Annotated in this window: 77 protein-coding genes and 1 pseudogene (1 of these 78 cut by a window edge); 38 read left to right on the top strand and 40 right to left on the bottom strand. The window is 65.9% G+C overall.

Annotated elements, in window-relative coordinates; all coding sequences use genetic code 11:
- The 3 genes from EA798_RS19865 to EA798_RS19855 form a co-directional block, all read left to right on the top strand.
- A partial coding sequence (locus tag EA798_RS19865; protein WP_147456791.1) for an NCS2 family permease occupies positions 1-1056 on the top strand: 1056 nt, incomplete at its 5' end.
- Between the two features lie 122 nt (positions 1057-1178).
- On the top strand, positions 1179-2267 hold the full coding sequence (trmA, locus tag EA798_RS19860) for a tRNA (uridine(54)-C5)-methyltransferase TrmA (protein WP_122100055.1): 1089 nt from the start codon (positions 1179-1181) through the stop codon (positions 2265-2267).
- A 72-nt stretch (positions 2268-2339) separates the two neighbouring features.
- The gene (locus EA798_RS19855) at positions 2340-3734 is read left to right on the top strand and encodes an MBL fold metallo-hydrolase (protein WP_122100054.1); all 1395 of its coding nucleotides are present in this window, start codon (positions 2340-2342) and stop codon (positions 3732-3734) included.
- Between the two features lie 11 nt (positions 3735-3745).
- On the opposite strand, the gene EA798_RS19850 is transcribed toward EA798_RS19855, so the two are convergent.
- A complete protein-coding gene (locus EA798_RS19850; RefSeq protein WP_122100053.1) occupies positions 3746-5311 on the bottom strand; it encodes a 2Fe-2S iron-sulfur cluster-binding protein in 1566 nt (521 codons plus the stop codon).
- A 141-nt stretch (positions 5312-5452) separates the two neighbouring features.
- Between EA798_RS19850 and EA798_RS19845 the strand changes: the two genes are divergently transcribed.
- Entirely contained in the window at positions 5453-5857 is a 405-nt protein-coding gene (locus tag EA798_RS19845; protein WP_122100052.1) for a DUF1924 domain-containing protein, read from the top strand.
- A gap of 36 nt (positions 5858-5893) precedes the next feature.
- Positions 5894-6385: a diheme cytochrome c gene (locus EA798_RS19840; RefSeq protein WP_122100051.1), complete on the top strand. Its 492-nt coding sequence runs from the start codon at positions 5894-5896 to the stop codon at positions 6383-6385.
- A gap of 51 nt (positions 6386-6436) precedes the next feature.
- Here EA798_RS19840 and EA798_RS19835 read toward each other — a convergent pair whose 3' ends face one another.
- The 6 genes from EA798_RS19835 to EA798_RS19810 all read right to left on the bottom strand — a co-directional run bounded on the left by EA798_RS19835 (position 6437) and on the right by EA798_RS19810 (position 12432).
- A complete protein-coding gene (locus tag EA798_RS19835; RefSeq protein ID WP_122100050.1) occupies positions 6437-8587 on the bottom strand; it encodes an LTA synthase family protein in 2151 nt (716 codons plus the stop codon).
- Between the two features lie 31 nt (positions 8588-8618).
- Positions 8619-9014: a diacylglycerol kinase gene (locus EA798_RS19830; protein WP_122100049.1), complete on the bottom strand. Its 396-nt coding sequence runs from the start codon at positions 9012-9014 to the stop codon at positions 8619-8621.
- On the bottom strand, positions 9004-9723 hold the full coding sequence (locus EA798_RS19825; protein ID WP_122100048.1) for a lipopolysaccharide kinase InaA family protein: 720 nt from the start codon (positions 9721-9723) through the stop codon (positions 9004-9006). Before EA798_RS19825 ends, EA798_RS19830 begins: the two co-directional genes overlap by 11 nt.
- 2 nt (positions 9724-9725) lie before the next feature.
- On the bottom strand, positions 9726-10403 hold the full coding sequence (locus tag EA798_RS19820) for a class I SAM-dependent methyltransferase (protein ID WP_106155833.1): 678 nt from the start codon (positions 10401-10403) through the stop codon (positions 9726-9728).
- Positions 10404-10484: 81 nt separating this feature from the next.
- Positions 10485-11759 (bottom strand): sensor histidine kinase, encoded by a 1275-nt coding sequence (locus EA798_RS19815; protein ID WP_106155834.1) that lies wholly within the window; start codon positions 11757-11759, stop codon positions 10485-10487.
- Positions 11749-12432, bottom strand: coding sequence for a response regulator transcription factor (locus tag EA798_RS19810; RefSeq protein WP_106155835.1), 684 nt, complete (start codon positions 12430-12432; stop codon positions 11749-11751). The genes EA798_RS19815 and EA798_RS19810 overlap by 11 nt, the downstream gene beginning before the upstream one ends.
- A gap of 192 nt (positions 12433-12624) precedes the next feature.
- On the opposite strand from EA798_RS19810, the gene EA798_RS19805 reads away from it, so the two are divergent.
- From EA798_RS19805 to EA798_RS19770, 8 genes are all read left to right on the top strand, one after another.
- On the top strand, positions 12625-13314 hold the full coding sequence (locus EA798_RS19805) for a thermostable hemolysin (protein ID WP_106155836.1): 690 nt from the start codon (positions 12625-12627) through the stop codon (positions 13312-13314).
- A complete protein-coding gene (locus tag EA798_RS19800) occupies positions 13298-14743 on the top strand; it encodes an AMP-binding protein (RefSeq protein ID WP_122100047.1) in 1446 nt (481 codons plus the stop codon). Before EA798_RS19805 ends, EA798_RS19800 begins: the two co-directional genes overlap by 17 nt.
- Before the next feature lie 15 nt (positions 14744-14758).
- Positions 14759-15430 carry an iron-containing redox enzyme family protein gene (locus tag EA798_RS19795; protein WP_122100046.1) on the top strand — a complete coding sequence of 224 codons (672 nt, stop codon included), beginning with the start codon at positions 14759-14761 and terminating at the stop codon, positions 15428-15430.
- A complete protein-coding gene (locus EA798_RS19790) occupies positions 15417-16247 on the top strand; it encodes an SDR family oxidoreductase (protein WP_122100045.1) in 831 nt (276 codons plus the stop codon). Before EA798_RS19795 ends, EA798_RS19790 begins: the two co-directional genes overlap by 14 nt.
- A complete protein-coding gene (locus EA798_RS19785; RefSeq protein ID WP_122100044.1) occupies positions 16244-16894 on the top strand; it encodes a tetratricopeptide repeat protein in 651 nt (216 codons plus the stop codon). The genes EA798_RS19790 and EA798_RS19785 overlap by 4 nt, the downstream gene beginning before the upstream one ends.
- A 62-nt stretch (positions 16895-16956) precedes the next feature.
- On the top strand, positions 16957-17616 hold the full coding sequence (locus EA798_RS19780) for a response regulator (protein WP_106155841.1): 660 nt from the start codon (positions 16957-16959) through the stop codon (positions 17614-17616).
- Complete coding sequence (locus EA798_RS19775; RefSeq protein WP_122100043.1) at positions 17610-19046, top strand: ATP-binding protein; 1437 nt, start codon at positions 17610-17612, stop codon at positions 19044-19046. The genes EA798_RS19780 and EA798_RS19775 overlap by 7 nt, the downstream gene beginning before the upstream one ends.
- Before the next feature lie 87 nt (positions 19047-19133).
- Entirely contained in the window at positions 19134-19685 is a 552-nt protein-coding gene (locus EA798_RS19770; RefSeq protein WP_122100042.1) for a cytochrome b, read from the top strand.
- 55 nt (positions 19686-19740) lie between these two features.
- Here EA798_RS19770 and EA798_RS19765 read toward each other — a convergent pair whose 3' ends face one another.
- From EA798_RS19765 to EA798_RS19715, 11 genes are all read right to left on the bottom strand, one after another.
- Positions 19741-20973, bottom strand: a complete 1233-nt coding sequence (locus EA798_RS19765; RefSeq protein WP_122100041.1) for a molybdopterin molybdotransferase MoeA — start codon at positions 20971-20973, stop codon at positions 19741-19743.
- A complete protein-coding gene (gene moaB / locus EA798_RS19760; RefSeq protein ID WP_122100040.1) occupies positions 20970-21515 on the bottom strand; it encodes a molybdenum cofactor biosynthesis protein B in 546 nt (181 codons plus the stop codon). The genes EA798_RS19765 and moaB overlap by 4 nt, the downstream gene beginning before the upstream one ends.
- Positions 21516-21758: 243 nt before the next feature.
- Entirely contained in the window at positions 21759-22748 is a 990-nt protein-coding gene (gene moaA, locus EA798_RS19755; protein ID WP_122100039.1) for a GTP 3',8-cyclase MoaA, read from the bottom strand.
- A gap of 167 nt (positions 22749-22915) precedes the next feature.
- Entirely contained in the window at positions 22916-23875 is a 960-nt protein-coding gene (locus EA798_RS19750; RefSeq protein WP_122100038.1) for a peptidylprolyl isomerase, read from the bottom strand.
- Positions 23876-23956: 81 nt separating this feature from the next.
- A complete protein-coding gene (gene narI / locus EA798_RS19745) occupies positions 23957-24748 on the bottom strand; it encodes a respiratory nitrate reductase subunit gamma (protein ID WP_101274498.1) in 792 nt (263 codons plus the stop codon).
- Entirely contained in the window at positions 24741-25496 is a 756-nt protein-coding gene (gene narJ, locus EA798_RS19740) for a nitrate reductase molybdenum cofactor assembly chaperone (protein ID WP_015278194.1), read from the bottom strand. The genes narI and narJ overlap by 8 nt, the downstream gene beginning before the upstream one ends.
- Positions 25497-25499: 3 nt before the next feature.
- Positions 25500-27038, bottom strand: a complete 1539-nt coding sequence (gene narH / locus EA798_RS19735) for a nitrate reductase subunit beta (protein WP_015278195.1) — start codon at positions 27036-27038, stop codon at positions 25500-25502.
- A 10-nt stretch (positions 27039-27048) separates the two neighbouring features.
- Positions 27049-30804, bottom strand: coding sequence for a nitrate reductase subunit alpha (locus tag EA798_RS19730; protein ID WP_122100037.1), 3756 nt, complete (start codon positions 30802-30804; stop codon positions 27049-27051).
- A gap of 103 nt (positions 30805-30907) precedes the next feature.
- A complete protein-coding gene (locus EA798_RS19725) occupies positions 30908-32395 on the bottom strand; it encodes an MFS transporter (protein ID WP_106155849.1) in 1488 nt (495 codons plus the stop codon).
- A gap of 14 nt (positions 32396-32409) precedes the next feature.
- The gene (locus EA798_RS19720; RefSeq protein ID WP_015278198.1) at positions 32410-32868 is read right to left on the bottom strand and encodes a universal stress protein; all 459 of its coding nucleotides are present in this window, start codon (positions 32866-32868) and stop codon (positions 32410-32412) included.
- A 15-nt stretch (positions 32869-32883) separates the two neighbouring features.
- Positions 32884-34485, bottom strand: coding sequence for an MFS transporter (locus EA798_RS19715; RefSeq protein WP_122100036.1), 1602 nt, complete (start codon positions 34483-34485; stop codon positions 32884-32886).
- A 265-nt stretch (positions 34486-34750) separates the two neighbouring features.
- Between EA798_RS19715 and EA798_RS19710 the strand changes: the two genes are divergently transcribed.
- The 4 genes from EA798_RS19710 (at position 34751) to EA798_RS19695 (ending at position 39063) form a co-directional block, all read left to right on the top strand.
- Positions 34751-36730 (top strand): ATP-binding protein, encoded by a 1980-nt coding sequence (locus tag EA798_RS19710; RefSeq protein WP_122100056.1) that lies wholly within the window; start codon positions 34751-34753, stop codon positions 36728-36730.
- On the top strand, positions 36708-37316 hold the full coding sequence (narL, locus tag EA798_RS19705; protein WP_244221299.1) for a two-component system response regulator NarL: 609 nt from the start codon (positions 36708-36710) through the stop codon (positions 37314-37316). Before EA798_RS19710 ends, narL begins: the two co-directional genes overlap by 23 nt.
- 169 nt (positions 37317-37485) lie before the next feature.
- Entirely contained in the window at positions 37486-38271 is a 786-nt protein-coding gene (locus tag EA798_RS19700) for a type IV pili methyl-accepting chemotaxis transducer N-terminal domain-containing protein (protein WP_122100034.1), read from the top strand.
- Positions 38272-38373: 102 nt separating this feature from the next.
- Positions 38374-39063, top strand: a complete 690-nt coding sequence (locus EA798_RS19695; RefSeq protein ID WP_015278203.1) for a Crp/Fnr family transcriptional regulator — start codon at positions 38374-38376, stop codon at positions 39061-39063.
- Positions 39064-39067: 4 nt separating this feature from the next.
- On the opposite strand, the gene EA798_RS19690 is transcribed toward EA798_RS19695, so the two are convergent.
- On the bottom strand, positions 39068-39607 hold the full coding sequence (locus tag EA798_RS19690; protein WP_015278204.1) for a DUF4345 domain-containing protein: 540 nt from the start codon (positions 39605-39607) through the stop codon (positions 39068-39070).
- Positions 39608-39819: 212 nt separating this feature from the next.
- Between EA798_RS19690 and EA798_RS19685 the strand changes: the two genes are divergently transcribed.
- The 3 genes from EA798_RS19685 to ypfJ all read left to right on the top strand — a co-directional run bounded on the left by EA798_RS19685 (position 39820) and on the right by ypfJ (position 42089).
- The gene (locus tag EA798_RS19685) at positions 39820-40563 is read left to right on the top strand and encodes a Crp/Fnr family transcriptional regulator (RefSeq protein ID WP_122100033.1); all 744 of its coding nucleotides are present in this window, start codon (positions 39820-39822) and stop codon (positions 40561-40563) included.
- Positions 40564-40680: 117 nt separating this feature from the next.
- A complete protein-coding gene (locus EA798_RS19680; protein ID WP_122100032.1) occupies positions 40681-41115 on the top strand; it encodes a DUF411 domain-containing protein in 435 nt (144 codons plus the stop codon).
- 116 nt (positions 41116-41231) lie between these two features.
- Positions 41232-42089 (top strand): KPN_02809 family neutral zinc metallopeptidase, encoded by an 858-nt coding sequence (gene ypfJ, locus EA798_RS19675; protein ID WP_106155853.1) that lies wholly within the window; start codon positions 41232-41234, stop codon positions 42087-42089.
- A gap of 105 nt (positions 42090-42194) precedes the next feature.
- Here ypfJ and EA798_RS19670 read toward each other — a convergent pair whose 3' ends face one another.
- From EA798_RS19670 to EA798_RS19660, 3 genes are all read right to left on the bottom strand, one after another.
- A complete protein-coding gene (locus EA798_RS19670) occupies positions 42195-42797 on the bottom strand; it encodes an HAD family hydrolase (protein ID WP_015278208.1) in 603 nt (200 codons plus the stop codon).
- The gene (gene tesB / locus EA798_RS19665; RefSeq protein ID WP_015278209.1) at positions 42794-43663 is read right to left on the bottom strand and encodes an acyl-CoA thioesterase II; all 870 of its coding nucleotides are present in this window, start codon (positions 43661-43663) and stop codon (positions 42794-42796) included. The genes EA798_RS19670 and tesB overlap by 4 nt, the downstream gene beginning before the upstream one ends.
- 74 nt (positions 43664-43737) lie before the next feature.
- A complete protein-coding gene (locus EA798_RS19660; RefSeq protein WP_122100031.1) occupies positions 43738-44292 on the bottom strand; it encodes a GNAT family N-acetyltransferase in 555 nt (184 codons plus the stop codon).
- A 72-nt stretch (positions 44293-44364) separates the two neighbouring features.
- On the opposite strand from EA798_RS19660, the gene EA798_RS19655 reads away from it, so the two are divergent.
- From EA798_RS19655 to EA798_RS19645, 3 genes are all read left to right on the top strand, one after another.
- The gene (locus tag EA798_RS19655) at positions 44365-45285 is read left to right on the top strand and encodes a histone deacetylase family protein (protein ID WP_122100030.1); all 921 of its coding nucleotides are present in this window, start codon (positions 44365-44367) and stop codon (positions 45283-45285) included.
- 19 nt (positions 45286-45304) lie between these two features.
- Entirely contained in the window at positions 45305-46600 is a 1296-nt protein-coding gene (locus EA798_RS19650; protein WP_122100029.1) for a BaiN/RdsA family NAD(P)/FAD-dependent oxidoreductase, read from the top strand.
- A gap of 73 nt (positions 46601-46673) precedes the next feature.
- Complete coding sequence (locus EA798_RS19645) at positions 46674-48572, top strand: ATP-binding protein (RefSeq protein WP_122100028.1); 1899 nt, start codon at positions 46674-46676, stop codon at positions 48570-48572.
- A gap of 23 nt (positions 48573-48595) precedes the next feature.
- On the opposite strand, the gene adhP is transcribed toward EA798_RS19645, so the two are convergent.
- Together adhP and EA798_RS19635 are read right to left on the bottom strand one after the other, a co-directional pair.
- Positions 48596-49618, bottom strand: coding sequence for an alcohol dehydrogenase AdhP (gene adhP, locus EA798_RS19640; RefSeq protein ID WP_122100027.1), 1023 nt, complete (start codon positions 49616-49618; stop codon positions 48596-48598).
- Positions 49619-49835: 217 nt separating this feature from the next.
- Complete coding sequence (locus tag EA798_RS19635; protein ID WP_122100026.1) at positions 49836-51161, bottom strand: RNA helicase RhlE1; 1326 nt, start codon at positions 51159-51161, stop codon at positions 49836-49838.
- 206 nt (positions 51162-51367) lie between these two features.
- Between EA798_RS19635 and EA798_RS19630 the strand changes: the two genes are divergently transcribed.
- On the top strand, positions 51368-53056 hold the full coding sequence (locus EA798_RS19630; protein ID WP_106155861.1) for a cation:proton antiporter: 1689 nt from the start codon (positions 51368-51370) through the stop codon (positions 53054-53056).
- A 98-nt stretch (positions 53057-53154) separates the two neighbouring features.
- Positions 53155-53967, top strand: coding sequence for a S6 modification regulatory phosphodiesterase RimA (rimA, locus tag EA798_RS19625; RefSeq protein ID WP_122100025.1), 813 nt, complete (start codon positions 53155-53157; stop codon positions 53965-53967).
- Here rimA and EA798_RS19620 read toward each other — a convergent pair whose 3' ends face one another.
- From EA798_RS19620 to EA798_RS19575, 10 genes and pseudogenes are all read right to left on the bottom strand, one after another.
- A complete protein-coding gene (locus EA798_RS19620) occupies positions 53968-54648 on the bottom strand; it encodes a type 1 glutamine amidotransferase domain-containing protein (protein ID WP_106155863.1) in 681 nt (226 codons plus the stop codon). It lies immediately after the preceding gene.
- Between the two features lie 122 nt (positions 54649-54770).
- Positions 54771-56704: pseudogene (locus EA798_RS19615) on the bottom strand (methyl-accepting chemotaxis protein).
- A 230-nt stretch (positions 56705-56934) separates the two neighbouring features.
- Positions 56935-58395, bottom strand: coding sequence for a sodium-dependent transporter (locus tag EA798_RS19610; RefSeq protein WP_122100024.1), 1461 nt, complete (start codon positions 58393-58395; stop codon positions 56935-56937).
- 81 nt (positions 58396-58476) lie between these two features.
- A complete protein-coding gene (gene maiA, locus EA798_RS19605) occupies positions 58477-59136 on the bottom strand; it encodes a maleylacetoacetate isomerase (protein WP_122100023.1) in 660 nt (219 codons plus the stop codon).
- On the bottom strand, positions 59126-60109 hold the full coding sequence (locus EA798_RS19600; protein ID WP_106155866.1) for a fumarylacetoacetate hydrolase family protein: 984 nt from the start codon (positions 60107-60109) through the stop codon (positions 59126-59128). The genes maiA and EA798_RS19600 overlap by 11 nt, the downstream gene beginning before the upstream one ends.
- Positions 60109-61248: a homogentisate 1,2-dioxygenase gene (locus EA798_RS19595; RefSeq protein WP_122100022.1), complete on the bottom strand. Its 1140-nt coding sequence runs from the start codon at positions 61246-61248 to the stop codon at positions 60109-60111. The genes EA798_RS19600 and EA798_RS19595 overlap by 1 nt, the downstream gene beginning before the upstream one ends.
- A 157-nt stretch (positions 61249-61405) precedes the next feature.
- Positions 61406-62491: a 4-hydroxyphenylpyruvate dioxygenase gene (gene hppD, locus EA798_RS19590; protein ID WP_044314912.1), complete on the bottom strand. Its 1086-nt coding sequence runs from the start codon at positions 62489-62491 to the stop codon at positions 61406-61408.
- A 412-nt stretch (positions 62492-62903) separates the two neighbouring features.
- Positions 62904-64313, bottom strand: a complete 1410-nt coding sequence (locus tag EA798_RS19585; protein WP_122100021.1) for a sodium-dependent transporter — start codon at positions 64311-64313, stop codon at positions 62904-62906.
- A 128-nt stretch (positions 64314-64441) separates the two neighbouring features.
- Positions 64442-65536, bottom strand: coding sequence for a Glu/Leu/Phe/Val dehydrogenase dimerization domain-containing protein (locus EA798_RS19580; RefSeq protein ID WP_084898911.1), 1095 nt, complete (start codon positions 65534-65536; stop codon positions 64442-64444).
- A gap of 121 nt (positions 65537-65657) precedes the next feature.
- Positions 65658-69128, bottom strand: coding sequence for an indolepyruvate ferredoxin oxidoreductase family protein (locus EA798_RS19575; protein ID WP_122100020.1), 3471 nt, complete (start codon positions 69126-69128; stop codon positions 65658-65660).
- Positions 69129-69369: 241 nt separating this feature from the next.
- Between EA798_RS19575 and EA798_RS19570 the strand changes: the two genes are divergently transcribed.
- Positions 69370-69840 (top strand): Lrp/AsnC family transcriptional regulator, encoded by a 471-nt coding sequence (locus EA798_RS19570; protein ID WP_003281718.1) that lies wholly within the window; start codon positions 69370-69372, stop codon positions 69838-69840.
- A gap of 31 nt (positions 69841-69871) precedes the next feature.
- On the opposite strand, the gene EA798_RS19565 is transcribed toward EA798_RS19570, so the two are convergent.
- Positions 69872-70288, bottom strand: a complete 417-nt coding sequence (locus EA798_RS19565; RefSeq protein WP_061373999.1) for a DUF192 domain-containing protein — start codon at positions 70286-70288, stop codon at positions 69872-69874.
- Between the two features lie 111 nt (positions 70289-70399).
- On the opposite strand from EA798_RS19565, the gene EA798_RS19560 reads away from it, so the two are divergent.
- From EA798_RS19560 to EA798_RS19540, 5 genes are all read left to right on the top strand, one after another.
- Positions 70400-71740, top strand: a complete 1341-nt coding sequence (locus tag EA798_RS19560; RefSeq protein WP_045159158.1) for a short-chain fatty acid transporter — start codon at positions 70400-70402, stop codon at positions 71738-71740.
- Between the two features lie 270 nt (positions 71741-72010).
- Positions 72011-73402, top strand: coding sequence for a GntP family permease (locus EA798_RS19555; RefSeq protein ID WP_122100019.1), 1392 nt, complete (start codon positions 72011-72013; stop codon positions 73400-73402).
- 114 nt (positions 73403-73516) lie between these two features.
- A complete protein-coding gene (locus EA798_RS19550; RefSeq protein WP_122100018.1) occupies positions 73517-74287 on the top strand; it encodes a 3-hydroxybutyrate dehydrogenase in 771 nt (256 codons plus the stop codon).
- A gap of 115 nt (positions 74288-74402) precedes the next feature.
- Positions 74403-75983: a thymidine phosphorylase family protein gene (locus tag EA798_RS19545; protein WP_122100017.1), complete on the top strand. Its 1581-nt coding sequence runs from the start codon at positions 74403-74405 to the stop codon at positions 75981-75983.
- Positions 75983-76879 (top strand): ribose-phosphate pyrophosphokinase, encoded by an 897-nt coding sequence (locus tag EA798_RS19540; RefSeq protein ID WP_122100016.1) that lies wholly within the window; start codon positions 75983-75985, stop codon positions 76877-76879. Before EA798_RS19545 ends, EA798_RS19540 begins: the two co-directional genes overlap by 1 nt.
- A gap of 243 nt (positions 76880-77122) precedes the next feature.
- Here the strand turns inward: EA798_RS19540 and EA798_RS19535 are convergent, their stop codons facing one another.
- From EA798_RS19535 to EA798_RS19525, 3 genes are all read right to left on the bottom strand, one after another.
- On the bottom strand, positions 77123-77905 hold the full coding sequence (locus tag EA798_RS19535) for a DNA-formamidopyrimidine glycosylase family protein (RefSeq protein ID WP_122100015.1): 783 nt from the start codon (positions 77903-77905) through the stop codon (positions 77123-77125).
- A gap of 66 nt (positions 77906-77971) precedes the next feature.
- Positions 77972-78856 (bottom strand): RluA family pseudouridine synthase, encoded by an 885-nt coding sequence (locus EA798_RS19530; RefSeq protein WP_106155876.1) that lies wholly within the window; start codon positions 78854-78856, stop codon positions 77972-77974.
- Between the two features lie 164 nt (positions 78857-79020).
- Positions 79021-79284 (bottom strand): PepSY domain-containing protein, encoded by a 264-nt coding sequence (locus EA798_RS19525; RefSeq protein ID WP_038663258.1) that lies wholly within the window; start codon positions 79282-79284, stop codon positions 79021-79023.
- Positions 79285-79509: 225 nt separating this feature from the next.
- On the opposite strand from EA798_RS19525, the gene EA798_RS19520 reads away from it, so the two are divergent.
- On the top strand, positions 79510-80286 hold the full coding sequence (locus EA798_RS19520; protein WP_122100014.1) for a DUF899 domain-containing protein: 777 nt from the start codon (positions 79510-79512) through the stop codon (positions 80284-80286).
- A 3-nt stretch (positions 80287-80289) separates the two neighbouring features.
- Here EA798_RS19520 and EA798_RS19515 read toward each other — a convergent pair whose 3' ends face one another.
- Positions 80290-80646 (bottom strand): copper-binding protein, encoded by a 357-nt coding sequence (locus tag EA798_RS19515; RefSeq protein ID WP_122100013.1) that lies wholly within the window; start codon positions 80644-80646, stop codon positions 80290-80292.
- A 170-nt stretch (positions 80647-80816) separates the two neighbouring features.
- Here EA798_RS19515 and EA798_RS19510 point away from each other — a divergent pair, with 170 nt between their 5' ends.
- Genes EA798_RS19510 through EA798_RS19495 form a run of 4 tightly spaced genes read left to right on the top strand, consistent with a single transcriptional unit; the run spans position 80817 to position 83417 of the window.
- Positions 80817-81125, top strand: a complete 309-nt coding sequence (locus EA798_RS19510) for a PepSY domain-containing protein (protein WP_106155880.1) — start codon at positions 80817-80819, stop codon at positions 81123-81125.
- Between the two features lie 8 nt (positions 81126-81133).
- Entirely contained in the window at positions 81134-81439 is a 306-nt protein-coding gene (locus EA798_RS19505; protein WP_122100012.1) for a PepSY domain-containing protein, read from the top strand.
- Complete coding sequence (locus EA798_RS19500) at positions 81439-82104, top strand: response regulator transcription factor (protein ID WP_122100011.1); 666 nt, start codon at positions 81439-81441, stop codon at positions 82102-82104. The genes EA798_RS19505 and EA798_RS19500 overlap by 1 nt, the downstream gene beginning before the upstream one ends.
- On the top strand, positions 82101-83417 hold the full coding sequence (locus EA798_RS19495; RefSeq protein WP_122100010.1) for a sensor histidine kinase: 1317 nt from the start codon (positions 82101-82103) through the stop codon (positions 83415-83417). Before EA798_RS19500 ends, EA798_RS19495 begins: the two co-directional genes overlap by 4 nt.
- 5 nt (positions 83418-83422) lie before the next feature.
- Here the strand turns inward: EA798_RS19495 and EA798_RS19490 are convergent, their stop codons facing one another.
- Positions 83423-83638, bottom strand: a complete 216-nt coding sequence (locus EA798_RS19490; RefSeq protein WP_106155884.1) for a hypothetical protein — start codon at positions 83636-83638, stop codon at positions 83423-83425.
- 325 nt (positions 83639-83963) lie between these two features.
- Here EA798_RS19490 and EA798_RS19485 point away from each other — a divergent pair, with 325 nt between their 5' ends.
- Positions 83964-84836 carry a helix-turn-helix transcriptional regulator gene (locus EA798_RS19485; RefSeq protein ID WP_122100009.1) on the top strand — a complete coding sequence of 291 codons (873 nt, stop codon included), beginning with the start codon at positions 83964-83966 and terminating at the stop codon, positions 84834-84836.
- 865 nt (positions 84837-85701) lie between these two features.
- Positions 85702-85838, top strand: partial view of an exonuclease SbcCD subunit D C-terminal domain-containing protein gene (locus EA798_RS19475; RefSeq protein WP_122100008.1) — the 5' portion only. It continues 1099 nt past the right edge of the window; the window shows 137 of its 1236 coding nt (coding positions 1-137); the start codon lies at positions 85702-85704; its stop codon lies off the right edge, out of view.

The raw sequence follows: 85838 nt of genomic DNA, 5'->3' as shown, positions 1-85838 counted from the left end.
CTGAACGCCTTCTTCACCTACACCGTCGTGCTGACCATGGGTTACACCTGGCAGACCGCACTGGGTGCGGTGTTCCTCTCGGGCGTGATCTTCTTCGGCCTGTCGATCTTCAAGATCCGCGAGTGGATCATCCACAGCATTCCGCTGGCCCTGCGCGCCGGCATTGCCGCGGGTATCGGCCTGTTCCTGGCGATCATCGCGCTGAAGAACGCCGGCATCGTCGTCGATAACCCGGCCACCCTGGTCGGCCTCGGCGACCTCAGCGCCGGCGGCCCGCTACTGGCCTGCCTGGGCTTCTTCCTGATCGCTGCGCTGGCCTACCGCCAGGTCACCGGCGCGGTGATGATCGGCATTCTGGTGGTCACCGGCCTGTCGATCCTGCTCGGTCTGTCGCAGCTCAACGGTGTGGTATCGATGCCGCCGTCGCTGGCGCCGACCTTCATGCAGCTGGACATCATGGGCGCGCTGGATATCGGCCTGATCAGCGTGATCTTCGCCTTCCTCTTCGTCGACCTGTTCGACACGTCCGGCACCCTGATCGGCGTCGCGCAGAAAGCCGATCTGCTGGACAAGGACGGCAAGATGCCGCGCCTGGGCCGCGCCCTGCTGGCCGACAGCACCGCGACCATGGCCGGCGCCGCGCTGGGCACCTCGACCACCACCAGCTACATCGAATCGGCCGCCGGTACCGCTGCCGGTGGCCGCACCGGCCTGACCGCCTGCGTGGTCGCCCTGCTGTTCCTGCTCAGCCTGTTCTTCGCCCCGCTGGCCGGTGCCGTGCCGGCCTATGCCACCGCACCGGCACTGCTGTTCGTCGCCGTGCTGATGATGAGCAGCCTGGCCGGCATCGACTGGGACGACCTCACCGTCGCCGCGCCGGTCGTGGTTGCCGCGCTGGCCATGCCGCTGACCTTCTCCATCGCCAACGGCATCGCCTTCGGCTTCATCGCCTGGACCGCGATCAAGCTGCTGGCCGGCCGCTGGCGCGAGCTGAGCCCGGCGATGTGGATTCTCTCGGCGCTGTTCGTGGTCAAGCTGGGCTGGTTCGCCGGCTGACGCTCCGTTAAAGGTGGATGGCGCTTTTTCATCCACCTTTCATCCGGCGACGGTGGATGGATGAAGCGTCAGCTGCGCGCCGCGATCCACCCTACGATTTACCTACCTTTCCAAGAGTCTTCATGAGCGCTCCGCAATTCGATCCCGCCACCTACGCCGCCCAACTCGCCGAGAAAGCCGCCCGGCTGGAGGAGCTGCTGGCACCGTTCGATGCACCGGCAGCGGAGGTCTTCGACTCGCCCCGCGAGCATTACCGCCTGCGCACCGAGTTTCGCCTGTGGCGCGAGGATGGCCAGCGCCATTACGCGATGTTCGAGCAGGGCGACAAGCACAAGGCGATCCTGATCGACGACTTCCCTATCGCCAGCCGGCGCATCAACGAGCTGATGCCGCAACTGAAGGCCGCCTGGCAGGCGTCGGAAGTGCTCAGCTTCAAGCTGTTCCAGGTCGAATTTCTCACCACCCTGGCCGGCGATGCGCTGATCACCCTCGCCTACCACCGCCCGCTGGACGAGGCCTGGCAGGCCGAAGCCGGGCAGCTTGCCGCCGACCTCGGCGTGAGCCTGGTCGGCCGCTCCAAGGGCAAGCGCATCGTCATCGGTCGCGATTACGTTGAAGAACAGCTGGTGGTCGCCGGCCGCAGCTTCCGCTACCGCCAGCCGGAGGGCGCCTTCACCCAGCCCAACGGCGAGGTCTGCCAGAAGATGCTGAACTGGGCCTTCGAGGTGCTCGGCGAGCGCGATGACGACCTGCTAGAGCTGTACTGCGGAAACGGCAACTTCACCCTGCCGCTGGCCACCCGCGTGCGCCGCGTGCTGGCCACCGAGATCAGCAAGACCTCGGTCAACGCCGCGCTGGCCAATATCGCCGACAACGGCATCGACAACATCGAGCTGGTGCGTCTCTCAGCCGAGGAGCTGACCCAGGCGCTGAACGAGGTGCGCCCGTTCCGCCGCCTGGCCCATATCGACCTGAAGCGCTACGACTTCGGCAGCATCTTCGTCGACCCGCCGCGCGCCGGCATGGACCCGGACACCTGCGAGCTGACCCGCCGCTTCGAGCGCATCCTCTACATCTCCTGCAACCCGGAGACCCTGGCGCAGAACATCGCCCAGCTGGCCGACACCCATCGCATCGAGCGCTGTGCGCTGTTCGACCAGTTCCCCTACACCCACCACATGGAGTCCGGGGTGCTGCTGGTTCGCAAATGATCGCCGAGTGAACGTCGGCCACCCGTCGACGTTCCACATCCGTAACCATTCAGCCGTTACGGAGGTGCAACCATGCTGGTCTTCGAGCCGATCTATACCGACGGCCTGGCGCAGATTTCCTACCTGATAGGCGACAGCAAGGCCGCGGTCGCCGCGGTGATCGACCCACGCCGCGACGTCGATGTCTATCTCGCCCTGGCCCGAGAGAAGGGCCTGCGCATCGCCTACGCCATCGAAACCCACATCCATGCCGACTTCGTCTCCGGCGCCCAGGCGCTGGCCGAACGCAGTGGTGCCGAGATCATCGGTGGCTGCTCGCCGGACTATGCCTTCGAGCTGCGCCAGGCGGCCGATGGCGAAGTGCTGGAGCTCGGCCAGGTCAGCCTGGAAATCATCTACTCGCCCGGCCACACGCCAGAACACATCTCGCTGCTGCTGCGCGACGGCCAGCAGGGCGATGAGCCGTTCGCGCTGTTCACCGGCGACACCCTGTTCAACCTCGACGTCGGCCGCCCCGACCTGCTCGGCGAAGACAGCACCAAACAGCTGGCCGCACAGCTCTATGCCACCCTCTTCACCCGCTACCTGCCATTGGGTGAACGCGTCGAGATCTACCCCTGTCACGGTGCGGGCTCGGCGTGCGGCAAGTCCATTGGCGACCGCCGGCGCTCCACACTGGGCAACGAGCTATTGTTCAATCCGGCACTCAACCAGCGGCGCAACGAAGCCGAATTCATCGACTGGCTGCTCAGCGGCATGCCCGAGCCGCCGCGTCACTACGCGCGCCTGAAGAAACTCAATGTGCGTTCGGCCACGCGCATGCACGGGCCGAACCTGCCGGCGCCGCTGTCGCCGCAAGAGTTCGCCGAACGAAGCGCCGACCACAGCGCCGTACAGCTGGTGGACCTGCGCTCGATCCTCGCCTTCGGCGGCGGCCATGTACCCGGCGCGCTGAACATCGCCCTGCAGAACGAATTCGTCAGCTGGGCCGGCTGGATGCTCGACGACCAGCGGCCGATCTATCTGATCGGCGAAAACAGCCAGCAGATCCACCAGGCCACGCTGCAGCTGTATCGGATCGGTCTCGATCGCGTGGCAGGCTATCTGCGCAACGGCATGACCGACTGGCAGAACGCCGGCCTGCCGCTGGCCAGCGTCGGCCAATGGACGGTGCACGAGCTGAACCGTCGTCGCGAGGATCCGCAGGTCCAGGTGCTCGACGTGCGCGCACCCGAGGAGGTCGAGCAAGGCCGCGTACCCGACGCCCACCACGCCTTCGTCGCCCATCTGCCCGAGGGGCTGGGGCGCCTGGACAAGGGCAGGACGGTGGCGACGTACTGCGGCAGCGGCTACCGCGCCTCGATCGCCGCCAGCATCCTCAAGCGCGAGGGCTTCCGTGATGTGGTGAACGTGCCAGGCTCATGGATCGCCTGGCAGCAGCATGATCTGCCGGTGGAAAAGCACTGAAGCGCATCCTCTCAGTACTCCACCTCCAGTCGCGCACTGGTCGGTACTGCCTGGCAGGCGAGCGTCCAGCCCTGGCGCACCTGCTGGTCGCTGAGCACCTGGTTGCTGCGCATGCGCACGCTGCCGTCCACCACCCGGCAGCGACAGGCTGCGCAGATGCCGGCGCGACAGGCGCTGGGCGGCTGCAGCCCGGCCTGCTCCATGGCATCCAGCAACACCTCGCCATGCGCCACATCCAGTGCATGCCGGTGACCGTCGAGCGCGACGTGCAGGCGGCTGCGCGCCGGCTGTAGCGGCTCGCTGAGCAGGACCGCCGGTTCCGGGGCGTCGAAGCGCTCGACATGGATGGACTCGCTCGCCACACCAGGCCCGGCGAGTGCCGCCGAGGCGCCCGCCATGAATGCCGGCGGCCCGCAGACGAACGCCTCGCCCAGCGGCCAGTCGGCGATCTTCGCAGCGATGGCCGGCCCGCTGGGCACCCCCTGCTCGGCATCCAGCCAGATGCGCAGCTGCAGACGTTCGGGGTAACGCTCGGCAAAGTCCGCCAGCTCCTCGGCGAAGATCAGTGATGCGGCGTCACGGCTGGCCTGGAACAGGAAGACCCGTCCACGCCCCTGCTCGAGCACCGCCTGGGCAATCGCTCGCAGCGGCGTGATGCCGCTGCCGGCGGCCAGCAAGAGCAGATCGCCGTCCAGATCATCCGGCACCAGGCGGCCCGCCGGTGGCAGCACGTCGATACGCTGGCCGATCTGCAGGTTGTCCGCCAGCCAGTTCGAGGCCCGCCCGCCGGCGACGCGCCGGACGCTGATACGCAGCACGCCATCGCTGCCGAGCGGCTTCGATAGCGAATAGCAGCGCAGCAGCGGCGGCTCCGCGCAGGGCACACGCAGGGTGACGAACTGCCCCGGTTGCGCGGCGAAGCGCTCACGCAGCTCCGGCGGCACCTGCAGGCTGAACGACAGCGTATCGCTCGCCTCGACCTGGCGCGCAGTCACCGCCAGCGCGGCAAATGCCGGCACGACGGACGCCGCAGCAGGCACCGGCTTAGCCGGCTGCGCCTCGGGTGCGGGCTGGCGTGGGCCACGCAGCATCGCCCAGGCGGTGGTACGGCGAAACAGCAGCACATAGCCGATATGCAGAGCGACCAGGGTCAGCGCCAGATTGGCGAAGAACTCGTGCACCTCCTCGGCATCACCCAGCCAGCCGACGAAATCGATGTCGCTGGCCGCCCCGAACAGATCCGGGCCGACACCCGGCAACGCCGCCAGCACATCGCCGTTATCCACCATGCCCAGGCCGAGCAGGCTGGCCAGCGCCAGACTGACCAACATGCCAAAGGTCAGCCAGCTGCCCAACGAAGTCAGACTCAGGTTGCGCCGCAGCATCGTTGCCGGCAGCAGATCGGGAAAACCGCGCAGACGCAGCGGTGCGATCAGCACGCGCAGCACCAGCAGGGCGACCAGGCCGTAGCCCAGCCAGACGTGCAGCAGCTCGGCGTCGTCGCCGCTCAGGTAGGCAGCGACAAAGAAACCGGCGAGCAGCCAGTGAAACAGGCGGAAGCGCTTGAAGGCAGCCACGATGGCATCCTCTGGATGGGAAGTGCTGTCTTTTTAAGCCTTCCAGCTGAAGCGAAACTGAATGCCATCAAGCTGCCATATTCAGCTTCGCGTAAGGCGCCCGGCCTAGGCTGCGCTCATTCCACACTGGAGCGTGCCCCCATGAAAAACCACTGGATCGTCCTGGCCTGCTGCCTGAGCCTGCCCGCACTGGCCGAAACCGAACACCCGCTGCTGCCCGGCTACGCCGCCCAGGCCCGCCTGGAAAATCCGGCCTTCGCCGGCTTTTCTGCCGAGCGCGGTCAGGCGCTGTACGTCGCCGAGGAGCAGCGCGCCGACAAGACCATGAGCTGCACCACCTGCCACACCGCCGACCCGCGCAAGGCCGGCAAGACGCCCGCGCACCGCAAGGTCGAGCCGTTGGCACCGGTGGCCAACCCCGAGCGCTTCAGCGATGCGCAGAAGGTGGAGAAATGGTTTCGTCGCAACTGTGACGACGTGTTTGCCCGCGAGTGCACGGCGCAGGAAAAGGGTGACTTCATCACCTGGATCAGCGGACTGCAGTAGGAGCACACCCCATGAAACGCATCCACTGTCACCGGGTTGGCCCTGGCGCTGAGCCTTGCCGGCTTCAGCCTGGCCGATGACGACGAGCATCACGAGCGCCAGGGCTACAAGCGGCCCAAGCGCCTGGCGGTGCCCAGCGATGCGCCGCTGGTGTGGCGGGAGGAATGCGCCGCCTGCCACATGCTCTACGCCCCGGGCCTGCTGCCCGCCGATGCCTGGCGCGAGCAGATGCGCACGCTGGCCGATCACTACGGCAGCAACGCCTCGCTGGACCCGCTGCAGGAACAGGAGATCCTCGACTTCCTGGTCCGCGCGCCAGCCGCCAACCGACTGCCGACAGAGCCCTCGCCGACCGCCGGCGAGCCACCGCGCATCAGCCAGACCCGCTGGTTCGAGCGCAAGCACGACGAAGTCAGCGCGGCCAAGTTCGCCCGCGAATCGGTCGGCGGGCGCTTCAACTGCGTGGCCTGCCACCGCGACGCAGAACGCGGCGACTTCGATGACGACCGCGTGAAGATCCCGCGCTGAGCGATGACCTGCGCGGCCAGGACTCGGCATTCCTGAGCCACGCTGGCGCGCTCAACCCTCCCGGGGTCCGGGCGTGCCCTGCGCAGGAACGGCCGGTTTGCTGTCTCCCTCGGCGCGCGCCAGGGTCCCGCGGCTTGACTCCTCCCGCTCGCGATCACCGGCGGTATTGGCCAGCAGGCTTGCGGTAGCGATCTGCAGGTAGGCCTGCAGCTGGCGTAGCAACGGCGCTGTGCTGTGGGCATCCTCGATGCGCTCGGCCGCGGTATTGGCACCCAGGCTATAGCGGTACAGTCGCGGTTCGAGATCCCTGGGCTGCACCAGAATCCGATCGCCGCGGATCATCGCCACGGTCTGGTCGCTGCCCGAGGGCTTGATGATGCCGAAACCCGGGTCACGCTCGTCCAGTGCCAGCAGGTCGCGACCCCAGCACTGATGGCGCACCTCGCCACCGAGGCGGCCCATGATGGTCGGCACCACGTCGACCTGGGTACCCACCACTTCGCGCCGGCTGCCGAACTCTTCGGTGAGGCCCGGCGCGATCAGCAGCAGCGGCACGTGGAAGCGGAAAAGGTCCATCTCGGTGAGCTGCTCCGGCGCACCGAAACCATGGTCGCCGACCACCACGAACAGGGTGTCCTTGTACCAGGGCTGGCGCTTGGCTTGCTCGAAGAAGCGACCCAGCGCCCAGTCGGAATAGCGCATGGCGGTCAGGTGCGCATCCTGCGAGCCATGCCCGCTGACCGCCGGCACCGGCAGCGGCTCCGGCAGCGCATAGGGCGTGTGGTTGGACAGCGTCTGCAGCAGCGCATAGAAGGGTTCGTCCGCTGGCAGGGAGCCGAGCTCCTGCACCGCGCGGTCGAACATGTCCTGGTCGGATACGCCCCAGGTCGGGTCCGCCACCACGGGGTCGACATAGTCGCTACGCCCGACGAAGCGGGTCATGCCCTGGTTGCCGAAGAACCCGGCCTGGTTGTCCCAGGCGAAATCGCCGTTGTAGACGTAGACGTCGTTGAACGCCCGGGCGCTGAGCAGCTGCGGCAGCCCGGAGAAGCGGTTGCCGCCTTCCGGTGACTGCATCAGGTACTCGAAGCCCGGCAGATTGGGAAAGCACGCCATGCTGGCGAACATGCCCTGGTGGGTGTGGGTGCCGTTGGCGAAGAAGCGCTCGAATAGCAGGCCCTCGCCAGCCAGGCGGTCGAAGTTGGGCGTGATGCCGTCGCGGCTGCCCAGCGCACCGACATAGCGCCCGGCAAAGCTCTCCATCAGGATCACCACCACGTTGCGCACCGGCAGGCGACCGGCCTCCGGCGCCCAATAGTCGCGGCGCACGGCGGCCAGCTCCGGGTCGGCCAGCCGGTCATTGCCGGTCAGCAACAGCTCGCGGGTCACCGCCAGTGCGTCGTCCTCGGGCAGCACCGCCTTCCAGGCGTTGTCGCGATGATCGGAATAGCGGTTCTTCGCCGCCTCATAGAGCGTCAGCGCCGGATTAAGGCCGAGCTGGTTGATGAACACCGAATCGGTGGTGAAGGCATCGCCCCAGCGCAGCGGCGGCCCCTGGCGCAGGGTGCCGCGGGCGGCGACCACGCTGATCAGTACCAGCACCAGCAGCGTGGCGCCACGCCAGTGCCAGGCCAGCGGCGGACGAGTTGGCGAGCGGCGCATCTGGCTGACGCCGCACGGCCGGCAGCGACCGTCGAGCCAGCCAAACAGCAGCGACCAGAGCAACGTCAGCCCTGCCCAGACACTCAGCAGCTTCACCACCGCAAAGCCGTGCCAGAGCATGCTGAGCACCGTCGCCGGGTCTTCGGCGAGATACTGGAAGACCAGCGCGTTCAGCCGCTGATGAAATTCCTGATAGAAGTTCAGCTCGATCATGCCGAGCAGGATCGCCAGGCTGGCGCAGGCGCCGAGCCAGATCCGCTGCAACCTGCGCGCCGCCATCGCGCGCGGGCTCAGCACCGCCAGTGACAGCGGCACAAGCATGTAGACCAGCACGCGCAGGTCGAAGCGCAGACCGTTGCCGAAGCCTTCGAGCACCGTAGCGGACGAGGCGTCGCCGAGCAGCTCACGGTTGTACAGCAACAGCGCCAGGCGCAGCAGGGCAAACAGCGCCAGCAGCGCGAGGGCACTGCCGGTGGTGAACAGCAGGTGCTGGCGCAGACCGGGCTGGCCAGCCTGCGCGCGAGCGGTTCCATCGATCATCGGGACATTCCTTGGTGAAACGGAAGGGAGCTCACAGCAGGATCACCGCCCAGACCAGGGCAAGCAGACACAGCGCCAGCAGTTGCGCGGCGCTGCCCATGTCCTTTGCCTGTTTGGAAAGTGGATGCAGCTCGTAGGAGATACGGTCGATAGCGGCCTCGATCGCCGAATTGAGCAGCTCGACGATCAACGCCAGCAGCACCCCGGCGATCAGCACGGCACGCTCGATGCGGCTGACGTCGAGCAGCAACGCCAGCGGCAGCAGCAAAAAGCTCAGCCACACCAGCTGGCGGAACGCTGCCTCGCCCGCGTAGGCGGCGCGCAAACCCGCCAGCGAGTAACCGCAGGCGTGCCAGATACGCGCCACACCGCTGCGACCCTTGAGGGTCGTGCCATCGATCACCGCACTGGTCGGTTCAGATGACATCGCAGCGCACCCGGCTGAACGCCGCATGGGCGGCCAGCAGTCGCTGCCAGTCCTGCTCCGGCATCGTCTGCCGATGGCGCTTGAGCTGGCGCAGGTCATGCCGTGCCGCCGCGCTGCGGCGCAGACGACGGCGACTCTTTTCCAGGTCGAGCAGCGCCACCTCCACCCAGGCCGCCGAGCCCTCACCATGAACCTTCAGAAAGATGTGCTTGGGGTAGCAGCAGCCATGCTGCCAGCGCGCCTGATGGATACGCCCGAGGGTGCTGCCGACCGCCTCGAGCATGCGCCCCTGCAGGGTGTCGCCGTAGTAGGCGGGCATCTCCTCGCCGTACCAGTCCTCCAGGCTGACAAAGCCGTCCAGCGCCTTCGTCACCAGCAGAGCCTGCCACCGCCCGGCCTGCTGCCGGGTACCGCAATAGATCAGCTCCGGTACCCCTACGCCGAGATCGCGCATGGCCTGCAGCGCGTGCCGCTCACGCAACGCCGTCGGCCGGCCGAACGGATGGAGCAGCGAGCGGTACAGGTGGCCGATCTGGCGTTTGCAGTACAACGGCGGCTGTTGTGCGTCGCGCAGCCGGATGCGCTGCACCCCGCTTTCACCGTCACGCCGGCGATTGGGCTCCTCGACCCATTCGCCTTGAGTATCCCACCAGCGCTGAAAGGTGCTGGTGCGCGGCTCACGGGCGGGCAGTACGAGAGGACGATTCATGCTCACCCCCGCTTGCGCAGCACGTAGACCCGCCACATGGCGTAGCCCGGGAGGAAATCGCTGCGGTCGAGGATGTCGAAGCCGGCCTCGGCGAATTCCGCCTCGATCACCGAGCGGGCGACGACGAAGCGGTTCTGGTTGTCCTTGGCCGGCCGCCGACGCTCCAGGCGCTTGCGCTTCCACGCCTTGTAGTTGCCATCGACCCACAGCGAGACGATCAGCGTGTCGCGCGTGACGCGATGGAATTCGCGCAGCATCGCCAGGCGATGCGCCGGGTCGGCGATGTGGTGCAGCAGGCGCATGCAGAAGATGTTGTCGACCGCGTTGTCGCCCATGTCGATGGCAAACGCCGACGTCTGGAAGCTCTCCACGCGCTTGAGCACGTCCAGCGGCTGCGCCGACTCGGCGATCGCCAGCATGTCGGCGGAGTTGTCCGCGGCGAAGATCATCCGGCTCGGGTGTTCGGCCAGCAGCGGCCAGAAGCGCCCGGCGCCACAGGGCAGGTCGAGCACCAGATCGGGGTCGCCGGCAATCTTCAGTGCGCGGCGCGCCATCTGCTCGTCACGCCAGTGCGACAGCCGGCGGGCCAGCCCGTCCTGGTGCTTGTGCAGGTATTCGTAGGCGTGCTGGCGGTCGTACTTGCGCGAGAACTCCAGTTCGATAGGGCTCGATGTCGTCATGGCGGGCACTCCTGTAGGAAACGGAACGCCAAACTAGCGAGACGGACATCAAGGCTCTGTCAAATGGATGTGAAAAAAACGTCAAGCGGCGCCGGGCTGAAGTCGCACCTCAAAGCAGCTGCCCTGCGGTTGCCGTGGTGTAACCCCAACGTCCCAGCCCTGGTGCGCACAGATCCGCTTGACCAGCGACAGCCCCAGCCCCAGCCCCTCACCGCGTTCCTCGGCACCGCGCACGAACGGCTGGAACATGCGTTCCTGTTCCGCCAGCGGGATGCCCACGCCGCTGTCCTCGACGCGAAAGCCACCACTACCCAGGATCAAGCGAACCGTGCCGCGGTCGGTGTAATGCAGCGCGTTGCGCAACAGATTGGACATCACCGCGCCAAGCAGCGTGTGGTTGTAGACGGCTGAATCCTCTTCCTCGACCTGCAGCTCGAAGGCCAGGCCCTTTTCCGCCAGCAGCGGTGCCCAACGCTCGCTCTGCTCGGCTGCGACGCTCTTCAGGCTGGTATTTCCGGCGAAGGAGGCCTGCTGTGGGCGTGCCCGCGCCAGCATCAGGAAGGTTTCCACCAGATCCTGCATCTCCTCCGCAGCGCGATGGATGCGCGCCGCCTGACGCTGTGCCCGCGGCGGCAGCTCGGCCTGCTCGAGCAGCTCGCAGGCGCCGAGCACCACCATCAGTGGCGTGCGCAGCTCATGGCTGACATCGGCGGTGAACAGCCGCTCGCGCTCCAGGGTCTGGCGCAGCTGGCCGAGGGTGCTGTCGAACGCCGCCGCCAGGTGACCCACTTCATCGTCCGGATACTGCAGGGCCAGTGGCGGCGCCAGCGGGTGCAGCTGGTCGCGATGACGTACCTGATTGGCCAGGCGGCTGACCGGCGCCATCACCCGATTGGCCATCAACCGCCCAAGCAGCCAGGCACCCACCACGCTGAGCAGGAAGCCCGCCAGCACTACATTGAACAGCGCATTCTCACGCGCCTCGAACTCGTGCTGCTCCTGCACCAGTACGTAGCGGTTGTCACCGATGTCGCGCACATAGACGTAATAGGCCTCGTCGTCGCGCACCAGCTCGGTGAAGCCTTCGGCGAGCGCAGCAAACACCTCGGGCATCGGATGTTCGGGCAGGTGCGAGGCAAAGAAATGCGTACTCGCGTCCAGCTGCGGCGACCGTCCAGCCGGCAGGTCTTCGTTGAGCACGATGTCCAGGTCACGGCTCAGCTCCTCGGTGACCAGCTGCTCCTCGATGAAGTGCACGACACCGACGATGCCGAGCGCAAAGGCACCGCTGACCACCAGCGTGGTCAGGGTGAAGGCGATGACGATCCGCCGCGCCAGCGGTTGCTTAGCGAGCATCGCTGTCCTCCGCCAGGCGGAAGCCGACACCATGCACCGTGTGCAACAACGGCCGGTCGAATGGCTTGTCGAGCACCTGGCGCAGCTGGTGGATGTGACTGCGCAGAGCATCGCTGTCCGGCGCGTGATCACCCCAAAGGGCCTCTTCCAGCGCTTCGCGGCGCACCACCGCCGGGCTGCGCTGCATGAGGATGGCCAGCAGCTTGTGGCCGATCGGATTGAGGCGAATGGGCTGGCCGGCGCGGCTGGCTTCCAGCGTATCCAGGTCGTAGCAGAGATCCGCGACCTGTAGCTGGCGTTTGCGCGAACCCTGACAGCGCCGCAGGATGGCCTCGATTCGCGCCACCAGCTCGGACAACGCGAACGGCTTGATCAGATAGTCGTCGGCACCGGCGCTCAACCCCTGCAGCCGGTCGGCCAGGGCATCGCGGGCGGTGAGCATGATGATCGGCGTATCGCGTCGGGCATCCTCGCGCAGGCGCTTGCACACCTGATAGCCATCGATACCCGGCAGCATGATATCCAGCACGATCAGGTCGTACTCCTGGGTCGCGGCCAGGTGCAGGCCGCTCAGCCCGTCCTGTGCACAGTCGACCACATAGCCCTTGAGTTCGAGGTAATCCAGCACGTTGGCCAGGATGTCGCGGTTGTCTTCGATGACCAGAATGCGCATCGCTCGGGTACTCGCAGAATGATTCGAAACGCTGTGGCGGACAGTATTGCGCCTGCGCGCGGGGCGGAACATAGCCGAAACGATGTGAAAAAAACGTCGCCTCGCGGGTTAGCCATTGCAGCGCCTCGGACTTAAGACTGCCTTAAGCATGTCGTCCAACAATCACCCCAGGCTTCTAACCGAGGTTCCCCGATGGAACTGCCCTGGGTTGATCAAACTGACGTACTGGCACGTATCGGCCGTGAGCCGGCGCTGACCCTGCAACTGGCGCAGGCCGATGCCGGTGAGCGGCGCGCGGCGCTGGAAGGCTTCATCCGTCAACGCTTCGCCGAACACTATCAGGCACGGGTGCGGCACTTCATGCCCTGCCTGCTGGGCCTGCATGACCAGAACGGCGAGGTGCAGGGCGCGGTCGGGCTGCGCAGTGCCCAGCGCCGGCCGCTGTTTCTCGAGCGTTATCTGGATGAGCCGATCGAGCGGGCTGTCAGCCAGCGCTGCGGCCTGGAAGTGACCCGCACGGAGATTGTCGAAGTCGGCAATCTGGCCGCTTTCGGCAATGCCTCGGCGCGGCTGCTGATCGTTGCCCTGACCGATCTGCTGGTTGCTCAGGGCTTTCGCTGGGTGGTGTTCACCGGCACGTCGGCCCTGCTCAACAGCTTCCAGCGACTGGCCCTGGAGCCGTTGCCGCTCGGCCTGGCAGACCCGACACGGATGGGCGATGAGCTGGCCGACTGGGGCAGCTACTACGCCAGTCGGCCGCAGCTGATGGCCGGCGAGATCCTGCCCGGCCACCAGCGCCTGCTGCAACTTGGCATCTACGCCCGACTCGGCTACCAGCCGTTGTTCGATGCCTCGCAGGTGCCCCATGCAGCCTGCAGCTGAACGCTTCTGGGCAACCCTGGAACAGCACAGTGGCATCGCCCTGAGCGAGGGGCCGCGCCAGCTGAGCTATGCCGAGCTGCACCACGAGGTCGCGACCCGTGCCAGTCAGCTGCAACAGCTCGGCGTGCAGCGCGTCGCCCTGGCGCTGGACAACGGCCTGGACTGGGCGCTTTGGGATCTGGCCCTGCTGCGCACCGGGCTGGTCTGCGTGCCGCTGCCGGGTTTCTTTTCTCCGGCGCAGCAGGAGCATGTACTGAAACACGCCGGCATCGACTGCCTGATCGGCACGCCAGGCGCGCTTGCCGAGCGTTGCGGCTTCCGACCGGCTGAAGCCGGCCTGCTGCTGCGCCAGCCGCAGACAGTCATGCCGGTGCCGGCCGGCACCTGCAAGATCACCTACACCTCCGGCACCACCGGCCAGCCCAAGGGCGTCTGCCTGGATGCCGAGGCGCAGCTGGCGGTGGCCGAGAGCCTGTGGCAGGCCAGCCTGCCCTGTGATGTCCGGCAACACCTGTGCGTGCTGCCGCTGGCCACCCTGCTGGAGAACATCGCCGGGCTCTATGCGCCGTTGCTGGCGGGGGCACGGATCGACTTGCGCCCGCTGGCCGAGATCGGCTTCAGCGGCGCCGCAGGTTTCGAGCTGCCGCGCTTTCTCGCGACGCTGAACGAGAACCGGCCGCACAGCCTGATTCTGCTGCCGCAGCTGCTGCTGGCGCTGGTCAGCGCCGCCGAACAGGGCGTAGCGCTGCCGACTTCGCTGCGCTTCATCGCCGTGGGTGGCGGCCGGGTAGCGCCGCAGCTGCTGGAACGCGCCGAGCGGCTCGGGCTGCCGGTGTTCGAGGGCTACGGCTTGTCCGAATGCGCCTCGGTGGTCTGCCTGAACACGCCCGAAGCACGGCGCATCGGCACGGTCGGCCGGCCGCTGGCGCACGTCGAGTTGCGCCTGGCCGATGACGGCGAGGTGCTGGTCAGGGGCTCGCGCATGCTGGGCTACCTCGGCGAACCGCCGCTTACCGAAGAGTGGCTGCCAACCGGTGACCTCGGCCATTTCGAGGGCGGCTTCCTGGTCCTGCACGGGCGCAAGAAGCACCAGTTCGTCACCGCCTACGGGCGCAACGTCAACCCCGAGTGGGTGGAGGCCGAGCTGGTCCAGCAGGCGCCGATCGCCCAGGCCTGGCTGCATGGCGAGGCCCTGGCGCAGAACGTCGCGGTGCTGGTGCCGCGGTATCCCGAACTCAGCGATGCCCGGCTGCAGGCGGCAATCGACCGGGTCAACGCCGGCCTGCCGGACTACGCCCGCGTGCACCGCTGGCTGCGTGCCGACGCTCCTTTCGCTGCCGGCAACGGCCTGGCCACCGCCAACGGCCGGCTGCGCCGCAACGCCCTCTTCAAGCATTACCAATCGGCGATCAACGCCCTTCAGCCCTGACTTTCGAGGTTCACCATGGAATTCTTCGACCAGCTGCAACATCAGACCAACACCGAACGCGAATACCTGCTGGCCGCGCCGATCATTCATTGCGCGCTCGCCGGCACCGCCAGCCGCGCGCAGTACATCGCCTTCCTCACCCAGGCCTATCACCACGTCAAGCACACCGTGCCGCTGCTGATGGCCTGCGGCGCGCGCCTGCCGGAACGGCTGGAATGGCTGCGCGAGGCGATCGCCGAATACATCGAGGAAGAGATCGGCCACCAGGAATGGATCCTCAACGACATCCGCGCCTGTGGCGGTGACGCCGAGGCGGTGCGCCATGGCCAGCCTGCCCTGCCCACCGAGCTGATGGTCGCCTACGTCTACGACCGCATCGCGCGGCACAATCCGGCGAGCTTCTTCGGCATGGTCAACGTGCTGGAGGGCACCAGCATCAGCCTGGCCACCCAGGCCGCCGGCGTGCTGCAGGACAAGCTGGACCTGCCGGCCAAGGCGTTCAGCTACCTGAGTTCCCACGGCAGCCTGGATCTGGAACACATCGAGTTCTTCAAGCGCCTGATGAACCGCCTCGATAACGAGGACGACAAGGCCGCCGTGGTGCACACCGCACGGGTGGTCTACCGCCTCTACGGCGACATCTTCCGCAGCCTGACCGCGGCGGAGCACGACCATGCAGCTGCGTGACGCGCGCATCCTGCTCACCGGCGCCAGCGGTGGCATCGGTCAGGTGCTGGTCGAGCAGCTCTGCGCCGGCGAAGCCCGGCTGCTGCTGGTCGGCCGCGACAGCCTCGCCCTAGAAGCGCTTGCACGCCGCTATCCGGGCCAGATCAGTCTGGTCTGCGCCGACCTCTCCCAGCGCAGCGGGCGGCAAACGGTGCTCGCCGCCGCACGCCGCTTCGGCGCGCTCAACTGCGTGATCAACGCCGCCGGGGTCAATCAGTTCAGCCTGCTCGAACAGCAGGACGAGGACGCCATCGCCCGGCTGATCGGCGTCAACGTCACCGCCACCCTGCAGTTGACCCACCTGCTGCTGCCCTTGCTGCGCCAGCAGCCGCGAGCGCTGCTGGTCAATCTCGGTTCGACCTTCGGCTCCATCGGCTACCCGGGCTTCACCGCCTACTGCGCCAGCAAGTTCGCCTTGCGCGGCTTCTCCGAGGCGCTGCGCCGCGAGCTGGCCGACAGCCAGATCAAGGTGCTCTATATCGCGCCGCGCGCCACCCGTACGGCGATGAACAGCGCCGACGTGGTAGCGATGAACGACGAGCTGAAGGTGGAGATGGATGATCCGCAAGAGGTCGCCCGGCAGATCGTCCATGCCATCACCGCCGAGCGAGAGGAGTTCTATCTCGGCTGGCCGGAAAAACTCTTCGTGCGCCTCAACGGCGTGCTGCCGCGGCTGGTCGACCAGGCGCTGCGCAAGCAATTGCCGGTGATCAAGCGCTTTGCCCGTGCCGAACAGCCACCCGCACCGCAACCCACCGCTCCCGGAGAACGCCCATGAAGCCTCTGTTAGGCCTTTGCGCCCTGATGCTGGCCCTGGCCAGCCAGCCCTCCTTCGCTCTCAGCCCGGCCGGCGAGTCGTCGCTGCGTCAGATCCAGACGCGCTGGGCCGAGATCAACTACCAGACGCCCGAGGCCCAGCGCGAAACCGCCTTCGCCAGGCTCGCCTCGGAGGCCGAAAGCGCGGTGATCGGCGAACCGCAGGCCGCCGAACTGCATATCTGGCACGGCATCGTGCTCAGCACCTGGGCTGGCGCCAAAGGCGGACTCGGCGCGCTGGGGCTGGTCAAGCAGGCCAAGGCCGAACTGGAAAAGGCCATCGAGCTCGACCCGGCGGCACTCGACGGTTCGGCCTACACCAGCCTCGCCAGTCTCTACTACCAGGTGCCCGGCTGGCCGATCGGCTTCGGCGACGAAGACAAGGCCGAGGCGCTGTTCAAACAGGCGCTGGCGCTGAACCCGGACGGCATCGACCCCAACTATTTCCACGGTGACTTTCTGCTGCGCCAGAAGCGCTATGGCGAGGCGCAGGCCGCGCTGCAGAAGGCCCTCGCCGCACCCAATCGCCCCGGCTGTGAAGTGGCCGATGCCGGCCGCCGCGACGAAGCCCGCGCGCTGCTCGCCAAGGTCAAGGAAAAGCTGGAATAACCCTGAGCGGCGGCGTTGAATGCACAGCAATGCCGCGCCCCCTTGAAAACGACAGGAACGACATGCGCATTCTGCTGGTGGAAGACGATCGCGCCCTCGGCGAGGGCATCCGCACCGCACTCAGGCCCGAGGGCTACACGGTCGACTGGCTGCAGGACGGCGCCAGCGCGCTGCACGCGCTGAACCACGAGAGCTTCGAGCTGGCGATCCTCGATCTCGGTCTGCCGCGACTCGATGGACTGGAAGTGCTCAAGCGCCTGCGCGCTGCAGCCAACCCGGTGCCGGTGCTGGTGCTCACCGCGCGCGATGCCACCGGCGACCGCATTGCCGGCCTGGATGCCGGTGCCGACGACTATCTGGTCAAGCCGTTCGACGTGGCCGAACTCAAGGCACGTCTGCGCGCCCTGCTCCGGCGCAGCTTCAACCGCCCGGAGCCGGTGCTTGAATACCGCGGCATTCTGCTCGATCCGGTCAACCAGCAGGTCAGCTACCAGGGCACGCCGATCAACCTGCCGCGCAAGGAGTTCGTCCTGCTCCACGAACTGCTCGCCCAGCCCGGCCGCGTACTGACCCGCGACCGCCTGCAGCAGGTGCTCTACGGCTGGGACGAGGACGTCGAGAGCAATGCGCTGGAGGTGCACATCCACCACTTGCGCAAGAAGTTCTTTCCCGAGCTGATTCGCACCGTGCGTGGTGTCGGCTATCTGGTGGACAAATGCTGAAGCGTTCGATTCGCCAGCGCACCCTGGCGCTGCTGCTCGGCACCCTGCTGGTCTCGCTGAGCCTGATCTCCTGGCGCAGCTATCGCGACGCCAGTCATGAGATCGAGGAACTGTTCGACGCCCAGCTGGCGCAGAGTGCGCGACTGGTGCAAGGGCTGGTCGGCCACGAGATGGACCCGCAGGCACGCCGCGCATTGCAGGAGGCGCTGGACGCGGCGGTGAACGCCCGCCGCGATCAGGGCGTGCCGGGCCATGACTACGAGACCAAGCTGGGGTTTCAGGTGTATGCCGCCGATGGCAGTACCCTGCTGCAATCGGCCGGCGCCCCCAACGGTGCGCTACAGCAACTGCAGGCCGGTCTCGGCGCGACGGCGGCGCCTCTTGCGCGCCTGTCCGCCGGCTACCACGACGTGATGCTCGACGGCCATGCCTGGCGCCTGTTCCTGTTGCACGACCGCGAAGACGACCTGTGGATTCTGCTCAGCGAGCGCGGCGACGTGCGCGGCGAGCTGGTCGGCAAGATCGCCCGCCGCAGCCTGCTGCCGGATCTGATCGGGCTGCCGCTGCTGGCGCTGCTGATCTGGTTCGCGGTCGGCTGGGGCCTGCGGCCACTGGCACGCATGGCGCAGTTGCTCAAGCGCCGCGACCCGGACAACCTCGCGCCACTGTTGCTGGCACCGCTGCCGCAGGAGCTGGAACCGGTGGCGGCCTCGCTCAATCGCCTGCTGCAACAGGTCAATCAGCTGATCGAACGGGAGAAGCGCTTCATCGCCGACGCCGCCCATGAGTTGCGCACGCCGCTGGCGGTGCTGCGCATCCATGCGCAGAACGCGCAGCAGGCACAGGACGAGCAGGAGCGTGCAGAAGCACTCGAGCAGCTGGTGGTCGGCGTGGACCGCACCACCCGCGTGGTCACGCAGCTGCTCACCCTGGCGCGCCTTGAACCCAGTGCCCAGCAATTGCGTCTGGCGCCATTGGATCTGCGCGCCCTGGCGCGCGAGACACTCGCCGAACTCACCCCGCTGGCCATCGCCCAGGACCAGGCGCTGACCCTGGAAGTGGACGAGCAGGCTGATTGCCGCCTCACCGGCGATGCCGCGAGCCTGACCACGATGTTGCAGAACCTGGTGGGCAATGCGCTGGAATACACACCCCATGGTGGGCGGATCGAGGTTCAGCTGCACGGCGATGCCGGACAGCTGATCCTCGCGGTGGATGACAGCGGGCCGGGCATCAGCACTGAACTGCGCCCCCAGCTGTTCGAGCGCTTCTTCCGCCTCGGCGGCGGTCAGGGTGCCGGCCTCGGTTTGTCCATTGTCGCGCGCATCGCCGAGCTGCACGGTGCCAGCGTCGAGCTGCTGGACTCGCCGCTGGGCGGCCTGCGGGTCCTCGTGCGGCTGCCGCGGCGTCTCCCGGTGACGGCGTCCTAGCTGCGGCAAACGGTCCGCCCACCGCTAAGCTTCGCTTAAGTTTCGCCACCTAGAATCGCCACGTTACCCACACGTGGAGTAGGTGAAATGAGCAATAAGGCAGAGGCGGCGAGATACGGGCGGCTTTCCATCGGGCTGCACTGGCTGATGCTGCTGTTGATCGCGGCGGTTTACGCGACCATTGAACTCAAGGGCAATTTCCCCAAGGGCAGCGAGCCGCGAGAGTTGCTCAAGCACTGGCATTTCATGCTCGGCCTGACGGTGTTCGCGCTGGTCTGGCTGCGTCTGATGGCGCGCTGGCTGCATCCGGCGCCGAAGGCGGTGGTCAGTGCCGTCTGGGAACGGGCGCTGGCCAAGCTGATGCACCTGGCGCTGTACGCGCTGATGATCGGCCTGCCTCTGCTCGGCTGGCTGACCCTGAGCGCGGCAGGCAAGCCGATTCCCCTCTTCGGCCTCGAGCTGCCGGCGCTGGTCGGTGCCAACCAGGAGCTGGCCGGCCGGTTCAAGGAGCTGCATGAAACGCTGGCAGTAGCCGGCTACTGGCTGATCGGCCTGCATGCGGCTGCGGCGCTGTTCCACCAGTACGTGCGCCGCGACGGCACCCTGCAACGCATGCTGCCGCGCCACCGCCAGGCCTGACGCGCAGACGCAGAAACGCCCGGTCGACTGATCATCGACCGGGCGTTTTCATGTGTCAGCCGAGCAGTTCGCTGAACGGCAGATATTCAACCGTTTCACCCTCTTCCAGCGTACGGTTGCGCTCGACGATGGCCAGGCCTTCGGCCCAGCTGGCCGAGGTCAGCATCGCCGAACCCTGGCGCGGGTGCAGGCACACGCGCATCTCGCCATCGACCTGCTCCAGCCGCGCGCGCAGGTACTGGCGGCGGTTGTTCGGTTTGCGCCAGGCGAAGCCGGCGGTCAGGCGCAGCGGCTTGGGCAGCACCTCGGTGCAACCCTGGGCACTGAGCAGGAACGGCCGCGCCACCACCAGCGAGGTGATCAGCGCCGCAGCCGGATTGCCCGGCAGGCCGATCCACGGCTTGCCATTGACCTCGCCAAAGGCCAGCGGCTTGCCGGGCTGGATCGCCAGGCGCCACATGTGCAGCTCGCCCAGTTCGCGAATGGCCTGCTTGAGGTGATCCTCCTCGCCGACCGAGACGCCGCCGGAGGTGATCAGCATGTCCCATTCGGACGCGGCCAGCGCCAGGGCATCCCGGCTGGCGGCCAGTTCGTCGACGAGGATTTCGTAGTCGTGAACCTCCATTCCAAGGCTGCGCAGCACCGTGAGCAGGCAGTAGCGGTTGGAGTTGTAGATCTGCCCGGGCGCCAGCGGCTCGCCGGGTTCGCGCAGCTCGTTGCCGCTGGAGAGCAGACCGATACGCAGGCGCCGATAGACCGCCACGCGGGCGACGCCGAAGCTCGCCAGCAGGCCGATCTCCTGCGGCCGCAGGCGCTTGCCGGCCTGCAGCACCGGGGCGCCGGCCTCTAGCTCCTCGCCCTGCCGACGCACATGGGCGCCCTGGATGACGCCGGGGAAATGCACGCGATCAGCCTCGATCTGGCAATCCTCCTGCGCCACCACGGTATCGGCACCCGGCGGCAGCGGCGCGCCGGTGAAGATGCGCACGGCGTGGCCGGCAGGCAGTTGCTGGTCGGCGGCATCACCGGCGGCGATGCGCCCGGCCAGTGGCAGCCAGCCGCCTTCGGCCGGCAGGTCGGCGGCGCGCAGGGCGTAGCCGTCCATTGCGCTGTTGTCCCACGCCGGCACCGGGAAAGGAGCGTCGAGGGATTCGGCCAGCACCCGGCCGAGGGCATCGGACAGCGCGACGTGTTCTACCGGCGGCAGCGCCGGCACCCGTGCCAGCAGTTCGGCGATGGCCTCGTCGACCGGTTTCAGGCCACTGGTGTCGCAGCCACAGGCGCTCATGAGCGCGGCCCGCAGTATTCGACCGCGCTGGCCTTGAGGTGCGGCACGAAGTTGCAAGGCTTGGTGCGGCTGTCCAGCTGCTCGACAAGGATCTTGTTCCAGGCGGTGCGGCAGGCATTGGTCGAGCCCGGCAGGCAGCAGACCAGCGTGCCATTGCTCATGCCGGCCAGGGCGCGGGACTGCACGGTGGAGGTGCCGATCTCGCCCAGCGAAACGTAGCGGAACAGTTCGCCGAAGCCGTCGACGTCCTTGTCCAGCAGCGGCTGCACCGCCTGCGGAGTGTTGTCGCGGGCGGTGAAACCGGTGCCGCCGGTGATCAGCACGACCTGCACGTTTTCGCTGGCAATCCAGCTGCAGACGCGGGCGCGGATCTGCCAGACGTCGTCCTTGACGATGGCCCGTTCGGTCAGCGTGTGGCCTGCGCTCTGCAGGCCGTCGATCAGCGCCTGGCCGGAGGTATCGGAATCGATGTTACGGGTGTCGCTCACCGTGAGCACCGCAATGCTCAGGGGCTGGAATTCGCTGTTGGACAGGTGAGCCATGGCTCGAAACTCCCTTGAAGATGTGTGCGCAGGCTGCACCGGCGCCGTGCGCGAACCCATTCCCCATTGGAGGTATGTCCGCGCGGCACGGGTGCCATGAGGTCTGACAACGCTGCAGGCGATTGTGCGACCTGGCTCTGCGACAAGGCCCGGCTGCGGCAGCCGGGCACGTGGGTCAAACCGGCAATGCCGGTCGATGGTAGCGAATTAGGCGGTCGACTCGTAGCCCGTGGGGCACTGGTCTCAACCGCCGCTGGCATTCATGAAGCGCAACACCTGGACCTCGCCGCTGCTGGAGAATTCATGGCGCAGCGGTTTGCGCTGCAGCGCGGCGTGGATGGCGTCGATCACCGGCTGGTCGTTGGTCGGATGGCGGCGCAGCAGTGCGCGCAGGTCGATGGAATTCTCGTGCCCCAGGCACAGCAGCAGGCGCCCCTCCACCGTCAGCCGTACGCGGTTGCAGGTGGAGCAGAAGTTGTGGGAATGCGGCGAGATGAAGCCGATGCGCGTCTGTGGATGGTCCGCAAGGCGCACGTAGCGCGCCGGGCCGCCGCTCTGCTCGGCCGAATCGATCAACGTGTGGCGCTCGGCGATCAGCGCGCGTACTTCGTCGCTGGAGCAGAAGCTCTCACCCCGCGACCGACCGACGTCGCCCAGCGGCATTTCCTCGATGAAGCTCAGGTCCAGCCCGCCGGCGATGGCGAAGTCCACCAGGTCGGCGACCTCCTCGGCGTTGCGGCCCTTCATCACCACCGCATTGAGCTTGATCCGCTCGAAGCCGGCGTCACGTGCCGCATCGATACCGTCGAGCACCTGTTGCAGCTGGCCGGTGCGGGTAATGGCGTGGAATTTCTCGGCGTCCAGGCTATCCAGGCTGATGTTCAGCCGCTTGACCCCGGCCCGAGCCAGCGGCGCGGCAAGCTTGACCAGCTGCGAGCCGTTGGTGGTCATCACCAGTTCGCGCAGGCCCGGCAATGCCGCGATGCGCTCGCAGAGACCGACGATGCCCTGGCGTACCAGCGGCTCGCCGCCGGTAAGGCGAATCTTCTTCACCCCGAGGCCGACGAAAATGCGCGCGATGCGCTCCAACTCCTCCAGACCGAGCACCTGCTGGCGCGGCAGGAAGGTCATGTCCTCGGCCATGCAGTAGACGCAGCGGAAGTCGCAGCGGTCGGTCACCGACATGCGCAGGTAGTCGATCTGGCGGTTGTGGGCATCGCGTAATTGAGTCATCGCCAAGCTCTCTGTACTTCGTGGGGCGGATGCCGCTCTGCTCATCCGCCGGGGCCCTCACAGGCTCGCTCATTACCGCCTAGGTGGATGGATGCAGCGCCATCCACCATTGGCCCCGCTCGGTGATGGGTAAAACATCGTCCACCCGACGCGGAGCCAAGCCGCCGCTATTGCATCAGTGGCGTTTCCGCACCCTGCATATGGATGCCTTCGATGTTCGCCGCACCCACCAGATTCTGCAGGTACTGGCTGACACCGATCTGCCAGACGCGCTGGTTGAGCTCGGCGCGAATCGAACCGGCGACCACCTCGTAAGGCAGCTGCTCGCCTTCGATGCGCTGATCGACGAACACCAGGTGATAGCCGTAGCGGCTTTCCAGCGGCTGCGTGCACAGACCGACCGGCAAACGGAACAGCTGGCGCTCGAACTCCGGCACCGTCTGGCCCTTGCTGATCTGGCCCAGTGCGCCGCCCTGCGCCTTGGACGGGCAAGCGGAATGCTGCAACGCCAGCTCGGCGAAGCGTTGCGGTGCGGCCTGCAGCTCGGCGATCAGCCTCTGGGCCTGTTCGCGAGCCAGGCTGCGCGCCTCGGCGTCATCCGCCGGACAGGCCAGCAGGATGTGCCGCGCGGCCAGCAACGGCGCGCTGAAGAAGCGCTGCTGGTTGCCACTGTAGTACTGCCGGCAGGCAGCCTCGTCGGCCAGCGGCAGCGGTACTTCCTGCTCGATCAGCGTGCGGGTGGCCGCCTCCTCCTCGCTTTCGCCGGCCTCGGCGCGCACCACCAGGCCCAGCTCGCCGATGCGCTGCTGCAGCAACTCACGCAGCACCAGCGCCTGGGTCGCCAGGTAGACGGCCTCTTCGCGGCTTTCGGCCGGGTGATACTGCAGTTCCTGGGCGATGGCCTGGGAAGCAATCGCCACCCCATTGACCCGCACCCGCGGCCATTCCTGTTCGCTGCTGGCGATCAGCAGCGGTTCAGCGGATGCCTGCTCGGCAGCCGGCTCGCTGTCTTCCTCGTGCGGCAGCTCCTCGAACAGAGGGGCATCCGCCGGCACTTCGATTTCCGGACGCGCGCCGCCACCGCAGCCGCCGCTTCCACCTGTGCTACCACCGCATCCACAACCCATGATGATTACCTCGATAAGACGCTTGAACCTTCGATCCGATCGGCCAGACCGGCTGACGCACCAGGCGTCAGCCGGCAAGGGTCATACCGGGGTCTTGCTCTTTGCCGTGGCAGGCACAGCGGTCGGCACTGCGGTTTCGCGGGCCGGTGCTTCGTAGGTGCGCGGGCGCTGCGGGCGCGGCACGCTCGGCTTGACGCCCTTCTGGCGGACGATCTGGTAGCGCCGGCCCAGGTACCACACCGGCGCACTGACGATGTGCACCAGACGGGTGAAGGGGAACAGCACGAACAGGGTCACGCCGAGGAACACGTGCAGCTTGTAGATCACGCTGACCGACTCGATGGCACCTGCGGCCTTGACCGGCTGCAGGGTGACCAGGCTCTGCGCCCAGGTACCCAGCAGCACCATCACCGAACCGTCCAGATGGCCGGTGGAGGCGACGATGGTCAGCAGACCCAGCACCAGCTGCGCCAGCAGCACGAAGAGGATCATGATGTCGCTGGTGTTGGAGGTGGCCCGCACGCGCGCGTCGGTCAGCCGGCGATGAATCAGCATCACCAGACCGATCAGGCAGAGGATGCCGAAGAAGCCGCCGGACACCATCGCCACGATCTGCTTCTGACCGCTGGTGATGAACGAGTGGTACAGCGCCTCGGGCATCAGCAGGCCGACGAAGTGCCCGGCCAGGATGAAGATGATGCCGACGTGAAACAGGTTGCTCGCCAGGCGCATGCGGTTGTTCGACAGCATCTGGCTCGAGCCGGCCTTCCAGCTGTACTGGGAAAGGTCGAAACGTGCCCAGCTGCCGATCAGGCAGATGGCCAGGGCGATGTAGGGGTAGACCCCGAACAGCAGGAAATTGAAGTTAGACATTGCGCACCTCCTGGGCGAGCGCGGCGGCCTGCCCGTCATGCTTGAAATCGGTCCAGTGCAGCGGCACCGGGCTTTCCTCGCGAGCCTTGCCCGGCCCGCTCGGCATGGATGGGCAGCGATCCTGCTGCTCGGCCTGGAGGAAGTTGACCTGTTCCTCCTCCCAGATCTTGTCCAGCGCTTCCAGCGAGTCGTCGCGTTCCTCGGCGGCGACCTGCTCCTGCAGGCTGGCCAGGGTTTCCTGCACCGGCTCGCCGGCGATCTGCAGCAGTGCGCGGAAGCACGCGGCATGCGGGCTCTCGCGTTCCTGCAGACGCGCTGCCAGCAGAGCCAGCAGGTGCGACACGTCGGCCAGACCCTCGCGGGCCTCGAGGTCATCGCGGGTGGCGAGGTACTCGAGGTACAGCGGGATGTAGTCCGGCAGCTCGCGTACGCCGATGTCGAAACCGGCCTCGGTGTACTGCGCCATCAGGTCGACCATGGCCTGGCCGCGGTCGCGGGACTCGCCATGCACGTGCTCGAACAGCAGCAGCGACAGTGAACGGCCGCGGTCGAACAGGTCGGTGTAGCGCTCCTGCACGTCCATCAGGTCGTCTTCGGTCAGCTCGTCGAGCAGGCGGCGCAGCGCGATGCGCTGCTCCGGGCTGATCTCGCGGGCCGAGCCGATGGCCTGAGCCAGTTCGGCATGGCCGTCGCGCAGGTGCTGGTCGGGATAGTCCAGCAGCAGGGAAATCACTTTAAGGATGCGCATGGCTCAGTCCTCCCACAGCTGGACGGTCTTGATGATGTCGCGGCGGTTGGCCTTCTTGGCACCGAACATGTTGGTGTCCGAGGCGCCCGAGCAGCCGCTGCCGAAGCTGAAACCGCAACCGGAGCGCTCGGCGAAGGCATCGCTCATGGCCTCTTCGCGGTGCGCGGTCGGGATCACGTAGCGGTCCTCGTAGTTGGCGATGGCCAGGTAGCGGTACATGTCTTCCACCTGGGCCACCGACAGACCGACGCTCTCCAGCACCTTGAGGTCCTGCACGCCATCGACCTGCTCGGCGCGCTTGTAGGCACGCATGGCGAGCATGCGCTTGAGCGCCAGCTTGACCGGCTCCTCGTCACCTGCAGTGAGCAGGTTGGCCAGGTAACGCAGCGGGATGCGCAGGCTGTCGACGTCCGGCAGCACGCCGTCCATGCTGACGTGACCGGCGCTGGCAGCGTTCTGGATCGGCGACAGCGGCGGCACGTACCACACCATCGGCAGCGTGCGGTATTCCGGGTGCAGCGGCAGGGCCAGCTTCCAGTCGACCGCCATCTTGTACACCGGCGACTTCTGCGCAGCTTCGATCACCGACATCGGTACGCCGTCGTTGAGCGCCTGCTCGATGACCTTCGGATCGAACGGATCGAGGAAGATCTCCAGTTGCTTGGCGTACAGGTCCTGCTCGTTGACGGTGCTGGCCACTTCATGGATGCGGTCGGCGTCGTAGAGCAGCACGCCGAGGTAGCGGATGCGGCCTACGCAGGTCTCGGCACAGACGGTCGGCATGCCGGCCTCGATGCGCGGGAAGCAGAAGATGCACTTCTCGGATTTGCCGCTCTTCCAGTTGAAGTAGATCTTCTTGTACGGGCAACCGCTGATGCACATGCGCCAGCCGCGGCACTTTTCCTGGTCGATGAGGACGATGCCGTCCTCCTCGCGCTTGTAGATCGCACCGCTCGGGCAGGACGCGGCGCAGGTCGGGTTCAGGCAGTGCTCGCACAGGCGCGGCAGGTACATCATGAAGGTGTTTTCGTACTGCCCGTAGATGTCCGCCTGGATCTTGTCGAAGTTCTTGTCCTTGCGACGCTTGGCGAACTCGGTACCGAGAATTTCTTCCCAGTTCGGGCCCCACTCGATCTTCTCCATGCGCTGACCGGAGATCAGCGAGCGCGGACGTGCAACCGGCTGGTGATCGGAGATCGGCGCGGTGTGCAGGTTCTGGTAATCGAAGTCGAACGGCTCGTAGTAGTCATCGATCGTCGGCAGGTCCGGGTTGGCGAAGATGTTCGCCAGCACGCGGAACTTGCCGCCGATACGCGGATTGATGGTGCCGTCACCATTGCGCACCCAGCCGCCCTTCCACTTGTCCTGGTTCTCCCACTCTTTCGGGTAGCCGATGCCAGGCTTGGTCTCGACGTTGTTGAACCAGGCGTATTCCATGCCTTCGCGGCTGGTCCAGACGTTCTTGCAGGTGATCGAGCAGGTGTGGCAGCCGATGCACTTGTCCAGGTTCAGGACCATGCCAACTTGTGAACGAATCTTCATGGCCTATTCCTCAGATGTCTTGCGGCAGGGGTTGCGGCAGGTCGTTGCCGTTCGGGCCGTCGAGCCAGTCGACCTTGGCCATCTTGCGTACCACGACGAACTCGTCACGGTTGCAACCCACGGTGCCGTAGTAGTTGAAGCCGTACGCCTGCTGGGCGTAACCGCCGATCATGTGGGTGGGCTTGAGCACCACGCGGGTCACCGAGTTGTGGTGGCCGCCGCGGGTCTTGGTGGTCTCGCTGCCGGGCACGTTCACGATGCGTTCCTGGGCGTGGTACATCATCACCATGCCTTCCATCACGCGCTGGCTGACCACCGCACGGGCGGTCAGGGCACCGTTGGCGTTGAAGCACTCGATCCAGTCGTTGTCCTCGATGCCGGCCTTCTTGGCATCGACTTCGGACATCCACACGATCGGACCACCACGGCTGAGGGTGAGCATGATCAGGTTGTCCGAGTAGGTGCTGTGGATGCCCCACTTCTGGTGCGGGGTGATCCAGTTGAGGACGATCTCGGTATTGCCGTTGCTCTTCTTGCCCTTCACGTAATCGATGGTGCGGGTGTTGATCGGCGGCCGGTAGCTCATCAGCTGCTCACCGAAGGCCTGCATCCAGGGGTGATCCTGGAAGAACTGCTGGCGGCCGGTGATGGTGCGCCACGGGATGAACTCGTGGACGTTGGTGTAGCCGGCGTTGTACGACACATGCTCGTCTTCCAGGCCTGACCAGGTCGGGCTGGAGATGATCTTGCGCGGCTGCGCCTGGATGTCACGGAAGCGGATCGCCTCGTGCTCCTTGGGCAGCGCCAGGTGGCTGTGGTCGCGGCCGGTGAATTCCGACAGCGCGGCCCAGGCCTTCACCGCGACGTGGCCGTTGGTTTCCGGCGCCAGGCTGAGGATGACCTCGGCGGCGTCGATGGCCGACTCGATCTGCGGACGCCCTTGGCTGACGCCCTCCTCGCGCACCTTGTAGTTCAGCTCGCCGAGGAAATCGACTTCATCCTGGGTGTTCCAGTTGATGCCCTTGCCGCCGTTGCCGAGCTTGTCGAGCAGCGGGCCGAGGGAGCTGAACTTCTTGTAGGTCGCCGGATAGTCGCGCTCGACCACGGTCATGTTCGGGCAGTTCTTGCCCGGCTGCGGATCTGTGCCTGCGGTTTTCCAGTCGGTGCCGCCGAACGGCTGCGCCAGTTCGCCGGGGCTGTCGTGCAGCAGCGGCACGGTGACCAGATCCTTCTCCACGCCCAGATGACCTTCGGCCATCTTCGAGAACGCCTTGGCGATGCCCTTGTAGATCTCCCAGTCGGAACGCGCTTCCCAGGCCGGATCGATCGCTGCCGACAGCGGGTGGATGAAGGGGTGCATGTCCGAGGTGTTCATGTCGTCCTTCTCGTACCAGGTCGCGGTCGGCAGAACGATGTCGGAGTACACGCAGGTCGAGGACATGCGGAAGTCGAGGGTGGTGACCAGGTCGAGCTTGCCGATGGCGCCGTCGTCCTGCCACTCGGCCTCGAGCGGCTTGAAGCCGTCGCGCTTGCCGAGGTCCTCGTTCATCACGCCGTTCTTGGTGCCCAGCAGGTACTTGAGCATGTACTCGTGGCCCTTGCCCGAGCTGCCCAAGAGGTTGGAACGCCAGATGAACATGTTGCGCGGGAAGTTATCCGGGTTGTCCGGCTGCTCGCAGGCGAACTTCAGCGAGCCGTTCTTGAGCGACTGGGTAACGTAATCGACCGGCGACATACCGGCGGCTTCAGCTTCACGGCAGATCTGCAGCGGATTGCGGTTGAGCTGCGGCGCGCTCGGCAGCCAGCCGGCGCGTTCGGCGCGGATGTTGTAGTCGAGCATGTGCTCGGGGAACTGCGACTTGTCGGCCAGCGGCGAGAGCACTTCGTGAATGCTCATCTTCTCGTGGCGCCACTGCGAGCTGTGGTTGTAGAAGAAGCTGGTGCCGTTCATCTGGCGTGGCGGACGGTGCCAGTCGAGGCCGAAGGCCAGCGGCAGCCAGCCGCACTGCGGACGCAGCTTTTCCTGACCCACGTAGTGCGCCCAGCCACCACCGGTCTGACCCACGCAGCCGCACAACATCAGCATGTTGATCAGGCCGCGGTAGTTCATGTCCATGTGGTACCAGTGGTTCATCGCCGCGCCGACGATGATCATGGAACGGCCATGGGTCTTGTCGGCGTTGTCGGCGAATTCACGGGCAATCTGGATCGCCTTCTCGCGGGACACGCCGGTGATGACTTCCTGCCAGGCCGGGGTGCCGGGCACGCTGGCGTCGTCGTAGCTGGAAGCGACGTTGGCGCCACCCAGGCCACGGTCGATACCGAGGTTGGCGGCCATCAGGTCGAACACGGTGGCGACCTTGGTGGTGCTGCCGTCGGCCAGGGTGATGCTGCGGACCGGCACGCGGCGCAGCTGGATGCTTTCGCCTTCGGCGTGCTGGAAGTGCTCGTGGAGGATGCCGCCGAAGTACGGGAAGGCGACCTCGGCCGTCTCGCCGCCATCGATCTGGGTCAGGGAGAGGTCGACATCACGGCCGTCCTTGCCTTCGCGGGCTTCGATGTTCCACTTGCCCTTCTCGCCCCAGCGGTAGCCGATCGAGCCCAGCGGCGACACCAGCTCGCCGGTGGTGCCGTCGACGGCGATGGTCTTCCACTCGGGGTTGTTTTCCTGGCCGAGGTTGTCGGCCAGGTCGGACGCGCGCAGGAAGCGGTCGGCGATGTAGCTGCCATCCTTCTCGTTCAGGCGCACCAGCACCGGCAGGTCGGTGTAGCGCTTGGCGTAGTCGCGGAAGTACTCGCTCGGTTTCTCGAGGTGGAATTCCTTGAAGATGACGTGGGCGAAGGCCTGGGCCAGCGCGGCGTCGGTGCCCTGCTTCGGGTTGAGCCAGAGGTCGGTGAGTTTGGCGACTTCGGCGTAGTCCGGGGTGATGGCAACGGTCTTGGTGCCCTTGTAGCGGACTTCGGTGAAGAAGTGCGCATCCGGCGTACGAGTCTGCGGGACGTTGGAGCCCCAGGCGATGATGTAGTTGGAGTTGTACCAGTCGGCCGATTCCGGCACGTCGGTCTGCTCGCCCCACACCTGTGGCGAGGCCGGCGGCAGGTCGCAGTACCAGTCGTAGAAGCTCAGGCACACGCCACCGATCAGCGACAGGTAGCGGCTACCTGCCGCGTAGGAAACCATCGACATGGCCGGGATTGGCGAGAAGCCGATGACGCGGTCCGGGCCGTACTGCTTGACGGTGTAAACGTTGGCTGCAGCGATGATTTCGTTGACTTCTTCCCAGCTGGAACGGATGAAGCCACCCATGCCGCGCTTGCTCTTGTAGGACTCGGCCTTGGCCTTGTCCTCGACGATGCTGGCCCAGGCGTCCACCGGGGTCATGTTGCGCCGCGCTTCACGCCACAGTTTCAGCAGCGGCTTGCGCACCTTTGGGTACTTCAGGCGGTTGGCGCTGTAGATGTACCAGCTGTAGCTGGCCCCACGCGGACAGCCGCGCGGCTCGTGGTTGGGCAGGTCGTTGCGGGTACGCGGGTAGTCGGTCTGCTGGGTTTCCCAGGTGATCAGGCCGTTCTTGACGTAGATCTTCCAGGAGCACGAACCGGTGCAGTTCACGCCATGGGTGGAACGGACGATCTTGTCGTACTGCCAGCGCGAGCGGTAGACGTTCTCCCAGTCGCGGGATTCGATGCGGGTTTCGCCATGACCATCGGCGAACTCGCCTTGCTTCCTGTTGAAGAAGCGCAGTTGATCGAGCAAGTGGCTCATTGTTTTCTCTCCTCACTCCGGTTGCGAACCACTGGCCCGACCGGTCGGCTTATCAATCTCGGCTCGCGCCAGCCACACGAACTGGCGCATCTCGGTAGAAATCTCAGGAAGCGATCTTCTGGCGGGCCTCCAACTCGCGGTCCACGCTGGACACGTAGTACTCGTCGGAGAACGCCCCCTCGGGCTCCTTCAGCCAGAGCAGGCAGAGCCCGAAGCTGACGAAGGCACCGGCGGCAATCACCATGAAGAATTGCGATGGGGTCACGAAGGTGAACAGGGTCAGGTAGCAGACCGCGCCAACGTTGCCGTAGGCCCCGGCCATGCCGGAGATCTGCCCGGTCACCCGGCGCTTGATCGAGGGGATGATCCCGAAGGTCGCGCCCTCGGCACCCTGGACGAACACCGAGCAGAGCACGGTGATCGCCACGGCGACGATCAGCGGCCACTTGGAGTTCATCAGGCCCATCAGCAGGAAGCCGACGGCGATCCCCAGCATGTACGCCAGCATCACGAAGCGACGGTTGCCGAAGCGGTCGGAGACCAGGCCGCCCATGGGCCGCGCCACCAGGTTCACGAAGGCGAAGGAGGCCGCGATGATGCCGGCGGTGGTCGGGGTCAGGCCCCAGGTCTGTTCGAAGAACATCGGCAGCATCGACACCACGGCCAGCTCCGCACCGAAGTTGGCGAAGTAGGTGGAGTTGAGCGCAGCCACGGTGTTGAAGGGGTACTTGTCGTCTTCCGGCACGCCCTTCTTCAGGATCGGCACGTTGACCCGCAGGATCTGCACCACCTGGAAGATCACCACCAGGGCGATCACCGCGTAGCAGATCATCGCGCCGGTGGAGCCCAGGTAGCCCAGACCCTCGATGCGCCAGACCAGGATGCCGAGCACGCCGACCATGGGGATGGTCCAGATGATCAGCTTGATCATGTCGGCCCAGGTGCTGACTTCCAGCGCGCTGGCCTTGTGCGGCTTGCGGTGGATGGTGCCAACCGGGCCATCGGTGAGCGCGAACCAGTAGTACACGCCGTACAGCGCCATGATGATCGCCGAGCTGGCAATCGCCCAGCGCCAGCCTTCCGGACCACCGAAGGCATGGATGGCGATGGCTGGCAGGCTCATCGCGGCGGCAGCGGAACCGAAGTTGCCCCAGCCGGCGTAGAAGCCTTCAGCGAAACCGATGTCCTTGGGCTTGAACCACATGGCGGTCATGTGGATACCGACCACGAAGCTGGCACCGATGGAGCTGAGGATCAGGCGCGACACCAGCAGCTGGGTGCGGCTGTCACCGAAGGCGAAGAACAGTGCGGGTGCGGCCATCACCACCAGCAGCACCGAGAACACCCGGCGCGGGCCCCAGTGGTCGAGCGCCATGCCGACCAGGATGCGTGCCGGAATGGTCAGCGCCACGTTGGCGATGGCGAACAGCTTGAGGTCTTCGGGCGTCAGCCAGTTCACGCTTTTCAGCATGCTCGAGGCCAGCGGCGCCATGCCGAACCAGACGAAGAAGCAGATGTAGAACGCGATCCAGGTCAGATGCAGAGCTCTGATTTCGGGGCGCTTCCATTCGAACAGCGTAGAAACTCTCATGTTGAGCTCCTCACTCAGGGGCAGGCTTGAATCAGGACCGGGCAAGGCGCCCGGCGGGCCAGGAATGCGCTGACGCTGCCGAAGGTCATGTAGTCGAGTTCGTCGACCAACAGATTCAGCGAGCGGGAGATGAAGCCGCCGTCCGGTTCGTTGGAATGCCGCGCGATGACCAGCAGGTCGGGCTTCTTGTGCTCGGCTGCCTTGAGAATCATCTTGCGGGCGTCGCCCTCGGCGATGATCACGTCGGCGTCCAGGCCAAAGGCGCTGACCTTGTCAGCGGCCTCCTGCAGAAAGCTCTGGAACTCGCCACGCTCGCGCTCGTAGAGCTCGACGGCCGAATCACTGGTGTCACGGGTTTCTTCCACTACCCCGATGAGCATGATCAGCGGCTTGAGCGGGCCGAACATGTCGAGGGTCGCTTCCAGGGCTTTCCTGGCATTACGCGAGTTGTCGTAGGCAATCATGATTTTCATGGCGGCACTCCAGACTCAGGGATTCTTCACGTAGGCGTTGGGGCGCAGGTAGAACCACCAGTTGAGGATCAGGCACAGCGCGTAGAACACCGCGAAGCCGTACATGGCCACCTCGGGGGTGCCGGCCTTGACCTGCTCGCCGATCACGATCGGGGCGACGAAGGAGCCGTAGGCGGCGACAGCGGAGGTCCAGCCGAGTACCGGGCCAGCCTTCTCGCGGTCGTAGATCACGCCGATGGTGCGGAAGGTGGAACCGTTGCCGATGCCGCTGGCAGCGAACAGCACCAGGAACAGCACCAGGAAGAGGAAGAAGTACTCTTCAGGCTGAGCCGAGCCGTAGGCCTGCTGCATCACATAGCCCGCGGCGACCGAAGCGCCGACCATCACCACCGAGATCACCTGGGTAACGATGGAGCCGCCGACCTTGTCGGAGATCCAGCCGCCCAGCGGACGGATCAGGGCGCCGATGAACGGGCCGATCCAGGCGTAGGTCAGTGCGCTCGGTGCGTTGGGGTTGGCGACGCGGGTGATGGTGCCGTCGGCCGCCACTTCGTTCATGAAGCCGAAGATCACCGTGATCGACAGCGGCAGCGCCATGGAGAAGCCGATGAAGGAACCGAAGGTCAGGATGTAGAGGATGCTCATCGACCAGGTGTGCTTGTCCCGGAAGATGGTGAACTGGCGCTTGATGTTCGGCTTGATGCTGCCTGGCAGCATGCGCAGCATGCCGAGGGTCAGGCCGATGGTGAGCAGCATCACGCCCCACATGTTCAGCACGCCGAGACCGGTCGGCGCTGGCAGGTAGAGGTACAGGCCAAGCGCGGCAGCGACGAAGGCCACGCCGTAGAGGCCGAGAATCTTGCCAAAGGCGTTCAGCGGGTAGCCCGGAGTCGGCGAGATCACCAGCAGGTTGTTCATGCCGAACCAGCCGGCGAAGGCCAGCGGGACGAGAAACAGCAGCCAGACCCAGCCGGCGTTCTGGATCCAGGTTTCGGTACCGGCCGAGATCTTGCCGATCAGCGTACCGCTGTCCTTGATCAGCTCCATCGGCGCGCCAGCTACAGCACCGAACACACCGGCGGTCATCACCAGCGGAATCAGGATCTGCATGGTGGTCACGCCGAAGTTGCCGAGGCCCGCGTTCAGGCCCAGGGCCAGGCCCTGCTGGTTCTTCGGGAAGAAGGTGCTGATGTTGCTCATCGAGCAGGCGAAGTTGCCGCCGCCAATGCCGGAGAGGAAAGCCAGCAGCTGGAATACCCACAGCGGAGTGTCCTGGCTCTGCAAGGCGAGACCGGCGCCGGCCGCCGGGATCATCAGCAGCGCGGTGGTCAGGAAGATGGTGTTGCGTCCGCCGGCGATGCGGATCATGAACGACGCCGGAATGCGCAGCGTGGCGCCAGTGAGGCCGGCGATGGCGGTCAGGGTGAACAGCTCAGCGGGCTGGAACGGAAATCCCAGATTGAGCATCTGCACCGTGACGATGCCCCACATCAGCCAGATGGCAAAGCCCATCAGCAGGCTCGGGATGGAGATCCAGAGATTGCGATTGGCGATCCGCTTGCCGGTGGTGTCCCAGAATTTCTGGTCCTCCACGTCCCACTTTTCGATATTGCTCATGGTCGATCCTCTTGGCGCCAGGACCCTGCTTGCAAACGCAGCGGGATCAGGAATGGCTCGCACGCTAAGCGGAGCGGACCGAGCGAAATTTGACTCAGGTCAATACACGACTGGTGGCAATTTGCTTGGCCGGGTCTTTCTACCTCTTTGGAGATACCCTGAATCCTTCGAAAAAATCGTTTTATTTCAACATGTTAAACGTACTAGACGGAGCGCCTCATGGGCCCCGGATTAACCCTCAATGCATTGGGAGTACACCCCCACCGTGGCAAGCCTTCGAGACAAGGCGCAGAATGCGAACACCGCCACAGCGACGATCAAGAACATGCCCCACTCCGAAAGCGAGCAGCTCGCCACACGCCATTCGATCGTGTTCAACACGCTGGTTGCCTTCGTCGTGATCATCGGGTTTTCGCTGATCAGCATGCTCGCCAGCCTGTACCTGGCCGACGCCCTGGAGGGTGATGCCGAAGCGATCAACCAGGCCGGCAGCCTGCGCATGCAGGCCTATCGCCTGGCCTTCACCGCCGAACATGGCCCGCAGGATCTGCTTGCCGAACGGATCGAGACACTCGAGCGCACACTGCGCTCGGCCTCGCTGCGCTCGGCGCTGCACCGTCATGGCGACACACCGCTGCCGGGGCTGCATGCCGGCGTGATGCAGCATTGGCAGGAGCGGATGCGACCGCTGCTCGATGCGCAACCGGCGCAGCTCGATGACTACCGTCAGGAAGCACCGGAGTTCGTCAGTGAGCTGGACGTCTTCGTACGCACCCTGCAGGAGGCATCCGAAGGCAAGCTCGGCGTCATCCGCGCCCTGCAGGCCGGCACCCTGTTCGTCATCGTGCTGATCGCCTTCGTGCTGATCTACGGCTTGCACAACAACCTGGCCTCCCCGCTGCGCAGCCTGACCAGGATGGCCCGCGACATCGGCAAGGGTGACTTCAGCGGCCAGGTGCAGATTCCCGGTGACACCGAACTGAGTCTGCTGGCGCGCACGCTGAACCAGATGAGCCAGGAGCTGGCCGGCCTCTACGCAGAAATGGAGCAGAAGGTCGACGACAAGACTGCCGCCCTCACCCGCAGCAATGCGACCCTGCAGTTGCTGTTCAACAGCGCGCGAATGCTCTACAGCCAGCCGGATGACCCCTCGCAGATGATGGGCTCGCTGCTGGCCAAGGTGCAGCAGATCCTCGGCACCGGCCCGATCTCGCTGTGCCTGAACCGTACCGCCGAAACCGGCAGCCACACCGCGATGACCTCGAACGACCTGCAGCCGCCGGAGTACTGCAAGCTGCCGCAATGCGATGTCTGCCTGGTCAACCAGACCGGCCGGTTGCCCAGCGGCGAGGAGCTGGTGACATTCGAGCTGCGCTCGGGCCAGGATGATCTCGGCTCGCTGCGCGTCGCTCATCCGGAAGGGCAACCACTGGAATCCTGGCAGACCTTGCTGCTGACGACCCTGGCTGACCTGTTCGCTGCCTCGCTGAGCCTCGCCCAGCTGGGTCAGAAACAGGCGCGCCTGGCGCTGATGGAGGAACGCGCGGTGATCGCCCGCGAACTGCATGACTCCCTGGCGCAGGCGCTGTCGGCGCAGAAGCTGCAACTGGCCCGCCTCAAGCGCCTGATGCAGAAGGAAAGCGGGCAGGCGCAGCTGGACGACAGCGTGCAGCAGATCGACCGCGGCCTGAACTCGGCCTATCGGCAGTTGCGCGAGCTGCTCACCACCTTCCGCATCAAGGTCAACGAACCGGGCCTCAAACCGGCGCTGCAGGCGACCGTCGAGGAGTTCGGCGCCAACTCCGGCCTGCAGATCATCAACGACTACCACCTGGACCACTGCCCGCTCACCCCCAACGAGGAGGTGCACTGCCTGCAGATCATCCGCGAGGCATTGAGCAACGTGGTCAAGCACGCCGAGGCCGACCACTGCTGGCTGAAGCTGACCCAGGACGAGATCGGCACCATCCACGTGAAAATCGAGGACGACGGGATCGGTATCAGCCCGGAAGAACAGCGTGCCGGCCATTACGGCCTGATCATCCTGCGCGAGCGCGCCAACAGCCTGAACGGCAACATCAGCATCGGCCTGCGCCCCGGTGGCGGCACCTCGGTGCATCTCCGCTTCCCGCCAGCCTATCGCCACATTCCCCTGAAACAGGAGCCAGTCACGTATGAACGAAGGGACATCCACACGAATCCTGCTGGTCGACGACCATCCCATGATGCGTCGGGGTCTGCGTGATCTGCTGGATCTGGAAGACGACCTGGAGCTGATTGGCGAGGCAGGCAACGGCGAAGAGGCGATCCGCCTGGCGCTGGAGATCGAACCCGATCTGATCCTGATGGACCTCAACATGCCGGGCATCGACGGCCTGGAAACCACCCGGCGCATGCGCGATGCCGACATCGACGCACGCATCGTCATGTTCACCGTCTCCGACGAGCAGAGCCACGTGCTCGAAGCGCTGCGCAACGGTGCTGACGGCTATCTGCTCAAGGACATGGACGCCGAGCAGCTGATCGAGCAGATCCGCATTGCCGCCACCGGACGCATGGCGCTCAGTCCGGAGCTGACCCAGGTGCTGGCCGAGGCGATCCGGGTCCGCCCGAAGCCTTCGGGCCAGGTGCAGTTCTCCAGCCTGACCAAACGCGAGAAGGAAGTGCTGCGCCTGATCGCCAAGGGCCAGAGCAACAAGATGATCGCGCGCAAGCTCGGCATCACCGAGGGTACGGTCAAGGTCCACGTGAAGAATCTGCTGCACAAGCTCGGTCTGCGCTCGCGGGTCGAGGCCGCGGTCTGGGTGCTGGAGAACGAAGCGAAAGCCTGACCACAGCACCACCGCCGGCGGTTTCTGTGCGCCAACACCCAACCCGCAGCGACGCCGGCACGCCCTTGACGATCATCAATGCCATCGCAGTCAAGCGCTCTATCGTCTCGTCCTCGCCGAGCTGACTACCCAGTCAGCATCGCGCCCCGCCCGGACGTAAGGAGCGCCCATGTTCAGATTCCTGCTACCCACCTCACTGCTGCTGGGCCTGCTGGCCGGCAGCCTGTCCTGCCAGGCCGCCATCAGTGACGCGGAGGCCGTCAACCGCGCCGGCATGCAACGCATGCTCAGCCAGCGCATCGCCAAGAACTACCTGATGATCGGCACCGATACCCGGGTCGATCTTGCCGGGACACAGCTCGACAGCAGCATTGCCAGCATCGAAGAGAATGCGCAGCTGCTCAACGATTACGCCCCCAGCGAAAGCATCCGCAAGGCGCTCAACGAGGCAAACCAGACCTGGGGTCAGTACCGGCAGATCGCGCTGACCCGACCGGATCGCGCACAGTCCGCCGAGCTGCTGCGCCTGGCCGAGCGCTTTCTCGGCCAGAGCGAAGCCCTGGTCCAGGAAATCGAGCGTCATAGCGGCAATCAGGCCGCACGCCTGGTCAATCGCAGCGGCCGCCAGCGCATGCTCAGCCAACGCATTGCCATGCTCTACCTGGCCATGAGCTGGAAGCTGCCGGAGCAACGCCTGCGCGGCGACTTCGACGCTGCGGTGGCCGAGTTCGAACGCGGCCTGGAAGAACTGCAGAAAGCGCCGCAGAACACCGAGCAGATCAGCCGCCAGCTCGAGCAGATCGACACCCAGTGGCGTTTCGCCCGCGCGGGATTCAGCCTGGCGGATGACTCCCGCTTCGTGCCGACCGTGATCGTCACCACCAGTGATTCGCTGCTGCGCAAGATCGAGCAGCTGACCCTGGACTACGAGCGCCTGGCTGGCAGCGCGCGCTGAGGGTCGACTACCTCTCCTGCTCAGAAAGAGGTATGGCTTAGGGGAAATGGGATAGCGGCACTGTGCAACCTAGCATGCCCTCCATCTAAGGGAGGGGTAGCCATGCTGACGGGCTCTGCAGTGCTGAATACCTTGCGTCGTCATCATCTGTTCAGCGGGCTGGCAGAAGCGGCGCTGCAGGATATTGCGGCGCATACCACGGTGAAGCGCCTGCCAGCGGGTTGCACGCTGTTCCATCAGGGCGATGCCGCCGAGCACTTTCACGTGCTGATCAATGGGCAGGTCAAGCTGCACCGGGTCACCTGCGATGGCCAGGAGAAGGTCATCGAGGTGGTCCGTCCCGGCGAGGCCTTCGCCGAGGCGATGCTGTTCAACAAGCTCCCCGAGCATCCGCTGAGCGCCACCACGCTCAAGGAAAGCCTGGTGCTCAACGTGCAGAACAGTCATTACCTGCGCCTGCTGGAGACCCAGCCGCAGCTGTGCATGCAGCTGCTCAGCAGCCTCAGCGCACGCCTCAATCAGCGCCTGCACCAGATCGATAACCTGACTTCATCGAACGTCTGTCAGCGCGTCGTGCGTTATCTGTTCCAGGAACTGCAGGCCGCGCGCAGCGGTGTGATCGACCTGGACCTGCCCAAGCGCCTGATCGCTTCACAACTGGGTATCCAGCCGGAGACGCTGTCACGCATCCTGCATCGCCTGACCGATGCCGGGCTGATCGCGGTGCAGCGCCGGCGCATCGAAATCCTCGATCAGCACAGCCTCTCGGCCTACCTCGAAGCAGCGGCCTGAATGCCTAGGCGGCAGGATCGCCACGCCGGAACGGCTGTGGCGCCGCTTCCGCCGGAGACGGCTCGACTGGCGGCGGGCCATCGCCGAGCTTGAACGGTTGCGGCGGCTCGCTGACCAGCCTGCGGGTGGCGGGCGCCATGCGTTGCGGCTCGGGCTCCGGGCGCTCGCGAATGACGTGCCAGGCAAACCCGGCGAGCAACGCCGCCAGCACACGGTAGATCAGCGAGGCCAGATCGAAGCCGACCAGCGCACCGCCGTCCAGCCAAAGCGACACCAGCCTGCCCAGCACCAGTGCCGCCATGGTGATCATCAACATCATCAACGCCGGTCGCGCGCGCTCCGGTTCACGCGCAGCCCACAGCAGGAACAGCGCCAGGCCCAGCTGCAGCCCGCCGTAGTAGACCCGCATATGACTGACCGAGGCGCTCTCCATCAGCAGCATGCCGTTCAGATTGGCCATCTCGTAGGGCCAAAGCCAGTAGGCGAGGCTCAGGCAGGCCATGACCAGCGCCTGCGCAAGCAGAACGAAACGGGCAAAACGCATCGAAAACTCTCCTGATGTGCGACTCGGTATCCCGGTAGGTCAGAGACTGTTTCAAACGCACTTGGTTCGCCCGGCCAGCCGCCAGCGATGCGCTGTGACGCTCGACCGGCTCACCGGCAATCGCTTCTACCTCCTACGAAGGCGATACCCCATCGGCAGGATCGGCCGGCTACCGGCCACTTACTACCATCCGACCGCGGAGGTAACTGATCATGTCCAAACAGTCCACACACCTGGCCGTGCTTCGCAACCATCCGCTGTTCAACGGGCTGCCCGAATCGGCGCTCGACGAGCTTGAACAGGCAACCTGCAGCAGACGACTGCAAGCCGGCCAGACCCTTTATTACCAGGGCGACAGCGCCCAGAACTTCTTCATCCTTGTCCACGGCCAGCTCAAGCTGCACCGCCATAGCAGCGACGGCAACGAGCATGTCCTCGGCATCGTGCGTCCCGGTGGCGCACTGGGCGAGACGCTGCTGTACGACAGGCGGCCGAGCCATCTGCTCACCGCCACAGCACTGCGCGACTCGCTGGTGATCCAGATACACAACGCCAGCTACCGCAACCTGCTCGAGCGCTACCCACGACTGGCGCCGGCGCTGCTCGCCCGGCTGAGCGAGCGGCTCAACCAGCGCCTGGAAGACATCGACAACCTGGCCACGTCCAGCGCCAACCATCGCGTTGCGCGCTTCCTCATGCTTCGGCAGAAGGGCAACAGCGGCGTGGTCGAGCTGGACATACCCAAGCGGCTGATCGCGTCCAAGCTGGGCATCCAACCGGAGACGCTGTCGCGCATCCTGCATCGCCTGTCCGATGCCGGACTGATCAGCATGCAGAGCCGGCGCATCGACATTCTCGACCAGCGCAAGCTTGCGGCCTTTCTCCACGATTCGGTCGATCAGCGCTGCCATCCAATGGGCACCGGCAGCCTGACCACGCTGCGCAAAGCCGGCTGATGCCGTCCGGCGCCGACCGTCGGAACCTGCAAACGCTGAAACATGTGGCACGCAGGAATTGCGGCCCGGCCGCCGGACGAGCGCTATGCTGCACACCTCGCCTGTCGGAGTAATCCTATGCGCCGCCTTCTGCTGCTGCCCGTCCTGTTCGCCGGCTTTGCCCAGGCGGCCGAGCCCATCGCGATCGACGTCTACCGCGACCCCAACTGCGGCTGCTGCGAAGCCTGGATCGACCACCTGGAAGCCAACGGCTTCACGGTGACCGACCACGTGGTCAACGACATGACCTCGGTAAAGATGGAGCACCGTGTTCCGCATCGCCTCGGCTCCTGTCACACCGGCGTGATCGACGGCAAGTTCGTCGAGGGCCATGTGCCGGCCGCCGACATCCTCAAGCTGCGCGCACAGCCGGACCTGATCGGCGCTGCGGTGCCGGGCATGCCGGTCGGCTCACCCGGCATGGAGATGGGCGAGCGCAAGGATGCCTTCAAGGTCATCGGCGTCAGCAGGCAGGGCAAGGAACGTGTGCTTTCCGAGTACCCCGGCAACTAGCCAGCGATTCAACGTGGCTGCTGTTGCAGCTTTTTCGCGCTGAACGGGTCTTAACGGGAGCAGCGGCCGCTTCGGCGCTGCGTACTCAACCCGTGAACCGTTCAGAGGGGCAACTCATGCGCTGGAATCGCGCCCGACGCAGCGACAACGTAGTGGACGCCCGAGGCCGCAGCGGCATGCGTCTCGGCGGCGGCCTGGGCCTGGGCGGCATTGCCATCGTTGTGATCATCGGCCTGCTCTCCGGCCAGGACCCGCTGCAGATTCTCGGCCAACTGGCCAACCAGGGTGGGCCTGCAGTTACCCAGCAGAGCCAGCGGCCAGCCGGCGATGACCCGCAGACCGAGTTCGTCCGGGCCATTCTCGGCGACACCGAAGACACCTGGCGGGCCCTGTTCCAGCAGCACGGCGCGCAGTACCGCGACCCGACCCTGGTGCTGTTTCGCGGCGGCGTGAATTCAGCCTGCGGCTTCGCCAGTTCGGCGGTGGGCCCGTTCTATTGCCCGGGCGACCAGCAGGTCTACCTCGATCTGCAGTTCTTCGACGAAATGGCCCAGCGCTTCTCAGCCTCCGGTGACTTCGCCCAGGCGTACGTCATCGCCCATGAAGTCGGCCACCACGTGCAGACCCTGCTCGGCGTTTCGCAGCAGATGCAGGCCGCCCGCCAGCGCGGTGCGAAGATGGAAGGCGACAACGGTCTGCTGGTGCGCCAGGAACTGCAGGCCGACTGCTTCGCCGGTGTCTGGGCCTATCACGCGCAGCAGCGTCATGACTGGCTGGAGGAAGGCGACCTGGAAGAGGCACTGAACGCCGCCAACGCCATCGGTGATGACAACCTGCAGAAGCGCAGCCAGGGCCGCGTGGTGCCGGATGCCTTCACCCACGGCACCTCGGCGCAGCGGGTGCGCTGGTTCCGCGATGGCTTCGAGCACGGTGACCCGACACGCTGCGACACCTTCAAGGCCGCGCGGCTGTAGGGACGGCAGGCTCGGGTCAGGTCACTCCTGCGGGCTCGTTATGGTTTACGGCCGGGTGGGTACGAAGGGCGCCGACGCGTGTCGTCATCATCCGCAGTGCCGCGTTCAAGCCTCGCCCGAAGACAGCAGCCCGTGCAGAACCCGGCAATCCCGCGCGTACAGATCGGTCAGCTCCGGCCATTCGTTGTGCGGCACGTTCACCAGCACACCGCGCGCGCCCGCTGCCCTGGCGCATTCCAGATCGAAGCGGTAGTCGCCGACCATCAGCATCGCCGCCGGGGCCACGCCCCAACGCTGCGCCAAATGCAGCAGTCCGCCCGGATGCGGCTTGGGCGGCGCTTCGTCGCGACCGAGAATGTCCTCAGGCAGAAAGCAGTCGCCCATGCCGACCGCATCCAGGGTCACCTTCGCCAGCTCGTGGGCGTTGCGCGTGAGCACGCCAAGCCGGCAGCCACGCTCGCGCAGCGTGTGCAACAGCTCGCGGGCGCCTTCTGCCGGGCGTGCGGCATAGGCCAGTTCACGCTCGTGTTCGAGCAACCAGGCGTGCTTGGCCGCCGCTTCCTCGGCCGGCAGCGCCGCCAGATGATGGAGGATGTCGTCTTCCTCGGGGATCTCCAGCGCACGGCGGATCGCGGCGAAATCGTGCACGGCGATGGTCAGGGTGCCGTCCATGTCGAACACCCAGTGCCGCACCTCGGCGATCCTCACATCCAGTCCTCGCGCACGCGGATCAGGCCTTCCTGCGCCACCGAGGCGACCAGCTGGCCCTGGCGGTTGAAGATGCTGCCACGGGCGAAGCCGCGCGCATTGCCGGCCCAGGGGCTGTCGATGGAGTACAGCAGCCAGTCGTCCATCTTCACCTCGCGGTGGAACCAGATGGCGTGATCGAGGCTGGCCAGCTGAATGAACTTGCTCCACGAACTGACGCCATGGGGCTGCAGCGCGGTGCCGATAAAGCTGAAGTCCGAGGCGTAGGCCAGCAGGTACTTGTGCAGCGCAGGGCTGTCGGGCAGCGAGCCGTCAGCGCGGAACCACAGGTGGCGCACCGGCTCGATCGGCTGCGGATTGGCCGGATCGACCAGGGTCACCGGGCGGATCTCGATGGGCTTGGGCCGACGCAGCTTTTCCATCACCCGCTCGGGCACCATCGGCGACAGCTTGTGCAGCAGCTCCCACTCGTTGGGCAGGTCGTCCGGCCCAACCACGTCCGGCATCGGCAACTGGTGCTCGTAGCCGCTCTCCCCGGCCTGGAACGAGGCGATGCCGGTGAAGATGGTCTGCCCCTTCTGGATCGCGCTGACCCGGCGCGTGGTGAAGCTGCCGCCATCGCGCACCCGATCGACGTCGTACACCACCGGCTGGTGCGAGTCGCCAGGACGCAGGAAATAGCCGTGCAGCGAATGCACATGGCGCTCCGGCGTCACCGTCTGGCTGGCAGCGGAGATCACCTGGCCGAGGACCTGGCCGCCGAACAGCTGGGGAAAGCCGAGATCCTGGCTGGCACCGCGGAAGAGGTTTTCCTCGATGCGTTCCAGGGTCAGCAGGTTGACCAGCCCGTCGAGTATCTGAGTCATGTCGGCTTCCTTGTTAGGGGGCATGCAGGCGCGCCATGTTACGGATTTCGCCGAAATCGCTCCAGCAACAGTGCTTATTGTCGCCAATCGCCCCGCTGCAGGCGGTAGAGCACCTGCAAATGCAGAGGGTGTTCAGGCGCCAGATCGGGATGGCCGAACGAGCTTGCGTGCTCCGCGCGCATGCCGAGCCCTTCCAGCAGCTGCGTGGCCGGCTCGTTGATCTGCGCCGCACAGGCGACCACCTCGGGCAGGCCGAGCTCGCCAAAGGCGCAGTCAAGTACAGCTTGCGCGGCCTCATGGACCAGACCCTGCCCCCACTGATCGCAGGCCACGGCCCAGAGCAGCTCGAGCGCGGGCGTCGGCGAAGGCAAGGAACACGAGGCGAGCCCGCAGTAACCGATGAACGCCTTGCTGTCCTTGCGCTCCAGCGCCCACAGGCCGAAGCGGTGACGCACGAAGTGCAAGCGACTGCGCACCATCAGCGCCGCACAGTCGTCACGCGACATCAGCGCCGAGCAATAGCGCATCACTTCCGGGTCGGCACACATCCGTGCCAGGGGCTCGAGGTCCTCGTCGTGCCAGTTGCGCAAACGTAGCCGCGAGGTTTCCAGTGCGATTCGTTCGACCAATCCCTGCTCCCTTGAGCGCGCCGAGGGCCAGCCTGCATACTGCGGCGCACATCCATCGACCACGCGTGGTTCATGTCGCTTCCCCTGATTTTCCACGATGATTACAGCCCGCCCCTGCCGCCGGGCCATCGCTTCCCCATGGAGAAGTTCCGTCTGCTGCGCGACCATCTGGTCACACTGGGTTTGACCACAGACGCAACGCTATTGCGCCCCGAGCTGTGCAGCCACGACATTCTGGCGCTGGCACACGATCCTGACTACGTCCGGCGCTACTGCAGCGGCGAGATGGGCCGCGACGAGCTGCGCCGCCTCGGCCTGCCCTGGAGCCCGGAGCTGGCGCAGCGCACCGTGCGGGCGGTAGGCGGCTCGCTGCTGGCGGCTGAACAGGCCCTGCAGCACGGCCTGGCCTGCCATCTGGCGGGTGGCACGCACCACGCCCACCGCGACCACGCCTCGGGTTTCTGCATCTTCAACGATCTGGCGGTGATCGCGCTGTATCTGCTGGAAAGCGGGCGTGTCGGCCGCGTGCTGGTCTTCGACTGCGACGTGCATCAGGGCGACGGCACCGCGCGCATCCTGGAGAACGTGCCGGATGCGGTGACCGTCTCGCTGCACTGCGAGAAGAACTTCCCCACCCGCAAGGCCCACAGCGACTGGGACATCCCGCTGCCGCCGGGCATGGGCGACGAGGCCTACCTCAGGGTGGTGCACGACACCCTGAACTACCTGCTGCCGATCTACCAGCCGGACCTGGTGCTCTATGACGCCGGCGTCGACGTCCACCGCGACGACGCCCTGGGCCTGCTCTCGCTGACCGACGCCGGGCTCGCAGCGCGCGACAGCGCGGTGCTCGATCACTGCCTGGGCCGCGACATCCCGGTGGTGGGGCTGATCGGCGGTGGCTACGACAAGGACCGCGCCCTGCTCGCCCGCCGCCACGCGACCTTGCATGTCAGCGCCCACTCGGCCTGGCAGCGCCACGGGCTCGGCTGAGCAACCGTCAGCGGCTACAATGCCCGCCCCGCTCGCCTGCCCGGTTGCCGCCATGCCCCAGCCCGCCTCCTCTTTTCGCGTCGCCGTCATCGGTGGTGGTCCGGCCGGCCTGATGGCCGCCGAGGTGCTCGGCCAGGCAGGCGTGAATGTCGACCTGTATGACGCCATGCCCTCGGTGGGGCGCAAGTTCCTGCTGGCCGGGGTTGGCGGCATGAACATCACCCACGCCGAGGACTACGCTGACTTCGCCAGCCGCTACGGCGAGCGCGCCGGCGACCTGCGTCCGCTGCTCGATGCCTTCTCCCCGGATGCGCTGCGCGAGTGGATTCACGGGCTGGGCATCGACACCTTCGTCGGCAGTTCCGGCCGGGTTTTTCCCACCGACATGAAGGCCGCGCCGTTGCTGCGCGCCTGGCTCAAGCGCCTGCGCGAAAGCGGCGTGCAGCTGCACACCCGCCAGCGCTGGCTGGGCTGGGACGAGCATGGCGCGCTGCGTATCGCCGGACCGCAAGGCGAAATCCGGGTCGCGGCGGACGCCACCCTGCTCGCCCTCGGCGGCGGCAGTTGGGCCAGACTGGGCTCGGATGGCGCCTGGGTGCCCTTGCTGCACGACCGCGGGATCGCCATCGCGCCGCTGCAGCCGGCCAATTGTGGCTTCGAGGTAGCCGGCTGGAGCGAGCACCTGCGGGAGAAGTTCGCCGGCGCGCCGCTGAAGACGGTCAGCCTGGCGTTGCCCGGCGAAGCACCGCGCAAGGGCGAGTTCGTGCTCACCGCCACGGGCATCGAGGGCAGCCTGGTCTATGCACTGTCCGCGCGCATCCGTGAGGCGATCAATCGCGACGGCACCGCCACCGTGCTGCTCGACCTGCTGCCCGATCGCAGCCAGGCGCAGATCGCCGACGCCCTGGCCAGACCGCGCGGTTCGCAGTCGATGGCCAAGCACCTGCATCGCCAGCTGAGGCTCGATGGGGTCAAGGCCGGGCTGTTACGCGAACTGAGCGATGCGGCAACTTTCCAGGATCCGCAGGCGCTGGCCGCGGCCATCAAGGCGCTGCCGATCCGCCTGCTGCGCCCGCGCCCGCTGGACGAAGCCATCAGCAGCGCTGGCGGCGTACCGTTCGAAGCGCTGGACGCCAACCTCATGCTGCGCCAGCTGCCCGGCGTGTTCTGCGCCGGTGAGATGCTCGACTGGGAGGCACCAACCGGCGGCTACCTGCTGACCGCCTGTTTCGCCAGCGGAAGGGCCGCGGCCGAGGGCATGCTGCGCTGGCGGCGCGACCACGAGTCACTCGCCGGTTGGCCCGCGCGCTGCTAGCTTCAGTTGCAGAGCGCGCCGCAAGCAGTACCCCGCTTGGCGTGCGAGGACGAACACGCGCGAGGCAACATCGATGGCGGTCAACGCAATCCCGGTGGATCAACGTGTCATCGACATCGACTCCAGGCGCTTCGCCTCGATCGAAAAGGCGCTGGTCGAACTGATCACCAACAGCGACGACAGCTACGCCCGACTGGAAGCAGCGGGCGTGGCAGTTTCCGGGCAGCTCCTCGTGCAGTACGAGCGCCACAGGCGCGGCGCCCTGCTGGCGGTCACCGATCACGCCCAGGGCATGTCGTTCGCCGCCGCCTGCGCCATTCTCAGCTATGGCGGCGCACACAGCCCGCTGGCGCAGGGTACCGGTGGCGGGCGCGGCTATTTTGGCCGCGGTCTCAAGCAGGCGATCTTCGGCCTTGGCTACGGCTGGCTGGAAACCATCCATGATGGCCGGCTGTCGCGGATCGAGCTGTTCCGCGCCGAGAACGGCGGCTATCTCTACGATGACGGTGGCCAGGATCGCGCGGTGACCGAGCGCGACCGTGAGCGCCTCGGCATTGCCGGCAACGGCACGCGCGTCGCCATCATCATCGAAAGCAGCCAGGTGCGTATTGCCCAATTCAGCGCCCTGACCGAGTCGCTGGCCAACAACATCTATCTGCGCGACGTGCTCGGCCGTCGGCACTTGGAGATGGCGCATCTGCGTGACGGTGTCGAGATCGAGCGCAGCGGGCGTATTCGTTTCGAGGAACCGCCGTCACTGTTGTTGCTTGGCCCGGACCTGCCGGGCGAATTCCACTGCGACGGCCAGACCTTTGCCTTCAGCCTGACGCTCAAGCGTGCACTGGACGCACAACTGGTGCTGCGCGGCGATGAGCGCACCAGCGGCCTGCTGGTGCTTTCCGGCACGGCGGCGCTGGATTGCCAGCTGTTCGATTACGAGAACCAGGTCGGCACCGAATACCTGTTCGGCACCGTTCGCTGCCCGGCGCTCAGCGAGCAGCTCGGCCAGGGCGTCGCGGTGATCAGCGACGAGCGCGCCGGCCTGAACCTGAAGACACCCTTGGTGGCGGCGTTCGCCCGGGCGGTCAGTCAGTTGATCGCCCCGTTCGTGATGGCCGAGCAGGAAAAGCTCAGGCACCTGGAACGCGCCACCACCTCCGGGCGCACCGCGCACATGATCGAGCACCTGTTGCAGCGCATGAGCCAGGCGGCGATTCACGACTTCGGCATCGTGGCGCCGGCCAGCGCGACGACAGGCCCCTCCGGCACCGATGTGCGACCGGCCGCGCTGCGCTTCAGCACGCCGTTCTACTATCGCCAGCCGAATCATTCGTTTCACGTCAGGCTGCTGATCGACCCGCAGCAGCTTGCCGCGGACGCGGTCCTGCAGGTGGACGCCAGCCTCAGCGACGGGCTGAGCATCGATCCGCCGCCCGCGCCTGTTCCGCTACAGGCACTACGCGACAAGCCGTGCGTGGAGTGGACGGTCAGCGGCCAGTCGGCGGCCGGTCATGGCGAGATCGTCGTGCGCGCCGGCAACTACCTGGCCTGGTGCGAGATCGTTATCGCCGAGCACGCGTCGACACATGCTCACCACTACCCGGCGGGGCAATACCATGCTGCCGCGCGCCGCCCTTCGCGCGATCACGGCGAGGCCATGTTCACCGGCTACGAGTTCCGCTATCTCGGCGAAGACCAGGACCGCGCCGTCTACAGCCCGGAAGAACGCAAGATCCTGATCAACACCGCGGCACCCACCGTGCAGCTGTACGTCGACGGCCACGGCAACTTCCGCGACTCGGCACGCCTGCTGCTGGCCGAGCTGTTCATGGACGTGATCGCCGAAGAACTGGCGCGCTGGAAGCTCGGCAGGTCGGGGCTGGCCGAGGACGTCGCCGCGTTCCATGACGCCAAGCGCGAGATCATCCGCCGCTACGGCAGCGACATTCACCTGTCCTTCATGCGCGGCTGAGGCCAGCTACCCGGCGCGCCGCCTTACATCTTCATCACGATCCGGCCTTCGATGCGACCGGCGCGCATGTCATCTAGGATCTGGTTGATGTTGTCGAGGCTGTCGGTGTGGATGGTCGCCTTGACCTGGCCTTCACCGGCGAAGTCCAGCGCCTCCTGCAGATCGGCGCGGGTGCCGACGATGGAGCCGGTGATGCTGATCGCCTTGAGCACCACATCGAAGATCGGCGTCGGGAAGTCTCCCGGCGGCAGACCAACCAGCGCGACAGTGCCACGCCGCCGGGCCATGCCGATGGCCTGACCGAAGGCACTGTTGGATACGGCAGTCACCAGTACGCCGTGAGCCCCGCCGATGTCGCGCTGCACCACTTCCACGGGGTTTTCCGTGCGTGCGTTGATGGTCAGATTGGCCCCCAGACGCTTGGCCAGCTCAAGCTTGGCGTCATCCACATCGACTGCCACCACGTGCAGGCCCATGGCCTTGGCGTATTGCACCGCGACGTGGCCGAGGCCGCCAATACCCGAGATCACCACCCATTGGCCGGGCCGCGCTCCGGTGACTTTCAGCCCTTTGTAGACGGTGACTCCGGCACACAGAATCGGCGCAATCTCGTCGAACTCGACGCTCTTCGGCAGGATGCCGACGTAGTTCGGGTCCGCCAGCACATACTCGGCATAGCCGCCGTTCACCGAGTAACCGGTGTTCTGCTGGCCTTCGCAGAGCGTTTCCCAGCCGGTCAGGCAGTGTTCGCAGCAGCCACAGGCGGTGTACAGCCAGGGTACGCCGACGCGATCACCCTCTTTCACGCGCGTGACGCCGGCGCCGACGGCGGAGACATGGCCCACACCTTCATGGCCGGGGATAAACGGCAGTGCCGGCTTGACCGGCCAATCGCCTTCGGCAGCGTGCAGGTCGGTGTGACACACACCGGAGGCGGCAATCTTCACCAGAATCTGGCCGGGGCCGGGCATCGGCACCTTGACTTCCTCGAGGCGCAGCGGCTCGCCGAAGGCGTGTACCACTGCAGCTTTCATGGTCTGGGTCATGGGCTAGCTCCTTCATGCGGGACGTTCGAGTCTGCATTGGCGCAGACCCGATCAGCCTAGACCCGGATCGATCGTCGCGTGACCCTCTGGACCGCCGGTCGGCGGCGAAGACGCGTGTGTTGCAGTACGCCATGACAGGGTTGTTGCTGTCGGCGCCATTGAGCCTGTGACGGGAGCACTGTGGAAATGGCTTCGCCGATTCCACCCTACGCTGCGATCAGCGCTTCTTCGCCGGCTTGCCGCCACCCAGGCTTGGCACCTTGCGAATCGGCCTGGCATTGGGCTTTTCGCTCTCGTCGAACCAGTTGCCGAGATGGATCTTGCCCTTGCCGCCGGCATCCTTGGCCTTTTTCGGTTTCTTCGGCTTCTTGATGATCTGCCCGCCCAGCGTGGTGGTCGGCACACGATGGTCCGGCACGAAGCCCAGCTCGTCGTGGCGCGGCAGCACCTGATTGATCAGGGTTTCGATGGCGGCGAGCTGATCGACCTCGTCGGCACTGACCAGCGAAACCGCCTCACCCGTGGCGCCGGCGCGGCCGGTACGGCCGATGCGGTGCACGTAGTCTTCGGCGACGATCGGCAGGTCGAAGTTGACCACCTGCGGCAGGTCGTGGATATCCAGCCCGCGCGCGGCGACATCGGTCGCCACCAGCACCTGCACCTCGCCCGCCTTGAAGCGCTCCAGCGCGCGCAGACGCGAGGCCTGCGGCTTGTCGCCGTGGATCGCATCGCTGGAAATGCCCGCGGCCTGCAGCTCGTCCACCAGCTGGTCGACGCCCTTGCGCGTCTTGACGAACACCAGCACCTGCCCCCAGCGCTTGTCCGCCAGCAGATGCAGGAACAGCTCGCTCTTGCGCTTCTTGTCCACCGGCACCAGCCACTGCTTGACCGTCTTCGCCGCGGCGTTGCGTGGGCTGACCTCGACCGACAGCGGATCGCGCAGCAGCTCGCGGGCCATCTGCCGGATCGCCTCGGAGAAGGTCGCGGAGAACAGCAGGGTCTGGCGCTTCTTCGGCAGTGCGGCGAACAGTTGGTCCAGCTCGTCGGCGAAACCGAGGTCGAGCATGCGATCGGCCTCGTCGAGCACCAGCGCCTGCAGCTGATTGAAGCCCACGGCGTTCTGCCGGTAGAGATCGAGCAGGCGCCCGGGCGTCGCCACCAGCACATCGATGCCCTTGCGCAGCGCCATCATCTGCGGGTTGATGCTGACCCCGCCGTACACCGCGTAGGTGCGCAGTGGCAGGTTCTGCCCGTAGACACGAAAGCTCTCGTGGACCTGCTCGGCCAGCTCGCGGGTCGGCACCAGTACCAGCGCGCGCACCGAATTGCTCGCCACCTTGGCGCCTTCCATGGTCAGGCGCTGCAGCAACGGCAGGGCGAAGCCGGCGGTCTTGCCGGTGCCGGTCTGCGCCGCTGCCATCAGGTCGCGGCCCTTGAGCACGGCGGGAATGGCTTGGATCTGCACCGGCGTCGGCTTGCGGTAGTCGAGGGTTTCCAGGGTCCGCAGCAGCGGATCGATCAGGCCCAGGGAGGCGAAGGTCATGGCAGGCTCGCAGCGCCGTTTCGGCGGGATGAAAAAGGGCGGATTCTAGCAGCTGCGCGGCAGGGCTCGCTCGGCCTCACCTGTTGGCGAAACAACCCTCCGAACGGGTTTACGTTTTGCCACAACCGGCGCTGGCGGCGAACAACGCACTGCCGCAGGATAGGCGCGGCGCCGCGGCGTCACCCCCCATCTTCACGGAGACATCGATGGAAGCGCTGCTCGCCCACGGCCCCTTCGCCGAATTCGCCATGCTGCTGATCATCTCGGCGGTGGTCGGCGCGATTGCCGTGAGCCTGCGTCAGCCCTTGCTGATCTCCTACATCGTGGTCGGCATTCTGCTCGGTCCGGCGCTGTTCGGCCCGGTCAATGCGGCCGAGCAGATCCACCTGCTGGCCGAAATCGGCGTCGCCGTGCTGCTGTTCGTGGTGGGGCTCAAGCTCGACCTCGCGCATATCCGCAATATCGGCCCGGTGGCGCTGGCCACGGGGCTCGGGCAACTGACCTTCACCATCATCTTCGGCTTCGCGCTCACCCTGCTGATGGGCAAGAGCGCCATGGAGGCGATCTACATTGCCGTGGCGCTGACCTTCTCCAGCACCATCATCATCGTCAAGCTGCTCTCGGACAAACACGAGCTGGACTCGCTGCACGGGCGCATCGCGGTCGGCTTTCTGATCGTCCAGGACCTTGCCGTGGTGCTGGCGATGATGACCATGAGCGCCCTGCGCGGCGCCGGCGATGCCGGCTGGGCCGAGGTCTCCGGCTCGCTGCTGCTGCGTCTGGCTGGCGCAGCCATCGTGATGTACGTGCTGATGCGCTACATCCTGCCGAAGCTGGTCAGCCGCATGGCGCGCTCGCAGGAGCTGCTGCTGATCTTCGCCATCGCCTGGGGCACCGGGTTGGCTGCGCTGGGCGACTATGTCGGCTTCAGCAAGGAGGCCGGGGCCTTCGTTGCCGGCTTCTCGCTGGCCTCCACGGCGTATCGCGAGGCGATGAATGCGCGACTGACCGGTATCCGCGACTTCATGCTGCTGTTCTTCTTCATCGACCTGGGCGGCAGGCTGGATTTCTCCACACTCGGCAACGAAATCCTGCCGGCTGTCGTGCTGGCGTTGTTCGTGCTGATCGGCAATCCGCTGATCGTCATGGCGATCATGGGCTACATGGGTTATCGCAAGCGCACCGGCTTTCTTGCCGGGCTGACGGTGGCGCAGATCAGCGAGTTCTCCATCGTCTTCGTCGCCATGGGCATCACCCTCGGTCATGTCGGGCCGCAAGCGCTGGGGCTGACGACGCTGGTCGGGCTGGTGACCATCATGCTCTCGACCTACATGATCCTGTTCTCGCAACCGCTCTACGAAAGGCTGGCACCCTGGCTCGGCGTGTTCGAGCGCAAACGCCCCTATCGCGAACTGGAAGTGGAGGCACTGGGGAAGCCGCAGGGCCATCCGCGCATCATCGTCTTCGGCCTGGGCCGCTATGGCTCGCGCCTGTTGCAGCAGTTGGCGGCGGCTCGGATGCCCGTGCTTGGCGTTGATTTCGACCCGGAAGCCGTGCGCACCCTGCGTCGCAGCAAGCTGCCGGTACGTTTCGGCGACGGCGAGGACCCCAGCTTTCTCGAGTCCCTGCCGCTTGAGCATGCCGAATGGGTGGTCACCAGTTTTCCGCAGTGGGAGGCCAATCGCGCCTTTCTGCACGCCCTCAAGCATGCCGGATTCCAGGGCAAGATCGCCGGAGTGGTGCGCGACGACCAGCATGGCAAGGCGCTGGATGCAGCCGGTGTCGCGCGCGTGCTGAACCCTTTTACCGATGCCGCGGATTTCGCCGCAAGCAGCCTCATCGAGGAGCTCGGCACCAAGCCCAGACCCCCCACGCACCCCGTTGCGAAGCACTGAAGGCTGCCGTACGTGCCGCGCTGGCAGACCAGCGGACTACAGCAAAAGGCCGTTCCGCCGCTAACCTGCCATCAGCCCGGCCCCAATCGAGTGAGCCCATGAGTTCAAGCAACACCCGCAACGCCCCAGCTGCCGATGCCCATGCCTGCCATGGCGCCAGCGAACACGGTGCCTGCCCCAGCTGCGCCAGCGGCGAACGCCTGGGGTTCGGCTTCAGCTATGCCTTTCAACCGATCATCGACCTGCGCAGCCGGCAGATCTTCGCCCACGAAGCCCTGGTACGCGGTCCGGGCGGCGAGCCGGCCCCCACCGTGCTGTCGCAGGTCAACGAGGACAATCGGTTTCGCTTCGACCAGGCCGGCCGGGTCAGGGCGATCAAGACCGCCGCCAAGCTGGGCATGCAGAGCAAGCTGTCGATCAACTTCATGCCCAATGCGATCTATCGTCCCGAGCTGTGCATCCGCTCGACGCTGGAGGCCGCCCGCGCCCATGACTTTCCGATCGAGAGAATCATCTTCGAGACCGTCGAAGGCGAGCGCATCAGCGACGGCAAGTGGCTGACCGAGGTGTTCCGCGAGTACCAGCGCATCGGCTTTCTCACCGCCATCGACGACTTCGGTGCGGGCTTCGCCGGGCTCAATCTGCTGGCCGACTTCCAGCCGGACATCATCAAGCTGGACATGGACCTGATCCGCGGCATCGACCAGCGCCGCCCGCGCCAGGCCATCGTCCGGGCAACGGTGGCGATGTGCGAAGAACTGGGTATCCAGGTGATTGGCGAAGGTATCGAGACCGCCGACGAATGCAGCGCCCTGTTCGACCTCGGCATTCACCTGATGCAGGGCTATCTGTTCAGCCGGCCGCTGTTCGAGGCCTGTGGCCAGGCGGAACAGCTGGCCTGGCCGCAGTGATCAGCCGCGCAGCAGCTTGAGCAGTTCCTCTGCCGCCGCTTCCGATGAAGCGGGGTTCTGCCCGGTGACCAGCAAGCCGTCGACCTGCACGTAGGGCTCCCAGTCCGCGCCCTTGCTGTACTGACCACCACGCTCGCGCAGCCGGTCCTCGAGCAGGAACGGCACCACCTCGGTCAGCTCCACACCGGCTTCCTCGCCATTGGTGAAACCGGTGACGCGCTTGCCCTTGACCAGGTATTCGCCATCCTTGCCCCGCACCTCGCTCAACGCCGCCGGTGCATGGCAGACCGCGGCCACCGGCTTGTCGGCCTTGACGAAGGATTCGATCAGCGCAATGGAGGTCGGGTTGTCCACCAGATCCCACAGCGGGCCGTGGCCACCGGGGTAGAACACCGCGTCGAAATCCTCGGCCGAGACCTGATCCAGACGATAGGTGTTGGCCAGCAGCGTCTGCGCCTCGCCATCCCCGTTGAAGCGCTCGGTGGCCTCGGTCTGGGCATCGGGTTCGTCGCTCTTCGGGTCGAGCGGCGGCTCGCCGCCCTCGGGTGACGCGAGCACCACCTGTGCGCCGGCATCCATGAAGACGTAATACGGCGCGGCGAATTCCTCCAGCCAGAAGCCGGTCTTTTTGCCGGTGTCACCCAGCTGGTCGTGGGACGTGAGCACGATGAGAATCTTCATGGAGCCTCCTTGTTGAAGCGCGACGTGAACAGTTGAGACTGTAGTCACGGGCACATTGCTCCGCTGCCGAATCACATCCATGGAAAAGGGCGCCGCAGCGCCCTCAAGAACCACCGTTGCGGTCAGATGCGGAAGCTGTCCACCAGCTGCTTGAGCCGGCGCGCCTGCTGATCCAGGTCACCACAGGCCCGCAGCGTCGACTGCAGGTTCTCCACGCCCTGCTGGTTAAGCGTGTTGATCTCGGTGATGTCCATGTTCAGCGACTCGATCACCGCGGTCTGCTCCTCGGTGGCGGTGGCCACCGACTGGTTCATGCCGTCGATCTCGCCGATGCGCTGGGTCACCTCGCCGAGGCGCTCGCCGGCGCGGTCGGCGATGGAGACGCTCGACTCGCTCTGGCGCTGGCTTTCGGTCATGGTCTGCACCGAGGCGCCGGCGCCGACCTGCAGCTGCTCGATCATCTGCTGGATTTCCTGCGCCGAACTCTGGGTGCGGNCTCGATCATCTGCTGGATTTCCTGCGCCGAACTCTGGGTGCGGTGCGCCAGGTTGCGCACCTCATCGGCGACCACGGCGAAACCGCGGCCCGCCTCGCCGGCCCGTGCCGCTTCGATGGCGGCGTTCAGGGCGAGCAGGTTGGTCTGCTCGGAAATGCCCTTGATCACTTCGAGAATCTGGCCGATGTCCACCGTCTTGGCGTTGAGCGCCTCGATCTGCGCACAGGAGGCGCTGATCTTCGCCGACAGCTCGCGCATCGCGGCAATGTTCTGCTCCACCACCTGGCGACCGTCCTCGGCCTGATGCCGGGCGCCGCTGGCCTGCTGCGAGGCATCGGCCGCGTTGCGCGCAATCTCCTGCGCGGCAGCGCCGAGCTCGTTGATCGCCGCCGCCACGCTGTTGGTGCGGCTGGCCTGCTCATCGGAGTTGGCCATCGAGGAGTTGGACGCGGCCAACACCCGGGCGGCAACCTCATTGACCTGCTGCGTCGCCGAGGACACCTCGCGGATCGAGGTGTGGATTCGCTCGACGAAGCGGTTGAAGGCCGAGGCCAGTTCGCCGAACTCGTCCTTCGATTGCACCGCGAGCCGCCGGGTCAGGTCGCCCTCGCCTTCAGCGATGTTCGCCATGGCACGGCCCATGTCGGTGAGGGGGCGCATCAGCACGCGCATCAGCATGCCGAGCAGCAGCAGGATCACGCCAACGGCGATCAGCGCGGCAACCACCGCGGAGGTGCGGAAACTGTCCAGCGCGGCGTAGGCCTTGGCCTTGTCCAGGGAGATACCGACGTACCAGGTCACCGAAGGCAGGCCCTGCACGCGGCTGAAGCTGAGGATGCGCGTCTGCCCGTCCAGTTCGACCTCGCTGTAGTTGGCGTCCAGCGATGGCGTGTGCCCGGGGAACAGTTCGCCAAGGGATTTCATCACCTTGCTGCCGTCCGGATGCACCAGAATCTTGCCGTCGCCGCTGACCAAAAACGCATGCCCCATGCCGTTGAAGTCCAGCGCGTTGATGATTTCCACCAGCACCTTGAGCCCCAGGTCACCGCCGACGACGCCAATGTTGCGACCGTTCTGCTGCGCCGGAGTGGCGATGGATATGACCAGCTCGCCGCTTGCCGCATCCACATAGGGTTCGGTCAGCGTCGAGCCACCGGCAGCGATCGCGTCCTTGTACCAGGGGCGCGCGCGTGGATCGTAGTCGGCAGGCATCTCTTCGGCAGGCCGCATGAGGAAGCTGCCGTCCTGCCCACCGAGGTAACTGAACATGAAGGTCGAAGCCAGCGCCTTCTGTTCGAGCAGCTCGGCCACGCGCGATTCGGCGTCATCGCTACCGATGCTCTGCGCGGCGCTTTCCACCAGCAGGATACGGCCGGACAACCAGTTCTGGATGTTGTGCGCGGTGACATCACCCATCTCGTCGAGGTAGCTGTTGAGATTGTCGCGAATGGCATTGCGCTGCAGGTAATCGTTGAACAGGGTGAACAACGAGAAGGTCGCGATCACGATCAGGGATGCGGCCAGAAGGATCTTGTGGCTGAACTTCAGGTGCTTGGGCATGGCGTGGTCCGCAACGGTTGGGGCAGATGAACAACCTTGTTCCGTGCGCCAGATCCCTGGCTTTCAATCAAAGTGTCGGCCACGCCCAGCCGAACTTTACGATCAGATGACATCGATCAACTCATACACCAGGCCTGTCGGCACCCGGTACCGCGCCCTGACCGTAGTCGCGGCCTCGGAAACAGAAACGCCAGCCTCGCGGCTGGCGTTTCCTGTTGCCCAGGATGAACTCAGCGCCCGGCCAGCGCCGGCATCACCCGCGGACGTAGCAGCTCGCCAACCAGCGTGAGCGCGCCGATGGCACCGGCGATCCAGTACCAGCGCTGCAGCGGGTCGAAGCCCAGCCAGCCGAGGGCGTGGAGGAAGACCATCAGGATCAGCACCGGGCAGACGTAGCGCACCATGAACAGCCACAGCGCGTAGCCCAGCGGCGGCAGGTTCAGCTCGTCACGCATGATCTCGCTGCGCAATGCGTAACCGGCCAGCAGCACAGTGAAGATCCCGCCGAGCGGCATCATCCAGCGCGAGGTCAGGTAATCCAGCCAGTCGAAGAAGTTCTTGCCCATCGGCGTCCAGCCGGACATGAGGTTGAACGAGAGCATCGCCAGCATGCTGATCACCAGCAGCACCGCTCCCGAGCCCATCGCCGCCTTCAGGCGCGAGATGCCGTGCTTCTCGTTGAGGTAGGCAACGGTCGCTTCGATCATCGAGATTGCCGAAGTCAGCGCGGCGATCGACACCATGGCGAAGAACAGCACGCCGAACGCAGTGCCGAACGGCATCTGCTGGAAGGCCAGCGGCAGGCTCATGAAGATCAGGCCGGGGCCGGCGGTCGGGTCCATGCCATTGGCGAAGATGATCGGGAAGATCGCCAGGCCCGCCAGCAGCGCCACACAGGTGTCGGCAATGGCGACCATGAAGGTGGTGCGGGCGATGGACTGGTCATCGGGAATATACGAGCCGTAGGTGAGGATCGCGCCGGACGCCAGGCTGAGGGTGAAGAAGGCGTGGCCGAGCGCGGCCAGCAGCGCCTCGCCGGTGATCTTCGAGGTATCGAAGCTGAACAGGAAGGCGAAGCCCTGATCAAAGCCGCCGCTGGTTACCGCATAGCCGACGAGGATCAGCAGCAGCACCGCCAGGCCCGGCATCATCCAGCGCACGGCGTTCTCGATGCCCTTCTGCACGCCCTTGGCGACGATCCACAACGTCAGCAGCGCGACCAGCAGGCTCCAGCCACCGAGTTCCCACGGGTTGGCGTTGTGCGCCTCGAATACCCCGCCCAGCGCCTCGACGCTGGTCGCCGCCAGGGAGCCGTCAAGCATCTTCACCGTGTAGGCGAAGGCCCAGCCGGCGACTACCACGTAGAAGCAGAGGATCAGGAAGCCGGCCGTCATGGCCATGCCGCCGACCGCCTTCCACAGCGGGTTGCCGTTGTTCTCGCGGACCACCCGGCCGATGGCGTCGATCGGGCTGCCACGGCCGCGGCGGCCAATGGCGATCTCGCACATCATCACCGGCACGCCGATGGCGAGGATGCACAGCAGGTACATCAGTACGAAGGCACCACCGCCGAATTCGCCGGTGATGTAGGGGAATTTCCAGATGTTGCCCAGGCCCACGGCCGAGCCGGTTGCCGCGAGGATGAAACCCCAGCGCGACAGCCAGAGGTTCTTCGGTTTTTCACGAGTCATACGTCACCTGTTTGTTGTTATCTGTGACGGGATCGGGACCGTCGCGCAGGGCGCGGCGGCGTGCAAGGCGGATTCAGTCGTTCATTGAGCGTCGGGCTGCACCTCCGGCGCGGCCTGCTGGAAGGCCGGAAGCGTCTCGCAGCGTGCAACGATCTCGAGAATGCGTGGATACGCCGCGAGGTCACAGGCAAAACGGCGCGCATTGTATACCTGCGGCACCAGGCATGCCTCCAGATAACCTGGCCGATCGTTCAGGGAAAGCTTGTCACCAAAGGTTTCCAAGCCCTCTTCCACCGCCGCCAGCCCCTGGCTGACCCAGTGCCGATACCAGGCATTCTTCGCCTCGTCGTCGACCCCCAGTTCGGCGCTGAGGTACTGCAGCACGCGCAGGTTGTTCAGCGGATGGATCTCGCAGGCGATGTGCATGGCCAGTGCGCGCACCCGGGCGCGCTCGACCGGATCGGCCGGCAACAGGGCCGGCACCGGGAATACCTCGTCGAGGTATTCCAGGATCGCCAGCGACTGGCTGATGCGCGCGCCGCCGTTGGCTTCATCGACCAGCAACGGCACCAGCTGCTGCGGATTGAGGGCGCGGTAATCGGCCGCACGCTGCTGGCCGCCATCCTTGACCAGATGCACCGGCACCTGCCGGTAGGCCAGGCCCTTCAGATTCAGCGCGATGCGCACCCGGTAGGCGGCACTGGAGCGCCAGTAGCCGTAGAGCGTCAGCTCAGTGCTCATAGCGCTCGACCTGCTGATCGATGGCGCCGAAGATGCTCTGCCCGGCGGCGTCGAACATCTCGATGCGCACCCGGTCGCCGAACTTGAGGAACGGCGTCTTCGCCTCGCCGTGCTCGATGACCTCGAGCATGCGCTTCTCGGCCAGGCAGGACGAGCCGGCACTGCGATCGTAGTTCGACACCGTGCCCGAGCCGATGATGGTGCCGGCGCCCAGTGGGCGGGTGCGCGCGGCATGGGCGACCAGGGTCGGGAAGTTGAAGGTCATGTCGGTGCCGGCATCCGGCTGGCCGAACAGCTCACCGTTGATATGCGAAACCAGAGGCCGGTGCACCTTGCCGTCGCGCCAGGTTTCGCCCAGCTCGTCCGGCGTCACCGCCACCGGCGAAAAGCTCGACGACGGCTTGCTCTGGTAGAAGCCGAAGCCCTTGGCCAGCTCGCCGGGGATCAGATTGCGCAGCGACACGTCGTTGACCAGCATCAGCAGCTGGATGTGCGCGGCCGCCTCGGCCGGCGTCGCACCCATGGGCACGTCGTCGGTGATCACCGCCAGTTCGCCTTCCAGATCGATGCCCCAGGCCTCGTCGGCCAGGCGGATCGGGCTGTGCGGCGGGATAAAGGCATCGGCGCCGCCCTGGTACATCAGCGGATCGTGCCAGAAGGACTCCGGCATCTCGGCGCCACGCGCCTTGCGCACCAGCTCGACGTGATTGACGTAGGCGCTGCCGTCCGCCCAGTGATAGGCGCGCGGCAGCGGGCTGTGGCAGGCGGCCTGGTCGAAGGCGAATGCGCCCTCCTCCAGCCCGTCGTTGAGACGCTGATAGACCGCTTCGAGCTTGGGCTTGCAGTAGTTCCAGTCATCCAGCGCGGCCTGCAGCGTGGCGGCGATCTGCGGCACTTTCACCGCCTGGGCGAGATCACGGGAAACGACGACGAGCACGCCGTCGCGGCCCTGGTTGAGGGTTGCGAGTTTCATCAGGATTCCTTGCCCGGCGCACGCCAGGAGTTGACGTATTCGGGGACATCGACGGCTGCGGCAGCCTCGCCGACTTCCAGCGCGCGGCGGGTGTCGATCATCACCGCCACCTCGTCGGCAAAGGTCGCCGGGTCGGTGCTGGCCTTCTTCAGTGCCTTCGGGTGCGGCCCGTGGGGGAAGCCGCAGGGGTGGAAGGTCACCATGCCCTGCTCGATGTTGTCGCGGCTGAAGAAGTTGCCGCGGTGGTAGAACAGCACTTCGTCGTAGTCGTCGTTGTTGTGGAAGAACGGCACCTTCAGCGCACCCGGATCGGATTCCACCGGCCGCGGCGTGAAGGTGCAGACCACGAAACCGTTGGCGACGAAGGTGGTGTGCGCCGACGGCGGCAGGTGGTAGCGATGGCTCATCAGCGGGCGGATGTCACGCCAGTTGAGCCGTACCACGGTGTTGTCGCCGTGCCAGCCGACCACGTCCAGCGGGTTGTACGGGTAGGTCACGGTGGTGATCTGGTCGCGCCGATTGATGCGGATCTGCCAGGGGTTCTCGTCCTGCTGCGCGCGGAAGGCGTCGTCCAGCCGCGGATGGTCGAGCACTGCGGCGTCGAAGATGGCATGCGGGCCGACCAGGCCTTTTTCCGGCAGCTGGTAGGCGCCGTCGGTGTTCTCGATCAAGAGCATGAACACCGGCTGCGTCGCCTCGATGCGCCAGGCGGTGCCGCGCGGGATCATCAGGTAGTCGCCGTCGCGGAATTCCAGGTGGCCGAAGTCGCAGTAGAAATGCCCGGCGCCCTCGTGGATGAACAGCAGTTCGTCACCATCACCGTTGCGCACCAGGTGGCGCATGGCGCCGTTGGTCTTCCACAGGCGCAACTTGACGTCGGCGTTGTGCAGCGCCAGCGGCGCCTGCAGCGGGCAGTCGCCTTCGCTGGGGATGTGATTGAAGTTGAAGGCGTGCGGGCGCAGCGGGCCTTCCCAGTCGATCCAGCCGGTCGGCGGATGCTTGTGATGCAGGTGCGAAGCCGGGCCGAAGAAGCCTTCGCGGCCCATTTCACGCTCGTAGGTGCCCTGCGGAAAATCGCAGTGCGCCTGACGCGAACTCTCACCCTCGCGGATGGGGAAACTGATCCATTTGCGGCTCATGTGCCTCTCCTTCGTGATACCGCGTGATCTGAATGGCGGCGCAGTGGATGCCGGTGCGTAGGGTGGATGTCGCGAAGCACATCCACGCGTTGGTCGGCCCGACACAGACGCGTGGAAGATGCTTCGCAGTCTTCCACCCTACGTCCTGGCTCTGGACTTACTCGTCCGCCTTGATCACGCCGCGGCGCACCTGGTCTTCCTCGATGGATTCGAACAGCGCCTTGAAGTTGCCTTCGCCGAAGCCCTGGTTGCCCTTGCGCTGGATGATTTCGAAGAAGATCGGGCCGATCACCGTGTTGGTGAAGATTTGCAGCAGGATGCCGTCATCGCCCGGCGCCCCATCGATCAGCAGGTTCAGCTCGCGCAGCTGGTCGAGCGGCTCGCCGTGGCCGGCGACGCGGGTATCGACCTTCTCGTAGTAGGTGTCCGGGGTGGTCATGAAGTCCACGCCGTTGGCGCGCAGGCGGCGCACGGTCTCGTAGATGTCGTCGGTGGACAGCGCGATGTGCTGGATGCCCTCGCCGTGGTACTCGCGGATGAATTCCTCGATCTGCGACTTGTCGTCGGCCGACTCGTTGATCGGGATGCGGATCTTGCCGCAGGGCGCGGTCATGGCACGGGAGAACAGGCCGGTCAGCTTGCCTTCGATGTCGAAGTAGCGAATCTCGCGGAAGTTGGCGATGCGCTCGTAGAAACCGGACCAGACATCCATCTGCCCACGCATGACGTTGTGGGTCAGATGGTCGATGCACATCAGGCCGACGGCGTTGTCATTCGGCGTGCGCCCTTCGATGTACTCGAAGTCGACGTCGTAGATGCTCTTGTCGCCGTAGCGGTCGACGAGATACAGCAGCGAGCCGCCGATGCCTTCGACGCAGGGGATGTTCAGCTCGCCGAAGTTGGCGTGGCTGCCGACCAGCTTGGCGCCCTGGGATTCGACGTAGGCGGCGGCCTGCGCGGCATTCTTCACCCGGAAGGCCATGGCGCAGGCGCTCGGGCCATGCTTCTCGCCGAACTCGCGCACATGCCCGGTGGGGCTGCCGTTGAGCACGATGTTGATGTCGTGCTGCTGGAACAGCCAGACCTCCTTGGAGCGGTGCTTGGCGGTTTCGGTAAAGCCCATCTGGGTGAACAGCGTGCGCAGCTGCTCGATGCCCTCGGCATTCGGCGCGGTGAATTCGACGAACTCGAAGCCGTCGGTGCCGATGGGGTTGTGCTGTTCGATCTTGTTCACGGCGTTCATATCGCCTCCTGATTATTGTTGTGAGGACGGCCGTTGCACGGCTTTGGCTGGCCCCATCACACCCCAGGGCCGAGCGCCGAACAATGCTGTTTACGGGCACGGAAAGCGGCTGGCGCCGTCCCCGCTGTCAGGTTTTCCTTACAGCGCGTTTTTCGCTGAAAAGCCTGGCTCGGCGGCTTGCCAGGCGTAACGAAAAGCTTACAACCCGGTGCGACAAGCTGCCGCACATGTCATCCCGTGCATGGCGTCGCGCATAAAAAAGGTGGGCTGAAGCCCACCCCACCAAAGCCTGTGTCGGCTTCCGATGGGATGGACCTGAGCCCACCAAAAGGACTTCCTGAGAAGCCCGCAGCATGCTTGCGGAGTGGGCTTCAGCCCACCGGCGCGGTCTGCACGGACGACCGTGGTCGCGCTAGATCAGCCCGAGCAGGTTGAGAAATACCAGCACGATGGCCACCGGCGTGCCGTAGCGCAGCAGCTTCCACCAGGCCTGGAACAGCCCGGCGTTGCGAATGCCGATGGCCTCGCTGACCACGTGGCGCTGCAACACCCAGCCGGTGAACAGCACCGTGCCCAGCCCGCCCAGCGGCATCAGCCAATTGGTGGTGAGGTAGTCCAGGGTGTCGAAGAAGGTCTTGCCGAACAGCTGGTAGTCCGCCCAGTGGTTGAACGAGAACACGCTGCCCAGGCTCAGCAGCCAGAGCACCAGGCCGCTGCCCAGCACGGCCTTGGTCCGGCTGATGCAAAAGCGCTCGGTAAGCCAGGCGATGCTCGGCTCGGAGAGCGAGATGGCCGAGGTCAGCGCGGCGATCACCAGCATCACGAAGAACAGCCCGCCCACGACCTGCCCCAGCGGCATCTGGCCGAAAGCGATCGGCAGGGTGACGAAGATCAGCCCCGGCCCGGCCCCCGGCTCCAGCGCGTTGCCGAACACCAGCGGGAAGATCGCCAGGCCGGCCAGCAGCGCCACCGCGGTATCGGCCAGCGCCACCAGAATCGAGGTCTTGGCGATCGAGGTGCCTTCCGGCAGATAGGAGCCGTAGGCCATCATCGCGCCGCAGCCCAGACTCAGGGTGAAGAAGGCATGGCCGAGGGCGACCAGCACGCTCTGCGCGGTCAGCGCCGAAAAGTCCGGCACGAAAAGAAACTGCAGCGCCTGGGCGAACTCGCCTTCGATGGCGGCGTAGACCACCAGCACCAGCATCAGCACGAACAGCCCGGGCATCAGAAAGCGCAGCGATCGCTCCAGCCCGCCACGCACGCCGAAGCCGACGATCAGCATGGTCGCCGCCAGCACCAGCGTGGCACAGACCACCAGGCGCACAGGGTCCGCCAGCAGCGCGCCGAACAGCTCGCCACTGGCCTCCCCGCTGACCCCGGCGAAGCCGCCGCTGAAGGTCGTCGGCACATAGGCCAGTGCCCAGCCGGCCACCACCAGATAAAAGCTCAGAATGAGAAAGCCGGTCAGCCCACCGAGCCAGCCGACCACGCGCCAGCGTGAACTGGCCCCGGCTTCGCGCGCCAGCCGCGCCACGGCGCCATCAGGGTTCGCCCGGCCACGGCGGCCGATCATCACCTCGGCCATCAGCAGCGGAATGCCGATCAATACGATGCAGGCGAGATAGACCAGCACGAAGGCGCCGCCGCCGTTCTGCCCGGTCACGTAGGGGAATTTCCAGATATTGCCCAGGCCCACAGCGGAGCCGGTGGCGGCGAGGAAGAACACCCAGCGGGAGGACCACAGGCCCCGGCTGGCGTTGTCCTGGATGCGTGCGCGCGCGCCGGCGAAGGTGCCGGCCGCGAGGCTGGTTTTATCGGTCATTGCGGATTCCTGCTTGTTGTTTTTGTCAGGGATGGTGCGAACGAACGGAGCGGGCACGGCGCTGGCGATCAGAGCCCGCCGCCCCGCTCAGCGAAGGCCGGCGCGCTGGGGTGACCGGCCATGTGCCATCATGAAGCCTGCCGCTGCAGCGTCGCGACCTGCGGCGCGCCGCCGGCCTGCAAGCGTTCCAGCGCCAGGCGGTCGGCGATCACCGAGGTGCATTCGCCGCTGGCGGCGGCCCGCTCGAAAATCTCGCGCAGCGTGCCGGCGATGGCGTTCACATGGGCATCGATCTGCGCGGCGCTGCCGCCGTTGCGCTGGTAGTAGACGTCGATGATGCCGCCGGCGTTGATTGCGTAGTCCGGCGCGTAGAGCTGGTTGCGCCGCTGCAGTTCGACGCCGATCTCGGCGCTGGCCAGCTGGTTGTTGGCGGCACCGGCGATCACCGGGGCACGCAGCACTTCGAGAGTCTGCTCGTTGAGGATGCCGCCCATGGCGCAGGGCGCGAAAACGTCCACGTCCAGACCGTAGATGTCCTGCGGGCGCACCACGTTGGCTCCCAGCTCGTCCATCGCCTGCTTGACGTTGGCATCGAAGATGTCCGCCACCCACAGTTCGGCGCCGGCCGCCTTCAGGTGCCGCGCCAGCCCCAGCCCGACATGGCCGACGCCCTGGATCGCCACCTTCAGCCCGGTCAGATCGTCACGACCGAGGCGCTGGCGCACCGCTTCCTTGAGGCCGACGAACACGCCGTAGGCGGTGGACGGCGACGGGTCGCCGCTGGCGACGCTGCCGTCGAGCAACGTGCGCGGCGTGGCGCCGACCACATGGCGGGTGCGCTGGGCAAAGGCCTGCATTTCGGCATCGCCGGTGCCGGAGTCGGCGGCAGTGATGTAGCGCCCGCCAAGGCTGTCGACGAAGTCGCCCATGGCGTGCAGCAGCGCCTGGCTCTTGCCGGTATGCGGGTCGCCGATGATCACCGCCTTGCCGCCGCCGAGCTTGAGCCCGGCCAGCGAGGATTTCAGCGTCATCCCGCGCGACAGCCGCAGCACATCGCGCAGGGCCTCGTCGTCACTGGCATAGGGGAACATCCGGCAACCACCCAGCGCCGGACCGAGGCGCGTGTCGTGGATGGCGATGATGGCTTTCAGACCCGACGCCTGGTCATGGCAGAAGACCACCTGTTCGTGGCGGTCGAAGTCAGGATGAGCGAAGACGGACATTTGGTTACCTCGTTCTTGTTGGTCTGGTGGCCTGTCACGGACAGGGCCTCGTTAGCGGGTAGCGCCTGCGGCGGTGTGCTCATGCGGGGTGACCGATTTCACCCCGCTAGCGCACTGCGAACTACGCCGCCGGCTGGAACAGCCGTACGCTCTGTACCTCGTCGCCTTTGGCCAGCTGCTCGCGGAGCAACTTCTCCTGCTGGCGGGCCTTGGCGATGGAACGCTCCTTCACCGGGCCGTAGCCGCGGATCTGTTCCGGCAGCGCGGCGATGGCCACGGCGGTGCGGTAGTTGGTCGGCTTGAGCTGGGCCAGCAGCTCGTCCACGGTCTTCTCGTACTCGCCGATCAGCTGGCGTTCGACGCGGCGGTCGTGGCCATAGCCGAACGGATCGAGCGGTGTGCCACGCAGGAAGCGGAACTTGGCCAGCACGCCGAACACATTGAGCACCCACGGCCCCAGCTCGCGCTTGCGCGGCTCGCCGGTAACCGCATCACGCTTGGCCAGCCAGGCCGGAGCGAGGTGGAACTGCAGCTTGTAGTCGCCCTCGAACTGCGCCTGGAGCTGCTGGCGGAATTCCGGCTCGCTGTAGAGGCGTGCCACCTCGTACTCGTCCTTGTAGGCCAGTAGCTTGAAGTAGTAGCGGGCGACGGCCTTGGACAGCGCCAGATCGTCCGCGCTATCGGCATCGCGCACGCGCTCGACCAGCTGGCGATAGCGGCGCGCCAGCCCGGCGTTCTGGTAGCGGGTAAGGAAATCCACGCGCCACTCGACGATCTCTTCCAGGGTCTTGCAGATCGGCTCCGCTATTTCGGCCGGACGCGCCAGCTGTTCGACTGCTTCACGCTCTAGCACGGCACGGCGGCCCCAGCGGAAGGCCTGCAGATTCAGCTTGGCGGCAACGCCATTGAGCTCGATGGCCTTCTCGATGGCCTCGGCGCTGATCGGCAGCAGCCCCTGCTGATAGGCGAAGCCGAGCAGGAACAGGTTGGTGGCGATGCTGTCGCCCAAGAGCCGCGTGGCCAGGCGGGTGGCATCGACGAAGTGGGTCTTGTCGGCGCCGACCGCGTCGCTGATCGCCTGGCGCATGGCCGCGCCGGGCACCTGGGCGTCCGGGTTGCGAGTGAACTCGGCGGTGGCGGACTCGTGGCTGTTCACCACGGCATTGCTGATCTGCTCGTTGAGGCGGGTCAGCGATTCATCGCCCGCCGCGACGATCAGGTCGCAGCCCAGCAGCAGATCGGCCTCACCGGCGGCGATGCGCACCGCGTAGATATCGCTCTGCTTGGCGGCGATGCGCACGTGGGTGGTCACCGGGCCGAATTTCTGCGCCAGACCGGCCTGGTCGAGCACGGTGCAGCCCTTGCCTTCCAGGTGCGCGGCCATGCCGAGCAGCGCGCCAAGGGTGGTCACGCCGCTGCCGCCAACGCCGGGGATCAGCACATTCCAAGGCCGCTCCAGCGACGGATGCTGCGGCTCGGGCAAGGTCGCCGCCTCGATACCGCCTGCTACGGCTTCGGGCTTGCGCAACCCGCCGCCATGCACGGTGACGAAGCTCGGGCAGAAACCCTCGACGCAGGAGAAGTCCTTGTTGCAGGCGTTCTGGTCGATCTCGCGCTTGCGCCCCAGTTCGGTTTCCAGCGGCAGCACCGCCAGGCAGTTGGACTTCTCGCCGCAGTCGCCGCAGCCCTCGCAGACCGCCGGGTTGATGAAGGCGCGCTTGGCCGGGTCTTCCAGCTTGCCGCGCTTGCGCCGACGACGCTTCTCGGTGGCACAGGTCTGGTCATAGATGATCACCGAGACGCCCTTGAATTCGCGCAGCTCGCGCTGCACGGCATCCAGTTCGCGGCGGTGATGGAAGCTGGTGATCGGCGCGAAGGTATCGCGGGTCGGGTACTTGTCCGGCTCGTCGCTGACCAGGGCGATGCGCTTGACGCCCTCGTGGAAGATCTGCCGGCTGAGCTGGTCGACGCGCAGCTCGCCGTCGATGGGCTGGCCACCGGTCATGGCCACGGCATCGTTGTAGAGAATCTTGTAGGTGACGTTTACGCCCGCCGCGACGGCGGCGCGCACCGCCAGGCTGCCGGAGTGGAAATAGGTGCCGTCACCGAGGTTCTGGAACATGTGCGGGGTGTCGGTGAACGGCGCCTGGCCGATCCAGTTGACGCCCTCGCCGCCCATCTGGGTGAAGGTCTCGGTGCGCCGGTCCATCCACTGCACCATGTAGTGACAGCCGATACCGGCCGAGGCGCGGCTGCCCTCGGGCACCTTGGTGGAGGTGTTGTGCGGGCAACCGGAGCAGTAGTGCGGCGTGCGCACGGTGCTGTAGCTGCGCGCGGCCAGGGCCTTCTCCTTGGCGGCCAGGAAGGCCAGCCGTGCCTGGATGCTGTCGCTGGTGTAGATCGGCGCGAGGCGCTTGGCGATCACCCGGGCGATCATCGCCGGGGTCAGTTCGGAGAGGTTCGGCAGCAATGAATTGCCCTGCTCGTCGAACTCGCCAACCACCCGCGGACGCTTGCTGACCGGCCAGTTGTAGAGTTGCCCGGTGAGCTGGTCCTCGATGATGCTGCGCTTTTCCTCGACCACCAGAATCTCGTCCAGCCCTTGGGCAAACTCGTGCACCGAGACCGGCTCCAGCGGCCAGCTCATGCCGACCTTGAGCACGCGCAGGCCGACCGAGGCGCACAGCGCTTCGTCCAGGCCCAGGTCGTCCAGCGCCTGACGCACGTCGAGATAGGACTTGCCGGTGGTGATGATGCCAAGGCGCGGATTCGGCGAATCGAGCATCACCTGGTTCAGGTTGTTGGCCCGGGCAAAGGCGCGAGCGGCGTAGATCTTGTACAGGTTGAGGCGCTTTTCCTGAGCCAGCGGCGGGTCCGGCCAGCGGATGTGCACGCCGTCCTCGGGCAGCTCGAAGTCTTCCGGGATGCGCGTCTGCACGCGCAGCGGATCGACCTCCACCACGGCGGAAGAATCGACGTTCTCGGCGATGGTCTTCAGCGCCACCCAGCAGCCGGAGTAGCGCGACAGCTCCCAGCCGATGATGCCGTAGTCGAGGATTTCCTGAACGTTGGCCGGGTTCAGCACCGGAATCGAGGCGGCGATAAAGGCATGCTCGCTCTGGTGCGGCAGCGTCGAGGATTTGCAGCCGTGGTCGTCACCCGCCAGCAGCAGCACGCCACCCTTGGGCGACACACCCGCCGCATTTGCATGCTTGAACACGTCACCGGCACGGTCGACACCCGGCCCCTTGCCGTACCACATGGCGAACACGCCGTCGTACCTGGCGCCGGGGAACAGGTTGGTCTGCTGGCTGCCCCACACCGCGGTGGCGGCCAGCTCTTCGTTGACGCCCGGCTGGAAGTGGATGGCGTGTTGCTTGAGGTAGTCGCGGGCTTCCCAGAGGCTCTTGTCCAGCCCGCCCAATGGCGAGCCGCGATAGCCGGAGATGAAGCCACCAGTATTCAAACCACGGGCCTGATCACGCTGATGCTGCAGCATCGGCAAGCGGGTCAGCGCCTGGGTGCCGGTGAGGTACAGATGACCGGTAGCAAGCCGGTACTTGTCGTCCAGACGGATCTCGGCCAGAGACATGGGGCGCTCCTAATTTGTTGTTATCGGAGTCAGGGCAGCGTTGTTCACTACCCGCCTGACGCGGTCATGGAGAAACCGCACGGTTGTTTCTCCACGCCGGCAATCGGCAGGGGATCACCCCACCGTCGCGTGTCGATTAACAGTCTGGCCGTGACGGAGAGAGATTTTCTTTCTACTTTTGCGGTAGAACAGCGCTTCTGTGCATGACCCATTCGCTAACAACAAGAAAACAGGCACGACCATGCAGACTTCGCCACTGAGCAGCATCGATCGCAAGATCCTCCTGCTGCTGCAACACAACGCCGACCTCTCCGCCGCGGAAATCGCCGAGAAGGTCGAACTGTCGCAATCACCCTGCTGGCGACGCATCCATCGCATGCAGGAGGAAGGGCTGATCGAGCGCAAGGTCGCCCTGCTCAACCCGAAGAAACTCGGGCTGAACATGACGGTGTTCGTCAACATCAAGCTCTCGGCCCACGGTCGGAGCAACCTCGACGAGTTCGAGCGGGCGGTGGTGGGTTACCCCGAGGTGTTGGAGTGCCACACCATGGCCGGGGAGTCGGATTACCTGCTCAAGGTGGTGGCGCGCGATATCGACAGTTACGAACGCTTCCTGCGTGACCAGCTCCTGCAGCGCCCCCACGTGCAGGAGGCGCACTCGCATATCGCCATGAGCGAGGTGAAGCGGACCACGGAGTTGCCGCTGGATTGAGGCGGGACGCGGGTCGTTGGGCAGGGTTGGCCTACTCCACCGGAATCCCTGCCAGCCGCGCGCCCCGTCCGATCTCCCGCTCGGCGAACCAGCCCTGGTTCATCTCCAGGGCATAACGCGCGGGCCGCTTCGAACAGCGTATCTCCGTATTGAACGGCTCCAGGTCGATCACATCGACCAGAAGCCCAGCCTCATCGAAGAACGCCGCCGACAAGGGCAGCGGCGTGTCCTTCATCCACAGGCAGTGGCGGCGCACTTCATCAAAGCGGAACAGCATGCCGCTGTCGGCGGCCAGCTCGCGGCGCCCCATCAGCCCGCGCTCGCGCTGGGCGACGGTCTGCGCGTATTCGGCGTGCAGCTCATGCCCCTGGATGCGCAGCCGCAGCGGCTCTTGTGCCTGAGCGGAAGCCACAAACAGCAGCAGCGACAGTGAAAGCGCAACACGCATCGACCAACCTCCTCAGGCGCAGCGCAACGGGAACAGCCGGCCGCCGCCGCACTCATAAGCGAAGCGCCGCACCTGCGCGGCGACATAACGACAACAAGGGAGAACCCCATCGTGCTCAACAGAATAACCGCCGCCAGCGTCTACCTGGTGCAACGCTTCCTTCCCTCGCCCTTCGTCTTCGCCATCCTGCTCACGCTGATCGTGCTGATCGCCGCCATGCTCAGCACCGGTCAGGGCCTGCCGGCCATGGCGCAGCACTGGGGCAATGGCTTCTGGAACCTGCTGGCCTTCACCATGCAGATGTCGCTGATCCTGGTCACCGGCCATGCCCTGGCACGGGCCCCGGCAATCAATCGCCTGCTCGACCGCATGGCCCGCATCCCGCAGTCCCCGGGCCAGGCCATCGTGCTGGTGACTCTGGTGGCGCTGGCCGGTTCCTGGATCAACTGGGGCTTCGGCCTGGTGATCGGCGCCGTGTTCGCCCGCGCGCTGGCACGCCAGGTGCGCGGCGTCGACTACCCGCTGCTGGTGGCCTCGGCCTACTCCGGCTTCCTGATCTGGCACGGCGGCTTTTCCGGCTCGATTCCGCTGTCGCTGGCCAGCGGCGGGGCCGATCTGGAGAAGATGACCGGCGGCGCGCTGACCGAAGCCATCGGTGTCGGCCAGACGCTGTTCGCTTCCTACAACCTGATCATCATCGCCGTGCTGGTGGTGGGCCTGCCGCTGCTGAACTGGGCCATGCAGCCGAAGACGCCGAAAGTGGTCGATCCGGCGCTGCTGGAAGAGCCCCAGCCGAGCGACATCCCGCGGGAAACTGCCACCCAGCGCCTGGACGACAGCCGCATTCTCGGCCTGATCATGGTCGCGCTGGCGGTGCTGTTCTTCTACCGGCACTTCAGCGAGAACGGTCTGGCGCTGAGCCTGAACATCGTGATCTCGATCTTCCTCTTCGCCGGCCTGCTGATGCACGGCACGCCGGAGCGCTACATGCGCGCCATCGAGGAAAGCATCCGCGGCATCGCCGGCATCGTCGTGCAGTTCCCTTTCTACGCCGGGATCATGGGGATGATGGTCGGCGCCAACGCCGCTGGCCTGTCCCTCGGCCGGCAGGTCACCGACACCTTCATCGCCTGGTCGTCGGCCGAGAGCTTCCCGGTGCTGGCCTTTCTCAGCGCCGGGCTGGTCAACGTCTTCGTGCCGTCCGGCGGCGGCCAGTGGGCGGTGCAGGGGCCGATCATGCTGCCGGCCGGCGCGGCGCTGGGCGTGGCGCCGGAAGTCACGGCCATGGCGATCGCCTGGGGCGATGCCTGGACCAACATGATCCAGCCGTTCTGGGCCCTGCCGCTGCTGGGCATCGCCGGGCTCGGTGCCCGCGACATCATGGGCTATTGCCTGCTCTGCCTGGTGTTCTCCGGTGTGGTGATCGCCGGCGGGCTCTATTTCCTGACCTGAGGCCGGGCATTCCGGACGGCAACGCTGTCCGGAATGCTGGACCACGCTGTCCAGGATGCAAGACACAAGCGCCGTCCAACTATCTGGACACTCAAGATAAACACCATGCAAATCAGTGAGTTGCGTATCTGGCATGGAACTCGCTAAATCACCGTGCGGCCTGTCCGCAGCCGAAACAAGAAAAACAACGCGCCTGCCGTGCAGCAGCGAGTCCCCGAATGCCCTCGGCAGCGTTCGGTCGTGCCGCACGGGGCCAGGAGATCGTCCCCGATGAGCGTCGTCATCGCCCTTGCTGCATTGGCCCTGCTGATGCTCGCCGCCTACCGCGGCTACAGTGTCATTCTGTTCGCCCCCATCGCCGCCATGGGCGCGGTGCTGCTCACCGACCCGTCCGCAGTGGCGCCGGCCTTCACCGGCATCTTCATGGAGAAGATGGTCGGCTTCATCAAGCTGTACTTCCCGGTGTTCCTGCTCGGTGCGGTGTTCGGCAAGCTGATCGAGATGTCGGGTTTTTCGCGCTCCATCGTCGCCGCGGCGATCCGCCTGCTCGGCACCAGCCAGGCAATGCTGGTGATCGTGCTGGTCTGCGCGCTGCTGACCTACGGCGGCGTGTCGCTGTTCGTCGTGGTGTTCGCGGTGTACCCGTTCGCTGCCGAGATGTTCCGCCAGAGCAACATGCCCAAGCGCCTGATCCCGGCGACCATCGCCCTTGGCGCGTTCACCTTCACCATGACGGCCATTCCCGGCACGCCGCAGATCCAGAACATCATCCCCACCACCTTCTTCAACACCACCACCTGGGCCGCGCCCTGGCTGGGCCTGATCGGCACGATATTCGTATTCGGCCTGGGCATGCTCTATCTCAAGTGGCAGCTCGGCAAGGCCATTGCCGCCGGCGAAGGCTACGGCACCAACCTGCGCAACGAGCCGGAAACGCCCGCCGACATCGCCCTGCCCAACCCCTGGCTGGCGCTGTCCCCGCTGATTCTGGTGCTGGTGGCCAACCTCCTGTTCACCCGCTGGATTCCCGAGTTCTACGGCACCAGCCACAGCCTGCAGCTGCCCGGCATGAGCGCACCGCTGGTCACCGAGGTCGGCAAGCTCACCGCGATCTGGGCGGTGGAGGCCGCGCTGCTGCTGGGCATCGCCCTGGTACTGGCGACCAGCTTCGGCACCCTGCGCGGCAAGCTCGCCGAGGGCAGCCGCACGGCGGTCGGCGGTTCGCTGCTGGCGGCGATGAACACCGCGTCGGAATTCGGCTTCGGCGCGGTGATCGCCTCGCTGCCGGGCTTCATCGTGGTGGCCGATGCGCTGTCGGCGATTCCCAATCCGCTGATCAACGAAGCCATCACCGTCAACCTGCTGGCCGGCATCACCGGCTCGGCCTCCGGCGGCATGAGCATTGCCCTGGCGGCGATGGCCGACAGCTTCGTCGCCGCCGCCAACGCTGCGCAGATACCGCTGGAAGTGCTGCACCGGGTCGCCTCGATGGCCTCCGGCGGGCTCGACACCCTGCCGCACAACGGCGCGGTGATCACCCTGCTGGCCGTCACCGGACTGACCCACCGCGAATCCTACAAGGACATCTTCGCCATCACCCTGATCGCCACCGCCGCGGCCTTCTTCGTGATCGGCGTGTACTACGCTACCGGCATCGTCTGACTGCGGCGGCCGCTCGCCGATATCGGCGAAGCGGTGCGCCATCAGCGATTGCCTTCCGACAACAAGAAAAAACAAGGCGCCGCCCCGTGCGGGCGCCACCAAGCGGGAGAAACCATGAACCTCACAGGCAAGACCGCACTGGTCACCGGCTCCACCAGCGGGATCGGCCTCGGCATCGCGCTGAAGCTGGCCGAGGCCGGCGCCGACCTGATCCTCAACGGTTTCGGCGATGCCTCGGCAGCGCTGGCCGAAGTCGGCCGGCACGGCCACAAGGTGGGCCACCACGGCGCGGACGTGTCCGACCCGGCGCAGATCGCCGAGCTGTTCGCCTATGCCGAACGCGACTTTGGCGGCGTCGATATCCTGGTCAACAATGCCGGCATCCAGCACGTGGCGCCGGTGGAGGAATTTCCCGTCGAGCGCTGGGACGCCATCATCGCCATCAACCTGTCCTCGGCATTCCACACCACACGCCTGGCCCTGCCCGGCATGCGCCAGCGCGGCTGGGGGCGGATCATCAATATCGCCTCGGTGCACGGGCTGGTGGGCTCCGAGCAGAAGGCCGCCTATGTCGCCGCCAAGCACGGGCTGGTCGGGCTGACCAAGGTCGTCGCGCTGGAAACCGCCACCACGCCGATCACCTGCAATGCCATCTGCCCTGGCTGGGTGCTGACCCCGCTGGTACAGCAGCAGATCGACGAGCGCGCGCGGGAGAGCGGCGACGAGCAACGCGCCCGCCATGACCTGCTCGCCGAGAAGCAGCCTTCGCTGGACTTCGTCACCCCCGCGCAGCTGGGTGCGATGGCGCTGTTCCTCTGCAGCGAGGCCGGCGATCAGGTACGCGGCGCCGCGTGGAACATGGACGGCGGCTGGGCCGCGCGCTGAACAGGTCTTTTTGCTGACCTGCGGCAACGCGCCAGGGCAAAACGCGCGGGGCCGCTTGGCAAGCGGCGCTACGCTGAGGCTAGATAGCCATCATCCCTCCAGCGAATGCGCGCGCATGACCACCATCAGCAGTGATTCACCGATCAACGGCAAGTCTCCGGTACACCTGGCGTTGCGCCGGGTGGCCATCGATACCTACCGCGAGAACGTCGCCTACCTGCACCGCGACTGCGCCGCCTGCCGCGCCGAAGGTTTTCAGGCATTGGCCAAGGTCGAGGTACGGGTCAACGGCAAGCGCATTCTGGCCAGCCTCAATCTGGTGGACGATCCGGCCATCGTCGGCTGTGACGAGCTGGGTCTGTCCGAGGACGCCTTCGCCCAGCTCGGCGCCGAAGCCGGTGTACCGGCGGCAATCGCCCAGGCCGAGCCGGCCGCGTCGATTCCGGCGCTGCACCGCAAGATCGCCGGCGAGCGCCTGAGCCGCGAGGACTTCCTGGCGATCATGCGCGATATCGCCGAGCACCGTTACTCGAAGATCGAGCTGACCGCCTTCGTGGTCGCCTGCAACCAGGGCGAGCTGGATCGCGAGGAGGTGTTCTTTCTCACCGACGCGATGATCCGCGTCGGCCGCCGGCTCGACTGGCGCGAGCATCCGGTGGTGGACAAGCACTGCATCGGCGGCATCCCGGGCAACCGCACCTCGATGCTGGTGGTGCCGATCGTCGCCGCCCACGGGATGCTCTGCCCGAAGACCAGCTCGCGGGCGATCACCTCGCCGGCCGGTACCGCTGACACCATGGAAGTGCTGGCCAACGTCGAACTGCCGTTCGAGCGCCTCTGCGAAATGGTCCGCGAGGAACGCGGCTGCCTGGCCTGGGGCGGCAGCAGCGAGCTGTCGCCGGCCGATGACGTGCTGATTGCCGTCGAGCGACCACTGTCGATCGACTCGCCCGGGCAGATGGTCGCTTCGATCCTGTCGAAGAAGATTGCCGCCGGCTCCACCCACCTGCTGCTGGACATTCCCATCGGTCCGACGGCCAAGGTGCGTTCGATGGCCGAGGCGCAGCGCCTGCGCAAGCTGTTCGAGTTCGTGGCCTCGCGCCTGGGCCTGACCCTGGACGCGGTCATCACCGACGGTCGCCAGCCGATCGGCAACGGCATCGGCCCGGTACTGGAGGCACGCGACGTGATGCAGGTGCTGCAGAACGACCCGGCGGCGCCGATCGACCTGCGCCAGAAGGCGCTGCGCCTGGCCGGACGCATGCTCGAGTTCGATCCCGACGTGCGCGGCGGTGACGGCTATGCCATCGCCCGCGACATCCTCGACTCCGGCCGCGCGCTGAAGAAGATGCATTCGATCATCGCCGCCCAGGGCGGCAAGGTCTTCGATCACAACCATCCACCACTCGCCCGCCTCAGCTTCGACGTGCTGGCCGAGCGCAGCGCGGTGGTCACCGGCATCGACAACCTGCAGCTGGCGCGCATCGCGCGGCTGGCCGGCGCACCCAAGGTGCAGGGTGCCGGCGTGGACATTCTGCGCAAGCTCGGCGAACCGGTACAGGCCGGTGACTGTCTGTATCGCGTTTACGCGGATTTTCCCGCCGACCTCGCCTTCGCCCGTCAGGCCACCGAGCGCGCCAGCGGCGTCAGCCTCGGCAGTGCCGACCAGGTTCCCAGTGTTTTCGTGGAGTTCTGATGCAAAGCCAGCTGCTGTATTTCGATGACGAGCGCGCCGCCGCCCTGCGCCTGGCCGAGGCCTGTGGCCTGCCCGCGGCGCAGATCGAGCGCCACCGCTTTCCCGATGACGAACTGCGCCTGCGCCTGCCGCTGGCCGAAGGCGAAGCGATCGCCGAGCAACTGGTGTTCTATCGCGGCCTCGATCACCCCAACGAAAAGCTGATCGAGCTGCTGCTGGTGGCCGGCGAAGCGCGACGCCTGGGCGCCAAGCGACTGATCCTGGTCACGCCCTATCTGGCCTACATGCGTCAGGACATCGCCTTCAACCCGGGGGAAGTGGTCAGCCAGCGGGTGATCGGCCAGCTGCTGGCCGGCCAGTTCGACGCACTGATCACCGTCGATCCGCACCTGCACCGCGTCGCCACCCTGCAGGAAGCGGTGCCGCTGGCCGATGCGGTCACCCTCTGCGCGGCCCCGGCATTGGCGCGACTGATCGCCGAACGGCATCCCGATGCGCTGCTGATCGGCCCGGATGCCGAGGCGCAGCAATGGATCGAGGCGGCCGCCGCCGAGCATGGTTTCGAACATGGCGTGTGCAACAAGCTGCGCCATGGCGACCATCAGGTGGAGATCGCCCTGCCGGACCTGCAATTCGCCGGGCGCCATGTGGTGCTGCTCGATGACGTCGCCAGCTCCGGGCGCACCCTTGCCGAGGCCGCGCAGAAACTGCTGGCCGCCGGCGCCGCCTCGGTGGACGTGGCCGTGACCCACGCGCTGTTCGCCGGCGACGCGCTGCAGGTGATCCGCGCCGCCGGTGTCGGACACGTCTGGAGCACCGACTGCATCGCCCACGAGAGCAACGCGGTGAGCATGGCGCCGCAGCTGGCCGAGGCGCTCAGGCGGCTGTTGCGCTGAGGCGATAGGCAACGAGCGGCACATAGGGTGAGAAACGCGGCAGCTGTCCCACTGTTCTTCCAAGCCAGCCGCGTGGACAAGGCGGTGCCGTTGTCCACCCTACGAGGGTCCTGCACCGGCGAACCATCTACGCCCCACACCACAGCCGCCGTAGGGTGGAAAACGCGCAGCTTTTCCACCCTACGGCGACCACCTCGGCGGTGACGAATCAATCGCGTCGATAAGGCGGTGCCGTTGTCCACCCTACCCCTCATCCACCGCGCTCGGCTCCTCGGCCGCAACCTGCGCTGAGTCGCCGTAGCGCTTCTGGCAGCGCTCGCAAAAGAACGCCCGACGCTGGCTGCGGCCCAGCTCTTTCACCTTGACCAGCGGAACCCGGCAGCGCACGCAGCTGGTCTTGCCGTGTGCCAGCCAGTTGGCCTTGAGCACGCCGGCCCGCTTCCACTCGAGAAACTGGAAGCTGTAGGTGCGCGCCTCGCGCACCAGCTCGCGCAGCTTGGCCGCCGGCAGTTCGCCGATCAGCGACAGCGGGTGCACGCGGATGCGATAGAGCACCTCGTTCTTGATGATGTTGCCGGAGCCGGCGAACAGCGTCTGGTCCAACAGCGCATCGCAGGCCAGTAGCCGCGGGCGTTCACGCAACCGCTTGAGCGTCGCGCGCGGTCTCCAGGCATCGCTCATCACATCCATGCTCCAGTCGTAAGCTGCATCCAGCGGCCCCTCGATCAGCTGCACGGAACAGGCATAGAAGTTCAGCTCGCCATTGGCAAACCCCAGGCTCAGCCGTGCTACGGCGTCCTTGCGCTCGTTGATGCGATAGCTGCCGAACAGCAGCAGGTGGATGCGAACGGAGACGTCCTCCAGCTCGATCAGGAAATGCTTGCCCCAGCTATGAAAGCCACGCACCGCCTGACCGGCCAGCCGGGCCATGTCGATCTTCGCGCTGCCCTCGGCACGCTCGATGGTGCGGCCGGCGAATGCCGCGACTTCTTCACGCAGGATGACGATGGAAGGACCTTCGGGCATGGCTGCACCAGTGGCTGGCCTGTCTTCGAGTTGAGACTCGCCGATGCCGCGAAGGTGCGCCGGCTATCACCACTCCAGCTGAAGGCTGCTTTCGAACTCGCGAACTTCACCACTCAACGGGTCGCGAAAACGCAAGCCACGGGCCAGCAGCTTGAGCGGGCGCGCGTAGTCGTCAGCGTCGCGCTGGCTTCGCTCCAGCAAGTGCGGGTAGAAGGGGTCGTTGCAGATACCGGCGCCGAGGGTCGCCATGTGCAGGCGCAGCTGGTGCTTTTTACCGCTGATGGGGGAAAGCCCGTAGCGCCAGAGGTCGCCGCGCCGTTCGAGCACCTCGATCAGCGTCTCGCTGTTCGGTTCGCCCTCGCCTTCGCGCATCAGGAAGAACGGCTCTCCCGGCACCATGCACAGGCGTCGGCGCATGGGGAATTCAAGCCCAGGCAGCGCCGGGCAGATCGCCTCGTAGCGCTTGCTGATCTCCCGCTCACGGAACAGCGCCTGGTAGGCACCGCGGCTCTCGCGGTTGGCCGAGAACAGCACCAGCCCGGCGGTAAGACGATCGATGCGATGAATCGGCACCAGATCGGCGTTCCCCAGCCGTTTGCTGAGCCGTGCCAGCAAGGTTTCGTTGACGTATTCGCCGGCCGGCATCACCGAGAGAAAGTGCGGCTTGTCCGCCACCACCAGGTGCTCGTCGACATGGAGGATGCGCTCCTCGAACGGCACCGGCGTCTCGTTCGGCACTTCGCGAAAGTAATGGATGCGCATGCCGACCCGATAGGCCTGCGCAGCATCGATCGGCTGCATCTGCGCATCGAGTACGCGGCCGCGGGCCATGCGATCGAGCCAGGTGTCGCGACCGATAGCCGGAAAGTGCGCGCACAGGCAGTCGAGTACCGTGGGCCAGTCGCCTTGGGGCAGATGCAGGGTGCTGGGGCGGGAATTGGAAGCGGACATGACAGCGGCTACGCGGCGCGACGAGGAGGCGAATGATACCCGCTCTGTCAGTGGCTGCCTCCCGTTGCGGGAGCATTGCCGCACGTGCCCGCCGGGCACAGCGCCGCCTCAGCAAGGCGACACGTGCGCTCAGCGTAAACGTCAGTTGCGTGGTGGACGCAGCATCAGTCTTCCTTTTCCTTGGTCACTTCACCGGTGCGGCCGTCGATGCTGAACTCGTACTTCTTGCCGTCCTGCTTCATACCCTCGCCTTCCCAGCCATCGTCATCGGCTTCGATGCCGTGCAGCTCGGTATAACCGGCGGCCTTGGCCTTCTCCACGGCTTGCTCGAGGGTGATCCAGTCGGCGCCGGGCTTGTCGGCTGCAAAGGCAGCACCAGAACCCAGGATGGCAACGGCGAACGCGGCGGTCAGTGTCTTGTTGTACATCTCGTTATTCCTTCTGCGAACGGGATCAGAGCGGGCCATACGGTTGGCCCCTGCCTGAATTACGAGCGCAGCGGCGGCCGCTAAGTTCAACCGCCGCGCCGCCAGCCGCCGGGCGTTCACTGGTCCGATGTCGATTTCGCCCGGCGCCGATCGACTCTGTCACAGGGCCATCGCCGCGCGGCGGCGGCTCCGCGTCCGCTCCCAATCCGCGCCCCGGAGGTCTACATGGCAACGCACAAGGTCGTATCCGATCAGGACTGGCTGGCTGCCCACAGCGTCCATCTGCAGGAAGAGAAACAGCTCACCCGCCAGCGCGATGCGCTCAGCGAAAAGCGCCGGCAATTGCCCTGGCGGCGCCTCGCGCAGGACTATCGTTTTCACGATGCCAGCGGCGCGGTTCGCCTGAGCGAGCTGTTCGAGGGTCGCAGCCAGCTGGTGATCAAGCACTTCATGTTCGGCCCGGACTGGAGCGAAGGCTGCGTCGGCTGTTCGTTCGAGGCCGATCATATCGGCGGCGCGCTGCTGCACCTGCTGCAGCATGACGTCAGCTTCGCCGCCATTTCCCGCGCGCCGTTCGATCGGCTGGAGGCGTTCCGCCAGCGCATGGGCTGGCAGTTCCGCTGGCTGTCGTCGGCAGGCAGCACATTCAACCGCGACTTCCACGTGTCCTTCGATGCCGAGGACATCGTCGAGGGCAAGGTCTTCTACAACTACGTCTGGCAACCCTTCGTCTGCGAGGAGCTGTCGGGCTTCAGCGTTTTCTACCAGGACCCGCAGGGCGACATCTTCCACACCTTCTCGGCCTATGGTCGCGGCGCGGAAGAACTGCTCGGCACCTATGTCCTGCTGGACATGACGCCCAACGGTCGCAACGAAACCGGCCCGCAACACAACCTCACCGACTGGGTACGCCTGCACGACCGTTACGGCAGCAGCGATCGCGTCGCCCCGAGCGGGCGCTCAGAGCCCGCCGGCTGCTGCCACGAGCAGCAGCGAGGCTGAGGGCTACTGCCGTCGAATGAAGACGATCTGCGGGTCCATCTCGCCGTCGGTGAAGCCAAATTCCACCGCATCACCGACTGCCAGCCCACCAAGCTGCGCAGCATCGGCTTTGAACGGCATGATCATGGCAGGCCACTTCAGCTCAGGCACGGGGCCGTGGGCGATGGTGACGCTGCCCTGCTGCAGATCAATGGCGCGAATCACCCCGTTGGCCTGGTGGGCCTGCTCGGCCTCCAGACTGTTGCCGGGCGCCACATCGTCCACCGGCGGTGGTGTGGTGGAAGGTTTCAGCAGATCCTCGGCTACGGCATGGCTCCCCAGGCAAAGCGTGGCAAGCAGCGCGATAAACACGGTCTTCATGTGGTTCACCCCGATCGATTCGGTGCGACGTGCTGGATAAACCTAGTAGGCCTGGCGGCGCTCGCCCTCGCTCGAACGATGCATTTGCCACGGCTGGATGACATTAAGTTTCGTTTAAGCCAGCCCTCATAACCTGTGAATCGTCGAAACCAACCACAGGAATCAACACCATGAAAACACTGACTACGCTGTTCACCGCCGCCACCCTCGCCTTCGGTGCCAACCTGGCCATGGCCAAGGACATCGGCCCGGACGAAGCACTGCGTCTGCGTGACGCCGGCACCATCCAGTCGTTCGAGAAGCTCAACGAAGCGGCACTGGCCAAGCACCCCGGCGCCACCATCGAGGAGTCGGAACTGGAAGAAGAGTACGGCCGCTACGTCTACCAGCTTGAATTGCGCGACGACAAAGGTGTGCAATGGGACGTCGAGCTCGACGCCAAGACCGGCGAAGTGCTGAAGGACCATCAGGACGACTGAGGCCAGCCATGCGTGCCCCTTTTCTCGTAACGCTTCCACTCGCGCTGCTGCTCGCTGCCACTCCGGCAGCGAGCCGCGACCTCGATCAGGACGAAGCCCTGCGGCTGCGCAATGAAGGTCTGATCGTGCCGCTGGAAACGTTGATCCAGCGGGCAATGGAACGCTACCCCGGGGCGCGTCTGCTGGAGGCAGAGCTGGAAGAGGAAGACGATATCTATGTCTATGAAATCGAATTGCTGACCACCCAGGGCGTTGCCCGCGAGCTGGAGTTCGATGCGCGCGATGGCCGCCTGATCAAGGACGAGGAAGACTGATGCGTCTGCTATTGGTCGAAGACAACGTTCCGCTGGCTGACGAACTGGTTGCCAGTCTCAGCCGTAACGGCTACGCGATCGACTGGCTCACCGATGGCCGCGACGCCGAATACCAGGGCGCAACCGAGCCCTACGACCTGATCATTCTCGACCTCGGATTGCCCGGCAAGCCGGGGCTGGAGGTGCTGCGCGCCTGGCGCGCCGCCGCCGTTACCACGCCGGTGCTGATCCTCACCGCCCGCGGCTCCTGGGCCGAACGAATCGACGGCCTCAAGGCCGGCGCCGATGACTACCTGACCAAACCCTTCCACCCCGAAGAACTGCTGCTGCGCATCCAGGCGCTGCTGCGCCGTGCCCACGGCCTGGCCAACCAGCCCATGCTGCAGGCCGGCGGCCTGGAGCTGGACGAGTCGCGCCAGTGCTGTCGCAAGGACGGCCAGGACATCGAGCTGACCGCCGGCGAGTTCCGCCTGCTGCGCTACTTCATGCTGCATCCGGGGCAGCTGCTGTCGAAAACCCAACTGACCGAACACCTGTACGACGGTGAAACCGAACGCGACTCCAACGTCATCGAGGTGCACGTCAACCGTCTGCGCGGCAAGCTCGGCCGCGAGCTGATCGAAACGCGCCGCGGTCAGGGCTATCGCTTCGGCGGCCAGACGTGAAGTCGATCCAGCGCAGCCTCGGGCTGGCACTGATTGCCACGTTGCTGCTGGTGGCGCTGGTATTGGTACAGACCAGCCTGTGGCTCTTCGAGTCAGGCCTCAGACGCAGCCTGGAGACCGATCTGCGCGAGGAGACCGAGGGCCTGCTGATCGCCCTGGTGAAGGGGCCGAACGGCGATCAGCTGGACCTTCAGCGCCTCAATCCGCGCTATCAGCGACCGTTCTCCGGCCACTACTTCAAGATTGAACTGCCGGGGCGAACCTGGCGCTCGCGCTCGCTGTGGGATGCCACACCAGACTGGCCAGCACGATCAGGGCTGGCGGACGAACTGCTCGACGGTCCACAGGGTCAGCGATTGCTCGGCTATCGCGCCGAATACCGCCGCGATGGTCAGCCGATCATCATCAGCGTCGCGCAGGACTACACACCGGTCCTCGACAGCTTTGCGCGCGTGCGACTGAGCGGTCTGGGCCTGGTCGGTTTCGCCCTGCTCGCCCTGCTGCTGTTGCAGCGCTACGCCATGGGCCTGGCACTGCGACCGCTGGAGCGCGCCCGGCAGCAGATCGCCCAGCTGCAGCAGGGCCAGCGCCAGCAGCTGGACCAGCAGGCGCCCGTCGAGCTGCAGCCACTGGTGGAGCAGATCAATCATCTGCTCAGCCACACGGAGGAGACCCTGCAGCGATCGCGGCACGCGCTGGGCAACCTCGGCCACGCACTGAAGACACCACTGGCGGTGCTCGGCAGCCTGGTGCAACGAGAGGAACTGGCCGCCCACCCCGACCTGCAGGCCAGCCTGCAGGAGCAGCTGAGCCAGATCCAGCAACGCGTGAGCCGCGAGCTGGGCCGTGCACGGCTATCGGTGGACGTCTTGCCCGGTGCGCATTTCGACTGCGACGCCGAACTGCCGGCGCTGTTCGACACCCTGGCAATGATCCACCGCTCCGACCTCGAGCTGCGCTGGCATGCTCCGGATGGTTGCCGTCTGCCACGTGATCGCGAAGACATGCTGGAGCTGCTGGGCAATCTGCTGGACAACGCCTGCAAATGGGCGAGCAGCCGCGTCGAGCTGACCATCGAGCGCAGCGGCGATGGCTTCGTCCTGCTGGTGGACGACGACGGGCCGGGCATTCCGGCGCAACAGCGGGAAAAGGTCATCGACCGCGGTGTGCGGCTGGACGAGACGTCGGAAGGTCACGGCCTGGGGCTGGGAATCGTCAGCGATATCCTGACGGCCTGGCGTGGGGAGTGGAACCTGGAAGAAAGTCCGTTGGGTGGCTTGCGTGTACGCGTCGCGCTACCCGCGATTCGTTGAGACGGTTACTGCGGGCGAGCCAGCTCGTTGCGCATGTCTTCGAGGATGGTTTCCACCAGCAGCGTGTTCTGTACCTGGTGCCCGGCGACGATACGCGTGGCATGGGTGCCATTGATCGGATAGCCGACATGGACTTCCAGCCTGCCGTCCGCCTGCGGTTCCACGCGGGTGCGATATTGCGAAGTAAACGTATCGGCCAAATGACGGGACAGAGTCTTCATGGAGCATCTCTAGCAGTGAGCCTGAGACAAAGACCCGGTTCTACGCTCGGAGATTCCAGCCGTCCATCGGGAAGCCTCCGATCTTCACCAAACTGTAACCCTCCCCGTCATTTGCGGTCGGCATCGGCATAGGCCAGCCACGCCAGCAAAAGCATCGCGACGAACGCCGTACAGGACATCGCCAGGGCATTGATCAGCAGGCTCATGTCAGGATCTCCTCATCCACCGGATCGAGTTGAAACATACCCTGAATATATGTAGCGTTGCGCGACACGTCGACCTGCTCGACATAGGCATGTAAATCTTTGGAACAGGTGCAGAGGCGATGAAACGCAAGCAATCGATCAGTCAGATTCGCTGGGACCTGGCGCTGCGCTACCGCCTGATCGAGACCATCGCCTGGTGGGAAGGCCGCCTGACCACGGGCCACCTGATGCAGAGTTTCGGCATCAGCCGCCAGCAGGCCTCGAAGGACATCAACACCTACCTGAACGAACATGCGCCCAAAAACCTGACATATGACCGCCACCTGAAGGGCTACAAGCCGACCAAAGGCTTTCAGCCGCTGTTCATCGACGGTAGCGCCAGCGCCTACCTGCACCTGCTCGACCAGAACCGCGTGCGCGCCCCGCACATCGAAGGCCTGGCGCTGGCCTACGCGCATACCGAGGTACTGCAGGTGCCGGACCGCAGCATCCGCCCCGAGGTGCTGCGCCCGATCCTGCAGGCCTGCCGCGAAGGGCTGCGGCTGGAGAGCGAGTACGTCTCGCTGGCCAATCCCGAGGTGGAAATCCGCGTGATGGCGCCGCACACGCTGGTGTTCACCGGCATGCGCTGGCACGTGCGCGCCTACTGCGAGAAGAACCGCGAGTACCGCGACTTCGTGCTCAGCCGCTTCCGCGGCGAGCCGGACCTGATGGATGAAAGCAAACACACCCGCGAGCAGGACGAGGCATGGAACACGCCGGTGACGGTGCTGATCGAGCCGGACGCACGGCTGAGCCCGGCACAGAAGGCGATCATCGAGGTGGATTACGGGATGCTCGACGGCCACTTGCCGGTGGAGACGCGCGGCGCACTGGTGCAGTACGTGCTGCAGCGGTTCGGCATCGACCCGAACACCGTGCAGGCCAATGCGGCGGCGCAGCAGCTGCAGGTGGGGAATCTGCAGGCGTTGAAGGGGTGGTTGTACTCGTGAGGGCTTGTGGGGGTGGTTTTGTGCGCGAAGAGCGTCGGCACAGATTTCGGTATGTGAGCGCCGCGCTTTTCGCGGCCGGGACTACAGGTTGCGCCTTGCACGGCGCCTCGCTGGCTTCCGCTCCGCGCTCACACTCGACTGGCCCGTCTGGCGGAAGCATTGGTTTCGCCCTGCTGGGCGACTCACTTTTTCCAAACGCCGGACGTCCGGACCCAAAAAAAGTAAGCAAAAACGCTTGCCCCTGCATCCGGGTCTCGCTGCGCTCGACTTCCCTCACTCCATCCGCGCTCCGGCGGCCGGCGTACAAGGGCCATCCTTGGCCCTTTACGCCTCTCGCGGCATCCATGCCGCTCGCTCCCCTCCGCGCGGATTCCGTTCGGCCTCCTGAAAGGGGCATTCGGTGGGGCCTGATAGCTTCTTGGTCAACAAACAAGCAACGCGTGCTTGTTCCGCTGTTTGCGAATTTTCAGGCGGCTCGGACTCGACTCCCCTTCAGGAGGCCGAGCGTAGGTGCTGCGCAGGGGGACGCGAGGCATGGACGCCGAGCGAGGAGCGAAGGGACAGGGACGTCCCTTCGCGACGGCCCCCGGAGCAGCGCCGGAGGGAGGGAAGTTTTGCGAAGCAAAACCCGGATGTCGGGGTGGCCTTCTTTTTGGTTACTTTTTCTTGGCCAAGCAAGAAAAAGTGACGCGCCGTGCAAGGCGCAACCTGTAGTCCGGGCCGAGGAAAGCGCGGGGCGTCCAAACCGTCCGCCGAAGCCCGCGACAGTCACGAGTTCCACAAGCCTTACATCCGACGCAACCACCCGCCGCACAACCCACGCCAGCGGCTCGCCACTGCACCCGCCCACAATGAGCCTGAGCCCATGCGCCTGATCCACACCTCCGACTGGCACCTCGGCCAGACCCTCCACGGCCAGGACCGCGACTACGAACACGCGCAATTCCTCGCCTGGCTGCTCGACCAGTTGATCACCCACCGCGCCGACGCCCTGCTGATCGC

This window comes from Pseudomonas songnenensis (assembly GCF_003696315.1).
GTDB lineage: Bacteria > Pseudomonadota > Gammaproteobacteria > Pseudomonadales > Pseudomonadaceae > Stutzerimonas > Stutzerimonas songnenensis.
This window is presented reverse-complemented; position numbering and strand designations above follow the sequence as displayed.

Bases quoted from the DNA above. Each gene is read 5' to 3' on its own strand.
- hppD (WP_044314912.1), bottom strand. From the start codon at position 62,491: ATGAACGCCGTGAACAAGATCGAACAGCACAACCCCATCGGCACCGAC.
- EA798_RS19765 (WP_122100041.1), bottom strand. From the start codon at position 20,973: ATGAGCGCCTGTGGCTGCGACACCAGTGGCCTGAAACCGGTCGACGAG.
- EA798_RS19820 (WP_106155833.1), bottom strand. From the start codon at position 10,403: ATGACGACATCGAGCCCTATCGAACTGGAGTTCTCGCGCAAGTACGAC.
- EA798_RS19645 (WP_122100028.1), top strand. From the start codon at position 46,674: ATGGCGGTCAACGCAATCCCGGTGGATCAACGTGTCATCGACATCGAC.
- EA798_RS19815 (WP_106155834.1), bottom strand. From the start codon at position 11,759: ATGCTCGCTAAGCAACCGCTGGCGCGGCGGATCGTCATCGCCTTCACC.
- EA798_RS19505 (WP_122100012.1), top strand. From the start codon at position 81,134: ATGCGTGCCCCTTTTCTCGTAACGCTTCCACTCGCGCTGCTGCTCGCT.
- EA798_RS19770 (WP_122100042.1), top strand. From the start codon at position 19,134: ATGAGCAATAAGGCAGAGGCGGCGAGATACGGGCGGCTTTCCATCGGG.
- EA798_RS19810 (WP_106155835.1), bottom strand. From the start codon at position 12,432: ATGCGCATTCTGGTCATCGAAGACAACCGCGACATCCTGGCCAACGTG.
- moaA (WP_122100039.1), bottom strand. From the start codon at position 22,748: ATGACTCAATTACGCGATGCCCACAACCGCCAGATCGACTACCTGCGC.
- EA798_RS19830 (WP_122100049.1), bottom strand. From the start codon at position 9,014: ATGTCATCTGAACCGACCAGTGCGGTGATCGATGGCACGACCCTCAAG.
- EA798_RS19730 (WP_122100037.1), bottom strand. From the start codon at position 30,804: ATGAGCCACTTGCTCGATCAACTGCGCTTCTTCAACAGGAAGCAAGGC.
- EA798_RS19650 (WP_122100029.1), top strand. From the start codon at position 45,305: ATGCCCGCCCCGCTCGCCTGCCCGGTTGCCGCCATGCCCCAGCCCGCC.
- EA798_RS19700 (WP_122100034.1), top strand. From the start codon at position 37,486: ATGTTCAGATTCCTGCTACCCACCTCACTGCTGCTGGGCCTGCTGGCC.
- rimA (WP_122100025.1), top strand. From the start codon at position 53,155: ATGAGTTCAAGCAACACCCGCAACGCCCCAGCTGCCGATGCCCATGCC.
- EA798_RS19720 (WP_015278198.1), bottom strand. From the start codon at position 32,868: ATGAAAATCATGATTGCCTACGACAACTCGCGTAATGCCAGGAAAGCC.
- EA798_RS19805 (WP_106155836.1), top strand. From the start codon at position 12,625: ATGGAACTGCCCTGGGTTGATCAAACTGACGTACTGGCACGTATCGGC.
- EA798_RS19540 (WP_122100016.1), top strand. From the start codon at position 75,983: ATGCAAAGCCAGCTGCTGTATTTCGATGACGAGCGCGCCGCCGCCCTG.
- EA798_RS19835 (WP_122100050.1), bottom strand. From the start codon at position 8,587: ATGATCGATGGAACCGCTCGCGCGCAGGCTGGCCAGCCCGGTCTGCGC.
- EA798_RS19500 (WP_122100011.1), top strand. From the start codon at position 81,439: ATGCGTCTGCTATTGGTCGAAGACAACGTTCCGCTGGCTGACGAACTG.
- EA798_RS19825 (WP_122100048.1), bottom strand. From the start codon at position 9,723: ATGAATCGTCCTCTCGTACTGCCCGCCCGTGAGCCGCGCACCAGCACC.
- EA798_RS19685 (WP_122100033.1), top strand. From the start codon at position 39,820: ATGTCCAAACAGTCCACACACCTGGCCGTGCTTCGCAACCATCCGCTG.
- EA798_RS19725 (WP_106155849.1), bottom strand. From the start codon at position 32,395: ATGAGAGTTTCTACGCTGTTCGAATGGAAGCGCCCCGAAATCAGAGCT.
- ypfJ (WP_106155853.1), top strand. From the start codon at position 41,232: ATGCGCTGGAATCGCGCCCGACGCAGCGACAACGTAGTGGACGCCCGA.
- EA798_RS19520 (WP_122100014.1), top strand. From the start codon at position 79,510: ATGGCAACGCACAAGGTCGTATCCGATCAGGACTGGCTGGCTGCCCAC.
- EA798_RS19750 (WP_122100038.1), bottom strand. From the start codon at position 23,875: ATGGGTTGTGGATGCGGTGGTAGCACAGGTGGAAGCGGCGGCTGCGGT.
- EA798_RS19785 (WP_122100044.1), top strand. From the start codon at position 16,244: ATGAAGCCTCTGTTAGGCCTTTGCGCCCTGATGCTGGCCCTGGCCAGC.
- EA798_RS19600 (WP_106155866.1), bottom strand. From the start codon at position 60,109: ATGAAACTCGCAACCCTCAACCAGGGCCGCGACGGCGTGCTCGTCGTC.
- EA798_RS19570 (WP_003281718.1), top strand. From the start codon at position 69,370: ATGCAGACTTCGCCACTGAGCAGCATCGATCGCAAGATCCTCCTGCTG.
- tesB (WP_015278209.1), bottom strand. From the start codon at position 43,663: ATGACTCAGATACTCGACGGGCTGGTCAACCTGCTGACCCTGGAACGC.
- EA798_RS19585 (WP_122100021.1), bottom strand. From the start codon at position 64,313: ATGACCGATAAAACCAGCCTCGCGGCCGGCACCTTCGCCGGCGCGCGC.
- EA798_RS19555 (WP_122100019.1), top strand. From the start codon at position 72,011: ATGAGCGTCGTCATCGCCCTTGCTGCATTGGCCCTGCTGATGCTCGCC.
- EA798_RS19575 (WP_122100020.1), bottom strand. From the start codon at position 69,128: ATGTCTCTGGCCGAGATCCGTCTGGACGACAAGTACCGGCTTGCTACC.
- EA798_RS19655 (WP_122100030.1), top strand. From the start codon at position 44,365: ATGTCGCTTCCCCTGATTTTCCACGATGATTACAGCCCGCCCCTGCCG.
- moaB (WP_122100040.1), bottom strand. From the start codon at position 21,515: ATGGCTCACCTGTCCAACAGCGAATTCCAGCCCCTGAGCATTGCGGTG.
- EA798_RS19630 (WP_106155861.1), top strand. From the start codon at position 51,368: ATGGAAGCGCTGCTCGCCCACGGCCCCTTCGCCGAATTCGCCATGCTG.
- EA798_RS19620 (WP_106155863.1), bottom strand. From the start codon at position 54,648: ATGAAGATTCTCATCGTGCTCACGTCCCACGACCAGCTGGGTGACACC.
- EA798_RS19775 (WP_122100043.1), top strand. From the start codon at position 17,610: ATGCTGAAGCGTTCGATTCGCCAGCGCACCCTGGCGCTGCTGCTCGGC.
- EA798_RS19530 (WP_106155876.1), bottom strand. From the start codon at position 78,856: ATGTCCGCTTCCAATTCCCGCCCCAGCACCCTGCATCTGCCCCAAGGC.
- EA798_RS19490 (WP_106155884.1), bottom strand. From the start codon at position 83,638: ATGAAGACTCTGTCCCGTCATTTGGCCGATACGTTTACTTCGCAATAT.
- EA798_RS19485 (WP_122100009.1), top strand. From the start codon at position 83,964: ATGAAACGCAAGCAATCGATCAGTCAGATTCGCTGGGACCTGGCGCTG.
- EA798_RS19525 (WP_038663258.1), bottom strand. From the start codon at position 79,284: ATGTACAACAAGACACTGACCGCCGCGTTCGCCGTTGCCATCCTGGGT.
- EA798_RS19780 (WP_106155841.1), top strand. From the start codon at position 16,957: ATGCGCATTCTGCTGGTGGAAGACGATCGCGCCCTCGGCGAGGGCATC.
- EA798_RS19680 (WP_122100032.1), top strand. From the start codon at position 40,681: ATGCGCCGCCTTCTGCTGCTGCCCGTCCTGTTCGCCGGCTTTGCCCAG.
- EA798_RS19790 (WP_122100045.1), top strand. From the start codon at position 15,417: ATGCAGCTGCGTGACGCGCGCATCCTGCTCACCGGCGCCAGCGGTGGC.
- narI (WP_101274498.1), bottom strand. From the start codon at position 24,748: ATGTCTAACTTCAATTTCCTGCTGTTCGGGGTCTACCCCTACATCGCC.
- EA798_RS19845 (WP_122100052.1), top strand. From the start codon at position 5,453: ATGAAAAACCACTGGATCGTCCTGGCCTGCTGCCTGAGCCTGCCCGCA.
- EA798_RS19800 (WP_122100047.1), top strand. From the start codon at position 13,298: ATGCAGCCTGCAGCTGAACGCTTCTGGGCAACCCTGGAACAGCACAGT.
- narJ (WP_015278194.1), bottom strand. From the start codon at position 25,496: ATGCGCATCCTTAAAGTGATTTCCCTGCTGCTGGACTATCCCGACCAG.
- EA798_RS19550 (WP_122100018.1), top strand. From the start codon at position 73,517: ATGAACCTCACAGGCAAGACCGCACTGGTCACCGGCTCCACCAGCGGG.
- EA798_RS19695 (WP_015278203.1), top strand. From the start codon at position 38,374: ATGCTGACGGGCTCTGCAGTGCTGAATACCTTGCGTCGTCATCATCTG.
- EA798_RS19795 (WP_122100046.1), top strand. From the start codon at position 14,759: ATGGAATTCTTCGACCAGCTGCAACATCAGACCAACACCGAACGCGAA.
- EA798_RS19510 (WP_106155880.1), top strand. From the start codon at position 80,817: ATGAAAACACTGACTACGCTGTTCACCGCCGCCACCCTCGCCTTCGGT.
- narH (WP_015278195.1), bottom strand. From the start codon at position 27,038: ATGAAGATTCGTTCACAAGTTGGCATGGTCCTGAACCTGGACAAGTGC.
- maiA (WP_122100023.1), bottom strand. From the start codon at position 59,136: ATGAGCACTGAGCTGACGCTCTACGGCTACTGGCGCTCCAGTGCCGCC.
- EA798_RS19580 (WP_084898911.1), bottom strand. From the start codon at position 65,536: ATGTCCGTCTTCGCTCATCCTGACTTCGACCGCCACGAACAGGTGGTC.
- adhP (WP_122100027.1), bottom strand. From the start codon at position 49,618: ATGACCCAGACCATGAAAGCTGCAGTGGTACACGCCTTCGGCGAGCCG.
- EA798_RS19690 (WP_015278204.1), bottom strand. From the start codon at position 39,607: ATGCGTTTTGCCCGTTTCGTTCTGCTTGCGCAGGCGCTGGTCATGGCC.
- EA798_RS19855 (WP_122100054.1), top strand. From the start codon at position 2,340: ATGCTGGTCTTCGAGCCGATCTATACCGACGGCCTGGCGCAGATTTCC.
- trmA (WP_122100055.1), top strand. From the start codon at position 1,179: ATGAGCGCTCCGCAATTCGATCCCGCCACCTACGCCGCCCAACTCGCC.
- EA798_RS19545 (WP_122100017.1), top strand. From the start codon at position 74,403: ATGACCACCATCAGCAGTGATTCACCGATCAACGGCAAGTCTCCGGTA.
- EA798_RS19715 (WP_122100036.1), bottom strand. From the start codon at position 34,485: ATGAGCAATATCGAAAAGTGGGACGTGGAGGACCAGAAATTCTGGGAC.
- EA798_RS19595 (WP_122100022.1), bottom strand. From the start codon at position 61,248: ATGAGCCGCAAATGGATCAGTTTCCCCATCCGCGAGGGTGAGAGTTCG.
- EA798_RS19610 (WP_122100024.1), bottom strand. From the start codon at position 58,395: ATGACTCGTGAAAAACCGAAGAACCTCTGGCTGTCGCGCTGGGGTTTC.
- EA798_RS19535 (WP_122100015.1), bottom strand. From the start codon at position 77,905: ATGCCCGAAGGTCCTTCCATCGTCATCCTGCGTGAAGAAGTCGCGGCA.
- EA798_RS19565 (WP_061373999.1), bottom strand. From the start codon at position 70,288: ATGCGTGTTGCGCTTTCACTGTCGCTGCTGCTGTTTGTGGCTTCCGCT.
- narL (WP_244221299.1), top strand. From the start codon at position 36,708: ATGATGCGTCGGGGTCTGCGTGATCTGCTGGATCTGGAAGACGACCTG.
- EA798_RS19635 (WP_122100026.1), bottom strand. From the start codon at position 51,161: ATGACCTTCGCCTCCCTGGGCCTGATCGATCCGCTGCTGCGGACCCTG.
- EA798_RS19515 (WP_122100013.1), bottom strand. From the start codon at position 80,646: ATGAAGACCGTGTTTATCGCGCTGCTTGCCACGCTTTGCCTGGGGAGC.